This is a genomic window from Janthinobacterium sp. PC23-8 (genome assembly GCF_002250505.1).
GTDB lineage: Bacteria > Pseudomonadota > Gammaproteobacteria > Burkholderiales > Burkholderiaceae_D > Janthinobacterium.
This window is the reverse complement of record NZ_NJGY01000001.1, coordinates 2,659,739-2,775,081: the sequence shown is the minus strand read 5'-3', so window position 1 is coordinate 2,775,081 and position 115,343 is coordinate 2,659,739. Positions and strand designations below refer to the sequence as shown.

100 protein-coding genes, 1 tRNA gene and 1 pseudogene (2 of these 102 running past the window's edge) are annotated in these 115,343 nt (G+C 63.7%); 27 read left to right on the top strand and 75 right to left on the bottom strand.

Annotation, left to right across the window (positions count from 1 at the left end):
* From CD932_RS11970 to CD932_RS11945, 6 genes are all read right to left on the bottom strand, one after another.
* Positions 1-81, bottom strand: partial view of a non-ribosomal peptide synthetase gene (locus CD932_RS11970; protein WP_176460935.1) — the 5' end (the start) only. The gene continues 5,172 nt to the left of window position 1, outside the view; only the first 81 of its 5,253 coding nucleotides appear in the window; the start codon lies at positions 79-81; its stop codon lies beyond the left edge, outside the window.
* A gap of 113 nt (positions 82-194) precedes the next feature.
* Positions 195-428, bottom strand: a complete 234-nt coding sequence (locus tag CD932_RS11965) for an MbtH family protein (protein WP_094442844.1) — start codon at positions 426-428, stop codon at positions 195-197.
* Positions 429-507: 79 nt separating this feature from the next.
* On the bottom strand, positions 508-1,476 hold the full coding sequence (locus CD932_RS11960) for a TauD/TfdA family dioxygenase (RefSeq protein WP_094442843.1): 969 nt from the start codon (positions 1,474-1,476) through the stop codon (positions 508-510).
* Positions 1,477-1,556: 80 nt separating this feature from the next.
* Positions 1,557-2,060, bottom strand: coding sequence for an RNA polymerase factor sigma-70 (locus CD932_RS11955; RefSeq protein WP_094442842.1), 504 nt, complete (start codon positions 2,058-2,060; stop codon positions 1,557-1,559).
* Positions 2,061-2,155: 95 nt separating this feature from the next.
* A complete protein-coding gene (locus CD932_RS11950; RefSeq protein ID WP_094442841.1) occupies positions 2,156-3,712 on the bottom strand; it encodes a PepSY domain-containing protein in 1,557 nt (518 codons plus the stop codon).
* Positions 3,709-5,334 carry a cyclic peptide export ABC transporter gene (locus CD932_RS11945; protein ID WP_094442840.1) on the bottom strand — a complete coding sequence of 542 codons (1,626 nt, stop codon included), beginning with the start codon at positions 5,332-5,334 and terminating at the stop codon, positions 3,709-3,711. The genes CD932_RS11950 and CD932_RS11945 overlap by 4 nt, the downstream gene beginning before the upstream one ends.
* A gap of 201 nt (positions 5,335-5,535) precedes the next feature.
* On the opposite strand from CD932_RS11945, the gene fhuF reads away from it, so the two are divergent.
* On the top strand, positions 5,536-6,261 hold the full coding sequence (gene fhuF, locus CD932_RS11940) for a siderophore-iron reductase FhuF (RefSeq protein ID WP_254926561.1): 726 nt from the start codon (positions 5,536-5,538) through the stop codon (positions 6,259-6,261).
* On the opposite strand, the gene CD932_RS11935 is transcribed toward fhuF, so the two are convergent.
* Positions 6,203-8,605 (bottom strand): penicillin acylase family protein, encoded by a 2,403-nt coding sequence (locus CD932_RS11935; protein WP_254926560.1) that lies wholly within the window; start codon positions 8,603-8,605, stop codon positions 6,203-6,205. The genes fhuF and CD932_RS11935 overlap by 59 nt on opposite strands.
* A 125-nt stretch (positions 8,606-8,730) precedes the next feature.
* Between CD932_RS11935 and CD932_RS11930 the strand changes: the two genes are divergently transcribed.
* Genes CD932_RS11930 through CD932_RS11915 form a run of 4 tightly spaced genes read left to right on the top strand, consistent with a single transcriptional unit; the run spans position 8,731 to position 13,774 of the window.
* The gene (locus tag CD932_RS11930) at positions 8,731-10,185 is read left to right on the top strand and encodes a diaminobutyrate--2-oxoglutarate transaminase (RefSeq protein WP_176460934.1); all 1,455 of its coding nucleotides are present in this window, start codon (positions 8,731-8,733) and stop codon (positions 10,183-10,185) included.
* A 27-nt stretch (positions 10,186-10,212) separates the two neighbouring features.
* A complete protein-coding gene (locus CD932_RS11925) occupies positions 10,213-12,378 on the top strand; it encodes a TonB-dependent siderophore receptor (protein WP_094442837.1) in 2,166 nt (721 codons plus the stop codon).
* A gap of 9 nt (positions 12,379-12,387) precedes the next feature.
* Positions 12,388-13,134 carry a thioesterase II family protein gene (locus CD932_RS11920; RefSeq protein ID WP_094442836.1) on the top strand — a complete coding sequence of 249 codons (747 nt, stop codon included), beginning with the start codon at positions 12,388-12,390 and terminating at the stop codon, positions 13,132-13,134.
* Positions 13,112-13,774, top strand: a complete 663-nt coding sequence (locus CD932_RS11915) for a 4'-phosphopantetheinyl transferase superfamily protein (protein WP_094442835.1) — start codon at positions 13,112-13,114, stop codon at positions 13,772-13,774. The genes CD932_RS11920 and CD932_RS11915 overlap by 23 nt, the downstream gene beginning before the upstream one ends.
* Positions 13,775-13,776: 2 nt before the next feature.
* Here the strand turns inward: CD932_RS11915 and CD932_RS11910 are convergent, their stop codons facing one another.
* The 4 genes from CD932_RS11910 to CD932_RS11895 form a co-directional block, all read right to left on the bottom strand.
* Positions 13,777-14,046 carry a hypothetical protein gene (locus CD932_RS11910; protein WP_094442834.1) on the bottom strand — a complete coding sequence of 90 codons (270 nt, stop codon included), beginning with the start codon at positions 14,044-14,046 and terminating at the stop codon, positions 13,777-13,779.
* Positions 14,036-14,326, bottom strand: coding sequence for a hypothetical protein (locus CD932_RS11905; protein ID WP_254926559.1), 291 nt, complete (start codon positions 14,324-14,326; stop codon positions 14,036-14,038). The genes CD932_RS11910 and CD932_RS11905 overlap by 11 nt, the downstream gene beginning before the upstream one ends.
* Before the next feature lie 322 nt (positions 14,327-14,648).
* Complete coding sequence (locus CD932_RS11900; protein WP_094442833.1) at positions 14,649-16,529, bottom strand: methyl-accepting chemotaxis protein; 1,881 nt, start codon at positions 16,527-16,529, stop codon at positions 14,649-14,651.
* Positions 16,530-16,798: 269 nt separating this feature from the next.
* The gene (locus CD932_RS11895; protein ID WP_094442832.1) at positions 16,799-18,064 is read right to left on the bottom strand and encodes a cytochrome-c peroxidase; all 1,266 of its coding nucleotides are present in this window, start codon (positions 18,062-18,064) and stop codon (positions 16,799-16,801) included.
* Between the two features lie 203 nt (positions 18,065-18,267).
* Between CD932_RS11895 and acpA the strand changes: the two genes are divergently transcribed.
* A complete protein-coding gene (gene acpA, locus CD932_RS11890) occupies positions 18,268-20,400 on the top strand; it encodes an acid phosphatase (RefSeq protein ID WP_094442831.1) in 2,133 nt (710 codons plus the stop codon).
* A 3-nt stretch (positions 20,401-20,403) separates the two neighbouring features.
* Here acpA and CD932_RS11885 read toward each other — a convergent pair whose 3' ends face one another.
* Complete coding sequence (locus CD932_RS11885; RefSeq protein ID WP_094442830.1) at positions 20,404-20,703, bottom strand: hypothetical protein; 300 nt, start codon at positions 20,701-20,703, stop codon at positions 20,404-20,406.
* A gap of 204 nt (positions 20,704-20,907) precedes the next feature.
* Here CD932_RS11885 and CD932_RS11880 point away from each other — a divergent pair, with 204 nt between their 5' ends.
* Complete coding sequence (locus tag CD932_RS11880; RefSeq protein ID WP_094442829.1) at positions 20,908-21,879, top strand: EDSAP-1 family PEP-CTERM protein; 972 nt, start codon at positions 20,908-20,910, stop codon at positions 21,877-21,879.
* Between the two features lie 5 nt (positions 21,880-21,884).
* Here CD932_RS11880 and CD932_RS11875 read toward each other — a convergent pair whose 3' ends face one another.
* The 15 genes from CD932_RS11875 to CD932_RS11805 form a co-directional block, all read right to left on the bottom strand.
* On the bottom strand, positions 21,885-22,817 hold the full coding sequence (locus CD932_RS11875) for a LytR C-terminal domain-containing protein (protein WP_094442828.1): 933 nt from the start codon (positions 22,815-22,817) through the stop codon (positions 21,885-21,887).
* Positions 22,818-22,827: 10 nt separating this feature from the next.
* On the bottom strand, positions 22,828-23,766 hold the full coding sequence (locus CD932_RS11870) for a type II secretion system F family protein (protein ID WP_094442827.1): 939 nt from the start codon (positions 23,764-23,766) through the stop codon (positions 22,828-22,830).
* A gap of 13 nt (positions 23,767-23,779) precedes the next feature.
* Entirely contained in the window at positions 23,780-24,757 is a 978-nt protein-coding gene (locus tag CD932_RS11865) for a type II secretion system F family protein (protein ID WP_094442826.1), read from the bottom strand.
* 284 nt (positions 24,758-25,041) lie between these two features.
* Entirely contained in the window at positions 25,042-26,064 is a 1,023-nt protein-coding gene (locus tag CD932_RS11860; RefSeq protein WP_094442825.1) for an IS110 family transposase, read from the bottom strand.
* Between the two features lie 346 nt (positions 26,065-26,410).
* Positions 26,411-27,757, bottom strand: coding sequence for a CpaF family protein (locus CD932_RS11855; protein WP_094442824.1), 1,347 nt, complete (start codon positions 27,755-27,757; stop codon positions 26,411-26,413).
* A 21-nt stretch (positions 27,758-27,778) separates the two neighbouring features.
* Positions 27,779-28,948: an AAA family ATPase gene (locus tag CD932_RS11850; protein ID WP_094442823.1), complete on the bottom strand. Its 1,170-nt coding sequence runs from the start codon at positions 28,946-28,948 to the stop codon at positions 27,779-27,781.
* Between the two features lie 69 nt (positions 28,949-29,017).
* The gene (locus CD932_RS11845; protein ID WP_094442822.1) at positions 29,018-29,638 is read right to left on the bottom strand and encodes a TadE family protein; all 621 of its coding nucleotides are present in this window, start codon (positions 29,636-29,638) and stop codon (positions 29,018-29,020) included.
* The gene (locus tag CD932_RS28805) at positions 29,628-30,110 is read right to left on the bottom strand and encodes a TadE/TadG family type IV pilus assembly protein (RefSeq protein WP_176460933.1); all 483 of its coding nucleotides are present in this window, start codon (positions 30,108-30,110) and stop codon (positions 29,628-29,630) included. The genes CD932_RS11845 and CD932_RS28805 overlap by 11 nt, the downstream gene beginning before the upstream one ends.
* Positions 30,107-31,522 carry a pilus assembly protein TadG-related protein gene (locus tag CD932_RS11835; RefSeq protein ID WP_176460932.1) on the bottom strand — a complete coding sequence of 472 codons (1,416 nt, stop codon included), beginning with the start codon at positions 31,520-31,522 and terminating at the stop codon, positions 30,107-30,109. The genes CD932_RS28805 and CD932_RS11835 overlap by 4 nt, the downstream gene beginning before the upstream one ends.
* 28 nt (positions 31,523-31,550) lie before the next feature.
* Entirely contained in the window at positions 31,551-31,862 is a 312-nt protein-coding gene (locus CD932_RS11830; RefSeq protein WP_094442820.1) for a hypothetical protein, read from the bottom strand.
* 16 nt (positions 31,863-31,878) lie between these two features.
* On the bottom strand, positions 31,879-33,315 hold the full coding sequence (locus tag CD932_RS11825) for a type II and III secretion system protein family protein (protein WP_094442819.1): 1,437 nt from the start codon (positions 33,313-33,315) through the stop codon (positions 31,879-31,881).
* A 25-nt stretch (positions 33,316-33,340) separates the two neighbouring features.
* Entirely contained in the window at positions 33,341-34,195 is an 855-nt protein-coding gene (cpaB, locus tag CD932_RS11820; protein WP_094442818.1) for a Flp pilus assembly protein CpaB, read from the bottom strand.
* Positions 34,192-35,562: an ATPase gene (locus tag CD932_RS11815; protein ID WP_094442817.1), complete on the bottom strand. Its 1,371-nt coding sequence runs from the start codon at positions 35,560-35,562 to the stop codon at positions 34,192-34,194. The genes cpaB and CD932_RS11815 overlap by 4 nt, the downstream gene beginning before the upstream one ends.
* 94 nt (positions 35,563-35,656) lie before the next feature.
* A complete protein-coding gene (locus tag CD932_RS11810) occupies positions 35,657-36,190 on the bottom strand; it encodes a prepilin peptidase (protein ID WP_094442816.1) in 534 nt (177 codons plus the stop codon).
* 54 nt (positions 36,191-36,244) lie between these two features.
* Positions 36,245-36,427 (bottom strand): Flp family type IVb pilin, encoded by a 183-nt coding sequence (locus CD932_RS11805; protein WP_094442815.1) that lies wholly within the window; start codon positions 36,425-36,427, stop codon positions 36,245-36,247.
* Between the two features lie 446 nt (positions 36,428-36,873).
* On the opposite strand from CD932_RS11805, the gene CD932_RS11800 reads away from it, so the two are divergent.
* The gene (locus CD932_RS11800) at positions 36,874-37,920 is read left to right on the top strand and encodes a GGDEF domain-containing protein (protein WP_094442814.1); all 1,047 of its coding nucleotides are present in this window, start codon (positions 36,874-36,876) and stop codon (positions 37,918-37,920) included.
* On the opposite strand, the gene CD932_RS11795 is transcribed toward CD932_RS11800, so the two are convergent.
* Positions 37,917-39,143 carry an HD-GYP domain-containing protein gene (locus tag CD932_RS11795; protein ID WP_094442813.1) on the bottom strand — a complete coding sequence of 409 codons (1,227 nt, stop codon included), beginning with the start codon at positions 39,141-39,143 and terminating at the stop codon, positions 37,917-37,919. The genes CD932_RS11800 and CD932_RS11795 overlap by 4 nt on opposite strands.
* A 151-nt stretch (positions 39,144-39,294) precedes the next feature.
* Between CD932_RS11795 and CD932_RS11790 the strand changes: the two genes are divergently transcribed.
* Both CD932_RS11790 and CD932_RS11785 read left to right on the top strand, forming a co-directional pair.
* Positions 39,295-40,233 carry a LysR substrate-binding domain-containing protein gene (locus CD932_RS11790; RefSeq protein ID WP_094442812.1) on the top strand — a complete coding sequence of 313 codons (939 nt, stop codon included), beginning with the start codon at positions 39,295-39,297 and terminating at the stop codon, positions 40,231-40,233.
* A 164-nt stretch (positions 40,234-40,397) separates the two neighbouring features.
* Positions 40,398-43,985 carry an indolepyruvate ferredoxin oxidoreductase family protein gene (locus CD932_RS11785; protein ID WP_094442811.1) on the top strand — a complete coding sequence of 1,196 codons (3,588 nt, stop codon included), beginning with the start codon at positions 40,398-40,400 and terminating at the stop codon, positions 43,983-43,985.
* Between the two features lie 54 nt (positions 43,986-44,039).
* Here the strand turns inward: CD932_RS11785 and CD932_RS11780 are convergent, their stop codons facing one another.
* Entirely contained in the window at positions 44,040-45,050 is a 1,011-nt protein-coding gene (locus CD932_RS11780) for a substrate-binding domain-containing protein (RefSeq protein WP_094442810.1), read from the bottom strand.
* 312 nt (positions 45,051-45,362) lie between these two features.
* On the opposite strand from CD932_RS11780, the gene CD932_RS11775 reads away from it, so the two are divergent.
* Positions 45,363-45,662 (top strand): hypothetical protein, encoded by a 300-nt coding sequence (locus CD932_RS11775; protein WP_094442809.1) that lies wholly within the window; start codon positions 45,363-45,365, stop codon positions 45,660-45,662.
* Here the strand turns inward: CD932_RS11775 and CD932_RS11770 are convergent, their stop codons facing one another.
* On the bottom strand, positions 45,663-46,727 hold the full coding sequence (locus CD932_RS11770) for an MBL fold metallo-hydrolase (RefSeq protein WP_094442808.1): 1,065 nt from the start codon (positions 46,725-46,727) through the stop codon (positions 45,663-45,665).
* A gap of 150 nt (positions 46,728-46,877) precedes the next feature.
* On the opposite strand from CD932_RS11770, the gene CD932_RS11765 reads away from it, so the two are divergent.
* Both CD932_RS11765 and CD932_RS11760 read left to right on the top strand, forming a co-directional pair.
* A complete protein-coding gene (locus CD932_RS11765; RefSeq protein WP_094442807.1) occupies positions 46,878-47,498 on the top strand; it encodes a TetR/AcrR family transcriptional regulator in 621 nt (206 codons plus the stop codon).
* Between the two features lie 14 nt (positions 47,499-47,512).
* Positions 47,513-47,821 carry a hypothetical protein gene (locus CD932_RS11760; protein ID WP_094442806.1) on the top strand — a complete coding sequence of 103 codons (309 nt, stop codon included), beginning with the start codon at positions 47,513-47,515 and terminating at the stop codon, positions 47,819-47,821.
* Here the strand turns inward: CD932_RS11760 and CD932_RS11755 are convergent.
* From CD932_RS11755 to CD932_RS11715, 9 genes are all read right to left on the bottom strand, one after another.
* Positions 47,812-48,099: a 2Fe-2S iron-sulfur cluster-binding protein gene (locus CD932_RS11755; protein WP_094442805.1), complete on the bottom strand. Its 288-nt coding sequence runs from the start codon at positions 48,097-48,099 to the stop codon at positions 47,812-47,814. The two genes, CD932_RS11760 and CD932_RS11755, sit on opposite strands and share 10 nt — an antisense overlap.
* A 20-nt stretch (positions 48,100-48,119) precedes the next feature.
* Complete coding sequence (locus CD932_RS11750; RefSeq protein ID WP_254926558.1) at positions 48,120-49,268, bottom strand: Gfo/Idh/MocA family protein; 1,149 nt, start codon at positions 49,266-49,268, stop codon at positions 48,120-48,122.
* Between the two features lies 1 nt (position 49,269).
* A complete protein-coding gene (locus tag CD932_RS11745) occupies positions 49,270-50,331 on the bottom strand; it encodes a sugar phosphate isomerase/epimerase (RefSeq protein WP_094442804.1) in 1,062 nt (353 codons plus the stop codon).
* A gap of 43 nt (positions 50,332-50,374) precedes the next feature.
* The gene (locus tag CD932_RS11740; RefSeq protein ID WP_254926613.1) at positions 50,375-51,313 is read right to left on the bottom strand and encodes a substrate-binding domain-containing protein; all 939 of its coding nucleotides are present in this window, start codon (positions 51,311-51,313) and stop codon (positions 50,375-50,377) included.
* Between the two features lie 87 nt (positions 51,314-51,400).
* Positions 51,401-52,408 carry an ABC transporter permease gene (locus CD932_RS11735; protein ID WP_094442802.1) on the bottom strand — a complete coding sequence of 336 codons (1,008 nt, stop codon included), beginning with the start codon at positions 52,406-52,408 and terminating at the stop codon, positions 51,401-51,403.
* A complete protein-coding gene (locus CD932_RS11730) occupies positions 52,389-53,876 on the bottom strand; it encodes a sugar ABC transporter ATP-binding protein (RefSeq protein ID WP_094442801.1) in 1,488 nt (495 codons plus the stop codon). The genes CD932_RS11735 and CD932_RS11730 overlap by 20 nt, the downstream gene beginning before the upstream one ends.
* The gene (locus CD932_RS11725) at positions 53,876-54,904 is read right to left on the bottom strand and encodes a LacI family DNA-binding transcriptional regulator (protein WP_094442800.1); all 1,029 of its coding nucleotides are present in this window, start codon (positions 54,902-54,904) and stop codon (positions 53,876-53,878) included. The genes CD932_RS11730 and CD932_RS11725 overlap by 1 nt, the downstream gene beginning before the upstream one ends.
* A gap of 120 nt (positions 54,905-55,024) precedes the next feature.
* Entirely contained in the window at positions 55,025-55,606 is a 582-nt protein-coding gene (locus tag CD932_RS11720) for a hypothetical protein (RefSeq protein WP_141213233.1), read from the bottom strand.
* Between the two features lie 95 nt (positions 55,607-55,701).
* A complete protein-coding gene (locus CD932_RS11715) occupies positions 55,702-56,220 on the bottom strand; it encodes a hypothetical protein (protein ID WP_094442798.1) in 519 nt (172 codons plus the stop codon).
* Between the two features lie 120 nt (positions 56,221-56,340).
* On the opposite strand from CD932_RS11715, the gene CD932_RS11710 reads away from it, so the two are divergent.
* Positions 56,341-56,793, top strand: a complete 453-nt coding sequence (locus CD932_RS11710) for an Lrp/AsnC family transcriptional regulator (protein ID WP_176460931.1) — start codon at positions 56,341-56,343, stop codon at positions 56,791-56,793.
* A 4-nt stretch (positions 56,794-56,797) separates the two neighbouring features.
* Here CD932_RS11710 and CD932_RS11705 read toward each other — a convergent pair whose 3' ends face one another.
* Genes CD932_RS11705 through CD932_RS11685 form a run of 5 tightly spaced genes read right to left on the bottom strand, consistent with a single transcriptional unit; the run spans position 56,798 to position 62,024 of the window.
* Positions 56,798-57,709, bottom strand: coding sequence for a glycerophosphodiester phosphodiesterase (locus CD932_RS11705; RefSeq protein WP_094442796.1), 912 nt, complete (start codon positions 57,707-57,709; stop codon positions 56,798-56,800).
* Positions 57,684-59,324 carry a hypothetical protein gene (locus tag CD932_RS11700; protein ID WP_254926557.1) on the bottom strand — a complete coding sequence of 547 codons (1,641 nt, stop codon included), beginning with the start codon at positions 59,322-59,324 and terminating at the stop codon, positions 57,684-57,686. The genes CD932_RS11705 and CD932_RS11700 overlap by 26 nt, the downstream gene beginning before the upstream one ends.
* A 1-nt stretch (position 59,325) precedes the next feature.
* The gene (locus CD932_RS28800) at positions 59,326-60,171 is read right to left on the bottom strand and encodes a hypothetical protein (protein WP_094442795.1); all 846 of its coding nucleotides are present in this window, start codon (positions 60,169-60,171) and stop codon (positions 59,326-59,328) included.
* A gap of 24 nt (positions 60,172-60,195) precedes the next feature.
* A complete protein-coding gene (locus CD932_RS11690) occupies positions 60,196-61,236 on the bottom strand; it encodes a hypothetical protein (protein WP_094442794.1) in 1,041 nt (346 codons plus the stop codon).
* On the bottom strand, positions 61,233-62,024 hold the full coding sequence (locus CD932_RS11685) for a hypothetical protein (RefSeq protein WP_141213231.1): 792 nt from the start codon (positions 62,022-62,024) through the stop codon (positions 61,233-61,235). The genes CD932_RS11690 and CD932_RS11685 overlap by 4 nt, the downstream gene beginning before the upstream one ends.
* Positions 62,025-62,177: 153 nt before the next feature.
* Between CD932_RS11685 and CD932_RS11680 the strand changes: the two genes are divergently transcribed.
* The 4 genes from CD932_RS11680 (at position 62,178) to CD932_RS11665 (ending at position 66,536) form a co-directional block, all read left to right on the top strand.
* Positions 62,178-63,554: a caspase family protein gene (locus CD932_RS11680; protein ID WP_094442792.1), complete on the top strand. Its 1,377-nt coding sequence runs from the start codon at positions 62,178-62,180 to the stop codon at positions 63,552-63,554.
* Between the two features lie 86 nt (positions 63,555-63,640).
* Positions 63,641-64,450 (top strand): hypothetical protein, encoded by an 810-nt coding sequence (locus CD932_RS11675; protein ID WP_094442791.1) that lies wholly within the window; start codon positions 63,641-63,643, stop codon positions 64,448-64,450.
* 40 nt (positions 64,451-64,490) lie between these two features.
* Positions 64,491-65,222 carry a hypothetical protein gene (locus CD932_RS11670; RefSeq protein ID WP_094442790.1) on the top strand — a complete coding sequence of 244 codons (732 nt, stop codon included), beginning with the start codon at positions 64,491-64,493 and terminating at the stop codon, positions 65,220-65,222.
* Between the two features lie 48 nt (positions 65,223-65,270).
* Positions 65,271-66,536, top strand: a complete 1,266-nt coding sequence (locus CD932_RS11665; protein ID WP_094442789.1) for a DUF6445 family protein — start codon at positions 65,271-65,273, stop codon at positions 66,534-66,536.
* Here CD932_RS11665 and CD932_RS11660 read toward each other — a convergent pair.
* The 14 genes and pseudogenes from CD932_RS11660 to CD932_RS11595 form a co-directional block, all read right to left on the bottom strand.
* Positions 66,533-67,474 carry a LysR family transcriptional regulator gene (locus CD932_RS11660; protein ID WP_094442788.1) on the bottom strand — a complete coding sequence of 314 codons (942 nt, stop codon included), beginning with the start codon at positions 67,472-67,474 and terminating at the stop codon, positions 66,533-66,535. The genes CD932_RS11665 and CD932_RS11660 overlap by 4 nt on opposite strands.
* A 132-nt stretch (positions 67,475-67,606) precedes the next feature.
* The gene (yjfF, locus tag CD932_RS11655; RefSeq protein WP_094442787.1) at positions 67,607-68,575 is read right to left on the bottom strand and encodes a galactofuranose ABC transporter, permease protein YjfF; all 969 of its coding nucleotides are present in this window, start codon (positions 68,573-68,575) and stop codon (positions 67,607-67,609) included.
* Positions 68,572-69,648 (bottom strand): ABC transporter permease, encoded by a 1,077-nt coding sequence (locus tag CD932_RS11650; protein ID WP_094442786.1) that lies wholly within the window; start codon positions 69,646-69,648, stop codon positions 68,572-68,574. Before CD932_RS11650 ends, yjfF begins: the two co-directional genes overlap by 4 nt.
* Positions 69,645-71,222: a sugar ABC transporter ATP-binding protein gene (locus CD932_RS11645; protein WP_094442785.1), complete on the bottom strand. Its 1,578-nt coding sequence runs from the start codon at positions 71,220-71,222 to the stop codon at positions 69,645-69,647. The genes CD932_RS11650 and CD932_RS11645 overlap by 4 nt, the downstream gene beginning before the upstream one ends.
* Positions 71,223-71,230: 8 nt before the next feature.
* On the bottom strand, positions 71,231-72,193 hold the full coding sequence (locus tag CD932_RS11640) for an ABC transporter substrate-binding protein (protein WP_094442784.1): 963 nt from the start codon (positions 72,191-72,193) through the stop codon (positions 71,231-71,233).
* A 235-nt stretch (positions 72,194-72,428) separates the two neighbouring features.
* On the bottom strand, positions 72,429-73,196 hold the full coding sequence (locus CD932_RS11635) for an SDR family NAD(P)-dependent oxidoreductase (protein ID WP_094442783.1): 768 nt from the start codon (positions 73,194-73,196) through the stop codon (positions 72,429-72,431).
* Between the two features lie 31 nt (positions 73,197-73,227).
* Entirely contained in the window at positions 73,228-74,805 is a 1,578-nt protein-coding gene (locus CD932_RS11630) for an aldehyde dehydrogenase (NADP(+)) (protein ID WP_094442782.1), read from the bottom strand.
* Positions 74,802-75,794: an AraD1 family protein gene (araD1, locus tag CD932_RS11625; protein ID WP_094442781.1), complete on the bottom strand. Its 993-nt coding sequence runs from the start codon at positions 75,792-75,794 to the stop codon at positions 74,802-74,804. Before araD1 ends, CD932_RS11630 begins: the two co-directional genes overlap by 4 nt.
* A 15-nt stretch (positions 75,795-75,809) precedes the next feature.
* On the bottom strand, positions 75,810-77,552 hold the full coding sequence (locus tag CD932_RS11620) for an IlvD/Edd family dehydratase (protein WP_094442780.1): 1,743 nt from the start codon (positions 77,550-77,552) through the stop codon (positions 75,810-75,812).
* Positions 77,553-77,738: 186 nt separating this feature from the next.
* The gene (locus CD932_RS11615; protein WP_094442779.1) at positions 77,739-78,812 is read right to left on the bottom strand and encodes an aldose epimerase family protein; all 1,074 of its coding nucleotides are present in this window, start codon (positions 78,810-78,812) and stop codon (positions 77,739-77,741) included.
* A 317-nt stretch (positions 78,813-79,129) separates the two neighbouring features.
* Positions 79,130-80,569: a CoA transferase gene (locus tag CD932_RS11610; RefSeq protein ID WP_094442778.1), complete on the bottom strand. Its 1,440-nt coding sequence runs from the start codon at positions 80,567-80,569 to the stop codon at positions 79,130-79,132.
* A 12-nt stretch (positions 80,570-80,581) separates the two neighbouring features.
* Positions 80,582-80,884: a hypothetical protein gene (locus CD932_RS28795; RefSeq protein ID WP_094442777.1), complete on the bottom strand. Its 303-nt coding sequence runs from the start codon at positions 80,882-80,884 to the stop codon at positions 80,582-80,584.
* Between the two features lie 52 nt (positions 80,885-80,936).
* A pseudogene (locus CD932_RS29760) lies at positions 80,937-81,332 on the bottom strand (FUSC family protein); the annotation flags it as partial.
* Between the two features lie 8 nt (positions 81,333-81,340).
* Positions 81,341-81,838, bottom strand: coding sequence for a MarR family winged helix-turn-helix transcriptional regulator (locus CD932_RS11595; protein ID WP_094442776.1), 498 nt, complete (start codon positions 81,836-81,838; stop codon positions 81,341-81,343).
* Between the two features lie 422 nt (positions 81,839-82,260).
* Between CD932_RS11595 and CD932_RS11590 the strand changes: the two genes are divergently transcribed.
* Positions 82,261-82,593 carry a DUF3325 domain-containing protein gene (locus CD932_RS11590; RefSeq protein ID WP_094442775.1) on the top strand — a complete coding sequence of 111 codons (333 nt, stop codon included), beginning with the start codon at positions 82,261-82,263 and terminating at the stop codon, positions 82,591-82,593.
* A 21-nt stretch (positions 82,594-82,614) separates the two neighbouring features.
* On the opposite strand, the gene CD932_RS11585 is transcribed toward CD932_RS11590, so the two are convergent.
* The 5 genes from CD932_RS11585 to CD932_RS11565 form a co-directional block, all read right to left on the bottom strand.
* Positions 82,615-85,773, bottom strand: a complete 3,159-nt coding sequence (locus tag CD932_RS11585) for a type I restriction endonuclease subunit R (RefSeq protein WP_094442774.1) — start codon at positions 85,771-85,773, stop codon at positions 82,615-82,617.
* Between the two features lie 260 nt (positions 85,774-86,033).
* A complete protein-coding gene (locus CD932_RS11580; RefSeq protein WP_094442773.1) occupies positions 86,034-88,097 on the bottom strand; it encodes an RNA-binding domain-containing protein in 2,064 nt (687 codons plus the stop codon).
* Positions 88,094-89,464, bottom strand: coding sequence for a restriction endonuclease subunit S (locus tag CD932_RS11575; protein WP_094442772.1), 1,371 nt, complete (start codon positions 89,462-89,464; stop codon positions 88,094-88,096). Before CD932_RS11575 ends, CD932_RS11580 begins: the two co-directional genes overlap by 4 nt.
* Entirely contained in the window at positions 89,454-91,019 is a 1,566-nt protein-coding gene (locus CD932_RS11570; protein WP_094442771.1) for a class I SAM-dependent DNA methyltransferase, read from the bottom strand. The genes CD932_RS11575 and CD932_RS11570 overlap by 11 nt, the downstream gene beginning before the upstream one ends.
* Positions 91,020-91,180: 161 nt before the next feature.
* Positions 91,181-91,256: transfer RNA gene (locus CD932_RS11565), tRNA-Arg, on the bottom strand.
* 198 nt (positions 91,257-91,454) lie between these two features.
* Here CD932_RS11565 and CD932_RS11560 point away from each other — a divergent pair.
* A complete protein-coding gene (locus CD932_RS11560; RefSeq protein WP_094442770.1) occupies positions 91,455-92,018 on the top strand; it encodes a cytochrome c5 family protein in 564 nt (187 codons plus the stop codon).
* A 126-nt stretch (positions 92,019-92,144) separates the two neighbouring features.
* Here the strand turns inward: CD932_RS11560 and CD932_RS11555 are convergent, their stop codons facing one another.
* The 3 genes from CD932_RS11555 to CD932_RS11545 all read right to left on the bottom strand — a co-directional run bounded on the left by CD932_RS11555 (position 92,145) and on the right by CD932_RS11545 (position 97,115).
* Positions 92,145-94,223 carry a M13 family metallopeptidase gene (locus CD932_RS11555; protein ID WP_094442769.1) on the bottom strand — a complete coding sequence of 693 codons (2,079 nt, stop codon included), beginning with the start codon at positions 94,221-94,223 and terminating at the stop codon, positions 92,145-92,147.
* 168 nt (positions 94,224-94,391) lie between these two features.
* The gene (locus tag CD932_RS11550; RefSeq protein WP_176460930.1) at positions 94,392-96,410 is read right to left on the bottom strand and encodes a M13 family metallopeptidase; all 2,019 of its coding nucleotides are present in this window, start codon (positions 96,408-96,410) and stop codon (positions 94,392-94,394) included.
* 153 nt (positions 96,411-96,563) lie between these two features.
* The gene (locus CD932_RS11545; RefSeq protein WP_094442767.1) at positions 96,564-97,115 is read right to left on the bottom strand and encodes a hypothetical protein; all 552 of its coding nucleotides are present in this window, start codon (positions 97,113-97,115) and stop codon (positions 96,564-96,566) included.
* Positions 97,116-97,454: 339 nt separating this feature from the next.
* Here CD932_RS11545 and CD932_RS11540 point away from each other — a divergent pair, with 339 nt between their 5' ends.
* From CD932_RS11540 to ybaL, 3 genes are all read left to right on the top strand, one after another.
* Entirely contained in the window at positions 97,455-98,894 is a 1,440-nt protein-coding gene (locus CD932_RS11540; RefSeq protein ID WP_094442766.1) for a S41 family peptidase, read from the top strand.
* A gap of 177 nt (positions 98,895-99,071) precedes the next feature.
* Positions 99,072-100,193, top strand: coding sequence for a beta-ketoacyl-ACP synthase III (locus tag CD932_RS11535; RefSeq protein ID WP_094442765.1), 1,122 nt, complete (start codon positions 99,072-99,074; stop codon positions 100,191-100,193).
* Positions 100,194-100,402: 209 nt separating this feature from the next.
* On the top strand, positions 100,403-102,112 hold the full coding sequence (ybaL, locus tag CD932_RS11530) for a YbaL family putative K(+) efflux transporter (protein WP_094442764.1): 1,710 nt from the start codon (positions 100,403-100,405) through the stop codon (positions 102,110-102,112).
* Positions 102,113-102,138: 26 nt separating this feature from the next.
* Here the strand turns inward: ybaL and CD932_RS11525 are convergent, their stop codons facing one another.
* Positions 102,139-104,166: an NADPH-dependent 2,4-dienoyl-CoA reductase gene (locus CD932_RS11525; RefSeq protein ID WP_094442763.1), complete on the bottom strand. Its 2,028-nt coding sequence runs from the start codon at positions 104,164-104,166 to the stop codon at positions 102,139-102,141.
* A 185-nt stretch (positions 104,167-104,351) separates the two neighbouring features.
* On the opposite strand from CD932_RS11525, the gene CD932_RS11520 reads away from it, so the two are divergent.
* The gene (locus CD932_RS11520) at positions 104,352-104,948 is read left to right on the top strand and encodes an SRPBCC family protein (RefSeq protein WP_369679828.1); all 597 of its coding nucleotides are present in this window, start codon (positions 104,352-104,354) and stop codon (positions 104,946-104,948) included.
* Here the strand turns inward: CD932_RS11520 and CD932_RS11515 are convergent.
* The 4 genes from CD932_RS11515 to CD932_RS11500 all read right to left on the bottom strand — a co-directional run bounded on the left by CD932_RS11515 (position 104,936) and on the right by CD932_RS11500 (position 107,459).
* Positions 104,936-105,391 carry a hypothetical protein gene (locus CD932_RS11515; RefSeq protein WP_094442762.1) on the bottom strand — a complete coding sequence of 152 codons (456 nt, stop codon included), beginning with the start codon at positions 105,389-105,391 and terminating at the stop codon, positions 104,936-104,938. The two genes, CD932_RS11520 and CD932_RS11515, sit on opposite strands and share 13 nt — an antisense overlap.
* A 50-nt stretch (positions 105,392-105,441) precedes the next feature.
* Entirely contained in the window at positions 105,442-105,882 is a 441-nt protein-coding gene (locus CD932_RS11510; protein ID WP_094442761.1) for a DUF2721 domain-containing protein, read from the bottom strand.
* A gap of 102 nt (positions 105,883-105,984) precedes the next feature.
* Positions 105,985-106,941, bottom strand: coding sequence for a prolyl aminopeptidase (pip, locus tag CD932_RS11505; protein WP_094442760.1), 957 nt, complete (start codon positions 106,939-106,941; stop codon positions 105,985-105,987).
* A gap of 35 nt (positions 106,942-106,976) precedes the next feature.
* Positions 106,977-107,459, bottom strand: a complete 483-nt coding sequence (locus tag CD932_RS11500; protein WP_094442759.1) for an Lrp/AsnC family transcriptional regulator — start codon at positions 107,457-107,459, stop codon at positions 106,977-106,979.
* Positions 107,460-107,606: 147 nt separating this feature from the next.
* Between CD932_RS11500 and CD932_RS11495 the strand changes: the two genes are divergently transcribed.
* The gene (locus CD932_RS11495) at positions 107,607-108,230 is read left to right on the top strand and encodes a LysE family translocator (RefSeq protein ID WP_254926556.1); all 624 of its coding nucleotides are present in this window, start codon (positions 107,607-107,609) and stop codon (positions 108,228-108,230) included.
* 58 nt (positions 108,231-108,288) lie between these two features.
* Here the strand turns inward: CD932_RS11495 and phbB are convergent, their stop codons facing one another.
* The 4 genes from phbB to CD932_RS11475 form a co-directional block, all read right to left on the bottom strand.
* Complete coding sequence (phbB, locus tag CD932_RS11490; protein ID WP_094442758.1) at positions 108,289-109,029, bottom strand: acetoacetyl-CoA reductase; 741 nt, start codon at positions 109,027-109,029, stop codon at positions 108,289-108,291.
* A gap of 91 nt (positions 109,030-109,120) precedes the next feature.
* Positions 109,121-110,299 (bottom strand): acetyl-CoA C-acetyltransferase, encoded by a 1,179-nt coding sequence (locus CD932_RS11485; protein WP_094442757.1) that lies wholly within the window; start codon positions 110,297-110,299, stop codon positions 109,121-109,123.
* Between the two features lie 193 nt (positions 110,300-110,492).
* Entirely contained in the window at positions 110,493-110,966 is a 474-nt protein-coding gene (locus tag CD932_RS11480; RefSeq protein ID WP_176460929.1) for a phasin family protein, read from the bottom strand.
* Between the two features lie 126 nt (positions 110,967-111,092).
* Positions 111,093-112,001 (bottom strand): LysR family transcriptional regulator, encoded by a 909-nt coding sequence (locus CD932_RS11475; RefSeq protein ID WP_094442755.1) that lies wholly within the window; start codon positions 111,999-112,001, stop codon positions 111,093-111,095.
* Positions 112,002-112,113: 112 nt separating this feature from the next.
* On the opposite strand from CD932_RS11475, the gene metE reads away from it, so the two are divergent.
* Together metE and minC are read left to right on the top strand one after the other, a co-directional pair.
* Positions 112,114-114,456 carry a 5-methyltetrahydropteroyltriglutamate--homocysteine S-methyltransferase gene (gene metE, locus CD932_RS11470; RefSeq protein WP_094442754.1) on the top strand — a complete coding sequence of 781 codons (2,343 nt, stop codon included), beginning with the start codon at positions 112,114-112,116 and terminating at the stop codon, positions 114,454-114,456.
* 218 nt (positions 114,457-114,674) lie between these two features.
* Positions 114,675-115,343: the 5' portion of a septum site-determining protein MinC gene (gene minC / locus CD932_RS11465; protein ID WP_094442753.1), read on the top strand. Its footprint extends 69 nt past the window's final position; only the first 669 of its 738 coding nucleotides appear in the window; its start codon is at positions 114,675-114,677; the stop codon falls past the right edge of the window.

Genomic DNA, 115,343 nt, shown 5'->3' with positions numbered 1-115,343 from the left:
CTGCGGGCGCGTGCGCGCCAATGCCTGCAGGTGTACGACCATATTGCGCGGCACGCTGCGAACGGCGGGGGCCTCGATCATCTTGCATCCTTCTGTGCTGGCTGCCGGACGGTGCCGCGCAGGCCATGGGCGTGCGCAGCCACAGCGGCCGCGCCGCCCTGGCATTGTTCGTTACGGGGGGGGGTAGGGAAGGCTTACGCTGAGCGCGCCGCTTCCTGTTCAGCCATGAAGCGGCGCAGGGATGCCGGCCGCATATCGGTCCAGACCTGCTCGATGTGCGCCAGGCAGGTCGGCTTGTCGCCGGTGACGCCGGCATCGCGCCAGCCGGCCGGGATGGCCTTCCATTCGGGCCACAGCGAATACTGCTCTTCGTGATTGACCAAAACGCGGAATACGCCGTCTTCGCGGTCGAAACAACTCGTCGTCATGATGCTTCCTCAAAAATGGTGTGCCTGTAAACATGACGAGCACGCGCTCCGGAAATTTACTCTCTCACGCAAAAAAGTCTCAAGCAGCCGGCAGATTGCCGTGCGGCTGCGCCATTGCCACCACCACCTTGCGCGGCCCCGTAAACGGCGTGCGCGCATGCGCCGCCAGCATATTGTCGAGCATGAGGATGTCGCCATCTTGCCATGGGAAGCTCACGGTATTGGCCGCCAGTACCGCGCGTACCTCGTCGAGCAGGCCATCGGCGATCGGCGAGCCGTCGGCGAAGAAGACGTTGCGCGGCAGCTTGTCCTCGCCCAGCAAATCCTGCAGCGATTCGCGCACCTCGGCCTGCAGGTTGGACGCGTGGAACAGGTGGGCCTGATTGAACCACACCATCTCGCCCGTCACCGGATGGCGCTCCACGCCCTGGCAGCGCTGCAGCGTGCGCAGTTCGCCGTGACCCGTCCACTGGCATTCGATGGCGGCGCGGCGGCAGAACGCTTCCACCGCCTCGCGGCTGTCGGTCTGAAACACCTGTTGCCAGCTCAGGTCGAAGTCCTCGCTGTAATTGCGCACGTAGAGCAGGCCCTGGGCAAAGCGCTCGCGCAGCGCCGCCGGCATGTCGCGGTAGATGGCGCGGCTGTCGGCGATGGGTGTCTCGCCGCCGACAGCCGGCGCCGTCACGCAGTGGAACCAGATGTGCATCGGCCACTCGCGGGTATAGGCCTGCTCGTTGTGCAAGGGGATGTGCTGGTGGGCCGGGTATTCGGTCGAGGTGTAGACGCCGGAGGACACCGCGCTGCGCGGGGTGGAGGCAAATTCGTAGTTCAGCAGCGCATGGCCGTAGCCGCGCGCAAAGTTCTGAAATGCGTCGACCGACGGCACCTCGAAACCGCGCAGCAATACGCCGCCGGTTTGCAGCAGCAAGGCATCGATATGCTGGCGGTGATTGCGCCATACGCCGGCCAGGTCGCACTGGGTGGCGGCCGGGGTCAGCAGCACCGGCAATGCGGCGGCGGACAGCTTGTGTAGGGAAAGACTCGACATGGTTGCTCCTCGCTGAAGTCATTGCCTTGAATGACGAGCGGGGCCCGCCGAAATTTACCGCAGCGTGCGATTGAGTCCGGTCAGACTCCGGCGCTCAAGGCATTGCGGCAGCAGTCCGTGGCGTCGCGTATCAGAAAATTGACCAGGGTGGTCGAAATACCGAGCTGGGCGGCGACCTCGCGCTGGGTTTTGCCGCCCAGGCGGTGCAGCTCGAAGGCTGCACGGGTGCGCTCAGGCAAGCTGCCGAGCGCGCGCGCCACCATCAACAAATGCTGGCTATGGATGGCTTGCGCTTCCGGCGTGGACGAGGAACCCAGATGCAGGCCATCCTCTTCCGGCGAGAATACCTGCGACTCGAACTGGCCGCGCCGGTGACGGTCAATGGCCAGGTTACGCACCAGCTGATACAGATAGGCCAGTGGATTATTAATGTGCAATTCCTCGATGCCGTCGGCCAATTTCAGATAGGCGTCCTGCAGCACATCTTCCGCCCGCTGGCGGCAACCAAGGATACGCACCGCCGCAACGTGCAGCTGCACCCGCGAGGCAATGAACTGTTGACGGATTTCACTACCGGTTTGCATAAATATGACCTAACCATGAATGAGAATGATTTGTATTCACATCATGGCGCACTCTATATTTATTTGCAACGTTTTTCCACCACCATTTTCATTTGTCAAGATTTCAGGGTCCAGACGCTGGCCGCGTCGCCATGCAAGCCGCGCTGCAGCACCGCGCCAGCCAGGCGCCAGTACAGCAGTGCCGCCAGCAGCGCCAGGATATCGCCGCCCAGCACCACGGCGCCGCCCTCGCCCAGCGCGTCGAGCGGTCCGACGCCGCTGCGCCACCACTGAGCGGGCGGCAGCAGCAGGCACAAGATCGCGCTCGACATCAGCAGCTCGTGGGCGGCGCGCGCCGGCGGCCGCCACCAGCTCCACAGCAGCGCACCGCCAAACACGGCGTAGTAGCTGCCGGTCTCCCAGTGCGCCAGGTTGTGCCAGGGCGCCAGCCGGTTGGCCAGGAAGGCGGCGGCGAGGCCGGCGATACAACCGAGGCAGACGCCGACGGTGGCGCGCGCCATGGCCAGCGCGCCGCGCGTCTGCAAGCCGCTGCGCTTGCGGCGTGCTTCTATCCACAGCAGATTGCCGCTGTAGAACAGGAAAGCGCCCAGCATGCCGAGCACAAAATACATCCATTTCACGGCGCTGCCGCCGAAATCGGCAAAGTGCAGGGAATACAGGCCGCGCAGCATGCTGGTGCCGGGGCCGGCCGTGTCCGGCGTGACAACGCGCTCGACCGCGCCGCTGCTGGCGTTCATGACCACCGCCGCCACCGCGCTCAGGCTGTGCTGGCGAATCTCGCCATAGGCGTCCACCTGGCCGCGCAGATCGCCGGCATGGCGAAAACGCAAGGCGGCAATGTGCATGCCCGGCACCGCGCGTTCGACCGTGGCGTACAGCTGGGCCAGCGGGACCAGCCCGGCCGCCACGCCGGCCGGCGGATGCGGCGCGCCCATCGACAGGTCGGCGCGCACCAGCGGTTGCAACGCGCCACCGTAGATCAGTTGCTGGAATGGCAGCAGATAGAGCGACATGCCCAAGGCCAGCAGCACGCTGCTCCAGGCATACATGACGTGGAATGGCAGCGACAGGATGCCGATCACGTTATGCGCATCCTGCCACATGCGCTTGAGATTGCGGCCCACCCGCAGCGCGAACAGATCCTTGAAAAAAGCCGGCGTGTAAAGGATCACGCCGCTGGTCAGCGCCAGCCCGTACAGCACGCAGACAAACCCCAGCACGTAGATGCCCCAGGCGCGCGGCAAGCCGGCGGTGTAATGCAGGTGATAGACAAGATCGGCCAGTACCGAAGGCGACGCCGCCTCTTCCAGCCCACCTTGCGGCGACAGCGTGAACACGTGTTCGGTCTGGCTGCCGTCCGCATGCTGCTGGTCCCACTCGGCGCTCAGCAGCGGATCTTGCGGCGTGGGCAGGCGCAGCGTGAAGCGTTGCGCCGCCTGCGGATGGGCACGCAACAGCGCATCGACCAGCGGCTGCGCCTGCGACAGCGGCGTCATCGCCTGGGGACGGCCGGTGCGGCCGGCCCAGACGTGCAGCTCGTCGTTAAATACCGACAACGCCCCGGCGTAGAAGGCGATGAACAGGCACAAGCCCGCCACCAGCCCCAGCCAGCCATGCAGCTGGCGAAAGGTGCGCAGTGTGGCGGCCTTCATGCCGCCTGCAGCGAGGCCGGCGCCACCTCGGTCAGCTGGCCGTTTTCCATGCGCAGCAGGCGATCGGCCAGGCCGAAGTAGCGGTCATCATGGGAAATCACCAGTACCGTCTTGCCCTGCGCGCGCAGCTCCGGCAGCACTTCGCGATAGAACACTTCCTTGAACACCGGGTCCTGGTCGGCCGCCCATTCGTCGAACACCAGGAAGGGACGGTCTTCCAGGCAGGCCACCGTCAGCGCCAGGCGCTTGCGCTGGCCCTGCGACAGCGCGCAGGTGGAGAAAGCGCCGTTGCGCACCTGTACCTTGTGCTGCAGGTGCAAGCGCGTCAGCAGGCCGTTGCCGCGCTCGTCCAGCTCGTCGGAAGCGCTGTCGAGCAGGCTGTCGAACAGGTGGAAATCGGCGAAGATGGCCGAGAAACCCTGGCGATAGCGGTCGCGGTTGGCGTCGCTGACGGCTTCGCCGTTGCGCACGATGGCGCCCTGCTCCGGCTGGTACAGCCCCACCAGCAGCTTGGCCAGCGAGGTCTTGCCGCTGCCGTTGCCGCCCACCAGGAACACGATCTGCCCCGGCGCGAAACTGAGGTCGATCGGTCCCAGCATGAACAAGTCGTCGTTCGACTCGCGATAGTAGCGGTGCTGCACGCCCTGCAGGCTCAGGCTGTGCAGTGGCGTCGCCAGGTCGGTGTCCGCCTCGCTTTCCTGACCCGGCATGGCGTTGGCCAGCTCGTCGATGCGGCGCGCCGCCACCCGCGCCAGATTCGCGCGCGGCAGGTTCAGCAGCAGCGATTCCAGCGGCGTCACCATGTACAGGAACACCAGCGCAAAGCCGGTCATCACGCGCGCCTGGCCGGGCGCATCGCCCACCAGCACAAACAGCACCAGGCCGATGAAGGCATAGATCAGGAAACTGCCCCAGCTGGCGGCCACCGCAAACAGCGACATGCCGGCGGTACGGTGCCGCCGCACCCGCTCGATGGCCTGGCCCAGCACCTCGCTGGCAAAGCTGTTGCGTTTGCGCCGGTGCAGGCGCAACTCCTTGGCGCCGTCGGTCAGCGCGCGGAAGTGGCCGAACAAGGTGTCCTGCTCGGCGGCCGCCGCATCCAGGTGGCCAATGGCGCGCAGCTGCGCCCAGTGATAGCAACAAGTGCCCAGGCCGACCACCACCACGGCGGCCAGGAAAATCTGCCACGACAGCAGCGCCAGATACAGCAGGCAACCGCTCACCACCACCGCATTGCTCAGGATGGCCGGGAAGCAGACAAAAAACTCGGCCACTTTGGCGCTGTGCTCGGCCAGGGCCGACTGCACGCGCGCAGCGCCCAGCTCCTCCAGCTTGCGATAGTCGGCCGCCAGCACGCGGCCGGCGATGAATTGCCGCAGTTGCGCATGGGCGCGCTGCGTGAGGCGTTCGAACAGCACCGAGGCCACAGCGTGGCTCAGCGCGGACAGCACGGCAATGCCGACAAAGCCCCATGCCAGCGCGGCGCGGGCGGCGCCGTCGCCGGCGGTCAGCGCCCGGTTGATCTGTACCAGCAGCAGCACGCTGCAAGCGCCGGAGACGATGCTGCCCAAGGTGGCGGCCGCCAGCAGGCGGCGCGATTGAGAAATCAGATAGGAAAGCACGGTACTCCCGTTGCGTAGGTGGACGAAAGGATAGACGAACCGCAACGCCGCTTGTTTAGCCCGGCGGCGGAATTTTTCCCGCCCCGGTTCGTCATGGGGGTATGACCCAACTGCTCGCCCCTCCCCATGCTTGCGCTGCTTGAACCAATATTCCAGGGCGCGTGGCGGCCGTACGGCGCCACGCTGGCCTGTGCAAGCGCCATGCCGCCCGACGCACTGGCCGTCAGCCGCCTGCTGGCCGACGAGGTGCTGCTGGGCGACCTGCTGCAGCGGCAGGCGCGCCGTCTCGGCAGCGGCGACCTGCGCGTCGCCGCCTCATGGTGGAGCAATGCCTATCTGGAAGCGCTGCTGCCACCGCTGGCCGCCGCCGCCACCCTGTTGCACCACTGCTTGCCGGCCACTGCCAACGACATGGCGCTCAGCCTGGACCGGCAAGGCGCGCCGGCCGTGTTCCACATCACCAGCCTGGGCCTGCCGCTGGACGGCGCCGACGCGCAGCAGCGCTACGGCGCGCTGATCACCGAGCATCTGGCGCCGCTGTTCGCACGGCTGGCCGCGCTGGCCGGTGTGCCACCGAAAATCCTGTGGGGCAACGCCAGCCGTTTTCTCGACAACCTGCTGCGCGAGGCCGCCAGCCTGCCCGGCGCCGCCGCCCGCGTGGCGGCCGACCGCAGCGCGCTGCTGGAGCAGGCGCACTGGGCGGACGGCAGCGGCCAGCCGCTCCATGCGCGGGCGCGCACCATCCGCATCGTCGATGGCGGGGGCGGCGACGCCCGTGTCACGTTGCACCGCCAGTGCTGCCTGTACTACCTGCTGCCGGCCGAAGGCTATTGCGGCCGCTGCCCGCTCGATCCGCGCTACCGCGGACTCACGGCAGCAGCACCTGGCGGGCAAGCTGCGGGTCGGCGGCAATCGCCTGCTCGCTGAACGGGAAGGCCAGCCAATCCTTGCGCGCGTAGCGTTGCAACGGTTCGCCACCGGAACCGCCGGCCACGGCCTGCTCACGCTCGCCATGGGCCAGCAGGGTGTGGGCGTCCACGCCCTGCGGGCCGAAGCGCACCACCTGCAGGTAGCTGTTGCCCTCGGTCTGCGCATCGAGTGCGCCATCGGGTGCATGGCTGCAAGCGACGGTGAAATAGCCGGCCGCCGAACAGCCGCCATAGACGGCCGTTCCATCGGCGCGCAGCACCTGCACGCTGCCCAGCGGCGCATCCGGCGCGCGGCCGCCGGCGCGCACGCTCTGCAGCGCGGCCGCCAGCGCCGCGCGCACGCGCGGATCGGCGCCGTTGATGGCGGCCGGCGTCTGCAGCGGGCGCGCGGGGTCGAAGGCGGTGCGGTACAGCTGTGCATCGGGCAGGCGCGCGATCTGGCGCCAGAAGGCGGCCCACAACAAGGCGCCGCGGGCGTCGATGCCGGCGCGGTTGTCCCACTGTTGCAGCTGGGCGCAGGCCGCTTGCAGCGCAGGCTCGGCGCCGACGCAGGCACCGGCCAGCAAGTCGTTCTTGTACAGCACCGCCGCGTGGCTGAGCGGGTCCAGCACTGCGTCCATGGTGCGCCGCGCCAGCGCCAGACTGGAGCGCGACTGCGCACCGGCCAGCTGCTGCGCCAGCAGATGGCCGTAGCGGCCACGCGGCGACAGCGCCAGCTGCTCTCCACCCATGGTGCGCGGATAGCCCTGCAACGGTTGCGCCGGATTGCTCAGCCAGTAGCTGTCGTTCATATTGGCGACGTAGTCCTGGCGCAGCAGGCCGGGCATGTCGGCGGCGGCCATGGCGCCGGGGTGCGCGGCGCGCGCATCGTGCTGCCAGCCGCACTCCGGGCGGCTGCCATCGAGGAAAGGCACGGCGCCGTCGAGCTGGGCGAAGCCCTGTCCCAGCGCGGTGGTGCAGGCGCTGCGCAGCCGGTCCGGCACATTGGGCACGTTGCCGATGTCGCCGTACCAGACGCGCTGGTCGTCGCGGCCGATGGCCAGTGTGTTCACCCACGGCATGGCGGCCTCGCGCCGCTGGATGGCGATGAAATCGTCCAGCGAGCGCGCGCGCGCCCAGTAGAAGTAATTGCGGAAGATGTGGTAGTTGTCGGCGTTGATGTCGCGGATCGCCAGCGCCGTCTGCGCGCTCCAGCCGAAGGCCTGGTTGCGGCGCCCCAGGTCGAGCAGCGGACCGAAACGGCTGGCGTACAGCGTGCGCCGCTCTGTGCGCAGCTTGCCGTCCGCGCCCAGCACGTCGATGCTGATGTCGGCTTGCCGCATCGGCACATCCTGGCCGTCGTAGCGGTAGCTGGCCGGCCGGCCCGGCGTGAGCGCCAGTTCAAACACGCCGAAGCGACGCGCGTCGCTCACCGTGTGCGTCCACGCCACGTTGCCGTTAAAGCCCAGCATGATAACCGGAATGCCGAGAAAGGAGACGCCGGCCACGTTGATCTTGCCCGGTATCGTCAGCTGCGCCTGGTAAAAACGGTCCGGCCCGCCCCAGTACCAGTGCGGATTACCGAACAGCACGGCGCCATCGCCGCCGGTCGCGGCGCCGCCCAGCGCGATGGCATTGCTGCCGAGGCCGACCTGATCGCCGACGCGCGGCGCCAGCAAGGCCGCCAGAGCGCCCTGCGCACCGGCCGCCGCCGTGGCGCCGGCCGGCGGCCGGGCGTTGGCGATCTCGCCGATAAAGCGGGCATAGCCGCCCGCAATCGCCGCCGCATACATGCGGCGGTAGATATCGTCCGCACTGATGGTCCGCAGCCACGGCTGGGCCAGGCACGCGGGAGCGTCGCGGCCGGGGCCGGCCGCGCGCGCCTCGCCCAGGTAACGGTTATAGCCTTGCGCAAAGCCGTCGATCATGGCATTCAATTCTGCCGGCTGTTCTGCCCGCATGGCCGCTATCATGCCGGCGCCGGCATGGGCACGGAAGAAAAAGTCCAGTTCATTGTTTGCCGGATGGCCCAGGGTCGAGCCGGCGGTCAATTTGGCATCGGCGCCAAAATAGGCCGAGCGCCGGCCTTCATAGGTCAGAAAGGCCTCGGCCAGGGTGCACAGCGCGTCCTGCGCCTGCACATAACCGTAGCCGTAGCCCAGGTCGTGCCAATCGGCCGCCAGCACATGCGGCACGCCGTCCGTGGTGCGCCGCACTTCCAGGCGCGCCGGCGCATCGGCCGCCTGCGCCCCGCACAGCGCCATCACGGCGCTGCATCCGGCCACCAGCCGGCGCCATCTCGTCCATCCCTGCATGCTTGCTCCCGTATCCGCGCCGGCGTGGCGCACGAGCAATAGACGCATGGACGGCAGGTTTATTTACCCCCGCCAAGAAAAACGGCTAAACAAAGCAGCGGCCGGTTCGTCATACCGGAATACGAGCTTGCTAACCGGCCGGGACCGCAGCCCGCAACCCATCGGAGATCCTCATGATGAACCACCAACCTTGCGTTTCCGCCGACAGCACCGCCGAGCGCGAACTGGCCGCGCGCCACCAGGCGCTGCAACACCCTTACACGTTTTCCGGCAACGCCCTGCTGGAACGCCAGCAGCGCACCGAATCGAATGCGCGCAGCTACCCGCGCCGCATTCCACTGGCCCTGAAACGTGCCCACGGCGTGTATGTCGAGGACACCGAAGGCCGGGTCTTCATTGATTGCCTGGCCGGCGCCGGCACGCTGGCGCTGGGTCACAACCACCGGGTGGTGATCGATGCCATCCGTGCCGTGCTCGACGCCGGCCTGCCGCTGCACACGCTGGACCTGACCACGCCGGTCAAGGACCGCTTCGTGCAGGATCTGTTCGAGGTACTGCCGGCCGATTTCGCGCGCGGCGCCAAGATCCAGTTTTGTGGCCCCACCGGCAGCGACGCGGTCGAGGCGGCGCTCAAGCTGGTCAAGGTGGCCACCGGACGCGGCACCATGCTGGCCTTCCACGGCGCCTACCACGGCATGACCCAGGGGGCGCTGACGCTGATGGGCAGCCTGGGGCCGAAAAAGCCGCTGCACGGCAGCCTGCAGGGGGTGCAGTTCCTGCCCTACCCCTACGACTACCGTTGCCCGTTCGGCCTGGGTGGCGAGGCCGGACTGCAAGCCGGCCTGCGCTACATCGACACCGTGATGACAGATCCGGAAGGCGGCGTGCCGGCCGCGGCCGGCATGGTGTTTGAGGCGGTGCAGGGCGAAGGCGGCGTGATTCCGGCGCCGGACGCCTGGGTGCGCGGGGTGCGCGCCCTGACCGCGCGCGCCGGCGTGCCGCTGATCGTCGACGAAGTGCAAACCGGTTTCGGCCGCACCGGCGCCATGTTCGCCTTCGAGCACGCCGGCATCACTCCGGACGTGGTGGTGCTGTCCAAGGCGCTGGGCGGCAGCCTGCCGCTGTCGGTGGTGGTCTACCGTGGCGAACTCGATCAATGGCAGCCCGGTGCCCACGCGGGCACGTTCCGCGGCAACCAGTTGGCGATGGCCGCCGGATCGGCCACCATTACCCATATCCGTGCCGAACAGCTGGCCGAGCATGCGGCGCGCGCCGGCCAGCGCTTTATGGGACAACTGCGCCAGTTGCAGCGCGACTATCCGGCCATCGGCGACGTGCGCGGGCGCGGCCTGATGATAGGCGTGGAAATCATCGATCCCGAACAAGCCCTCAACAACCAGGGCCAGCCGATGCACGATGGGCCGCTGGCGGCCGCCATCCAGGCCGAATGCCTGCGCCGCGGACTGATCGTCGAGCTGGGCGGACGCAACGGCAGCGTGGTGCGCATGTTGCCGCCGCTGGTCATCACCGAAGCCCAGCTGGACCATGTATTCGAGATCTTCTCGACCGCGCTGGCGGCGGCCCACTACGGCCGAACCGCCGCCGTCCTGGCGGCGCACGCCGCGTAATATTTTTCCCACCCTAGACCCCGTACAATGAAACCAAGCAACCATCCCCGCCTTCCTTTCCCGCGTCAACCGCTCGTCCTGGCGCTGCAGTGCGCGTTGCTCGCCGTCGCGCCGCTGGCGCAGGCCCAGACCGGCGAGCGCACGCTGTCCGAAGTCCTGGTGCAAGGCGTGCGCGAGCAGCAGAGCGCCACCGGCCCGGTGATCGGCTACGCCGCCAGCCGCGCGGCCACCGGCACCAAGACCGACACGCCGCTCAATGAAATCGCGCAGGCGATCTCGGTGGTGACCGCCGACCAGATCAGCGACACCGGCGCCCGCACCCTGCAGGACGCGCTGGGCTACACCGCCGGCGTCTCGGCCGAGCAAGGCTCCTACGGTTCGCAGAGCACCGAATCGTTCGTGATCCGTGGTTTCGAAGTGCAGCCATATTCGGGCGGCATCCTGCGCGACGGCATGAAGTACCAGCCCAACGTCTACAACGGCGCCCAGGAAACCTATGGCCTGGAACGGGTGGAAGTGCTGAAAGGCGCTTCGTCGCTGCTGTACGGCACCGGCGCACCCGGCGGCGTGATCAACACCGTCAGCAAGCGCCCGTCGGCCGACATGCTGAAGGAACTCAGCGTGACGGTGGGCAGCAATCGGCGCCGCCAGCTGGCGGCCGACTACGGCGGCGCGCTCGATGACGGCAACGTCTGGACCTATCGCCTGACCGGCCTGGCGCGTCAGGGCGATAGCGTGGTCGACTTCGGCTACAACGATCGCAGCTATCTGGCGCCGGCCCTGACCTGGAAGCCGTCGGCCGCCACCTCGCTGACCCTGCTCGGCAGCTACCAGCACAGCAAGGTCACCGACAACGGCAACCTGCCGATCCGTGGCACTCTGCAGGACAATCCGAACGGCAAGTTGCCGATCGAGCGCTATCTGGGCGAGCCCGGCTTCAACTACTTCGACAACACCCAGAAGACCATCGGCTACCTCTTCAGCCACGCCTTCAACGACAGCCTGACGCTGAACCAGGGCCTGCGCTACTTCCGCTCCAGCCTCGACTACAAGTACTATCAGATCCTGGGCGTGGAAAGCGATTTGCGCACGGTGCGCCGCCGCGGCCGCGCCTTCCAGGACAGCACCAACGCGCTGACGGCGGACACCAACCTGAGCTGGAAAATCCGCAGCGGCGACATCGCCCATACCGTGCTGGTCGGCATCGACTACCTGAGCCAGCACCACGACAGCGACCGCGCCAACACGGCCTGGGCGCCGATCGACGCCTACCGGCCGGTCTACGGCAGCGCGCCGCTGGGGTCGACCCAGACCGACATGTGGCGCCTGCGCCAGTACAACACCGGCGTCTATCTGCAGGACCAGATCAAATTCGGCCAGCAATGGGTGCTGCTGCTGGGCGGCCGCCACGACCGCACGCGCCAGGACCAGGCCGACTTGCTGGTGGGTCCGCAAAAAACCACACAGAAAGACAAGGCCAACACCGGCCGCGCCGGCCTGGTGTACCTGGCTGCGAACGGCTTGGCGCCGTACATCAGCTTCAGCCAGTCGTTCGCGCCGGAATCGGGCTTCAGCCGCAGCGGCGAGCAATTCAAGCCCACCCGTGGCGAGCAATATGAGGCCGGCGTGCGCTACCAGCCAGCCAACAGCTCGCTGCTGTTGAGCGGCGCCCTGTATCAGCTGACCCAGACCAATGTCCAGACGCCCGATCCGGCCGATCCGGACAACTACTCGGTCCAGACCGGCGAAGTGCGCTCGCGCGGCCTCGAACTGGAAGCCAAAGGTTCGCCGCTGCGCAACCTGGAACTGGTGGCGGCCTACGCCTACACCGACGCCAAAACCACGCGCTCCAACAATCCCGATGAGATCGGAGTACGCCAGATCAGCGTGCCGCGCACCACCGCCTCGCTGTGGGCGCACTACCGCCTGGCTGGACTGGGCATGGCGCCGCTGCAGATCGGCGCCGGCGTGCGCTACGTCGGCGACCGTCCGGGCAATATCTACGGCGTGCCGGCCGAGCCAGCCTATACCTTGCTCGATGCCGTGCTCAGCTATGACCACGGGCATTGGCGCTATGCCTTGAACGCCAACAACCTGGCCGACAAGCGCTACCTGCCGTCGCCGTGCTACGGCCGTGGCTGCACCTATGGCGCGCCGCGCAGCATCGCGCTGAACGCCAGCTACCGCTGGTAATAGCCCACCATGGCCGCGCCCGTGTTCAATCTGCTGTGCCTGCCCAACGCGGGCGCCAGCGCCATGATGTATTTGCGCTGGCGGCAACGGCTGCCGGCCTGGATCAAGTTGGTGCCGGTGGAATTACCCGGTCGGGGCCGCCGCATCGGTGAACCCTGCATCGAAGACCACGACGCGCTCGTTGCGCAGCTGTGCCACGAGCAGGCGGCGGTGATGCGCCAGCCGCATGCGCTGTTCGGCCACAGCATGGGAGCGCTGCTGGCCTTCGGGCTGGCGCGCCAGCAGCGCCGGCTGGGCGGGCTGCCGGCGTCGGCCTTGTTCGTCTCCGGCACCGCCGCGCCGTCGCGGCGCGACGATCTGCGCTTTGCCGGTACCAGCGACGCCGCGCTCACCGCTGATCTGCGCCGCCATGGCGGCACGCCCGCCGAACTGTTCGACTGCCCGGAACTGCTGCGCATGACGCTCGATACGCTGCGCGCCGATTACCAGCTGTGCCGCAGCTTCCGCTATCGCGAGGAGGCGCCGCTGGCCATGCCGCTACAGCTGCTGCTCGGTAGAAGCGACGACCTGGGCGGCCCGGAGCGCATCCTGGCCTGGCAGCGCGAAGCGGCCGGCGCGTTTGCCCTGCATTACTTTGAAGGCGGGCATTTCTACCTGCGCGAGCCGCAGCAGGAAACCGCCTTGCTGCGCGCCGTTGTGCAGCAGCTGGGACAGTGCCGCATCGGCATACCGCATGCAAGCGCTGCCGCTGCCTGAATGCATCGCTCCGGCACTGCAGGTCTGGCGGCTGGAGCTGACGCTGGGCGCTTCGCCGGCAGCGGCCGATATCGCACTGCTGAGCAGAGAAGAACAGGCTGCCGCAGAGCGGCTGCAGCGCGCCGACGATCGTCTGCGCGCGATAGCCGGCCGGGCGGCCCTGCGCCGTCTGCTGGGTCGGGCCACCGGGCTTGCGCCGCTGCAGTTGCAACTGGGCGCCGGCCGCTACGGCAAACCGGAACTGCGCGGGCGCGCCGGTCCGGCCTTCAATGTGAGTCATGCCGGCCCGTGGGTGCTCATTGCCATTGGTGCAGTGGCCCAGGTGGGAGTCGATCTGGAGTGCCATCAGGAGGGCTACGCCGAACTGGCCGCCTATTTGCTGACGCCCGATGAGCTGAGGCAATGGCAAGCCGAACGCGACCTCTGCGCTGGTTTTTACGACCGCTGGAGTGCCAAGGAAGCCGCCCTCAAATGCGCCGGCGTCGGCATCGGCGAGCATTTGCAGACGCTGTCCCTGCGGCGAGGGGCTGGAACCTTCGTCATCACCGGGCAACCGCCGGGACTGCCGACCATGCACCTCATCAATCTTCCCTGTCAGCCCGGTTACAGCGCTGCCCTGGCGTATGCCTCATTCGCCTGATGTCAGGGGACGATCCTGAGCACACCGATGGTCTTCAAAAAATACAGCACGCTATAACCGGCCAGCATTGCACCGCCCATGCAGAGCCAGGCGCGTCGTCCGGTCTTGAACAGAAATGCGCCCGTCATGGTCGCCACCCACACCAGATAAAAAAGCAGCAGTATGGGCAAGGTGGTACGCGACTGATCATTGCTGAGCATCGCACCGAAGCCAACGATCAGCACGGCCAATGGCAAGCCCAGCAAGGCCGCAGCAGTGGCTTTACCCAGCATTACGCTTTACCTCGCCGGAAGGCTGCTGGCTCACGCTCGCGTTCAGATAAGGCAGCATGACCAGCGACACCATAAAGCCGGCTAACGCAATGCACAGGCTGCACCAAAGTCCGTAGGCACCTGCAGTCGAGACGATCGCGCCGATTAACAGCACCACCGAGTGACAGCGCAGCAGCAGTGCATTACGCTGTCCATGTCGCCATAAATTCTGATGCGGTGATGCCAGATACAGGCACAACGCAGCCAAGGCACCCAGCACAACGCAGATCCAGCTCATCATCGTCTACACTCGCATTCAAATTTTTCATCAGCTTCCCAACGCCAGCCGCTTCCTTCGTCAGATCGCCAGGCAAGTACGCATCCATTCTTGTAAATTCTGACTAATGGAACAGTTTGCCACCGGCACGCATAGTAATGAGAATCATTCTCCCACGTAGAATGGCAAATGACAATCATTTATCGAAAAAGGGCATTCGCCAAATGGAGGTTAAAAATTTTGAAAACGTGATGGCATGTTGAGTCAATGTCAGTCACGCAGCCACCCATCAACGCTCCCGCAGCACTGCGCCACGATAGTTTGCAGACATGGTCTATCTCCCTTGTTATTGCAGGCGCCGCGCATCGCGCGACCCGGCCTGCGGCGACCCTCTGGATGACGGCAAGGCAGTGCCTTCCATCTGCGGCAGCTTGAACCCTGCGACCACTTCGGCCAGCGCGCTGGCCTGCTGCTGCAGCGATTGGGCGGCGGCGGCGGCTTGCTCGACCAATGCGGCATTCTGCTGGGTGTTTTCATCCATTTGCGTTACCGCCGTGCCCACCTCGCTGATACCGCTGCTTTGTTCATGGCTGGCGCTGCTGATCTGGCTGACGATGCCAGCGAGCTGGCCGATACTGTCGACCACCTCGGCCATGGTCGCGCCCGCACTTTCCACCAGCCGGCTGCCGGCATCGACCTGCGTCACGGAGTCGCCGATCAGCGCCTTGATTTCCTTGGCCGCTTCCGCCGAACGCCCGGCGAGCGAACGCACTTCCGACGCCACGACCGCAAAACCACGGCCCATTTCTCCGGCCCGCGCCGCTTCAACTGCGGCATTGAGGGCGAGGATATTGGTCTGGAAGGCAATGCCGTCGATGGTGCTGATGATGTCCACGATCTTGCGCGAGGCCATATTGATGTCGCCCATGGTCCGCACCACCTGCTGCACCACCTCGCCGCCGCGCCCGGCCACCTGGGTGGCGCTGGCGGCCAGCACGTTGGCCTGCAGCGCGTTTTCGGCGTTCTGCTGCACAGTGGCCATCAGTTGCTCCATCGCGGCAGAGGTTTGCTCCAGCGCGCTGGCTTGCGACTCGGTGCGCGACGACAGGTCATTGTTACCAGAGGCAATCTCGCCCGACGCCGTCCGTACCGTCTCCGAGGCAACACGGATTTGCAGCAGCACAGCGGCGATCTTGTCGGCAAAACGGTTGAAGGCGCCGGCAATTTGCGTCAGTTCGTCACGGCCGGAGGTATCCATGCGCCGCGTCAGGTCGCCTTCGCCCGAAGCGATGTCTTCCAGCGCGTCGCGCACCAGTATCATGCGGCGCAGCTGACGGCTGACGAACACCGACATCAGGCCGCCGGCAGCGAGCAGGCACAGCACCGTAAGGACCACCGTCACGCGCAGCATCGTCGTCAGCGACGCGGTAGCCAGGTCGCGGTCGACCGCCGTCAGCAGTATCCATGGCGTCCCTTCGACTTTGGCGGCATACACCATCTGCCGGGCGCCATCGATCATCACTTCGGCGTGATCATTGCCCGCGGCCAGGCGCGCCAGCAGCGCGGCATCGAGGCCTGCGGCCAATTCGCTGACCGGCTTGAGGGTCAATTCCTTGCGCGCGTGCGCCAGGATGGTGTTGTTCGTGCCGTCGACCAGCACGGCAAAACTCTTTTCGGTAGGGTGGATGGCGTTGACTTTCCTGACAACCGAGGTCAGCTTCGCGTCAGCAGTGACCACGCCGGCGAGCGCACCGCCAGCCTGCGCGAAAACGGGTTCCACGAAGCTCACGTACAGTTCGCCGGTACCGGCATCGGCATAAGGGGCCGTAATGGCCGGGCCGCCCACCGACGCGGCCAACTTGTACCAGGGGCGTGACGTACCATCGAAGCCCGGCGGCACCGTCCAGCCACTGTAGACAGCACGCTTGTCGCTCAAGGCAAAGCCCACCGAATCGAGGGCGCCGGCCTGCCGGGCCATATCGAGTGCGGGTTGCGGGTCAGGCTGGGCCAGCACCACTTTCAAGGCGCTCGCAATGCGCTGCTTGTCCTGCACCCACTCGGTCAACTCGCGCCCATACTGGCGCGTGACATCGTTGATCTGCTTGTCCAGCGAGGACAGGACATTGCTACGCACGGTAACAAAAGTCACACTCGACAGGAGGACCAGCGCCACCGCGGCGATGGCAATGGCGATGGCAATCAGGCGCGCGCGCAGCGTATGGAACATGGCAACTCCAGAAGGGGAAAAGGGACACCGCCGACAGGAACAGTCCACGCGCTCGTGCCCGCACGAAGCCCGGATTCAGCGACGCCTGTCGCAAGTACAGTTAAACCCAGTGCAGCATCTTGCGTCAAGTCAACTATTTTCTATTTATGATAGCTGTGGCAAGAGTGTGGTAAAACTGCAAATTCCACCTGCTGAGCACCCCAGCTTGCGCGCAGGTCCGCTGGGCCGCGCCAGCGAGCCTTTTTAACCTCATCCAATGCGCGGACCCATCAAGCCGCCGGCACCTTGTACCCATCCGTCAAGGTCTTCAAAAACACGATCACGTCCGCGATCTCCTTCTCGCTCAAGGCCGGCGCCTGGCCCTTTTTCCGGTCAAACGGCGCCTCGACGTTGACGTTCGCTTCCATCCCCGGCGGCATGTCGTCGTACTTGTGCACGCTGCCGTCCGGGTTCTTCGGATACCATTTTTGCGGCGCCGTGTCGCGCTCGACGTAAAAGCGCATCACCTGCTCCAGACTGGTGAAGCTGCCGTTGTGGAAGAAGCTCTTGCGCAGCGCCACGTTGCGCAAGGACGGGGTCTTGAAGCGGCCGCAATACTCCTGGTGATCTTTCAGATCGGTGCGGTCGGGGCCGCACAGGCCCAGGTCAAAATAATGCGGGTCGGCGTTGACGGGCAGCTTGTTGTTGCGCGGCACGCCGATATTGATCAGGCCGTAGTCGGTAAATTGCGGGAAGGCGCCGCCGGCGGCAACCCGGCTGATATGGCAGGACGCGCAATTGCCCTTGTTTTCATCGTTGAACAGGGCCAGGCCGCGCAGCTCCTGCGGGTTCAACTGCACCTGCTTGCGCAAAAAGGCGTCGTACTTGCTGGTGTAGGGATAAAAGTCCGCCGGGCTTTCCTGGAATACTTCCAGCGACATCAGCACCCAGCGCAAGGCCTGCTCGGGCTGCTCGAAGATCTTCTCGCCATACACCTTGCGAAACTGCGCCGCCAGCGGGCCTTGCCGCAGTTTTTCCACCACGGCGGCGCCATCAACGTTGCCCATTTCATGCTTGGCCAACAGCGGCGTGAGGGCCTGCTCGTGGCCGGACTGGGCGCGGCCGTCCCAGTTGCGCCCGCCCGTCGGGCCGGCGTCGACGCTGTCATCGCCATCGTCGTCATGATAGTGCTCGGTGAAGGCCGGGGTGTTCTGGAGATAGCGCAGCGACGGCGCGGCACGCGTGCCGGCGTCTTTCAGCTCGGGGCCGCCGAGCTGTACCGCCAGAGCGTTCGGCGGACCATAAGCGTGCTCGGGGCTGTGGCAGCTGGCGCAGGACAACTTGCCCGAGATGGACAGGCTGGGCTCGAAAAACATGGCGCGGCCCATCGCCGTCATGTCCGCCACCGACGGCTGACGCTGCGCCGGGGCATAGGCGGCATTCAGGTAAGCCGGTGCGGAGGCAACGGTGGCAACGGCGGCGGGGGCTGGCTTGGGAACTGGCTGCGGCTGGCAGGCGGCCAGCAGCAACAGCAGAAACGGCGTGAACTTCATCATGGCGGCAATCGAACAGCTGTGAACATGGTCGGGCAGCGTAGCAACGCCATATGACCGCTGCGTGACAAATCGGGCACAACAGCCTTTGCAACATTACGGCATGTATCGCATGTAACGAAACATGGACATGTCACGCAGCGGACATATTGCCTGCCTAGCATCCGTGTTTTTCCACCCCTCCTTTCCAACCTTGAGGCATGAGCATGAAACCGCACGCAAGACCTGCATTACGCCCCCTCCCCGTCTTACTGGCCCTTAGCTTGGGCGCCGGCCTGGTGGCCTGCGGCAGCAACTACGCGCTGACCCCCACCACCAAGGGCCAGGTGATCGGCAGCTACTATGAGAACGCCCAGGTCTGCAGGGAAAGCACGACGGCGGCGCTGACCTGCGCCAGCGATTCAACCGCGGTGCGCACGGCGGCCGACGGCAGCTACAGCGTGCAAGGCGAAGGCGCCGTGCTGGTGGTGGTCGATACCGATGCGCTCCGCCACGAGGTGGTGGGCGATGCGGGCAGCAAGGTCACGCAAAAGCTGCTGCTGCGCGCGCCGAAAGGCCATGCGGCGTTCGTCAGCGCCGTGTCGACCGAACTGGCGCAGGTGATGGATGGCAATGGCGGCGATTTTGCCGGCGCCAGCAGCAAGCTGGCGGCGCGCATCGGCGTATCGGAAGCGGCCCTGGCGTCTGACTTCAACAAGGCCAGCGGCGACGACCTGGCGAAACTGAAAGCGGAAAACAGCAGCGTCACCGCAGTGATCGCCGGCGCCAGCGCGCAGGCGGCGCCGGCCGACGCCTTGGCCGCACTGAACAGTGGCCTGGCGCTGAATAATATCCAGACCATCGTCGTGATCTACGCGGAAAACCGCGGCTTCGACACGCTGTACGGCCTGTTCCCTGGCGCCAATGGCGTACCGGGCGTCAACCCGACCTCGACGTCGAGCTATGTGCCGCAAAAGGATATCGACGGCAGCACCTTGCCGGTCTTGCCACCGACCTGGGGCGGCATGACGGCGGCCGGCCAGAGCACGGTCGTTACACAAGCGCAATCGGCCAACCTGCCCAATAAACCGTTCCAGATCGACGACGCCAACAGCCCGATCAGCCTGCCGCAATCGGTGATTACGCGCGACCTGGTGCACCGCTTCTACAACAACCAGATGCAGATCAACGGCGGCGCCAACGACAAGTTCGCGGCCTATTCCGACGCCGGCGGCCTGTCCATGGGGTATTACGACGGCAGCAAGATGAAGCTGTGGGATATCGCGAAACAGTATGCACTGGCCGACAACCTGTTCATCGGCGCCTTTGGCGGCTCTTTCCTCACGCACCAGTACCTGATCTGCGCCTGCGCACCAACCTATCCGAACGCCGACACCTCGGTGGCCAAGGGCTCGATCTCGAAGATCGACGTCGACGCCAAGGGCAACTTCGTGCGCCTGACGCCAGCGGCCAGCTCGCCGGCAACCGTGTTGAATGGCGCGCCCGTGTACGCCAACGACAGCACCTTGACCCCTGCCGACAGCACTGGCATGTTCTACGCCGTCAACACCATGCAGCCGGCCTTCCAGCCGAGCAGCAATGCGCCGGCCAGCAATGACAGCAGCAAGCTGTATGCCGATACCAGCAAGGCCAATACCTTGCCGCAACAGACGCAAACGAATATCGGCGACCTGCTCTCTGGCAAGAACATCGACTGGGCCTGGTATGCGGGCGCCTGGAAAGACACCACGGCGCTGGCCACGGCCAGCGCGCGCGGCAGCAGCTTTCCGAGCCCGCCGAACTTCCAGTTCCATCACCAGCCGTTCAACTACTTTGCCAATATGGACCCGGTCAAGGCGCCGGCCTACCGCGCGGCGCACTTGCGCGACTTCGACAGCCAGTTCATGACGGATGCGGCGGCCGGCAAGCTGCCGCCGGTGACCTTCTACAAGCCGCAGGGTAACCTGAACCAGCACGCCGGTTACGCCAGCGTGGCCGATGGCGACGCCCATATCGCCAGCGTGATTGCGCAGCTGAAACAAAGTCCGCAGTGGAAGAACATGCTGGTGATCGTTACCTACGATGAAAACGGCGGCTTCTACGATCACGCCGCGCCACCGAAAGGCGACCGCTGGGGTCCGGGCACGCGCGTGCCGGCGATCCTGGTCTCGCCTTACGTGAAGAAGGGCCTGGTCGACCATACGCAATACGACTCGGCCTCGATCCTGCGCGCCATCACCCACCGCTTCTCGCTGCCGGTACTCGACGGTTTGAGCGTGCGCGACAAGGCGCTGGTGGCCAATGGCGGCAAGCCGATGGGCGACTTCAGCGCGGCGCTGGCGCTGTTGCCGCAGGAGTAAACGCTAGCCCTTGCGGCTGTCGAGCCAGTCCTGGCCGCCAGCGGCCAGCGCGGCGGCGATGACTGCCTCGGGCAGGCTGTAGACGGTGGCCCAGCTGGCGCGGCCGTCCGCCGTGTTGGCTGGAAAACTGTGCGTCTCGATCGGCCAGTGATATTTGCGCTTCAGGGCCTTGACGATGGCGGCCAGCGAGACGCGGCCCTGCAGCGGCTCGGCGCCGGCCTGGTCGCGGTTCGACAGCAGCACGGCCAGGACCTGGCCGCGCCCGGTGCGTGCGCCGGGAAAGGTGGGGGTTTTGTTTGCCATCGCCTATTTTTACACATCCCCGGCACGGCACCGTGTCGGCGTTTCTTACAGCCAGCGCATTCCCCTTCAGTTCGCTTTTCACAAGTCATTGATTCGATTTGGCTTTTTTGTTTGGCACGCAAGCTGCTTATCCAGGTTGACCACGGCACTCAGATGCGCCTTCTGAATGTCACCGACTGACCTGACCATGATAACGAGGTTGCGATGAACGATCACCCACGAAGCAAGACCCTCTGCCTGTTCGGCGCGCTCGCGGCGGCCGGGCTGCTGGCGACCACCCAGGCGCAGGCCGGCGCCTATGGCCTGGCCATCAACGATATCAATACTTTCCGCATCACCACCAGCTCCGGCACCGTGGCGCTGACGGGCGCCAACCGCAACGCCAGCGACAGCACGTATTTTGAAAATGCGGCGCCCGTCAATCCGCGCGCCATCAATACCGGCCCCACCGCCAATGCCGATGTGCCGCAGGTATGCGCCGGTGGCGGTTGTGCCGGCATGCAGCAAAACAACTATGCGCCCAGCCCGGTGCTTGAGTTCGCGCGCGGCGACGCGCATTCCTTCGGCAATATGCTGACCGGCACCGGCGCCACCATGCGGGCCGTGTCGGAAGCGCAGCGCGATACCGTGGGCGCCGCCTCGTCGACGGCCGGCGACACCCTGACCGGTTCGGTCAACCTGACCCTGTCGCGCGCCGGCTTCATCACCTTCAGTTTCCTGGCGCGCCGCGACCTGCGCAGCAGCGTCACCAGCTTGGGCGACAAGTCGAATGTATCGATCATGGATATTTTCAGCATTGCCTGCAATGCCGCCAGCCCGGCCGGTTGCGCCACGCGCGCCAATGCCGACGGCATCGTGTTCCAGTTCGCCCCCGATGGCGACGCCAACAATGGCAGCGACGTGAACGGCGATCATGCCACCGGCAGCCGCGATCCCTTCAGCCTGAACCTGACGGCCGGCACCAACGATCCCGGCACCGCCCGCGCGTTCACGAACAACTTCGCGCTGTTTTCGCTGACCTCGAATTTTGCCTTGCCGGCCGGCAGCTACACGCTGAACTTTTCCAAGTCGACCCGCACCGATATCGTGGTAATCCAGCAGGTGCCCGAACCGGCGACTTTACTGCTGCTGGGCATCGGCCTGGCGGCGCTGGCGACCACCCGCCGCAAGGCGTAATTTCACTAGCCGAGCCGCGCCAGCGCCTGGCGCGCCTGCTCGAGCTGCCGTACATAGTAGCGGTGCAGCACGTCCGGATCGAGGTCGCGGCCGAGGATCAAACGCAGTTCGCTGGCGGGGCAATCGGCGGCGACCGCCTCGACATGGGTGCCCAGCTGGCGGGCCAGGCGGCGCGCCGCCTGGCGCTGCGCCGGCCGGTATTCGACACGCGTGCGCGCCACCTGGAACGAGGCGGCATTTCCCGTACGGACCACCTGCACGGCGCTGCCGGCCAGGCTGCGCGCCAGCGCCGCCGCCATGCCCGGCTTGCCATTGCCATTGAGAATTTCCAGCCGCGGGGGCGGCGCATCAAGGCGACTCGCCACCGGCAAGCTGGTCGCCGCCACGCGCCGCAAGCGCGCCATGCCGGCGCTTTGCGTGATCTCGATACGGTCCATCGCTGGCGCGCCGGCTGCGGCCGCCATCACGGGCGGCGCCGCCGGCAACAGCTCGGCAGGCGCTACGGCGCTCACCTGCAAACCTTGCGCCTGCGCCAGCATGCGCGCCGCCCGTTCCGGCTGGCCCAGCCTGGTCAGTACCTGCGCCAGGCGCTGCCACGCCAGCGCATGGAGCGGGTCGAGCAGGCAGGCTTTTTCCAGCACCGGCAAGGCGTCGGCGTCGCGCCCCGCCAGCACATACGCATGACCGAGATTCCTGAACAGATAGGCGTGGCGCGGCGTATCCAGGCCGGCGCCAGCCGTCAGCGCTTCCCAGATGGCGATGGACTGGCGCAGCTCGCCGCGCTGCGCATGCAGCACCGCCTGGCCATTGCGCGAGGCCAGCTCAAGCGGGACCGGGCCAGGTGCGGTCACGGGGCCGGTGTTGGGGTTGAGGCTGGAACAGGCGCCGAGCAGCATGCAGGTGCCGGCAAGCGCCAGGCGCGGCAGGATAAGAGACATGGGACTCCTTTTATTGGTTGGCCATGGCCGGCACCAGCACGCGATAGACGTCGATCACGGCCGGCCCCATCAGCACAAGCATAAGGGTGGGAAACACGCAGAAAATCAGCGGGAACAACAATTTCAAGGCGATCTTGGCAGCCGCCTCTTCGGCCAGCAGGCTGCGCTTGCCGCGCAAATTGTCGGAATGCACGCGCAGCGAATCGCCCATGCTGGTGCCGAAGCGCTCGGACTGGATCAGCATCGCCACCAGCACATCGACATCCTCCACGCCGCTGCGCAGGGCCAGGTTGCGCAGCGCTTTTTCCTTGGTAAAACCGGCGCGCATTTCCATCAGCACCAGTTGCAGTTCCTGCGCCAGCACCATGCTCTTGATATGGATTTCCCCGGACACTTTCACCAGTGCGCGCTCCAGGCTCAGTCCCGCTTCGACGCAAACGGTCAGCAGATCGAGCGCATCGGGAATATTTTCAAAGATGTCGCGCTGGCGCCGCCTGGCCGTGCTGGCCAGGACCAGGTTGGGCAGGTAGTAGCCGACGGTGGCGCTGACGCACAGGAGAAACATCAGCGCGCTGCGCATCGAGGCCGCCATGCTGCTGGCCGCATACAGCGCCAGCACGGCTGGAAACAGCAGCGCCAGCACCGACTTGGCGGCAAAGTACAGCGCCGGCGCACTGGCCTGGCGCCAGCCCGCGTTCATGAAGCGGGTCCGCAGCGGCGAGCGCTCCCAGCCTTCCTCGGGCAGCGACAGTTTCGAAAACGGCTGGGCCACGCGCGCCACCCGTTCGACCCAGCCGTGTTCGGGCGCCACCTCGCTGGCCACCGGCGCGGCGGCGCCAGAGAGGCGCTGGCGCAAGCTGCCGGGAAAAAAAATCAGCGAGGCCGCCACCGCCAGAGCGGCCACCACGGCAAACACGATCAAGAGAAAAAGAACTTGCTGGCCAGTCATGGCACACCTCCTGTCAAATACGGATACGAATCACCTTGCGCATCCAGACCACGCCCAGCGCCACCATGCCGGCCGCATACCACAGCAGGCGAATGCCGGCCGGATCGGTCCACAGCAGGCTGATGTATTGCGGATTGACCAGCGACATCACGCCTATCATCACCACCGGCATCAGGCCCAGCACCCAGGCCGACATGCGCCCTTCGGCCGACAGCACGCGCACCTGCCCCAGGAGTTTCAAGCGCGCGCGGATGATGCGGGCGATGCTCACCAGCACCTCGGCCAGGTTGCCGCCCGATTCGCGCTGCACCAGCACGGCGATCACCAGATAACGCAAGTCGGTCAGCGGAATGCGCACGGCCAGGTTCTGCAGCGCTTCATTCATCGGCACGCCGTAATTGATCTCTTCGTGGGCCTGCTTGAATTCGCCACTGATCGGTTCATTGAGTTCATCGCCGACCATTTGCAGCACGTTCGAAAACGAGTGACCGGCGCGCAGCGCACGGGCCAGGAAATCAGCCGCTTCCGGCAACTGCGCCTCGATCTTTTGCAGGCGCGCCGCGCGCGCGCGCAGCAAGAACAGCAGCGGTGCGCCCAGGGCCATGGCCAGCAGCAGCAAGGCGCCCGGCAGGGGCAAGGACCAGGCCGCCAGCACCAGCAGCGCCGCCAGCAGCAGGCCGCCGGCGAGCGCCAGGAACTGCGCCACCGACCACGCCAGCCCCGCCTGCAACAGCAAGCGGTCGAGCGCCGCGCATTGCGGTATTTTTCTCAGCATGCGCTCCAGGCCGGGCGCGCGCGCATAGCGGCGCTGCTTGAGGATCGACACGCGCTCGCCGCCAGCCTCGCCGCGCGCGGCCATCAGCCGCAAGCGCCGGCTGATGCGCCGCGCCGCGCTGCCGTGCGTACCCGACCACCACAGCCAGGCGCCTTCCACCATCAGGATGCAGGCGGCGAACAGGACGATGGCAAAACCGTAGAACACCAGATCCATGGCGACTATATGGACGTCTCCCGTTTGCCAAGGTGTTTTTTGTGTGTTCCAGACAGGATAGGCTGCAGTTCTATATCCGGCCTTGCGGCAACGGTCTCTCCCCTGCCGGCCCCGATGAAATCCGCTGACCTACACCTCATTCTCCTGGCGGGCTTTGTGCCCGACTCGCCATTCAGGTTTAGTAAGTCCCGGTCTGACCTGTTTGTCATCACACGTTAATACCTTGCGCAACCTTTTGACATTCCATCCTTATGTTGATTGATATTTACGTTCGTTCCGGGCTGTTACGCTGGTCGGAGACTGACGTGTTCTTTGTCGTACTTCTGATCGTGCGCCAGCAGCGCCCAGATCGTCCTTGCTATTTTGTTCGCCAACGCCACCACGACCACGTTCGGCGGGCGGCGCTTGCCGATGTCCTGCAACCATTTGCCTGGCTCCTTGGTATGCATCAGCACTGACCTGGCACCATGAGTAAGCAGCGTGCGCAGGTAAGTGTCGCCGCGCTTGCTGATCCCGAGCAGCCGGACCTTGCCGCCTGTTCCGGTCTGCGCCGGCACCAGACCAAGCCAAGCGGCGAACTCGCGCCCGGACTTGAACGCGTTCGCGTTGCCCATGGCTGCCACCGCCGCCGTCGCCGTCAGCAAGCCGACACCTGGAATCTCGGCGATCGCCTTACTGGCCCGGTCTTGCCGCATCCATGCCAGCAGCCGCTGCTCAATCTGCAGGATCTGTTGGTCCAGCCGGGCCAACATGTCCCACTGTTCGCGCAGGGTATCGATTAACAGGGCAGGCAAACGCTCAGCCAGTCGCGCCAGCGCGTCCTTCATGCCACGGTTCAGCGCGGTCCTGCCAATCGGCATCACTTCGCCGTACTCGCCAAGCAAACCGCGCAAGCCGTTGCTCTGCATCGTGCGAAACTTCACCAACTGCTGCCGCATCCGGTGCAGGGACAGCACCGCCTGCTGCATCTCGCTCTTCACCGCCACAGCCCGCACGCCCGGCTGTTGTAGCGCAAGCCAGATCGCGCGCGCATCGGCGGCATCGTTCTTGTTGCCATTGACAAAAGCCTTGACCGCCTTGCCCGCCATCATCCTCACTTCGTGTCCCAATGCCTGCAAGGCGCGCGCCCAGTGATGCGACCCTCCGCACGCTTCCATCCCGATCAGGCACGCAGGCTTGTTGACGAAATACTCCAGGAACTTAGCCCGTTTGATCTGCTTGTTCAGAACCTCTCCGGTTTCTCGGTTGACCGAATACACCTGGAACACGTTCTTGGCAGTGTCGACGCCATAAGCGGTAAAATTCATGGTGGGTTCTCCTTCCCTCAAGTGGTTTATTTGCACTTCCACTCTGGCACATTTGATGCCGTTGGCAAGCGAGAACCCACTCCTTGCCACGCGTCATCTGCCATCTATCTCGCCGCCAGTCACAGGCCGCCAATTCTCCCCACGTAAAACAAGCCAACCACCTCGTGATCCGTCGGCAGGGGCGATTTGAGCCGAGCGAAGGCGAGGTAGCCCGAAGGGCGTACCCCTGCGCATGCCCGGCGCTCCTCCAGAGCGTCCGGACGTTGCCCGCCGATTCGCGTAATTCGCTTTCAGTTCGATTCATCGCTGCGGCTCGTGTAGGAGGGAGACGTCCATTTCATTCTCCTTATTCATAGATGCGGTCGGGATCGAACACGCTGTCAGGCACGGGCGCGCCGAACATGCGCAGGCGCTCGGTAAAACGGGGCCGCACGCCGGTGGCGCAAAAGTGGCCCAGCACGCGGCCGGCGGCGTCGACGCCGGTCTGCTCGAAGCGGAAGATTTCATGCATGGCGATGATCTCGCCTTCCATGCCCGTCACTTCCTGCAGGCTGACCAGCTTGCGCGCGCCGTCGGTCAGGCGCGACACCTGCATTACCACCGTCACGGCCGAACAGATCTGCTGGCGCGTGGCGCGCGGCGTCAGGTTCACATTGGCCATGCCGACCATGTTTTCCAGCCGCGCCAGCGCGTCGCGCGCGGTGTTCGAGTGGATCGTCGCCAGCGAGCCTTCGTGGCCGGTGTTCATCGCCTGCAGCATGTCGAGCGCCTCGGCGCCGCGCACCTCGCCCAGGATGATGCGGTCGGGCCGCATGCGCAGCGCGTTGCGCACCAGCGCGCGCTGGCTCACTTCGCCCTTGCCTTCGATATTCGGCGGGCGCGTTTCCAGGCGCACCACGTGCGGCTGGCGCAGCGCCAGTTCGGCCGCGTCCTCGATGGTGACGATGCGCTCGCTGCCGGGAATAAAACCCGACAGCACGTTGAGCAGGGTGGTCTTGCCGCTGCCGGTGCCGCCCGAAATCAGGATATTGATCTTGGCCTGACCCAGTGCCTGCAGTACCTGCACCATCGGCGGCGTCAGGCTTTTATAGTCGAGCATGTTGGCGATCGTCAACGGCTGCACCGCGAAGCGGCGGATCGACAGGATCGGCCCGTCGACCGCCAGCGGCGGAATGATGGCATTGACCCGGGAGCCGTCCGGCAGGCGCGCGTCGACCATCGGACTCGATTCGTCGACCCGGCGGCCGACCCGCGAGACGATCTTTTCGATAATCTTCATCAGGTGCGCGTTGTCGTGGAAGGTGACGTCGGTCAGCTCCAGCCGCCCGCCCCGCTCGACATACACCTTGTCGCAGGTATTGACCAGGATGTCGGACACGCCCGGGTCGGCCAGCAAGGGTTCGAGCGGACCGAAGCCCAGCATCTCGTGCTGGATGTCGAGCACCAGGCTGTGCCGCTCGTGCTGATTCAGCACGATGCGCTCCTCCTCGATCACGCGCTGCACCAGCAGCGCCAGCTCATGCTTGAACTGCTCGGCCGTCAGGCGCTTCAGGCGCTCCAGGTCGATACGGTCGAGTATCGTCTGGTGCATGGTTTTCTTCAGCTCCTGGTAGGCGTGCAGCGCCAGGGCGCCATGTCCGTGGCTGGCCGGGCGCGGCGGCTCGTTGGCCGCCAGGCGTTCGCGTAGTGTCATCTCGTCTCCCTTGAGGTTGGGTCAGGTATCGCTGCGGCTGAACAGGCGGTCGAACAGGCCGCGGCTTTCCGTCACGCGGCGCGCCGTCACCTGCTCGACCAGCTCGGCCAGGCTGCGGGCCACGGCGCTGGTGCGCGACAGTTGCAGCAGCGGTATGCCCTGGTTGACCGAATCGGTGGCGGCCAGGTAATCGTTGGGCACCGTATGCACCACCGGGGCGCCCAGCGCCTGCTCCAGGTCGGCCAGGCGCAGGCGGCCGCCCTTTTCGTAGCGGTTGACGATCAGCCGCAGCCGCTCGGCCGGATAGCCGAGCGAGCGGAAGATGTCGAGCAGACGGCGCCCGTCGCGGATATCCGGCAAGGCCAGTTGCAGTACCGGGTAAATGGCGTCGGCGTTGTCGAGCGCGCGCAGCGACAGCGCATCGATCTGGCGCCCCACGTCGAGCACGATGTAGTCGTAGTGCTGGCGCGCCACGGCCAGGATGCGGTCCATGTGATCGGGCTGCATGTCGACCTTGTGCGCTGGATCGTCGGCCGCCGCCAGCACGCCGAAGTTGGGCGTCACATGCACCAGGCAGGACGCCAGGAAGGCGCCGTCCATGCGCGCGATCTGCGCGCAAATGTCCGACAGCGTCATGGCCGGCTTCTGGTCCGACACATACAAGGTGGCGTCGCCGAACTGGCCGTGCAGGTCGATCAGGAGCACCTTGCAGCCGGCCAGCGCCGCCAGCGCATAGGCAAAATTGGTCGACAAAAAGGTGGCGCCGCTGCCGCCCTTGCAGGAGATAAATGCCAGTACCTTGCCGTCGCGCATTTGCGTCACGCCGGCCTGGATATCGACCCGGTCCATCGCTTCATGGAAGGCCTTGTGCACCAGCGGCAGCTGCAGCACCTCGCGCATGCCGGCGCGCATGGCGCGGATCAGCACATCCTGCTGCTGGCCGCGCGTGAGCAGCATCAGCACGGCCGCCGGATACTGGCGCGCCAGGCGCTCGAGCAGGTCGGCCTCGTCGGCGTCGATGCCGCTGGCGTCGACGATCACCAGCTCGGGCGGCTCGGGCAGCATGCGTTCGACGGCGTCGCGCAGGCCGCTGCGGCGTTCCAGCAAGCGCAGCACCGGCATGCGCGCGGCCCCCTGGGCGGCGATTTCATCGTGCAGCTGGATGTCACGGCTGATCATCAAGGCTCTCATTGCATATCCTCAGGATAACGATACTACGGTCCGGCGCTCCGGCGGTCCGGCGCTCCGGCGGCCCGGCGATCAAGGGCAAAAAGCGGGGTTGTCCTGGTAGCCGAGCGACTCGGCCACCACCAGCGTGACGCCACTGGGCAGGCGCACCGCCTGCGCACCCGAAGGGAACATCTTTTCCAGCATCGGCAGGATCGGCCGGTACGGCACCCGCTCGCAGCTGCCGGCCGTGTTCCCACTGCCGGGCAGGCACAGCTGCGCGCGCACGTAGCGGATGCAGCTGGCGCCGTGCGGATCTTGCAAGCAATTGATGCGGTTACGCTGCGGACAGCCCGGCATCGCGCTCACCGGCGCGGCCGCCGGCATGCCGCCAGCGGACGCTTGCGACAAATACTCGATGCGCACATAGGCGTCACTGATGGCGCCGCCCAGCGCCAGCCGGCCCGGCCCGGTGCGCAAGATGGCCTGCTCGCGCACCGATTGCAACAGATTGGCATTGCTGAAGTCGCTCACGGCGGCGGCGCGCGCGGCGCGGCGGGTGATTTCAGGCACCACGTTCCACAGATAGATGGCGCGCGCCACTTCCAGCAAGGCAAACATGAAAATAAAAAACAGCATCGCCAGGATGGCAAATTCAACGGCAAACACGCCGCCCTGGCGCCGCCGGCGCACCCGCATGGCCTCAGTTCGCATAGCGCTGCACCGTGTTGGCTTGTAATGAAATCGGCTTGAGGCGCGGCAGCCAGCCCATGGTCAGGCCGGGCAGGAAATCGATGGGCAGCTTGGCGACGAACTTCACGCGCACCTGCAGCGGCCGCGTGTCATACGAGCCGCAGGGATAGTCGCCCTCGGCGTAGACGCACTCGACGCGTATAAGGTTGGCCTTGAGCAGCGGCCCCGTCTCGGCCAGCGCCTGCTGCACCAGTTGCGTGGCAAATATGGCGGCCTGGTTGGCGGTGTCTTCACTCGTCATCTGCTGCAGCGGCAGGGTCGCCATGAAGCGCGCCGCGTCCTGCGCGCTTTTTTGCACCGCCGTGTACATGAACAGGGCGCGTCCGAACAGCAGCACCACCGGCAGCAGGCTGATGAAAAACAGCAGGATCAGCGCCAGTTCGATCGCCGCCACGCCGTCCTGGCGGCGCCTGGCGCAGCAGGCCCGCCTCATTGCAGCAGCTCCGCCGGCCCGCCCAGCGTCAGCTCGCTGGCCACGCCGGCAAATTCGCCGCTCAGCATGTCCGGCGCGGCCGGTGCCGTCATGAAAAAGCGACCGATGGCCAGCACCTCGACCAGCACGTCGCTGCCGGCCGGCACGGGACAGGCAAGCAAGGCGACATGCAGCACGCGCCGCTCTGCCACTCCCGCATTGCCGGCGGGCGCCGTCTGGAAGGCCGGCAAGGCATAGGGCGTGCCGATGACAGGATAGGTGGCTTTCATGGCCGGCGCCGTCGGCAGACCCGGATACAGGCTGGACCAGACAGTATTGGGAAAGGCCACGTAATCGCCTTCCGGCTTGGGATTGGCATAGCGCACCGCCTTGGCGAACGACCATAGCGGACCATAGCTGGCCGGTGGGATGCTGGCCGGCTGGCCGGCACCCGGCGGCGGCAGGTCGGCCACCGTCAGCAGGGTAGCGCCGCCGCTGGCCAGCGCATGCGAGGAGGACGGCACGTTCATCCACCAGCCCGGCGGCAAGCTGGCCGGAAAAGGAAACGGGCGAATATTGGTGTCCGGCGGCGCCGACACCGGGTTGCAGCGATTGGCTGCATAGTCATTGAAGCGCGCATTGAACGACGGCCACAGGTGGCTGGGAAACGGCCGGTGCACGTGGATGCGCTGGCCGCCCAGCGACGCATGCAACATGGCGCCGCTGCAGATGAAAGGCTCGACACTGGTGTCGCTGATCTGCTGCGAGGCGCCGATGGCGCCCAGCGGCCCCAGCGGATTGAGCAGGAAATGCTCGGCATCGGGACCGTGCGGGTTCAGCTTGAACAGGTTATAGGCCACGCCACGCCGGAAACCGAATTCCAGCGCTTCCTTTTGCTCCGGCGGCCCCGGATTGGTGCGCAAGGACGCCGGATCTGTCGACAGCGCGCAGATCGCCAGCGGCGTAATGCGCACGCTGCTGCGGCCAGCCACCGCGCGCGCGCCCGTGTCGAGCGTGCGCAGCGTCGGCGACCAGGCGCCCAGGAAGGCGGTCGCCACTTTCCCCAGCGCCGGCAGATTGGCGCGCGTATCGATGCGCACGAACAGCGCCTTGGCCGGATCTGGCACGGCGCCCGCCGCGTGCCAGGCGCTGGCCGGCGCATCGGGCGCGCTGGCAAAGCGGATGCTGTCGTCGGACAGCGGCGCGCCCTGCGTACGGCGCTTGTACAGGCTCTGGCCAGCCGCGCTTTTCGCCTGCGCCACGGCGTTGGCGAGGCCGCCGGCCGTACCCACCAGTTCGGGCGCAGCCGCCAGCGCTGCATTGTCGGCCAGGTTCTGCAGTTCGGTCTTGCGGCCGATGACCTGGCCGACATCGAGCGCCAGGCCGATAAAGCCCAGCACCACGATCAGCATGATGGTAAACATGATCAGCATCGCCCCCTGCTGGTGCTGAAGCTGGCGTCTATTTTCCACCATTACCTCCCAGCAGGAAGGACACCGGCGGCGCCACTTGCCCGTTCGGCTCGGCAAACGAAGCGCGGTAGCGTTCCATGACGGCGCGCGCGCTGGCACCGTCCAGGCCGTTGGCTGGCGCGGTATTGCCGGCGGCGGCCGGGTCTTGCACCTGCTGCGCCATGGCCAGGCGCGTGGCCTGGCCAAAGCGCGCATCGAAACGCGGCGTGCCGCCTTGCACGCAGGCCGCCAGTGGCAGCAGCGGCGCCAGCAATGCCAACCGCGCCAGGCGCCGCATCAAGGTCAGTGTCGTCAATCGCATGGCATGGCTCCCCGGCTTATGGCAACTCGAAGCCGCCCACCGCAGGCGGCGTGGCGGGCACGGACAAGGGCGGCGGCGCGCCTTCCATCTTGCCGTTCAACATCAGATCCATCCTCGAAGGCGGCGTCAGCTGCGCCGTCGGCAAGACGGCGCCAGCGGGCGGCAGCGGCTTGACCAGGTGGGCCGTGATGACGAACAGCAGTTCGGTGCGGTCATGCTGGAAATCGGTGCTGCGAAACAGGGCGCCCAGCACCGGCAGCTCGCTGAGCCAGGGCAGGCCGGTGACGTTGCTGACCTGGTTGTTCTTGATCAGGCCACCGATCGCATAGCTCTGGCCGTCGTACAGCTGCACCGTGGTCGAGGCGCGCCGGGTGGTGATCACCGGCAAAATCGACCGGCCGCTGACGCCGGCGCTGGAAATGCCGACGCCTTCGCGCGACAGCTCCGACACCTCGGGCGCCACCTTCAGGTTGATGCGCCCGCCCGACAGCACGGTAGGCGTGAAGCGCAGGCCCACGCCGTACTCGCGCTCTTCCAGGGTGACCTTGTTGTTGTCCTGGCCAACCGGAATGAAAATCTTGCCTCCGGCCAAAAAACTGCCCTCCTGGCCGCTGATCGCCATCACCGTCGGTTCGGCCAGGATGCGCACCAGCCCATCCTGTTTCTGCGCTTCGATGGTCAGCTGCTGGCCGTTCGACTTGCGCAGGTCGAGCAGGCCGTTGGCCGCGCCGGTCAGGAAATTGGACAGCAAGGTGGTGGCCCAGCTGCCCGAGGCAAAGCGCAGCGTGGCGCCCACTTCCAGGCGTTCGAGCAGCGACTTCGATACTTCCGCAATCTGCACCGCCAGCATCACTTGCTGCGGCGCGCTGATATTGAGCAGATTGATGATGCGCCCGGCTGCTGCGCCCGCGCCCGGCACGGCAGCCGCGGGCGCGGGCGCGGCGCCGTCGGCCGGTTTCGGCAGCGCCAGCGGGGTGGTGGCGCGCCGTACATATGCTTGCGCCAGCTCGACGGCGTGCAGCACGCTATCGGCGTCCTGCACCGTGCCCGACAGCACCAGGGTGTCGGCGGCGGCCGTGACGCGGATGGCTTTTTCTTCCGGCATCAGTTCGGCCAGGGTCGCGCGCAAACCGGCCGGGTCCATGCTGACGGTGACGTTGACCACGCTGCACACGCCGCTTTTGCCCTGGATAATCATGTTGGTGCTGCCGATATCGGCGCCCACCACGTACAAGGTGTCCGGCGCCACCAGCATGGCCTGCGCCACGGCCGGATTGCCGACGCTGCGCTGCAATACCGCTTCGGGCAGGCGCAGCATGCTCGACTTGCCCACCTCGAGTTGCAGATGGCCAGGCGTGGCGGCGGCGCCACCGCAGCGCGGGCCGGTGTCGGCGGCGGCCAGCGGCGCTGTCGGCAGCAGGATCAAACACAGGATCGGCAGGGCGCGTTTCATAGGAGGATGTCCATGGTGGAGGCGGCTAGAAGCACTCGCGCGAGGCGCGCGTGCCATCGATCAGGCCGCTGCAATGGCGCGGTGGCGCCACCGCCGCCACACGGCGCGGCGCGGCCGGCTTGACCGGCGCCGGTACGCTCGCCAGCGCTGGCGTCGCCGGCCCGGGCGTCGGCGCGCCCAGCAAGGTCAGTTTGGTAGCGCCGTCGGTCACGCCCGGCCGCGGGTCGACCTGGTTGCGCAAGACCAGCGACAGGCTGCCCACGCTGCGCGCCAAATCCAGGTTTTCGGCCTGTGCGGGCGTCACTTCCAGGGTCACGGCATTGACCACGCGCGGCTTGGTTTCATCGCGCCCCACTTCCTGCGCCACCGCCAGCACCAAGATGCGTTCGAGCACGATCTTGGAGATATTGCGGCTTTGCGGATACGTGCGGTCGCCCGCATCCTGCTGGGTGCTGACGATAATGTCGACATAATTGCCCGGCAAGGCAAAGCCGGCCACGCCGATCACGTCATTGACGCGCACGGTGATGGCGCGCCGCCCTTCCGTGATCAGGGCCGACAGGCCGCCCAGGGTGCCGACCGGCGCCAGCTTCGACTCGCTCAGCGGTTCGCCGCGCAGCACGCTGCTTTTCAGCACCCGCCCCGACAATGCCAGGGGGTCCTGCAGCGCGCCTTCGGGCAGGCTTTCGGTCGGCCATTCGGCCAGCCGCAGCAGGTCAGGGTTCAGCCGCTGGCCCAGGTTGACGTCGGCGGCGGCGACCACGATCTTGCCCTTGCCGACGGGACTCTGGCGCAGCAGCCAATGCGAGGCCAGCAGCACGGCCAGCAGGCCCAGCACGATGGCCAGCGCCATCATCGTCAGTGCGCGCCGGTTCTTCATGCGATACGCTCGCCGGGCACGGCGTCAGGCGCGTCGCAGCCGGCAAACAGGCTGCTCCAGGCCTGCTCCAGGCTGGCCACCGTCAATTGCGCTTCGCCACCGGCAAAGCCGGCGAAGTCGGCTATACGGTCGAGCAATTCACGCGGCGTACTGGCCAGTAGCAGCCGCCCGCTGGCGCCATGCAGCTGGCGCAGCAAGTGCTGCAGCACTTGCTCGTCGAAAGCGATGCCGGTGGCGCGGCATTGCTGGCGAAACAAGGCGCGGTAGGCACTTTCGCCCAGCGGGCCGACCTGCACCTTGTAGCCGATGCGGCGCAGCAGCGCGGCATCGAACAGGGCGGCCGGCGCCAGGTTGGTGACCAGCAACAGGGCATAGTCAAATGGCATGCTGATGCCGGCCCCGCCACGCAGGCCCAGCTGGTCGGCGCCACAGGCACCCGGCTGCATCAGGCGCGCCAGCAATTGCGGCGCGGGCAGGCGCTGGCAGCCAAGGTCGTCAATGATGAGCATGCCATTGTTGGCGCGCACATGGGGCGGCGCCTGATAGCAGCCACCGCCTTCGTCATGGCGCAGCTCCAGCGTGCCGGCGTCAAACCCGGCGCCCACCCGGATCACGGGGCGCTGGCACAGCACCCAGCGGATATCGGTGCTGCGGCGTTCGAGCGCCTGGCGTGCATGGCCGCCATGCTGGGGCGCCGGTGGCAGGTGCACGGCCGGGTCATGCAGGACGATGATGTCGTGCCCCACCACCACGGCATGGGGCACCGCCACCAGGCCATGGAGCAGCTGGCCCAGTTGCAGCGCCAGCGAAGACTTGCCGCTGCCCGGCGGCCCGTACAGCAGCAGCGAACGGCCGGAATGCAGGGCCGCGCCGACGCTATCAAACAGGCCCGGCCCGGCATGGGCGCCGCCCAGCAGCGCCGCCAGGTCGTCGCTGTTCACGCGCTGCTCCTGCGCCCGCCAGGACTGGCGCGCCACCATCTCGCGGTAGGATGCCAGCGTGACGGGGGCTGCGCCCACGTAGGCGCAGCGCTCCAGGTAGACGGCCGCATGCTGCTTGCCGGCGCCTGTCAGCTGATATTGCACGTCGATCTCGGACTCGCCGCGCCACGCCACTTCGGCCAGTTGCTCGACGATCATGAAATCGAGTACCTCGCGCAGCACATTGATCGACAGGCGCAAGCGCGTGGTCAGTGCCGACAAGTGGCTCTTGCCGCCCACCAGCAGGGCCTTGGCGATCAGTTCCAGCACCAGTTGGCGCTCCAGCCCCGTTTCGCGCAAGCTTTTCGGCTGCGGCGGCAACGGTGGCATCAGCGCCGCATCGGCTGGACGGCTGGTCTCGACGGTGAAATAATCGACCTCGGTCATGCGATTTCTCCCCTGCTTGGCTAGCTTGCGAAAGACAGAATTTCATTCTATCGAGCAACTACAAACGGGCATTGATTCGAAGCAATGATCTGTTTCAGAAATAATTTTGTCCTTGCACCAGCACGCTGCCCAAGGCAATCGCCAGGCCATACGGCATATTGCCGACGCTCTGCTGGTGCGTGGGCGGCGCGGACGCCAGCGGCAGGCCGGCGGTGCGCGCCATCAGCGGCCACGGCAACTGGCGCAGATTGCGCCAGCAGGCGCGCCAGTTGCCTTGCCAGGTCACGATCAGCACGGCCATCAGGCCACCGAGCACAAAGGTGGCCAAGCAGATCAGCAGGGTGGGCCAGGGTCCGGCAAAGGCGCCGACCATGGCAATAAGCTTGACGTCACCGGCGGCCATGCCGCGCAGCAAATACAGGGGCAGGAACAGGAAGAAACCGGTGGCCACGCCGCCCAGGCTGCCCGCCAAGCCGGAAGACGGCGCCAGCAGGCCCTGCAGGCAGAACGCGGCAAGCAGGCCCGCCAGTACCAGCCGGTTGGGAATCTTGCGGCACATCAGATCGCTGACGGCGGCGGCCGTCACGAAGACCAGCAGCAGCAGATCGCACAGCACGCTTGCGGACATAAGGAGCTCCCGTCAGAAAAGCCCGCCACCGGTTGCCCGGCGGCGGGCACCTGCTTAAGGCGTCAACACCAGATTGGTCGAAATCTGGGTGAGGACAGACAGCAGGTTGGTCTTGATCAGCAAGAAACCGGCCGTGATGGCGGTGGCCATCAGGGCCGCAATCAGGCCGTATTCGATTGCCGTAATGCCATCCTCATCCTTGACGAACTGCTGCACTGCTGACAGGAAGGTATTCATGACAGGCTCCCAAAAGTGAAACACAAATCCCTGGTGCAATCGGGTGTGAAACATTGTCCATTCCTGCTACTATGTTTCTTGCCGTAAATTTCTGCACCATTGCAATGACTATAAAACGCCGGCAATTTGCCAAATTGACGCGCCACAAGTTTTCATATGGAAATTATCAAGCTTGGGCAAAATGGGAGCAGATCGCGGACGACCGGGCAACGATGACGACAGCAGACAGCACCGCGATACGGTAAATCGCATGTATTTACATGAAATCTTGCATACGGAATTGCCTATGAGGCAAAAAAACATTATCCTGCTTAGCTCTTCTTTGGAAAGGCATCTCGCCGCTGCTTAGTGCCACCAAATAACCCTTGGCTTCTTGTAGACGAACGCGTTGCTAGACGCAATGTTGGTATGAAGAATCTTGTGCGACCCCTTTCCAGAGAACGACGATGGATTCCCTACTGAAACACATGGTGGACATGACCGGCCACCGCGATCACACCATGCTCGACGTGTCGGTGATCTCGGCGGTCCAGGAACTCGCTTGCGCGTCACAAACCCGCGTGCTGGCGCTGAGCAACGTGCGCGGCCAGGTGTTCGTGCGGGCGCGGGCCATCATCGTGGCAGGCAGCCCGGCGCGCATGGAAGACAATCTCGACCCCGCGCTGCCGGGCGAACCGCTGTCGGACTATCCGGCGCTGGCCGCGTGCATCGCGCGCCATGAAACGAGCTGCGATACGCTGTGCGCCGATGGCCGCCATCTGCTGTGGCTGCCCATCTGGATCGGCGACCAGGTCACCACCTGCCTGGAAATCACCAACCCCACACCCTATACGGGCGCCACCATCCAGGTGATCGGCGGCATCGTCAGCGTCTACCGCAACTTCCAGAACCTGCTCGACTACAGCGAACGCGATTCGCTGACCGGCCTGCTCAACCGCAAGACCTTCGACGACCAGCTGGCCAAGATCCTGCAATCTCGCGGCGAGCTCGACAGCGAAGCGGGGCGGCCGGCCGACGAAGAGCGCCGCCATCACAGCAATACCGAACAGCAGTGGCTGGCAGTGGTCGATGTCGATCATTTCAAGCTGGTCAACGACAAGTTCGGCCATCTGTACGGCGACGAAGTGCTGATTTTGATCGCCAACCTGCTGCAATCGTCATTCCGCTCGCAAGACCGCATTTTCCGCTTCGGCGGCGAGGAATTTGTCGTGCTGCTGCGCTCGATCACCCTCGACAATGCGCAGAAGATCATCGATCGTTTCCGCACCAACGTCGCCAGCCACGATTTCCCGCAAGTGGGCAAGGTCACCGTCAGCGTCGGCTTCGTCAGCATCAACGCCTTCGAAGCGCCCGTCATCATCCTCGGCCGCGCCGACCAGGCGCTGTACTACGCGAAAAGCCATGGCCGCAACCTGGCCTGCCACTACGATGAGCTGGTGGAAAAGGGCATGCTGACCACCATCGCCTCGAACGATACGGCCGAATTTTTTTAAGCATCCGCCAAAGAAAGAAAACGCATCGGATCGACCCGCCACTTGGCGGCCGATTCGTGGCTGACGATCTTGTCGGCACCACCAAAGCCGAACCCGCGCGACAGGTCGAGTGTTTCCGGCTTGATATAGGCGTTGCTCTTGGTACTGAAAAACACATTGACCTTGGGCGCCAGCAAATTGCTCTCGTGCGCTTCGATCACCACCGCCAGGCGGCCCGACTCCAGCCTGACCATCGTGCCTACCGGGTAGATGCCCACGCAGCGCATGAAGTCCTGCGCGAAGACGGGGTTGAAGTGGAATTTGCTCCATTCATAGATCTTGCGCAGCGCCTCGGCCGCTGGAATGGCCTTGTGGTAACTGCGCTCGGACGTCAGCGCGTCATACACGTCGACGATGGCCGCCATCTGCGCCATCTCGCCGATGGCGTCGCCGGCCAGGCCGTCGGGATAGCCGCTGCCGTCGCGCCGTTCATGGTGGTGCAGGGTGATATCGAGCGGAATCGGCCCCAGCTCCGGGGTTTCCAGCAAGATGGCATGGCCATCGCGCGGATGGCATTTCACGAGGGCAAATTCTGCCGGCGTGAGGGGGCCGGGCTTGTTGAGGATGGCGTCGGGTACCAGCGCCTTGCCCGTATCGTGCAGCAAGCCGCCCAGCCCCGCCTGGTAGGTGGCGGCCGCGTCCAGTCCGCGCGAACGACAAAACGCCACCAGCAGCGCGCACACGCTGACTGAATGCAAAAACGTGTAGTCATCCTTGGTCTTGATGCGCAGCAACCCCACCAGGGCGCCCGGATTGCGCAGGATCGATTCGGTAATATCGTGCACCATGGGCTCGATCCGCTCGATTTCCACTGCCTTGCCCAGCCGTGCGTCGGCCATCACCGTGCGCACCAGGCCGGCCGCCTGGCGGCGCAGCTGGGTGGCGCGCGCCAGCTCCATGCTCAGTGAAATACGCGTGACCGGCTGCGGCGCGCTGGCAATTTGCACCAGCTCGATTTCGATCGCGGCGGCGGCCTGCGCCACGCTGGGCGCATCCTGCAGGTCCAGCCCTTTGCTATTGTCGATCACCACGTCGTGGATGCCGGCGGCGATGATCTTGCGGATTTCGTCCTCGCTGCGCAGCAGGAAACGGTTGCGCATAAAGGGATGCGTCATCCAGTCGCAACTGAGGTCATGGACATACATCCCCACTTTTAATTGCAAGGAATCGACTTTTTTGAGCATGTTTTCATCCTACCAGTCCGTCGGCGTGCGCACCGGGGCGTCCCAGAAGCGCTAGAATGAGTATAGCAAAATTGCAAGGCCGGGCAACGCCCATGCCAGCCCAGGGTTTGTATGCAGCCAGAGCCCGTTTCCCTCACCAGATTGCCGATCCATGGAATTGCGTCAACTTCGCTACTTTGTCGCCATCGTCGACCACGGCTCGCTGTCGCGCGCGGCGCGGACCCTGCACGTGGCGCAGCCGGCCCTGACGCAACAGCTGCGCCAGCTGGAGGAAGAACTGGGCGTGCAACTGCTGCACCGCTCGGCGCAAGGCGTGCTCAGCACCGACGCCGGCAAGATCTTTTACGAGCATGCCCAGGCCATTCTGAAACAGGTGGCCGACGCCCGCTCGGCCGTCACGCAAAGCGCCACGCGCCCGTCCGGCAACGTGACCCTGGGACTGCCGCACAGCATCTCCGGCGCCCTGGCGCTGCCGCTGCTGCTGGCCGCGCGCGCGCAGTACCCCGAAATCACCTTGCAGCTGACCGAAGAAATCACCGGCAACCTGACCGAGCAACTGAAGTCGGGCCGCATCAACCTGGCCGTGCTGTTCGACGACGGACAACTGGCGCCCTTTGCCAGCCGCGCGCTGGTGGAGGAAGAGATGCGCTTCATCTGCCGCAGCGATGCGCCGTATGCGCCCGACGGCCCGGCCATGTCGTTCCAGCAGGCACTGGCCGCGCCCCTGATCCTGCCCGGCCCGCAGCACGGCGTGCGGCCGCGCATCGACAGCCGCGCGCGCGCCGCCGGTCTGACGGCGGCGCATGTGATCGAAATCAATTCGATCGCCATTCTGAAGTCGGCGATCCTGGCCGGCATGGGCGCGACCATCCTGCCGGCCGCGCCCATGCTGGCTGAACTCGACAGCGGCGCCATGCACAGCTACGCCATCCACAGCCCGGCCTTGAGCCGCACGGTGGCGCTGTGCGCGTCGAAAAACATTCCGCTGACCAATGCCGGGGCAGCCGTGCAACAGCTGGTGCGGCAAGTGACGGCGCAGCTGTGCGACAGCGGCCGCTGGCAAGGCGCGCACATATTGGACGCCACATAAGATTTTCTTATACCCCCATCGCCAAGGCGTATTTGCCGCGCCCCCCTGCTCCGCCCTACACTGGGGCAGCCGCACACACGCGGCCATCGCGTCTGTCGAGCGCGCGCCTTACCGGGCGCCGCCGCTTTGCACACGTCATCTGAGCCACCCTTTTGGAGACAGCCATGTCCGTGACCACGGAAAACGGCTCCGCAGCGTTCGTCAGAAACGCCGGTACCGCGCCAGCTACACCGCTTGAACCTTCCCGTTTGACCAGCGTCAGCCTCGACGACAAATACACGGCCACTTCGGGCGCCATCTTTTTATCCGGCATCCAGGCGCTGGTGCGCCTGCCGATGATGCAGCGCCTGCGCGACCAGGCCGAGGGACTGAACACTGCCGGCTTTATTTCCGGCTACCGGGGTTCGCCTCTGGGCGGCCTCGACGAAAACCTGTGGCAAGCCAAACAGCAACTGGAAGCGCATCACGTGCAGTTCGTGCCCGGCGTCAACGAGGACCTGGCCGCCACGGCAGTATGGGGCTCGCAGCAGGTCGACCTGATCGGCCCGGCCAAATACGATGGCGTATTCGCCATGTGGTATGGCAAGGGCCCCGGCGTGGACCGCTGCGGCGATGTCTTCAAGCATATGAACCATGCGGGTACGGCAAAGCACGGCGGCGTGCTGCTGGTGGCCGGCGACGACCATGGCGCATATTCCTCGACCCTGCCGCACCAGTCGGACCACCTGTTCTCGGCCTCGATGATCCCGCTGCTGTACCCATGCAATGTGCAGGAATACCTGGACCTGGGCATCCACGGCTGGGCCATGTCGCGCTTTTCCGGCTGCACCGTGGCCTTCAAGGCGCTGGCCGATACGGTAGAGTCTTCGGCTTCGATCGATGCCGATCCGTTCCGCGTCACTGTCAAGATTCCGCACGATTTCCAGATGCCGGAAGGCGGCCTGAACGCACGCCTGTCAAACATTCCGCTGGGCCAGCAAGCGCACAACCAGGAAGCGCTGATGCAGGACTATAAAATCTATGCGGCGCTGGCGTATGCGCGCGAAAACAAGCTCAACCACACCACCATCGCCAGCCCGAACGCCCGGCTCGGTATCATCGCTTCCGGCAAGTCTTACCTGGACGTGCTCGAAGCGCTGGAGGAGCTCGGCATCGACGAGGCGATGGCGGCCAAGGTCGGCCTGCGCCTGTTCAAGGTCGCCATGCCGTGGCCGCTGGAGCCGGACAGCGTGCGCGAATTTGCGCAAGGCCTCGACGAGATCCTGGTGGTCGAGGAAAAGCGGCAGATCGTCGAATACCAGCTCAAGGAACAGCTGTACAACTGGCGCGACGACGTGCGCCCGCGGGTGATCGGCAAGTTCGACGAAAAGGGCGAATGGGTGGCGCCGCGCGGCGAATGGCTGCTCACGTCCAAGGCCGATTTTTCCGTCTCGCAAGTGGCCAGGGTGATCGCCAGCCGCATCGCGCGGCTGATCTCGGACCCCGTCACGTGCGACCTGATCAAGGCAAGGCTGAGCTTTCTCGACGCCAAGGATGCAGTCCTGAAAAAGGCCGTCGATACACCGTTCCGCCCGGCTTTCTATTGCTCCGGCTGCCCGCACAATACTTCGACCAAGGTACCCGAGGGCAGCCTGGCGCTGGCCGGCATCGGTTGCCACGTGATGGCGACCTCGATCTATCCGGACATGAACAAGCTGACCACCCACATGGGCGGCGAAGGCGCGCCGTGGATCGGCCAGGCCGCGTTTTCCACCCTGACCCATGTGTTCCAGAATCTCGGTGACGGCACCTATTTCCATTCCGGCTATCTGGCGATCCGCGCAGCGCAGGCGGCCAAGGTCAATATCACTTATAAAATCCTGTACAACGATGCGGTGGCAATGACCGGCGGCCAGCCGGTGGACGGCCTGATCACGGTGCCGATGATGGCGCAGCAGGTGGCGGCCGAAGGCGTGGCGCGCATCGCACTGGTCACCGAAGACCTGTCGCGCTATGCGGACCGCGCCAACTTGCCGGCGCGCGTGACCTTGCACGACCGCAAGGACATGGATGCGGTGCAGCGCGAACTGCGCGAAGTGCCTGGCGTTTCCGTGCTGATCTACGACCAGACCTGCGCCGCCGAAAAACGCCGGAGAAGGAAAAAAGGCGACTATCCGGACGTGGCCAAACGCATGGTCATCAACGACGCCGTGTGCGAAGGCTGCGGCGACTGTGGCGTGCAGTCGAACTGCGTGTCCATCCTGCCCAAGGAAACGCCGTTTGGCCGCAAGCGCACCATTGATCAATCATCGTGCAACAAGGATTACTCGTGCGCCAAGGGTTTTTGTCCCAGCTTTGTCACGGTCGAGGGCGGCAGCCTGAAAAAGACCAGAACGGGCACGAGCAAGGAGGACCATTTCGGCCCCTTGCCCGAACCCGTGCTGCCGGCCTGCGAGGCACCGTATAACATCCTGATCAACGGCATCGGCGGCACCGGCGTGATCACCGTCGGCGCGCTGATGGGCATGGCCGCCCACCTCGAAGGCAAGGGCGCGTCCGTGCTGGACATGACGGGCATGTCGCAAAAAAACGGTTCCGTCACCTCGCACGTGAAAATCGCCGCCACGCCCGCGCAGATCCGCGCCCAGCGCATCGCCACCGGCGAAGCCGACCTGATTCTGGGCTGCGACATGCTGACGGCCGGCGCCCAGGACGCCATCTCGAAAATGCGCCCCGGCCGCAGCCTGGCCGTGGTCAACCTGCACCAACAGCCGCCGGGCACCTTTGCGCAAAACGCCGACTGGCAATACCCGGCGGCGCAGGTGCGCCAGCTGATCGAGGAATCGGTGGGCGGGGCCGAGGCGGCCGACTTTATCGACGCGACCAAACTGGCCACCGCGCTGATGGGCGACTCGATCGCCGCCAACCTGTTCATGCTCGGCTACGCCTGGCAAAAGGGCCGCATTCCGCTCACCGAAGCGGCGCTGCTGCGCGCGATTGAATTGAATGGCGTGGGCATCGAATCGAACAAAAAGAGTTTCCTGTGGGGCCGGCGCGCCGCCGTCGATGTGCGCAAGGTCACGCACATCGCCACGCCATCGCAGGCCATCGTCATGCAAATGCCGCAAAGCCTGGACGCCGTGATCAAGCAGCGCGTGGAGTTTCTCACCGCCTACCAGGACGCGGCCTATGCCCAAGGCTACCTGACCCTGGTCAACCAGGTGCGCGACCGCGAAAACGTGCTGGGGCTGGGCCAGAAACTGTCGATGGCGGCAGCCAACAGCTACTTCAAATTGCTGGCCTACAAGGATGAATACGAAGTGGCGCGACTGTACACGGACGGTCGTTTCGCCCGGCAATTGCAGCAGCAGTTTGAAGGCAATTTCTCGGTCAAGTTCAACCTGGCGCCGCCGCTGTTGTCCAAAAAAGACGCCAAAGGCCATCTGGTCAAGGCCGAGTTCGGCTCCTGGATGTGGCATGCCTTCCGATGGCTGGCCAAGGCCAGGCGATTGCGCGGCGGCACTTTTGATGTGTTCGGCTACACGGCCGAGCGCAAGATGGAACGCGCCCTGATCGTCGAATACCGCGAGCTGCTGGCCAATCTGCTGGTCAACCTGAGCACGGACAACTATGCCAGCTGCGTGGAACTGGCGGCCCTGCCCGAAAAAATCCGCGGTTTTGGCCATGTGAAGGAGCAGGCGGTGGCGACATACCGCCAGGATCAGGCACGCTTGCTGGCGCTGCTGGCCGATGGCAACAAACACGCGGCGTAAGTCAACGCAGCGACTCGGCAAGTTATGACGCAGCGCTTCGGCGCTGCGTTTTTTTCACTCCACGCAATGCCCCACCGTCGCCCCCGGCAACAACACCGGTTGCCAGATCTCCTGCAGTTGTTCCGGCGGCGTACCGGCCAGCAAGGCTTGCAGCATCTCGACCATCCTGGCGCCGGCGCGGTGCACATCGGGTTGGGCGATGGTGCTGACGTCGATCCCGATCAGGCTGTCTTCGACACTGCCCCAGACGATCACCGACATCTGCTTGCCAATGGTGATGCCGGCATCCATCAGCGCGCGCACCACGCCCACGCCCGACAGATGGTTGTCGACGATGACGGCGGTAGGACGTGGCGAGCAGGCCAGCAATTGCTGCATGGCCTGGTAGCCACTGCGACGGTCGAGCGCCTGGTCCAGCAGGTGGCGCGGATCGGCCTGCAAGCCCGCTTGCGCCATGCAGCGCAGAAAACGCTGTTTGCGCTCATAGGCAAAATGCAGGTCCAGCGGCGCGCTGAGCAGGGCGATGCGCTGGTGGCCATGGGCCAGCAGGAAAGAGACGGCCAGGTCGATACCGGTGTCGTGGTCGTAATCGAAATACGCATACGGCGCGTCGATGCAGGTGCGGCCGTGGGCGACAAACGGGAAGCCGGCCCGCATCAGGCAGGCAATGCGCTCGTCCTTTACCTTGGTGCGGCCGACTACCAGGCCATCGACCTGATGGCTGCGCATCATGGTGTCATACGACGGCAGTTCGTTTTGCGGCGAGACGGGCGAGAGGATCAGACTCATTTTCGACGCTTCCACCGCGTCGGACATGCCGTTGATCAGCGACAGGAAGACGCTGTCGCCCAGTTCGTTGGACGGCAGCGGCAAAATCATGCCCAGCACATTGCTGCGGCCGACGGCCAGGCTGCGCGCCAGCGGATTGGGCCGGTAGCCGACTTTCTTGGCGGCCGCCAGGACGATTTCACGGGTACGGGAATTGACTTCCGGATAGCCATTCAAGGCCCTGCTGACTGTCGTTTTCGACATGCCCAGGGCGATGGCGAGGCTCTTGAGATTCATGTTTACTATCTGTGCCGCAGGGCCGTGGCTAGCTGTCATAGCCTTCGATTATAGCCCAGACAAGCTGGCAAGCGACTGTCATGCAGCAGCAAAAATGGTATGAAAACAACATCACTATTAATATGCAAAAGACATCTTGCCATGATAGCAGGTGCTTACTTCAAGATTGCATCAGGGGAAACTCCCATGTGAAGCAGCGCACGCCTGGCTTATCAAGAAAGTACCGTTGCCTGGCGCTGTGCGAAAATTTGTTCTACTCTTGATTCAGGTTAAGCCGTTCCTGTCGATCCGCACACATCCAAGGTGACTATTGTGGCCTCTCTGTCTTCCATCAATTCCCTGCAAGCGAGCCTGGCAACGGCGCAACGGCGGGTCGAACAAGGCCAGAACCAGGTGCAGCGCGATAGCGAACAGCTGGCGGACAGCCGCCGGCAGCTGATCAGGGAAAAGGAACAACTGAGCGACACCCAGCGCAGCACGCAACAGGCCCAGGCCAGCAGCCAGACGCCGGTCAAGGTGCCGCAGCTGGAACAGGCAATCAGCATCGCGGTGCCGCCGCAACTGAACAGTTTGGGACAATCGATCGGCCGCCTGATCAATACTACAGCCTGATCACTCCGCCATTTCCTGCTCCACCACCGTCAGCCACCATTTCTGGCCCGGCTGCGGATCACGCAGATTGACGGCTTCGCCCATCTGCGGTGTGGACAGCTTCACGCCGCGCCTGGCGGCCAGCGCCGCAATGCGGTCGAACGGCTCATGCCAGGCGTGCAGTCCCAGGTCAAAAGTGCCGTTATGTACCGGTATCAGCCATTTTCCCTTCAAATCCAGGTGCGCCTGCAAGGTCTGTTCGGGCTGCATGTGCACGTCCGGCCACAGCTTGTCATAGGCGCCCGTCTCGATCATGGTCACGTCGAACGGCCCGTATTGTTCGCCGATCTGTTTGAAGCCGTCGAAATAGCCGGTGTCGCCGCTGAAAAACACGCGCAGGTCTGGCGCCTCGATCACCCACGAAGCCCACAGGGTCTTGTTGCCATCGAACAAGCCACGTCCCGAGAAATGCTGCGACGGCGCCGCCACCAGGCGCACGCCCTCCAACGTCACGCCCTGCCACCAGTCGAATTGCTGCACCTTGGCCTTGGGGATACCCCACTCTACCAGCGTGTCGCCCACGCCCAGCGGCGTGACGAAATGCTCGGTCTTGGCCGCCAGCGCCAGCACGGCCGCATGATCGAGGTGGTCGTAATGGTCGTGCGACAAGATCACGGCCTTGATCGGTGGCAATTCTTCAATGCTGATCGGCGGCTGGTGAAAGCGCTTCGGCCCGGCCCATTGCACCGGCGACGCCCGCTCGGAAAACACCGGGTCGGTCAGGAAAAAATGGCCGTTCAGTTTCAGCAGCAAGGTCGAGTGACCAAGGCGAAACAGGGTATTGTCGGGCGCGGCCAGCAGCTGCGCCTGGCTCAAGGCTTGCACCGGCACCGCCTTGGTCGGCACCGTGCCGGCAGGCTTGCTGACGGCCACGGCCCAGATCAGCTTCATGGTCTCAAACCCGCCCAGCTTGTGCATGGCGACCGGATTGCGGAACTTGCCGTCGACGCGTTGCAGCACGGTAGTTGCGGCCGGCGCGGTGGTCTCGGCCGGCTGCGCGCGCAGGGTGCAGGAACTGATGCTCATCAAGACTCCCAGAAAGATAAGGTGATGCAAGGACATGTGCGGCCCATCGGTTCAACTACAAGTAAAATTTACACTACACAGTGTAGTTCTGATTTTGAGCAAAGTAAACCAGCAGGTGTAAAATATTGTTTTCAAAGGAGATTTGCAGCCATGGCCTCACCGCAACGCTTGACCGACCGCAAGCGCGTCGCCATCGTCGATGCCGCCATCGCCGAGTTCCGCGAGCACGGTTTTGATGCGACCAGCATGGACAAGATTGCCGCCACGGCCGCCGTTTCCAAGCGCACCGTGTACAACCATTTCCCCAGCAAGGACGAACTGTTCGCGGAAATCCTGCAGCGCCTGTGGGAAAGCAGCGCGGCCCAGCCGGCCGTGCCGTATGTGACCGACCAGCCGCTGCGCCCGCAGGTACTGGCCCTGGTCGAGCAGAAAATGGTGCTGCTGTGCGACGCCGCCTTTATCGACCTGGCGCGCGTGGTGTTTGGCGAAACCATCCATTCGCCCGAGCGCGCGCAGGCCATGGTGGCGCGCCTGAACGAAAAGGAAACCGGCCTCAATATCTGGATCCGCGCCGCCCAGCAGGATGGGCGCATCAGGGCGGGCGAAACGCTGGAGGTGGCGCACCTGTTGATGTCGCCGCTGAAAACCTTTGCCTTCTGGCCGCAGATCACGCTCGGCGAGCCGCTGCTCGCCCCGGCGCGCCAGCAAGAAGTAACGGCACTGGCGGTCGATATTTTTCTCTGCTACTACGCCATCACGCAACAGCCATAGAAACAGGAACAGCCATGCCCATCACCCCGGAACAATTAGCGCTGCTGATGCAGGAAGTGGAAGTGGCCGACCCGATCGATTTTGCCGACCTGCCCTTCAACGAGCAGGAGTTGCGCGGCCTGATCGCCAACCATCTGTGCGAGATGGCCGACGCCATGGAAAGCTTTACGCCGGAAGACCGCAACCTGGCCCTGCTGGCCGTGGCGGCCAAGCTGGTGCTGGAAAACCTGGTGCTGCATGTGCAGCTGCTGCGCCGCCACGGCCTGCCGGTGGGCGACAGCGTGGAGGCGCTGCTGCAGCGGCTCAAGGGTGCTCAGGACTGAACTTTTCGCACCGCCCGCGCCTGCAGGGTAACGTCGGACTCGGCCACCGCCACGCACGGCAAAATATAGCCGTCCAGCCGCTCGTCGAGGCTCACACCGGGCCAGTCCACCGTGTAGCGCACCTTGCCCTTTGGCATATGGCACAGGCAGCTGCGGCAAGTGCCGTTGCGGCAGGAACTGAGCAGGCGTATGCCGGCCAGTTCGGCGGCGGCCAGCAAGGTGGTGTCCAGGCTGGCGGTAAATTGCCAGCCCTGCGGGAGAATGGTAACGGTAGGCATGCGCCCAGTGTAGCAGCCGGCTAGCGCGCCACGGCAGTCCACTGCGCGCCCGCCGCATGGCTGCGCAGCACGGCCTCGGCAAACGCCAGCCCGGCCACGCCATCGTCCACCGTCGGCAGCGAGCGCGCCGCTTCGGGGATCGCCTGGCCCGCTTGCAGCGCGCGGATGGTCAATGCTGCGTCCAGATACAGCTGCGCAAACGCTTCCAGATAACCTTCAGGATGGCCGGCCGGCACGCGCGTGGCGTGCCGCGCGGCGGCGCTGTCGACCCTGCCCGGGCGCAACAGCTGGCGGTTGCCGCCCTGCGGCGTGAACCACAGCGCGTTCGGCTGTTCCTGGTCGAAGTCGAGCTGGGCCTTGCTGCCGAACAGGCGCAGGCGCACCGTGTTTTCGCAGCCGGTCGCCACCTGGCTGGCCCACAGCGTCCCCCTGGCGCCGTTGGCATAGCGCAGCATCACCTGCACATGGTCGTCCAGGCTACGGTTCGGCACAAAGGTCGACAGTTCGGCCAGCAGTGTGTCCGGTGTCTGTCCGCTGACAAACTGCGCCAGATGATAGGCGTGCACGCCCACGTCGAGCAGCGTGCCGCCCGGCCCGGCTTGCGATGGATCGTTATGCCAGTTGCCCTGCGCCATGCCACCGGCAGCAATCGCTGCGGCCAGCCAGTCCTGCGAGTATTCCACCTGCACCAGGCGCAAGTCACCGATCTCGCCGGCCTCGACCATGGCTTTCGCATGGCGCAGCAGTGGATAGCCGCTGTAGGTGTGGGTCAGGGCAAACAGCAGATTGTTTTGCTTTGCCAGCGCCGCCAGCGCCTTGCCCTCGTGCAGGGAAATGGCCAGCGGCTTGTCGCAGATCACGTGGATGCCTGCTTCCAGGAAGGCCGTGGCGACGGGCGCATGCAAATGATTGGGCGTGACGATGGCGACGGCCTCGATGCCGTCGGCGCGCGCGGCCTCCATCTGCGCCATGGCGCGATAGTCGCTGTAGCTGCGCTCGGGCGCCAGATGCAGCACCTGCCCGCTTTCGTGCGCGCGGGCAGCATCGGACGACAAGGCGCCCGCCACCAGCTCATACTGGTCATCGATGCGCGCCGCGATGCGGTGCACGGCGCCGATAAACGCGCCCTGCCCGCCCCCTACCATGCCCAGCCGTATTCTGCGCTGCATTTCAGTCTCCTTGCTTCAGGCCAAGCAATTGCTTGAGCTGTTGCGGGTTCACCGCGCTGCCGGCAAAGTCGTCGAACGCGTGTTCCGCCACGCGAATGATGTGCTCGCGAATAAAACGCGCGCCTTCGGCCGCGCCGTCTTGCGGGTGCTTCAGGCAGCACTCCCATTCCAGCACCGCCCAGCCGGGAAAATCGTACTGCGCCATCTTCGAAAAGATGGCCTTGAAATCGATCTGGCCGTCGCCGAGCGAGCGGAAGCGCCCGGCCCGGTCCTGCCAGTCGCTATAGCCGCCATACACGCCCTGGCGCCCGTTCGGCCGGAACTCGGCATCTTTTACGTGGAAGGCCTTGATCCGTTCATGGTAGATGTCGATAAAGGCCAGGTAGTCGAGCTGCTGCAGCACGAAGTGGCTGGGGTCGTACAAAATCGACGCGCGTGGATGTTGGTTCACGGCACCCAGAAAGCGCTCGAACGTCACGCCGTCATGCAGGTCTTCGCCCGGATGCAGCTCATAGCAAAGGTCGACGCCGGCCGCATCAAATGCGTCGAGGATCGGCAGCCAGCGCCTGGCCAGCTCGGCAAACGCTGTTTCCACCAGGCCGGCGGGACGCTGCGGCCACGGGTACAGATAGGGCCAGGCCAGCGCGCCGGAAAACGTCACATGGGCCCTCAAACCCAGGCGCTGCGAGGCGGTCGCGGCCCACAGCAGTTGCTGCGTGGCCCAGGCCGTGCGCGCGGCCGGGTCCCGCTTGACATGCTCGGGCGCAAAACCGTCGAACAGGGCGTCATAGGCGGGATGGACGGCGATCAGCTGGCCCTGCAGATGGGTCGACAGTTCCGTCACCTGCAAGCCGTAGCGCGCCAGCACGGCGATCACGTCGTCGCAATACTGGTCGCTGCCTGCGGCCTGCTCCAGGTCGAACAGGCGCGGCGCGGTCGGCAGCTGCAAGCCCTGGTAGCCGAGGCCGGCCGCCCACTGCGCCAGGTGTTCGAGCGTATCGAACGGCGGCTCGTCGCCGAGAAACTGGGCCAGGAAAATGGCCGGACCCTGGATGGTTTTCATGGATATCCTTTAGCCCCGGAATGCGACATCCGGGGCATCAACATTAAAACGGCGACTTGGGAAAGTAAAACTGTTTGGCATTGTCGCGCGTAATCAATACCGACGGGATGATGGTCTTGGCCGGGAGTTTTTCGCCTTTCAGGCGCGCTTCCGTGGTCAGCTTGATGGCGTCGTACATGAACTTTGGCGAGTACGATACATTGGCGACGATTTGCGGGTCGGAGCCGTCCATGATTTTCTTCACCGCGCCCTTGGCGCCGGCGCCGCCGAACACCTGCTTGATGTCGCTGCGCCTGGCCTGGGCAATCGCCTTTTGCACGCCGATGGCCATGTCATCGTCGGCCGCCCAGACGGCGTCGATCTGCTTGAAGCGGGTCAGGTAATCCTGCATGACCTTGAAGGCGTCGTCGCGGTTCCAGTTGCCATATTTGGCGTCGAGAATCTTGATCTCGGGGTGGCCCTTCATGACGGCGTTGAAGGCGTCGAAGCGCTCGTTGTCGAGCGTGGTCGGCATGCCGCGCAGCACCACGATATTACCCTTGCCGTTCAGGCTTTTCGCCAGGTATTCGGCCGGCAACTTGCCAAACGCCGTATTGTCGCCGGCGATATACGCGTCCTGCGACTCGGTATTGGTCAGGCCACGGTCGACCACGGTCACATAGACGCCCTTGTTTTTTACCTGCGCCACCGGCTGCGTGAGGGACGCCGATTCGATCGGGAAAATCACCAGGGTGTTGATCTTGTTGACCGTCAACATGTCCTGCAACTGATTGGCCTGCTCGGGCGCAGTGGCGGCCGTCTTGACGATGATCTTGACGCCGGGATGGGCTTTTTCCAGCTCGGTCTTGGCCTGGTTGGCCCACCACACGATACCCGAGGTAAAGCTGTGGGTGGCGGTCGGAATCGCCACGCCGACGACCAGCTTGTCTGCAGCCTGCGCCACCATCGGCACGGCCCATGCCTGCATTACCAGTACCGCCATCCCTGCTACACGAATAAAGCTGTTCATGCTGCTCTCCTCCAAGGTTATGGACGGCCTGCGGCCGCCCTGTCAAACGCCGCTGTGTTTTTATTTGCGGCCTCGCTGCAGGAAGGCGACGGCGATAATCACCACGCCTTGCACTGCGGCATTCAGGTAGACGCTGATAATGCTGGTCAAATTGAGGATATTGCTGATCACGGACAGCAAGATGGCGCCGATCACGGTGCCGACGATGCGGCCTTCGCCGCCCTTCAGTGCCGTGCCGCCCACCACGACGGCGGCGATCGCTTCGAGCTCCCACAGCAAACCGGTGGTCGGCGTGGCCGAACCGAGGCGCGGCACATACAGCACCGTGGCAATGCCGACGCACACGCCGAGCAGCATATAGGTGGCGATTTTCACGCGGTCGACATGGATGGCCGCATAGCGCGCCACTTGCTCGTTGGAACCGATGGCCTGCACATGGCGGCCAAAGGTGGTGCGGTTGAGAATGATGGCGCCGGCCGCCGCGACGAACAGAAAGATCCAGATCGGAATCGGCGCACCGAGGACGCTGGTGTAATACACGGGGCTGTACAGGTCGGACAGGGTGGAGTCCAAGGTCAGCGCGCCGCCGTCGGCCAGGTAAGTGAGCACCGCGCGGAAGATGCCGAGCGTGCCCAGGGTGACGATGAATGGTTCGATATTGCCCTTGCTGATCAGCAAGCCATGCATCAGGCCAAAGCCGGCGCCCAGGATCAGGGCCATGACGATGCCCAGCACCAGCATGGTGATCGGCGCCAGGTCGCCGCCCGCGCCCATGGCCAGCTGGTTCATGAAATAAATCATGCAGCCGGCGATCAGGGCCGCCATCGAACCGACCGACAAGTCGATGCCGCCCGAGATAATCACGAAGGTCATGCCGACGGCGATAATGCCGATAAACGCCGTGCGCGTGAGCACGTTCATGAGGTTATCCAACGTGGCGAAGTCGCCGTTGAGCAAGGTGCCCGCGATGCACAGGGCGATCAGGCCCAGCACGGGGCCGTAGCCCTTGATGCGCGCGCCCAGTTGCGTCAATGAACGGGGGATAGTGTCAGTGCGTGCCGGTTGCATGAGCAATCAACTCCTCTTCGGTCAGGTGCTCGGCGCCGAGCGTGGTTTGCAAAGTACCGGCACGCATCACCGCCACGCGGTGGCACAGGCCGATCAGTTCGATCAATTCGGACGAGATCACGATCACGGCGCGCCCTTCGGCGGCCAGGCGATGAATCAGAAAGTAAATGTCGCGCTTGGCGCCCACGTCCACGCCACGGCTCGGTTCATCGAGCACGATCACGCGCGGATCGGCATGCAGGTATTTGGCCAGCGCCAGCTTTTGCTGGTTGCCGCCGGACAGCATGCGCGCACGGCTGTCCAGGTCGCCGGTGCGGATATTGAAGTCAATCACGGCGGTGGCCAGCGCCGCCTTTTCCTGTTTCACATCGAGCCAGGGCCGCGCATAGCGCTCCATCGTCATCATGGTCAGGTTTTCGCGCAGGCCCAGGTTCACGTGCAGGCCCTTGCCCTTGCGGTCTTCGCTGAGGTAAGTCATGCCGCCGACCATGGCCTCGCGCGGCGTGCGGATATTGACCGGCTTGCCGTTCAGGTGGATGGTGCCGGCGCTGCGCGGGCGCAGTCCCAGCAATGCCTCGAAGGACTCCGTGCGGCCTGCCCCCACCAGGCCGGCAAAGCCCAGCACTTCACCGGCGCGCACCTCGAACGACAGGTCTTTCGACCAGCCCGGCACGCTCAAACCGTCGACCTTCAACAGTACCGGCGCGCTTGGTGCCAGCGGCACTTTCGCCGGGAACATGTCGGACAATTCGCGCCCCACCATCAGGTTGGCCATCTGCTGGCGCGTCAGGCTGGACGTCCGTTCGCGCGTGACAAAACGGCCGTCGCGCATGACGATCACCTCGTCCGTATTGCGCTCGACTTCATCGAGTTTATGCGAGATATACAGGATGGTGACGCCGTCGCTTTTCAGTTGCGCCATCACCGCGAACAGGCGCCGGGTTTCCGACGAGGTCAAGGTGGCGGTCGGCTCGTCCATGATCAAAAAGCGTGCGCGGCGCGACAGCGCCTTGGCGATTTCCACCAGCTGCTTCTCGGCGACAATGAGGTCGCGAATTTTCGTGGCGGGCGATACGTCCAGCCCCACCTGGCTCAGATAGCGCGAGGCCTCCTCGTTCATGGCTTTTTCGTCGAGCAGCCAGCCACGGGTTCTTTCATGGCCCAGAAACATGTTCTGCGCCACCGTCAGGTGTTCGGCCAGGTTGAATTCCTGGTGGATCAGCACGATACCGGCGTTTTCTGCCGCGCGCGAATCGGTGAAACGCTGCGGCTGGCCGTCGATCAGCAAGCGGCCTTCGCTGACGGCCTCGTAGCCGGCCAGGATTTTCATCAGGGTCGACTTGCCGGCGCCGTTTTCGCCCAGCAAGCCATACACCCTGCCCGGCGACAATTCAAAACTGACGCCATGCAAGACCCGTACCGGACCGAAGTCCTTGCAGATCGCTTCAAATCGGACGGCAACGCTCACTATGCACTCCCCCGCAAGACCAGTTGATGTTGCAGCACCACCCCCGGCACTTGCGCTGCCGGGTTCGCCAGGCGCTGCAACAGCAAGCGCGCCGCCGTCTCGCCCAGTTCGCGCATCGGCTGCGCGATCGTGGTGAGGCCCGGGTCGATCTGTGCGGCAATGGCGATATCGTCAAAGCCGATCACGGCCACATCCTGCGGCACGCGTTTGTTTAACTGGCGCAGCGCGCTCAAGACCCCGATGGCCAGGGTGTCGGACACGGCGAAGATGGCCGTTGGCGCATCGGCTTGCGCCATCAGCTCCAGCGCCGCCTGCGTGCCAGCCTCGTAGTCCAGGCTTTGCACGGTGCGCATCCATTGCGCTTGTACCTGCACGCCGGCGGCGGCCAGGGTGTCGAGATAACCGTGCCGGCGCTGGCGCGCGTACAGATAGCATTCGTCGGAATTGATCAGGCCGATACGGGTATGCCCTTGCGCCAGCAAATGCGCGATGGCGTCGCAGGCGGCGCGGTGGTTGTCGATGCCGACATAGGGCACGGCCACGCCGGGATCGAATTCGCAGCAGGCCACCCAAGGCAGGCTGATCGATTCATGCGACAGCGCATGCTGGACGGTGTCGGGATCGAGGCAGATGGCGCCGTCGGCGCGGTGCATGCGCAGCAAGTCGAAATACGAGCGCTCGCGGCCTGCGTCAGCGCCCGTGTCGCATAGCAGCACGAAATAGCCGTGCTCGCGCGCCACCGTATCGATGCCGCGCACGATCTGCGCATAGAAGGGGTTGCCGACATCGGGCACCATGGTCAGCAGCATGCGGCTTTCCGAGGTGCGCAGGCTGCGCGCCAGGTGATTCATGCGGTAGCCGAGCTTGGCCACCGAAGCGAGCACCTTGTCGCGCGTCGGCGCGCGCACGCTGCCGTGGTCATTCATCACGCGCGAGACGGTCGCCACCGACACGCCCGCATGGGCGGCGACGGCGCTGATCGACACGGCGCTCTCTGGCGCTGGCGGGAGGGGAACGAGGGACGGCATGGGCTTCTTCAAAAAATGTAATCGATTACATTTATAGGCCAGCGCGCCTCGGGATGCAAACATTATCGATGTTGCGGTGCCACAGAAAGGCCTGCGGCAGGATTGCCGCAGGCCCTGTTTTCAGGGCTGGACGGGACGCTGCTGCACGGCAAAACCGCTGCGCAGGGCAGACAGCGCCGCCGTCCACAGGATCAGGCCGGCGCCGAGGCAACCGATGGGATCAAACGGCCCCAGCGGAAGGCTCAGCGGGTAGGCTATGGCCCATACGGTCAGCGCCATGCCGATCGCCACATGGCGGCGCGCCTTGAACAGCCAGGCCAGCGGAAAGAAATGCAGGCCGACAATCAAAATCGCGGCCGGGATAAACCACGCCTGCAGGCCGAAGTGCTTCAGTACATTGCCGGCAATAAAAATGCCGATCCACTGCCCCGCATTGATCAGGTTGAACCAGCGGCTGTTGCGCTTGTCCTCGCGCGTGCCCGCCTGCGCCGCATGGGCAGCGCGGTGGCGGCGGAACTGGCGCCAGGCCAGCATGAACAAAAAGGCGGCGATGGCGGCGATCGGCAGCAGCCGCAGCGGCTGCGCGCCGTAGCGCTGCACGCACCAGCCGGCCACCCAGGCGCCGCCGAACAGGGAGTAGAACATGGCGCCGATGGCGCTGCCGGCAAGCGCGGCGCAGTTGGCTGGAGCTGCGATCGTCATGGCAAAAGTGGCGGGCAAAGTGGGTGCGGCAAGCTGCGCCGCAATATGGTCATATTGCCATAAACGTCACGACAATAACCGCCGCCGGTCTGAGTTTATTTTGTATCAGGACGCCGCAAGCGCATACGCCAGTTCACCTCCCAATCGGTGCCGCCATTGGCCGACATCGATTGCTCCCAGCAGGGCGTGGCGCCGGCCACATCGCACCAGGTGTAGCGCACGCGGATCGGCCGGCCGTCCAGCATGTCGTCGCCTTCGAAGACGCCGACGCCGTCGTTGAAACGGCCCACCACCGGTGGCTGCAGCAGGCCATTGCCGCCGAGGCCGCCATTCTGATTGTCGAGCCAGTAGATGCTCCAGCGATCCGTTTGCGGGTTAAAGATGCGCAAGGACAGGCCGACAAAACCGGGCCGCCAGGTCGCCGCCATAAAATCGTCGTAGTTGCCTATGCCGCCGGGCAAGGCCTGGTTGCACTGGGTGGCGCTGAAGGTTTCCCAATCATCACCGCCTTGCAGGCGCTGCGTGAGGCGCTGGTTTTCCACCTGCCACGGCCCCAGCAGGAAATCAAAGTCGTGCATGCCATTCAGGCGCGCGGTATCGGTCAATTGCTGCATATTGCCTCCTTGTTTGCGGTAGTGGCTATGATAGGCAGCGCGGCCCGATGGCGCCATGCAGCATCGAAGGACTTTCCCCGCTGCCGGGAACAGGTTTGCAGTTTTTATGGAGTGTTTGCCTTGAATCTTGAACTCGACGCCCACGACCGGAAAATTCTCGCTTTGCTGCAAGAAAATGCCCGCTACAGCTACTCCGAAATCGGCCGGCGCATTCACCTGACCTCGCCCGCCGTGGCCGAACGCATCAAGCGCCTGGAAGAAAGCGGCGTCATTCAGGGTTACTCGGTGCGGCTCAATCTGCGCGCGCTGGGCTACAGCTTTGAAGCGCTGGTGCAGGTCACGGTGGAGTCGCACGAGGCGCTTGACGCCTGGGCCGCCACACGGCCGGAAGTACTGGCCCTGCATGCCACCACCGGCAACCATTGCGCCCTGCTGCGCCTGGCCTTGAAGAACCCCGAGCACCTGCAAGCATGCTTGAGCTCGCTGGGGAAAATCGGCAAGACCAGCACCGCCATGGTACTGTCATCGCACTGGGAGCACCGCAGCCGGCTGCCGGCAGACCAGCTCGGCTGATGGGCTAATCGAGCATGCCGCAAAACGCCTCGCCGCTGCCGTCGACGATAACGCCGCTGGGCCAGCGGTGGCTGCGCTTTTGCGCGCGCAGCAAGGACGCCGCCAGGGCCGAATCGCCATCGACCGCATACACGAACACGGGCATGTTCAGGCTGGCCGCGTCCGCCAGCAGGGCAGGATTGGCGTCCAGGCTGCGCGCATCCACATGCACGCCGACCGGCATGCCGATCTGCTGCTGCACGCGCTGCAGCCAGGGCTTGTCGAGTTTGGGCGCGCGCGCATTTTTGGCGATAAAGCGGCTGACCCGGTTGGCACCAAACGCCTGCGCATTGCGCGCGTCGAACACGATCAGGCCCAGGTAGCCTTGCGGATCGGCGCTGCGCGCGCAGACCAGGTTGTTCGGCACGGCGGACGTCAGGAACCAGTTGCCGTGCTTGACGCCAGCGCGCAGCTGCTGCACCAGCGCCTCGATCGGCGCGCAGGACGGCACCAGGTCCTTGATTTCCGCGTTCAGGGTTTTCGCCGGGAATGGCGTGGCCAGGTCGGCCAGGTCGGCCACGAAGGGTGGCGTTTCGGCCGTGGTAACGCCACGGTTTTTCATGCTGGCCGCGCGCCATTGCTCGGCGTTCATCTGCCTGACGGCCAAGGGCTGGCCGCTATCGACCACCCGGCCCGTCATCAGATCGTGGTGCACCACCCAGTTGCCGTCGCCGAGCAGTTGCAAGTCCGTTTCGACGCCGTCCCAGTTGCCGAAATATGCATTGCGCAAGGCGCTCAGTGAATTCTCCGGGGCATTGCCCGCGCCACGGTGGGCCTGCACCTTCATGCCCAGGCACTCGGCCTGCGCAACGGTGCCGCACAGGCAGAACAGCAGCGCCAGCGCGACGGCCTTATTTTTCCTTCGGGTGATAACCATATTCCATTCCCTGCAAAATATTGACTCGGATCGCTTCGTTGACGGGGTAGCTATAGCCCTGGCCCACCGCCACCACATGCGTGAAATTGGCCAACAAGCCCTTGCCGGCGATCAGCCAGCGCGTGCTGCCGTCCTCGGCCCGGCGATTCCAGTCCAGCATCTGGCGAAACAGCTCGCTGCGCGTGACATGATTGTCCGACACGGTAAAAATGCCCCATATTCCCAGGAACGCGCTGGCCAGCACGCCGGTGGCGATCCACGCCGAACGGCGGCTCAGCTGGCCATCCTTGCCCGCCTCTTCGCCACGGCGCGCGGCCAGTACCAACAGGCCCACGGTGGCGATCAGGTACAGCAATTTCGAGAAATGGCCGATGGCGCCCAGCAAGGAAAAAAACAGGGCCACCGGCGGCACGATGGCCGCGTGGGCGGCGTCCTTGCCCTTGACAAAGTACTTGCCGCCGCCCTCGAAGTCGACCGGGCTGGCGCGGTACTCCAGCAGTTTTTCCTGCGTCACGTGGGCCGCGAACTGGTCGAACAGGCGGCCAAATTCGGCCGGACTGCCGTAGGCATCCTGCACTACCGCGCCCCTGGGCAAACGCAGGCCGCGGCTCTCTTCGCTGCCGTTGCCGCCGTCAGGCCCGTCGCGCAGCACGGCCTGGATGCCGGGGCGCGCCACGAAGGCCGGGAAAGACAGGCCGGGTGGAATCCGGTCACCCTTGACGGTGACGCCCTTGCTGGCCGCTTCCGACGCATAGCGGCGCTTGACGGCCAGGCGGAACGACAGCTGGTCGGCCGGGTGCCAGTTGGCCGGCACCGGCACTTTCTTGCGCACATTGTTGACCACCGCCGCGCGCCGCCGCGCCGGCACCGATTCGGGGCGCCAGCCGTGGCGCGACAGGCTTTGCTCGTAATCGTTCCATGACGATTGCTGTTTGGCCTGCAGGCCGGGATCGTTGTCGGGAATCATACCCGAATACAGTTTCCAGCGATCGTGCACCTCCTTGATGGCCTGCTGGTATTTTTCATAGTAGCCGGCCGCGCCGCCGGCGAGCTTGCGTACATTAAAATTGATCAACTGCTCCTTGGCCGGCTCCATGCGCTCGTCGAGGTGGCCGACCGATACGGCCAGGGCCGGAAACAGCGCCAGGAAGGCCTTGCCTTCGGGCTGGGCAAACAGGCCGGGATCGTCGACCAGGCCCTGCAACTGCAGGCTGCCGCCGACCAGCGAGCGCTGCATCAGGGTGGTGGTAAACGCCATGCGCCGAAATTGCGCGTCGCGTGTGTTGACCAGCACGGTCACAAAGGTTTTCAGCACCATGAAGACGATGACGGCGGTGGCCAGCGACCACAGCCCGATTTTTTTCCAGCTCGGGCCGGTGGTGTCGATGCGCAGGCGACGGCGCCACATCAGTTGCAGCACCACCAGCGCGGCGGCGATGCCCGACAGGCTGCGGCCGTAAAACTCCACGTCCTCCACCGCTGTCGGATCGACATCGCCGCCCACCACGTCGAGCAGGCGGGCATTGAAGCCCAGCTCGAAGCACAGGTAGACGATGGTCAGGGCGATCAGGATCAAGGTCTGCCGGATCTGCAGACTGCGCAAACTGGCCGCCATCTTATTTCCTCAGGTCGATCACGACGGGCTTGATCTCGTCGGCCTGGAAAATCATCGGCGCGGGCGCCGAGGTGCGTGGCGCCGGCAGGCTGATGGCTGCGGGGCTGGACGCTGCGGCCTTGGCCGGCGCACCGTGGCGGCGTGCCGTGTCGCGCGGCGTCGCTTTCGGTGCGGCGGGGGTGGCAGGCGCTGGCGGCGCCGGAATCACGCGCGCGGCAGACTCGCCTATCGGCGTGTTGACGACTGCCGGCGCCGCGCCGCGCAAGGCGTCGTCGGCAAACGGCACCAAACGCGTATCGACGCCGGGCGGCACCGGCACGCTGGTATTGAGCAGGCGGCTGTCGGTATAGATCTGGCGCGACAGGCGGTTGTAGTTCGGAAAGTCGATATTGAGCGACTTCGCATCAGGCGCCAGTTCCACGCGCGGGCGATCCTTGCAATTGCCGATCGTCCATTGCAGCACGTCAGTGCCCTGGAAGGCCAGCACCTCGTAGCGGTAGGCGCAGCCGCGCTCCTGGGTCTCGACGATCACCACCGTGCGCTCGCCGACATTTTCCACGCGCGCCACGCGCGCCGTGATGGCATTGGCCAGCGGCACCACGCGAAACGCCTGCGACAGCTTGATCGAGAACTTGCCCTGCGGGTCCTTGCGCAAGGTGCCTTCGGTGCCGTCGCGCAGGCGGAAGGTGGAAAGTGGCGTGCCGAACAGTTCGGCCGTATCGAGGCCCACCATGACGCCGCCGTGACCATTGGGCTGCATGGCGCAGCCCGACAACAACAGGCCGGCAGCGATGGCGGCGGCCAGTTTGCGCCAGTGTGCGGAAGCAAAATTTTTATGCGTGTTCATGCTGGAAAGCTTTCTGGTGAAATTTTACGGATTGATCACGGCCAGCGGGTTGCCCGCGCCGGGCGGCGGCAAGACTGTCTGCTGGTCGCGCGTGAGCAGGGTAAACGCGCCCATGGTGTCGGGGCCGCTGACGATTTCCAGCTGCTGGCGCCGCAGCCAGACGCGGATCTCCGCTTCGGTGGCGTCGGCGCGGAACAGCACGCGGATGCGCTTGCCTGTTTCGACGCCGCTGCCGCCACCACGGTACTCGGCATTGCCGCTCCCGGTGAACTCGGTCGGCAGGAAGATCCATATGGATTGCGCCACCATCACGGTAGCGGCCACGGCGGTGACCAGCTTGAGCCAGCGCGAGGCATTGGCCGCCCTGACGGGCGTGACAGGAGTGACCGCAACGGCCGGGGTGGCAGCCGCTGGCGCAGCTGCGATTTGCAACTGCTGCAAGCCCTGGCGCAGCAATTGCCGGTAGGCCAGGCGGCCGTCCTGCTGCAGTTCGGTCGCCAGCGGCGTGCCGGTCAGGGCGTAGCCGCCGGGCAGCGCCACGCGGGCGATCACGCCGGGCGCTGCCACAGCCGCATTGTCGCGGCCATGCTGCTCCAGCCAGCGCGCCGCCTGCAGGCGATCCTGGCTCAATACGCCCAGGCAGGCGCCCAGCTCGGCCACGCCGACGCAAACCGGCATGTCGCACAGCACCAGGCCGGCGCGCGGGTCGACCGGCGCGTCGCGCTCTTCGACCACCAGGGCGCAGGCGTCGGCGTAAGCGGCGTCGGGCGTGACGAGCCAGCCGCGCCACTGGCCGAGCGCCGGCTGCCAGGCGTCGATCAGCAGCGCGCCAAAGCCGGGGCGGCGCGCCAATGCATGGATCTGGCCGCCGCCGATGGGGCGCTTCGCCAGGGGCGCCGCGTCGTTGCGGCGCGCAAAATGTTCGAGCAGATGGGGCGACACGGCAATGTCGCGCCAGTCGGGCGTGTCGCCCTGGACGACTTCGTCCGTCAGCAATTCGATGTCGGCGGGGGCCGTTTCCAGACGGGCGGCAATCATGGCCAGCGAGGGCGTCAGCGCGGTCATGCCGTTGGCCTTTCATTGATGTTCGGGTGGGTGGATGCAGGCTCCACATGCTGGTTTAACGCCGCCAGGCACAAAATATCCAAAACTATTTGCGCCGCGTCGATATCCTGCGCGCTCAAGCTATCACCGACGCGCAGTTTCAGCAGATTCAATACCCAGGCCCCCAGCAAGGTGGTGCGATGGGCGGGCTGGACGATCTGACGGCCGGCGCTGGCAGCGTCGCCCTGTTGCTTGTGCACCAGGCCCAGCTTGCCGCCGTGGTAATGCGCCGAGGCGATCTGCTCGGCCAGTTCCCTGACGGGCATGCCGCCGCAGCCGCAATGGCGCAGCAGCAGGATCAGGTCATCGGACAAGGTCGTAATAAAGGTCTCGGCGGCGGTGCGCACCTGTTGCGGCGTCAGTTGATAGTCGCGCAGCGCCTGCGCATACTCGTCGGGCGCTGGCAGGTGGCAAGCGGCGTCGTCCTCGCCGCCACCGCCCTCGGGCAGCTTGCGCAGCTGGTCGATGATAAAGCGCTTGAAATACAAAAACAGCGCGCCGATGTGGATCGGCACCGAGGTGCTGTCGCTGCCCAGCACTTTTTCGATAAAGAAATGGTGGCGCAAGTCCGCCAGGGTGTCGCCAAGCGCGGCCGCTTCGCGCGGACGGCAAGGCGCCAGGGCGGCGATGGTGCGTTGATAAAACTGCGCCAGTTCCTGCTGCGTGAGCTGCTGGCGGCGGTGCCAGAAATCCTGGATGCGTTCAAATTGTTCCGATTGCAAAGCCGGTCCGATCGTGTGTGGGGGCACGCGGTATGCGCTGCTGATACCTGCGGCCGGGAAAAATACGCTTGCAGACAGGCAAAACTTGTCAGTAAGGTAAAATGCATCATGGCAATTTTCTCATATCAATGTGGAAATCGCTAACTTTTTGTTACACACACAACAACCTACGAGAGAGCGATGCGCCGCCTGGTCCTGCTGCTGTTGATGCTGGTTTTCCTGCCATTCCTGCATGCGCACGCGGCTGTAGCAGCCCCGGGCAAGCGCATCGCGCTGGTAGTCGGCAACGCCGCCTATCCGCAACCGTTGCTCAATCCCGTGAACGACGCGCGCGCCATGGCCGAGCGCTTGCGCCGGCTGGGCTTCGAAGTGCTGCTGCGCACCGATATCAACAGCGCGCAGCTGCAACAGGCCTCGGCCGAATTATCCACCAAGGCGCGCGGCGCCGATATCGCGCTGGTGTTCTATGCCGGCCACGGCGCCCAGGCGGGCGAAGCCAATTATGTGCTGCCGATCGGCGCGAACATGCATGCCCTCAGCAGCAGCGCGATCGAGGCGCAGGGCGTGTCGGTGGCCAGCCTGGCCGGCGACCTGCAGCGCAGCGGCGCGCGCGGCGCCGTGCTGATCCTCGACGCTTGCCGCCAGGAATACACGCGCGGCGGCGCCCAGGTGCCCGGCCATGGCAACGGTGCCGCCAGTCACGGCTTTTCGGACATGGCCGCGCCGCGCGGCGTGGTGATCGCCTATTCGGCCGGCCCCGGCGCGCTGGCGCGCGACTTCTGGTCGCCCGACTCGCGCAACAGCCCCTACACCAGCGCCCTGCTTGACGCGCTCGACGCACCGGGATTGCCGATGGGTGAGCTGTTTTCGCAAGTCGCCTCGCGCGTGGCAACCATGACGCACGAGGTGCAAAAGCCGCGCGTGTCGTTTGGCGAGACTTCGGCTCGGCTGGTGCTGAACATGGGTAGCGGCAAGGTGACGGCCGAGCCATCGCCTGGCGTGCTGGCCAGCAATGACAATGGCGGCACGCGCGCGCCGCTGCCGCCCGCCGTTGCTGTCAAACCGCCAGCGGCCGGCAGTGCCAGGGTCTGGCCCGGCAATGTGCTGCAAGACATCAATTATGAAATCCGCATGCAGATCGCGGCGCGGCCGTTTCCACGCCAGCAACTGGAAAAACGCGCGCGCGCGGGCGACCTGGTGGCGCAGACCGCGTTGGGCTACGGCATCGGCGGCGGCGACGCTGGCGTCAAGCAGCCGAAGGCCGGCATGCAGTGGCTGGAAAAGGCGGCCGCGAAAGATTTTCCGGTCGCGCAGACCTATCTGGCCGAACTGCTGATGGGCAAAGGCGACCCGGCGTCATTGAAGCGCGCCGGCGCGCTGCTCGACGCCGCCTCGCAGGCCGGCTACAGCCCGGCCCATGCCTACCAATTCGACCTGGCGCGGCGCACCGGCGCGCCACCGCAGGAAGCGGCGCGCCACCTGCAGGATGCGTTGATGGGCCTGATGAAGGATTACCAGGGTGCCGCCAGGGACCTGATGCAGCCGCCGAAAAAATAGCTCAACATAATTTTGTATTTCCTGGCACTGCCCTCGTTAAGCGAGGGTACATGCAATAGAGCATGACAGTGACCAGGGAGTACACCATGCAAGCACCTTCAATCACCGCCGCACGCGGCCGCATCCTGACCTGCCAGCCCAGCGGCCAGGGCACCGTCAGCGTCGGCGGCGTGCAATACCCGTTCGACGTCGCCAGTCACTGGCGCTCGGACACCGCCCCCGCCATCAATGCCGCCGTCGATGTGCGCTTCACCAGTGCCGGCGCCGTCGACAGCCTGAGCCTGGTCACGGCGCGGCAGATCACCCAGGAAGAAATGGCCGGCGCCGCCAGGCTGGCGCGCGAAAAAGGCCAGCAGGTGTGGGGCAATGCCGTCGCCGCTCTGGGCGTCAAGGCGCTGGGCGCCATCGGCGTGCTGGTGGCCGGCGCCTTGCTCTTCAACACCATCAACATCCGCCTGTTCGCCGCCGTCTCGCGCTCCTACTGGCAGTTGCTGGGCTTGTCCGCCGACAGCCTGGAAGGCTTTGCCCGCGGCGGTGGCGGCGGTTTTACGTCAAGCCAGTTTTTCTTCCTGCTGGCACTCGGTGCCTGCTTCGCCACCATGGCGTCGAACCATCCGAAAGCGGCGCTGGGCAAGTGCGCGCCACTGCTGTTTATCGTGCTGCACACCGGCATGTTGTACATGAATATCAAGAGCGCCATCAGCGACGCGGGTTCCGCCATGAGCGGCATCGCCGGCGCACGGGCCGCCAGCATGGCGCAGCAGATGGCCAGCGAAATGCTGGGCCAGGTCTGGCAGGGCATGTCCTTCGGCCTGGGTTTTTACCTGGTACTCGCATCAAGCATCGTGCTCGCTGCCTACGGTTACGGCGAGTTCAAACGCAAAAGCATTGTCTGATCCCCTCTTCTCTTACGCCACATTTACAAGGACCACTATCATGAAACGCACCCTGCCTGCCCTGTTCGCCATCGTCCTGATCCTGTCCGCCTGCGGTAAAAAGGAAACGGCCACGCCTGATGCGCCGGCGCCGGTCGCCACCAGCAGCGCCGACCTTGCCGCCAGGGCGCAAGTGAAAGCGGCCGCCGCCAGCCTGCCGCAGGGCGACCCGGCCACGCCAGGCGCCAGCTATGTCGATATCACCAGCGGCAACCAGCTGATGTACAGCTATATCGCCCTGTCCGGCGTACCGCCCGACTATGCTGGCGTGGCGCAGCGCATCTCGCGTGAATACACGAGCACCGACGACGCCTTCCGCAAGCAGGAAGTGCTCGACGCCATCAAGCCACAGATCGACGCCAGGGTCAGCGAAGCGAAAACCCGTCGCTACCTGCGCTACCAGATCAACGGCCAGGGCGCGCTGTCGCCGTACGCGATGGACAAGGGCGCCTTCCCCGCCAAGTTCGCCGAGGCCGGCACCTATTACTACATGTACGACAATGGCGACTACAAGCTGGGCTTTACGAATGGCGACGGCTACAGCCTGCTCAAAGTCGACCAGGAAGCGGCGCGCAAGATCGAGGCGGCGCGCAGCAGCTACAAAAATTTTGCCATCGTCGTGTATGCCTACGCCCAGGAAGCGGACATGGCGGCGCGCCAGGTCAAGGCGCAGATCGTCAAGGTGGCGATCAAGCTCAATGGCGAAGAAATTCCCGTCAGCGCTGCCATGTAAAAGCGTGCTCGGTTACACTGTTCGCCACACTCAACGGAAATGCGAAACATGGGCGAACAGACACCGGCGGAACAACAACTGGCCAAGGGCCGTCAACTGCACCAGCAGGGCAAGCTGATCGAAGCGATCAACGCTTACCAGGCGGCCTATAAAGCGCAACCATCGCTGGCCGAAGCCCAGCATTTCCAGGGCCTGGCGATGCTGGAACTGGGCCAGCCGGCGATGGGACTGGGTTTGTTAAAACTGTCGCTCAGGCAGCAGCCGGACAACGCCCTGTTCCACCATCACCTGGGCAATGTGATGCGCGGCAATGACAACGACGCGGCCCTGGCCAGCTACGCCCAGGCCGCCCGGCTGGCGCCGCAGGAACACGATTACGCGATTGTCCACGCCGAGCTGCTGCTGTCCAGACAGCGCGTGCCGGAAACCATCTTGGAGCTGGAACGGGCGCGCGCCCTGCGCCCCGAGCGCTGGCAAACCCTGCAAGGCCTGGCCGAACTCTACTACCGCAGCGGGCAGCGCACACTGGCACTGCAGCGCTACGAGCAGGCGCTGGCGCTGCACCCGGCACTGGCGCAAGTGTGCAAGGTCGGCTTTGCCAGCCCGCATCCGAACCAGCCGGAACGTTTGAGCGAACTGGAGGTGAGCGAGCAATTGCAGGATTTTCTGCGTGAAACCGACCTGCACATTATCGACGACTTCCTGCCTGACCCGGCCGCCTGGCGCGCCGAGGCTTTGGCGCTGCCGTTCGAGCAGCAGCGCTATGCGGGGCAGAATTATCCGGGCAGCCAGACCGACGGCCAGCCCTGCCAGGCCATCATGGAGCGCATCGCCACCGCGCTGGGCCGCGAGATCCGCTTTATTTCACCGGACAACGGCTCCTATCGCCTCAGCTATGCCGACGCGATGGCGCGCACCGATATCCATGTCGACAACGAAACGGGCAGCAATTTCAATTTTTATGCGGGCGTGCTGTACCTGAACCCGCCCGAGCAATGCCAGGGCGGCACCACCTTCTGGCGCCACCAGCCGAGCGGCTGGTACCGCCGCCTGCCGGAGGCGCAGGTCAAGGCGGGCGGCTACGCCAGCTTCAAGGATTTTCAAAAGCGCTGGCTGCCGAACAGCAAGGTACAGAAATTCAACGAGCTGCAGGAACGGCGCGACAGCTGGCAGGCCCTGCTGGAAGTACCGATGCGCCACAACCGGCTGATCATGTACCAGGGCCATTATTTCCATTCGCTCAGCAATGTATTCGGCGACTCGCCCGACAATGGCCGGCTGGTGCAATTGTTCTTCTTCGAAGTACCCGACTAATACATGTCCTTGGCCGCGACCAGCACGGCTTTGAGCAGCATGTCCGCCCCCGGCGACAGCAGATGGTCGCGCTGGCGGATAATGCCGAAGGCGTCCATCTTGCACGGCAGGTCGATCGGCAAAATGCTCAGCACGTTGAGCGACTGGTAGTAGTGCGCCACCTCGGTCGGCATCACGTGCAGCGAATCGGTCTGCTGCAGCAGTGAGGTAATCAACAGCAAGGCGGTGGTGTCGACCGTGTTGACGGGCGGTTCGAGGCCGGCGCGGCGGAACATCATGTCGCAGCGGTGGCGCAGGATGCTGCCTTGCGGCGGCAGTATCCACGGCTGGGACGAGATATCCTTCAATTGCAGATTCTTGCGCGACATCAAAGGATGGCCATTGCGCGCCACCACGCTGGCGGGCTCTTCCGTCAATTCTTCATACACGAGACCGGCGCTGCCCTCTTTTTCCAGGATGCGGCCGATCATGAAATCGAGCTTGCCGTGCTGCAGCATGTCCATCAGGGTGTTGCTGTGCTCCACATGCACGCCGATGCGCATCAAAGGCGCCTGCTGCTTGATGCGGGCAATCGCGCGCGGCAGCAGGGCCATGGCCGGCGTCATGATGATGCCCACCTCGACCTGGCCTGTCAGGCCGGACTTGAGCGCGACGATATCGTCGTGCGCCAGCGACAGGCTGGTCAGCGCCATGCGCGCGTGGCGTATCATGGTTTCGCCGAAGATGGTCGGCTCCATGCCGCGCGGCAGCCGGTCGAACAGGCGCACGTCGAGCATCTCTTCCAGGTCCTTGATCTGCTTGGACGCGGCCGGTTGAGTCATGTGCAATTCTTCGGCTGCGCGGTGGATATTGCGCTGCTCGTCGAGGGCGATCAGGAGCAGCAGTTGCCGCGTCTTCAGGCGGGCTCGCAGGAACCAGTTGGGGTTGAGAGTATCCATAATAAATCATATCATGATCGATATCGGAAATCATTCGATATCGATATTATAGATATCGCTATATCTCCTGTACGGTACAAAAAAAAGCCACCGGCGGAAACGCCGATGGCCCGATCAAAATCAGTTGCGCGGTCAGACGGTTTTCTTCTGCCCCATCGCCATCAGGCGCTGCACCACGCAAAACACGAACAGCAGGCCGCCGATGACGATCTTGGTCCACCAGGAACTGAGCGTGCCGTCGAAGGCGATCAGGGTCTGGATGGTGCCCAGCACCAGCACGCCCGACAAGGCGCCGGCCACATAGCCGTAGCCGCCGCTGAGCAAGGTGCCGCCGATGACGACAGCGGCAATCGCATCGAGTTCCGTGCCCTGCGCATGCAGGCCGTAGCCGGACAGCATGTAGAAGGAAAACAGCACGCCGCCCAGGGACGCGCAAAAGCCGCTGAAGGCATAGATCAGCACCTTGGTGCGGCCCACCGGCAAGCCCATCATCAGCGCCGACTGTTCATTGCCGCCGATCGCATACACGGCGCGGCCGAACGGCGTGGCGTGCGCCAGCCACACCGCCGCCAGCAGGGTGATCACCGCGATCACCACGCCGGGCGAGACAAAGCCGCCCAGAAACTGCAATTGCGTCTGCGACATGGCCACATACAGCGGATCGTCGATGGTGATCGAATTGATGCTGATCAGGTAGCACAGGCCGCGCGCCAGGAACATGCCGGCCAGGGTGACGATAAAGGGCTGCAGCTTGAAGTAGTGGATAAAGGCACCCATGCTGGCGCCAAACACGCAGCCCAGCGCCAGCACGGTGGCGATGACCAGCAGCGGCGGCCAGTGCGCCACCTGCAGCAGCCAGGCGGCGATCATGGTCGACAGCGCCAGCACCGAGCCGACCGACAGGTCGATGCCGCCCGAAACGATGACGAAGGTCATGCCGACGGCGATCACCAGCAAAAAGGCGTTATCGATCAACAAGTTGAAAATCACCTGCGTCGACAGCAGGCCCGGATACAGGGCGCCGCCCAGGCCCAGCATCACCACCAGCAACAGCACGGTGACGAGCGAGGTGAAATAAGGGGTATGCAGCAAGCCCTTCATGCTTTCCTCCGTTGCAGCAATTGCTTGAATTCCGACGATTGCGACATGCAGACGAGGAACACGACGACCGATTTGACCACCATGTTCACTTCCGGCGGCACGCCCAGCGAGTAGATGGTGTAAGTGAGGGTCTGGATGATCAGCGCGCCGATCATGCTGCCCACCAGGCTGAACTTGCCACCGGCGAGCGAGGTGCCGCCCAGGGTGACGGCCAGGATGGCGTCCAGTTCCAGCATCAGGCCCGCATTATTGGCGTCGGCGCTCTTGATGTTCGAGCTGATCATCAGGCCCGACAGCCCGGCGCAGGCCGCGCAGAACACGTAGACGAAAAAGATCAGGGTCGCCGTCTTGATGCCGGCCAGGCGCGCGGCTACCGGATTGATACCGACTGCCTGGATAAACAGGCCCAGGGCCGTCTTTTTCATCAGCAAGGCGGTAATGATGAATACGGCCGCCACCAGGTACAGGGAAAACGGCAAGCCGAACAGATAGCCGCTGCCGATAAAGAAGAAGGGCTTGTAGTAGACCGTGACAATCTGGCCGTCCGTCAGCAACTGGGCCAGGCCGCGCCCCGCCACCATCAAAATCAGGGTGGCGACAATCGGCTGCAGGCCCAGGCCGGCCACCAGCACGCCGTTCCAGGCGCCGCACAACAAGGCCGCGCCCAGGGCTGCAGCCAGCGCCCAGCCCATCGGCATATTGCTCACGTAAGTGGGCACGCCGTTGTCCATCACCATGGTGCCACCGATCAGCATGGCGGCCACGGTGCCGGACAGGGCCACCACGGCGCCGACGGAAATGTCGATGCCGCGCGTGGCGATCACCAGGGTCATGCCAAGCGCCGCCAGCATCAGGGGAGCGGCGCGGTTGATGATGTCGATCACGCTGCCGTACAGATGGCCGTCGCGCACTTCGAGGTGGAAAAAACCGGGGATGGTGAAAAACGCCACCAGCAGCAACAGCAGCAGGGCGCCCACGGGGCGGCCTAGCGGATGAGTCAAGATGTTATGCAAAACGGAACCATCCGTGGTGGAGGGCGGACGCGTGGCGCCGGCCGGTGTGGATATCGTCATGTTGCAACCCCTGCGGCTTCTTCTGCGGCATGGTCGCCGCCGGCGATCACTTGCAGCACCGTGGTGTCGTCGAGCTCGCCGCGCGCATACTCGCCGCAGGCCTTGCGGTCGCGCATGACGACGATGCGGTCGCTGCAGCGCAGCACCTCGGGCAACTCGGACGAGATGAACAGGATCGCCATGCCCTTGCGGCACAGCCTGGTCACATAGCTCATGATTTCCTGCTTGGCGCGCACGTCGATGCCGCGCGTCGGTTCGTCCAGAATCAGCATGGTGGGATTGGTCACCAGCCAGCGCGCCAGCAAGGCTTTCTGCTGGTTTCCGCCCGACAAGCTGCCGATCGGCGTTTCGATGCTGGCCGTCTTGATGCCCAGTGCTTTCACGTATTCATCGGCCAGCGCCTGCTGGCGCTTGAACGGAATCGCGCGCAGCAAGCCGGTGCGTGCCTGCAAGGCCAGGATGATGTTTTCGCGCACCGACAGCGACAAAATTGCGCCTTCGTGCTTGCGGTCTTCCGAACAGAAACCAATATCGGCGGCAATCGCGTCGCGCGGCACGGCAAAGGTTTTTTCGCGGCCATCGAGGCGGATGCTGCCCGTATCGGCCTTGTCGGCGCCAAACAGCAAGCGCGCCAGTTCGGTGCGGCCCGAACCGAGCAAACCGGCCAGACCCAGCAGTTCGCCCTGACGGATATGAAAATCCATCGGCGCCAGCGCGCCCTTGCGGCCCAGGCCTTGCGCTTCCAGCACGTTCGGGCCAAAGCTGGCCGCGCCGTCGTGCAACGGTTCGTCGGCCAGGGCCTGCGTATCGGCCGCCACGCCGATCATTTTATTGACCAGCGCCAGGCGCGACAGTTCGCTGCACGGGTATTCGCCTTCGCGCTCGCCGTTGCGCATCACCGTGATGCGGTCGGAAATGGCGTAGGTCTGCTCGAGGAAGTGGGTCACGAACAGAATCGCCATGCCCTGCTCGCGCAGGCGGCGCAGCACCGAGAACAGCAAATTGACTTCGGCTTCATCGAGGCTGGAGGTCGGCTCGTCGAGGATCAGCACGCGCGCCGAAATATTCAGGGCGCGCGAAATGGCCACCATCTGCTGGATCGCCAGCGGATAAGCAGATAGCTGTGCCGTCACATCGATATCGATCTGCAACTGCTGCAGCAAGGCGCGCGCCTGCTGCTGCATGGAACGCCAGTCTATCGGGCCAAAGCGGGCGCCGAAGCGGCGCGGATAGCGGCCAATAAAAATGTTCTCCGCCACCGACAAATTCGGGCACAGATTGACTTCCTGATACACGGTGCTGATGCCCAGAGCCTGGGCATCCGAGGTCGAGGCAGGAGCGATGGGCTTGCCATCGAGCATAATCTCGCCGCCGTCGGGCGTGTACACGCCCGTCAGCACCTTGATCAGGGTCGACTTCCCGGCGCCGTTCTGCCCCATCAAGGTATGCACTTCACCCGGATACAGGCGCAGTGCAACATTGCTGAGGGCTTTAACGCCGGGAAATGACTTGCTGATGCCGCGCAGTTCCAGCAATGGCACTGGCGCGGCGTCATGTTTCACTTGCGTAGTCATCGGCAAGCTTAGTATTTACGGTTAGGAAATTCCTTGGCCGCCACTTCGGCAGGGAACACGCCCTCTACCGTCGTGATGCGTTTTGGCACCGGTTTGCCAGCCACCACATCGCGCGCGATCGACATCAGTTGCGGGCCCAGCAGCGGGCTGCACTCGACGGTCACGTTCAGCTTGCCGGCGATCATCGCTTCGAACGCGCCTTTGACGCCATCGATCGAAATGATGATGATGTCCTTGCCCGGTTTCATGCCCGCTTCTTCGATGGCCTGGATGGCGCCGATGGCCATGTCGTCATTGTGCGCGTACAGCACGTTGATCTTCTTGCCTTCGGCCTTCAGGAACGCTTCCATCACTTCCTTGCCCTTGGCGCGGGTAAAGTCGCCGGTTTGCGAACGGATGATCTTCAGGTTCGGATTCTTGCCGATGACTTCCTGGAAGCCTTCCTTGCGGTCGATGGCCGGCGCCGAACCGACCGTGCCTTGCAGTTCGACGATATTGAGCGCGGTGTCCGGGTTTTTCTTGGCGTATTCCATCAGCCACTGGCCGGCGCGGCGGCCCTCTTCCACGAAGTCCGAACCGATAAAGGTCACGTACAGCGACTTGTCGGTGACGTTGACGGCGCGGTCGGTCAGGATGACGGGAATCTTGGCGGCCTTGGCTTCACGCAATACCGTGTCCCAGCCCGATTCGACGACAGGCGAAAAGGCGATCACGTCAACTTTCTGGGCGATGAATGAGCGCAGGGCCTTGACCTGGTTTTCCTGTTTTTGCTGGGCATCGGCAAATTTCAGGGTGACGCCATCTTTCTTGGCGGCATCCTTGATCGACACGGTATTGGCGGTGCGCCATTCGCTTTCGGCACCCACTTGCGAGAAACCCATCACCAGCGGCTTGGCGGCAAAGGCGGATGTGGTGGCGGACAGGGCGAGCAGCATGGCGCTGGCGAGCAGAGTGCGGCGTGTCAATTTCATTGTAGTCTCCATTTTTATGGGAATACCGGCAAGGCGGGATGCCTGGCCGGGCGTTTTTTATGAACCCATGGTAGGAGAAAGCAACATAGCCATCCAATCAATTCTTTTTCACAGGTGATATCAATTTATATATCGGTATCAAAAATACAAAGCCCAGAGCGAGGTCAACGAAAAAAGCCCCTGCGGCAAAGCTGCCGGCAGGAGCGAACGGTGCTACGGGGGATTTGAAAAGAACTTACACCCAGCCGGCGTCGACGATGAATTCCTGTGACGAGCACATGGCGCCATCGTCCGAGGCGAGGAACAGCACCATGGCCGCAATATCGCGCGGCATCAGCTTGCTGGGCAGGCACTGGCTTTTGCTGATTTCCAGCTCGGCCGCGTCGTCGACCCACAGGTCGATCTGGCGCTGCGTCATGACCCAGCCCGGCGTGACGGTATTGACGCGGATATGATGCGCGCCATAGTCGCGCGCCAGGCCCCGCGTCAGGCCCACCACGGCCGCCTTGGTGGTGGCGTAGACGGGGTAGCCGCCGGCCTTCATGTGCCAGGAAATCGAGCTGACATTGATGATGGAACCGCCGCCCCTGCGCTTCATGCCCTCGAACACGGCCTGGCAGGTAAAGAACATGGGCCGCTGGTTGATTGCGATGCGCTCGTTCCAGTATTCCAGCGTGACGTCTTCGGCCTGGTGGCGCTGGTCGTTGGCGGCATTGTTGACCAGCACGTCGAAGTCGCCGATCTCGGCCACAAAGCCGGCCATGACGGCCTGCAAGGCGGGGATATCGGTAATATCGCAATGACGAAACAGCGGCGCGGGCAAACCGGCGTGCGCCAGGCGGCGGCACAGGGCCTCGCTCGCTTCACGGGCGATATCGACAAACGCCACCAGCGCGCCCTGGGCGGCAAACTCCTCCACCATCGATTCGCCGATGCCGCTGCCGCCACCGGTGATAAATACGCGCTTGCCGCGCAGGCTGTCATACCTTGCCAACTGCTTCATCTGCTCTCCACTGTTTTACCGTGCTTGATGCTTACTCTTTGCCCAGGACGCCGTCCTTGCGGCGCCAGATCCCCAGCGGATTGCCGTCACGCAGCGATTCGGGCAGCAGGTCCTGCAGCAGGTTCTGGTACGACACCGGACGCAAAAAGCGGTTGATCGCCGCCGTGCCGACCGAAGTACTGCGCCCGTCCGAGGTGGCCGGGAACGGGCCGCCATGCACCATGGCGGTCGACACTTCCACGCCGGTCGGGAAACCGTTGGCCAGGATGCGGCCGACGCGGCGTTCCAGCGCCGGCAGCAAACGGCGTGCGTCGTCCAGGTCGCCCTGGTCCATTTGCAGGGTCGCCGTCAATTGCCCTTCCAAACTTTCCGTAATTTCCACCAGCTGCGCGATATCGCGGCAGGCCACCAGCAGCGAGACCGGGCCGAACACTTCGTCGCGCAGGTCGTGCCTGGCCAAAAACGCCTCGCCTGAAGTGACGAACAGGGCGGCGGCGCCCTTGCCTTCTTCACCCGTGTTCTGCACCAGCGGTTGCACGTCGGCGTGCTGCGCCAGGTTGGCGACACCCTTGACGTAGCTGCTGGCGATGCCGGCCGTCAGCATGGTGCCGGCCGGGCTAGGGGCCAGCGCTTCGGCGGCGACGGCGGCAAAGGCGGAAAATTGCGGACCTTCCAAACCGAGCACCAGGCCGGGATTGGTGCAGAACTGGCCCACGCCCATCGTCAGCGAACCGGCAAAGCCGGCGGCGATCGCGGCGCCACGGGCGGCCAGCGCCTGCGGCAACACGAACACCGGGTTAATGCTGCTCATTTCTGCGTACACAGGAATCGGTTGTGGACGGTTGGCCGCCACTTTCATCAGCGCCAGGCCACCGGCGCGCGAACCCGTGAAACCCACCGCCTGGATGGCGGGATGGGCCACCAGGTCCTGGCCGAGATCGTTGCCGATGCCGGTCAGCAAGGCGAATACGCCAGCGGGCAGCTTGGCAATTTCAACGGCCTTGACGATGGCGCGCGCCACCAGTTCGGAAGTGCCAGGGTGGGCCGGGTGGGCTTTCAGGACCACCGGGCAACCGGCAGCCAGGGCCGAGGCGGTATCGCCACCGGCAACCGAGAAGGCCAGCGGGAAGTTGCTGGCGCCGAACACGGCGACCGGGCCCAGGCCGATCATGCGCAGGCGCAGGTCGGGGCGTGGCGGAGTGCGGTCCGGCAAAGCGGTGTCGAGGCGGGCGTCAGTCCAGGAACCTTCGCGCAGCAGGCCGGCGAACAGTTTCAGCTGGCCCACGGTACGGCCGCGTTCGCCTTCCAGGCGCACGCGCGGCAAGCCGCTTTCGCTCATGGCGCGCACGATCAGCTCGTCGCCGATGGCCAGGATCTGCTCGGCGATGGTGTCGAGGAAGGCAGCGCGCTCGCTATCGCTGGTGGCGCGGTAGGTGTCGAACGCGGCTTCGGCCAGGCGGCAGGCCTGGTCGATCTGGTTGGCGTCGACGGTCTGGAACGACGGCGCGATATGCGCGCGCGCGGCCGGATCCCACGCTTCAAAGTTGGCGCCGGTACCTTTGACGGCGACGCCGCCGATCAGGGCTTCGCCTGTGATATTGAAACTCATAATGTGCTCACTTTCGCAAATTCGGTAGGGAAGATTTCGAGGCGGTTCGACAGCGCAGGGCCAAAGGCAGGCGCCTCGACTTCAAACGTTTCGCCCGGCGCCACCGTCACGCCGTCGGCAAAGCTCAAGGTGGCCGTGCCGAAGAAGTGTACATGCACATCGCCCGCACGCTTGAACAGCGGGTATTTGAAGTGATGGTGTTCCAGGTTGGCAATCGTGTGCGACATATTCGTTTCGCCACTGACAAACGCCTTTTCCCAGCGCACCTTGCCGGACGCGTCCAGCACGCGCGAGGTACCGTCGATATGCTCGGGCAGCTCGCCCACCAGCAGGGCCGGGCCGACGCTGCACATGCGCAGTTTCGAGTGCGCCAGGTACAGATAGTTCTGGCGTTCGGTGACGTGATCCGAAAATTCATTGCCGATCGCATAGCCGACGCGATACGGCTGGCCGTCGTCGCCGATCACGTACAGGCCGGCAATTTCCGGCTCTTCGCCGCCGTCGAGCGCAAAGTCGGGCATGCCCAGCGGCTGGCCGCCGGCGCGCACGATCGAGCCGTCGCCCTTGTAAAACCATTCAGGCTGGGCGCCGGCGGTGCCAGCGGCAGGCTTGCCGCCTTCCACGCCCAGGCGGAACATTTTCATCGAGTCGCTCAAGGAATCGGCGTCGCCGCCGATTTTCTTGTGCATGGCGTCGCGCGCGCCAGCGCTGCCCAGGTGGGTCAGGCCGGTGCCCGTCACGTAGCAGTGCGCTTCGTCGGCATGGTCGAGCGGTGGCAGGATGCGGCCGGCAGCGGCTATTTGCTCGTAGGAAGCGGTCGCGGTGCCGAGCCTGGCGTTGACCAGGTCAACCAGACCGGTTTTCGTGCGGATGGCGTCTTGCGCCAGCGCATAGGTGCTGTCGTAGCCGTCGATGATGGTGACGACATCGTCTTGCAGCAGGCCGACCTGGCGGCCGCCGTTTTCGTTCTTGAATTGAATCAGCAACATGTCAGTTTCTCTCGCTTAGTGTGAATGGCGTGGCACGGCCGAACCGCGCGGGCCGACCAGGAAGTCGAAGTCGCAGCCTTCATCGGCCTGCAGCACGTGTTCGATATACAGCTGCTGGTAGCCGCTCTTCGGACCTGGCGCGCTGCCGCGTACACGGACCGCCTGGCGGGCCGCCATTTCTTCGTCGGTGATGTCAAGGTTCAGCAGGCCGCCGGCGCAGTCCAGGGTAATCCAGTCGCCGTCCTGCACGATGCCCAGCGGGCCGCCAGCCATCGCTTCGGGCGCCACGTGCAGCACCACGGTGCCGTAGGCGGTGCCGCTCATGCGCGCGTCGGAAATGCGCACCATGTCCTTGACGCCGGCTGCCAGCAGTTTGGGCGGCAGGCCCATGTTGCCCACTTCGGCCATGCCGGGATACCCTTTCGGGCCGCAGTTTTTCATCACCAGCACCGAGTCCTTGTCCACTTCCAGGGTCGGGTCCATGATGCGCGACTTGTAGTGCTCGAAGTCTTCGAACACCACGGCACGGCCACGGTGCTGCATCAGCGCCGGCGTGGCGGCCGACGGTTTCAGTACCGCGCCGCGTGGCGCCAGATTGCCGCGCAGGATGCAGATGCCGCCGTCTTTCAACAAGGGGTTGTCCAGCGTGCGCACCACTTCGTCGTCGTAGATCGGCGCATCCTTGCAGTTTTCCCACAGGCTTTTGCCGTTGACGGTCAACGCGTCCGGGTTGGGCAGCAGATTGCCGTCGCCCATGCGGCGGATCACGGCCGGCAAGCCGCCCGCGTAATAAAACTCTTCCATCAGGAAGCGGCCCGAAGGCAGCAGGTCGACGATGGTCGGCATGCCACGGCCCACGCGGGTCCAGTCTTCCAGTTCCAGGTCGACGCCGATACGGCCGGCAATCGCTTTCAGGTGGATCACGGCATTGGTCGAGCCGCCGATGGCGGCGTTGACGCGAATGGCGTTTTCAAAATTTTCCTTGGTCAGGATCTTTGACAGTTTCAGGTCTTCGCGGACCATTTCGACGATGCGGATGCCCGACATGTGCGCCAGCACATAGCGGCGCGCGTCAACGGCCGGAATGGCGGCATTGTGCGGCAGCGAGGTGCCCAGCGACTCGGCCATGCAGGCCATGGTCGAGGCGGTGCCCATGGTGTTGCAGGTGCCGGCCGAGCGCGAGTGGCCCGCTTCGGCGGCCAAAAATTCGTGCATGGAGATTTCACCGCCCTTGACCTGCTCGTGCAACTGCCACACGGCCGTGCCCGAACCGATGTTCTTGCCGTTCAATTTGCCGTTCAGCATGGGGCCGCCGGTCACGACAATGGTGGGAATATCGACCGAAGCGGCGCCCATCAGCAACGCCGGGGTAGTCTTGTCGCAGCCGACCAGCAGCACCACGCCGTCCATCGGATTGCCGCGGATCGATTCTTCCACGTCGATCGAGGCCAGGTTACGCGTCAGCATGGCGGTCGGGCGCAAATTCGATTCGCCGTTCGAGAAGACCGGAAATTCGACGGGAAAGCCGCCCGCTTCCAGGATGCCGCGCTTGACGTGCTCGGCCAGCTTGCGGAAGTGCGCATTGCACGGGGTCAGTTCGGACCAGGTGTTGCAGATGCCGATAATCGGTTTGCCCTGGAATTCATGGTCAGGAATGCCCTGGTTTTTCATCCAGCTGCGATACATGAAACCGTTCTTGTCCTGCGAGCCAAACCACTCGGCCGAGCGCAGTGTTACCTTCTTTTTTGTGTCAGACATGCCATTCTCCTGGTTGTGCCATGCCCGATCACAACAATCGGCCCGGGCAGCGATGTGGCGATACTAAAGAAAGGCGTCATGCCTTTCCAATCAATTTTTATAGCGTTTCGATACCGAAATGAATATCGACAGTGGCAACCATCACGCCCTGCAAGCAGGGCGTGACCGCGATTTGGAGCTCCTGGCTTATTCGGCAGAAAACCGGTACACCGTCTGCGTCTGATACACCTCGCCCGGCCGCAGAATGCAGTCCGGGAAGTGCGGATGATTGGGCGAGTCGGGAAAATGCTGGGTTTCCAGGCAAAAGGCGCTGCGGTGGCGGTGAACCAGGCCCTTGCCCTGCGCGCTGCCGTCGAGGAAGTTGCCAGAGTAAAACTGCACGCCGGGCTCTTCTGTATAAACCTGCATCACGCGCCCCGATTGCGGCTCGTGGACCAGCGCTGCCAGGCTCAGCGCCTGGCCTGCCTGTTTGTTGAGCACGAAGTTATGGTCATACCCGCGGCCGATGGCGATTTGCGGATGGTCCGCCGCCAGGCCGGCACCGATGGCGGTGGCTGCGCGCAGGTCGAATGGCGTGCCGGCCACATCGGCCAGTTCGCCGACAGGAATCGAACCCGCGTCGACCGGCGTGTAGCGGTCGGCGTGGATGACGATCTGGTGCGACAAAATATCGCCCTGCCCCGCCAGGTTGAAATAGCTGTGGTTGGTCAGGTTGACGGGCGTGGCCTGGTCGGTCACGGCATGGTAGCGCAGGGTCAAGGCATTGTCGTTATTCAGTTCATAGACCACCGACACATCGAGCTTGCCCGGATAACCATCTTCTCCGTCCAGGCTGCTGCGCGTGAAGGTAATGCCGACCGCCTCGTTCGTTTCAAACGGCACGGCCTGCCACAGCACCTGGTGAAAGCCCTGCTCGCCGCCATGCAGATGGTTCGGCGCATTGTTGACCGCCAGCTGGTAATGCTTGCCATCGAGGCTGAACTGGCCCCTGGCGATGCGGTTGCCGAAGCGCCCGATCAAGGCCCCCAGGAAAGCCTTGTTGCTCAAATAGGGTTCGATGCTGTCAAAGCCCAGCACCACGTCGGCCGCCTTGCCTTCGCGGTCAGGCACATGGAGCTCGCTGATGATGGCGCCAAAATCGAGCACTTTGACCTGCATGCCGTGGCGGTTAGTCAGCGTGTAGGCGGTCACGGCAGAACCGTCGGGCAGCTTGCCGAAAGGCATGGAGGTCACGGAAAGAACAGCAGCGTCGGTATGCATGGCAGGGGTCGTCTCGGTCTGGTTTTTATTGGTTGGCTACACGGTCGTGCGCGTGCCTGCGTTGATCTTAGGGGCTGGCATGGTGGCGCGCCAATCATTTTTTGTGGCCATGTGATATCGGTTTGGATATGCACGTGAACGTCACATCGAGCGCGACATTGATTGACAGGCCGAAAAGATATTTTGATAATGACAATTATTCTCATATAGAAAGCCAGGTCGAGCGCCTCCACCTGTCTGTCACCCCCAGCGCCCCCAACCAACCCGAAAGACCTCACGTGACGTTATTGAACAGTACTCACCTGTCCCACCATCGCCTACCAAGTAGCGCGATGGCTTCCCGGTGGCATCGCTGGTCGGTCCCAACCTGCAGGCGTGCGCTCCAGCACCGCGCTGTGGCGCAATACCTCCAGTCGGCCAAAGCCGGATTCCACTGTCTGCATCCAGGGCAGCATGTCGTCCCGGCAAGAGGCGTGCAGCGGCGCTCGAAATCCGTCGGCCACCCGGCCCAAGCCACGCAGCCACTGGCCCGTCTGCGCCAGTGACAGCTGTACGAGCCAACTTCCGCCTTCCATCTGCTGTCGGCGCAGGGCCTGCGCCGTGCCTGCCGCGATCAGGTAGCCGGTCGCCTCATCGAGCATCTGCATGGGCAGTGGGCGCAGCTTGCCGTCGCCCGCCGCCTCGCGCTCTGCCACGTTAAAACCCATGGCCGTCTGTATCAACGAATCAAAACCTCGCCGGTCCGCCCATGGCCCTTGGGTGCCGTACGCCGAGAGGGAAACGTAGACGATACCCGGCCGCGCCGCAGCCACCTGCTGCGGGCCGTAGCCGAGATCAGCCAGCGCGCCGGGTCGGTAGCCCTGCACAAACACATGGGCATCGCGCAGCAAGGCTTCCAGCGCCGCGCGCCCGGAAGGCTCTCGAAGATCCAGCAGTGCCGAGCGCTTGCCACGGCTGGTGTCGGCAATCGCGCTGATGTTGGGCAGGTGCGGCGCGTTGAGCAGCAACACGTCCGCGCCGTGGGCCGCCAGGGTGCGCCCTCCCACTGGCCCGGCCAGAATACGGGTCAATTCCAGGACCCGGACACCCGACAGCGGGCGCGCTGCCGCTCCCAGCGGCGGCAGCGGCAGCGGCGCTGCATCGCCTATGCGAGTGACGGTCAGCAGCGGCTGCGTCGCCAGCGCCTGGCCTTGTGGGGTAGCGTCCCAGTTGTCGAAACTGCGCAGGGCGGTGACGACCAGGCCCGCTTGCGCCGCAGCGGTCTCGAACTCCAGCGCGCGCCACGACCGCAGCGCCTGCTCGGCATCAGACGGGTGCGCGGTAGCTGGGTCCAGCCTCAGCAGCCTCAGCGCCCCATCGCGGTGGTGTGCGAAGTTGGCATGGATACGCACCGCCCCGTCGGCGGTGCGATAAATACCCGAAAAGCGGTCCCTGGCGTCGATCGCCTGTCCGTTGACAGTAAACCAGCCAGTGCATTCGAGCGCGGCATGCCGCATATCCACCGACACGAGCTGCGGTAGTTGGCCACGCAGCGTGCCCAACTCCGTGGCGGCAAGGGCTGCGGTCGCCACCACCACCTGCGATGCGGTACCGACGGCGAAGGACGAGGGCAGCACGGGGTCGGCACCGGTGAGGCGGGCTCGCCGAGCCGCGCTGGCCGGCAAGCCGACGCTTGCGAGCAGACCAGCCAGCGCAGCAGCCGGATCGGGGGTGGCGAGGGCAGAATGCGCGGCGGTGGGAGACGAGATCTCGGGCATTGGAAAGACCTTTCAGCTCGGAGCATGGTGAGATAAAGGAGCGGCCAGCCCCGACAGGTCTTCGATGAGCAGCCGCACCGGCGCCAGGGCGAAGCGCCGAACCTGCAGCTCGGGTGCGTCCGCATCCCGGGCGTGCAGGTAGTCGCCCAGTCCATCGAAGGTGGCTGGAGCGCCGCCCTCCAAACTCGCTGCCGCGCTGTCCAGTGCCGCCCCGACCCGCTCGCCAAGGGCCGCCCACGCCCGGACTGGGGCGTCGTGGCTGAATGCTTGCGCCAGCCGGGCGAAAGAGCCGGTATCGTGTGCGATCCGCGCCAATGGCGATCTCCAGCACTCGCATCAGCGCCGCGTCGAAGGCGTATTGCCCGGAAACGCCGCCGCTGGTCAGCACGATGAGTGCGCTCAGGGGTGCGCTGCGCAGGCCAGGAACGACGGCACTGGCAAACGCCACGAGGGTGACCATGCCCAGGATGGCGGTGACCGAGCCGGCTCCGTGGCCCTCCAGCCAGACGCCTGCCAGCCCCATCACCGTACCGGCGAAAGTGCCGCGCACCCGGTCCCAGCCCGCGCCAAGCGTGGAGCCCATGGTGGGCCGGACCACGATCAGGGCACTCATCACCGCCCAGAATCCCTCGGGCAGGTGCAGCGCGGCGGAGCCTAGCCAGGACAGCACGACTGCGGCGGCAAGCTGCGTACCCTGGCGCCAGTCCGGCTTGGCGATAGCCAGCCATCGGGCAGTAGTTTCATAGGCTGCAACGACCTTCATGTCCTGTCCTAGCCGGGCGGTGAACGCACGGCAGACCCAACGCTGGCCGCGACATTCGGGATCCCACTGGCCACGGTCACCCTGTCGATCAGTGCGCAGGCATCGAGCAGCAGGGCGCGCTCCTTCGGCTTGAGCGCCACTTCCAGCGCCGCGGTCAGCGAGGCCTCACGGCGACGTACCTCATCAGACAGTATCTGGGCGCCGGCCGGCGTCAGTGACAACAGCGTGCTGCGCGCATCAGCGGCGTCGGGCCGGCGCAGCAGCAGCCCATCCGCTTCCAGTTCGGCCAGCAGGCGAGTCAGGGTCTGAAGCTTGACCCGCTCATGCCGCGCAACCTGGGTGGGGGTAAGGGTGCCCAAACGATACAGGTGGCTCAGCACGCTCAACCGCGCCGCGCCGAGCCCGTCCATGGGCGCCTGGGCACGCATCTGGCGCGACAGCGCCGAAACGGAGGCGCGAAGCCTGATGGCAACATGTACTGGATCGTCGAGCAAAGGAATCGTCATGCCACAATACTAAGATGGATCTTATATATAGTCAAACTTGCCGCAGGCGTTACGCGAAAGCCTGTTGACGCCAACGGCAGAATAGCTTGCGCGGCGATCGCCTCCACGCCGCACTTGGCACGTGTTCCGTTGCTACGGGGGCGGTCTGTGTTCGCGCAAGCGTCTGCAGCGCAGCGCGCCCGCCATGCCTGGCGCGACCAGTGCTAAGCAAGTACGCATAAATTCTTGTGGATTCTGACTTCCATAACCGGCGCTCTGCGGCGTTGCCCGCTGCTCGCAGTGCCCGCACTGCGTCGCATCGGGCGCCTTGCAGCGCATCCAGTTCTGTTCGTCATAATTTCACAATAATTTCTTGGCACTTACTTAGCTGATCGCCGCCATGGCCGCGCGCCGCATGAGAAATCTGGCAGGGAAAGTCAATCATGCTTGAAACCCTGCTGACGCTCGCTGCCGCCGCAGCCTGCTACCTGGCCCTGGCCTTGCTGGCGCTATCACAGGAAGAACACTGGACCCGCGCGGGCATGCCGCCGGCAACAAGGCTTGCGCGCTGCGGGCGATACGTGGCCAGCTCCGTCCTGATACTGGCCGGTGTATTGTGCGTGGCGGGCCATGGCGCCGGTTTCGGGCTGATATTGTGGGTGATGCTGATCGGCGCCGGCATCGTGGCCGTGGCCTTGACGTTGAGCTGGCGGCCGCAGTGGCTGGGTGGGATTGCGCGCAGCGTGGGCAGGGTGAAGACAAACGCCAATCCCTGACGCTGCCGTCGGTGAGTGAACTCAGCTCCATTCCAGGCACAGCGACTCGGCTTGTTCCAGGATCAGCTGCACTACGGCATCTTGCTTGACCGGCGGATACTTATACTTGCGTAGTATGCGTTTGACCAACAGCCGCAGCTTGGCCCGTACGCTGTCGCGCACGGCCCAGTCGACGCTGACATTCTGTCGCAGGCTTTCGGTCAGCTCATGGGCGATTTTCTTGAGCGTCTCGTCGCCCAACTCACGTACTGATTCCTCGTTGTTCGCCAGGGCGTCGTAAAAGGCCAACTCGTCGGCATTGAGTCCAAGCTCGCTACCCCGGCCGGCCGCCTCCCGGAACTTTTTCGCCATCGCGATCAGCTCTTCCATGACCTGGGCGGTCTCGATGGAGCGATTCTGGTAACGCTTGATCACATTGACCAGCATCTCGCTGAACTTGTTGTTCTGCACCACATTGGTGGAAAAACGGGACTTGATCTCGCCTTCCAGCAAGCGCTCCAGCAATTCAACGGCCAGGTTGCGTTCCGGCAGGTTGCGCACCTCGCTGAGAAACTCGTCATCGAGGATGCCGATATTGGGCTTGTCCAGGCCGGCGGCGTTGAAGATGTCGACCACCTCATTCGACACCAGCGCCGAACCGATGATCTGCCGCACCGCCAGGTCGCGTTCTTCGTCCGTGCGCTTTTTGCTGCTGATTTCCTTCTTGGTCAGCAGCACCTTGACGGCCTGCAAAAACGCCACCTCGTCGCGCACCGCCTTGGCTTCATCGAGCGTACAGCACAGGGTAAAAGCCTTCGACATGGTCAAGGCAGTATCGCAGAAGCGCTTCTTGCCATCCTTCAGCCCGAGGATATGATCGGCAGCCTTGGCCAGCATGCGATGTCCACCCGTCAGGAAATCGCTGTAATCGAGACCATGCAACATGGCGCGCAGAACGTCCAACATCTCATCCATCCGGTCATACGCTATGGACGAGTTTTCAGTCGGCTGTCCACGGCCCTTGCTGGCCGTATATTCCTTCAATGCCTGCTTCAATTCGCTGGCAATACCGATATAGTCGACCACCAGGCCACCCTGCTTGTCCTTGAAAACGCGATTCACCCGCGCGATGGCCTGCATCAGGTTATGGCCCTTCATGGGCTTGTCCACATACATGGTGTGCACGCAGGGTGCGTCGAAACCGGTCAGCCACATGTCGCGCACGATCACCAGCCGCATCGGATCATCAGGGTCCTTGAAGCGCTTTTCCATGCGCTTCTTGATTTGTTTGGTGTAGATGTGGCGCCGCAGCAGCGGCTTGTCGCTGGATGAGCCCGTCATGACCACCTTGACCACGCCCTTCGCGGGATCGTCATCATGCCAGTCGGGCCGCAAGGCGATAATCGCCTGGTACAGGTGGGCGCAGATATCGCGGCTCATGGCCACCACCATGGCCTTGCCCGATTGCGCCTTGTCCCGTTCCTCGAAGTGCTGCACCAGATCGGCGGCGACCTTCCTGATGCGCGGCTCGGCACCGACCACTTGTTCCAGCGCCGTCCAGCGGCTCTTGAGCAGCGCCTTCTGATCTTCCTCTTCATCCTCGGACAGCTCGTCCACTTCATCGTCGATATCGGCCAGCGACTCTTCCTTCAAGCCCAGCTTGGCCAGGCGCGACTCGTAATAGATCGCTACCGTGGCGCCGTCGTCGCGCGCCTGTTGCATGTCGTAGACGTGGATATAGTCGCCGAAGACGGCGCGCGTATCGCGGTCTTCGTTCGACACCGGGGTGCCGGTAAAGGCGACGAAGGTCGCGTTCGGCAGCGCATCGCGCAGATTTTGCGCATAACCGACCTGATACCGCTCCAGATACTGCGCTGGCGCCTCTGCGACGCCCAGTTCGGTCGCGGGCAGCGCGCCGGTTCCCGGCATGCGGCAAGACACTTTGCGCGTCTTGAGCCTGGCTTCAAAACCGTATTGGGTGCGGTGCGCCTCGTCGGCGATAACCACGATGTTGTGACGGTCGGACAGCAGCGGATAGGCGTCCTCGTCCTCGCCCGGCATGAATTTCTGGATCGTGGCAAAGACGATGCCGCCCGACGGCCGGTTCGCCAGCCTGGCGCGCAGATCCTGGCGTGTCGTGCCCTGCACCGGCTGCTCGCGCAGCAGATCCTGCGACAACGAAAAAACCCCGAACAGTTGGCCGTCAAGATCGTTGCGGTCGGTGATGACGACGATGGTCGGGTTCTCCATGGCCGTCTCGCGCATCACGCGCGCCGCGAAACAGGTCATGGTGATGCTCTTGCCCGATCCTTGGGTGTGCCACACCACGCCGCCCTTCTGGCCGCCACCCGGACGCGATGCAGCGACCACCTGCGCAATCGCCGCGCGCACGGCATGGAACTGGTGATAGCCGGCGATTTTCTTGATCAAGGTGCCGTCATCTTCGAACAGCACGAAGAAGCGCAGGAAGTCCAGCAGATAAGCGGGCGTCAGTACGCCACGGACCAAGGTCTCCAGCTCATTGAACTGGCCCAGCGGGTCCAGCGTCACGCCGTCGATGGTGCGCCAGGCCATGTAGCGCTCGGCCTTGCTGGACAAGGAACCCATGCGCGCCTCGCTGCCATCGGCGATCACCAGCACCTCGTTGTACTGGAACACGTCGGGTATCTGTTCCTTGTACGTCTCAATCTGGTCGCAGGCCTTCCAGATGTCGGCATTTTCGTCGGCCGGGTTCTTCAGCTCCAGCAGCACCAGTGGCAAGCCGTTGATGAAAAGGATGATGTCTGGCCGGCGCGTATGCCTGGGCCCCTTGATCGAAAACTGATTGACCGCCAGCCACTCGTTGGCCGTCACGTCGGCGAAATCGATCAGGCGCACAAAGTCGCCGCGGGTCTCGCCGTTGCGCTGGTATTCGACCGGCACGCCGTTGATCAGCAGGCGATGGAACAAGCGGTTTGCCGACAGCAAGACGGGGGTATCGAGATTCAGGACTTGCTGCAATGCGTCTTCGCGAGCGGCCAGCGGCACCGAAGGATTGAGCCTGGCGATGGCGCCACGCAAGCGCTCAACGAGCACCACCTGCGTATAGTTGCTGCGCTCGGGCAAATCTCCATCCATGGCGATATCCGGTCCATAGACATGCTGATAGCCGGTGTCGACCAGCCAGGCCAGGGTTTCGTGTTCCAGTTGGTCTTCGGTCATCAAGCGGCCCGCATGTGTCGATACAATCGACATGTTGATCAGATATGTTTAAAAACAGCGCCAAAATAGACACGTTCAACACATGCTCTTTTACCAACATTAAAGCAATGCACATCGCGCAACCATTCTTCTAGGCAATAATATTATTGCATAAATACTAAATCATGATTTGGCAGTGCCTCCAGGATGTGCGTGTGGCTGCGCTAACAATCAAAGCGCCACGCGACGAAGCCGGATGCGTTGCGTATAAACCTATGGCCTTAACTATCTTCTTGGTTTGCTTGGGTATGGACTGCGGATCGATATGCCTGCTTTTCATGCGTCGGCGTCATCGGAAAAGCTTGGCAAACACGGCCACTCTTTACCATCGCGTTCAAATACTGCTTGCGCAACGCCTCAGGATTGCGACTAAGCAATTGTGCCAACACATTCAATGTCAAATAGCGTTCGCGGCACATGGCCAGAATGATGTCTTCCATGCGCAAGCGGGGCAGGCGCTGTTTGTTGCGTGCCTCTGTCGCACGTCCTTGCAATTCGGTCAACAATTGTGACGACACCTGGCTCAGGTCTTCAATGATGGGAGCATTCAGCAACGCCGACAGCAGACAGCCGTCGGCATCCCTGTCCGTATCCTGGGTGGCGCCTGAATGAAAATTGCTCGCCCCTGAGTTGGGGGCCATATGTCCGGAGCTGGCATCGTTATGTCCGGAGCTCGCTCCCCTATATCCGGAGCTGGCCTCGTTATATCCGGAGCTGGCCTCGTTATGTCCGGAGCTGGCCGGTGCCGCTGGAAACACTTGATCTGGCGAAATATGCATCGTGCCCGGCAAGCAATACACCTTGCCGCGCGACTGGCCTTTCGATTCCAACATCCCTTCGCGTACCAGCCTTGCCAGACTGTGGCTCAAGTCATACGAATGCAAGCCGCATATATCGGCAAGCCGCGCATGATTTACCACTTGCTCGATCGCCGCCGTGACCAGGATGAGGCGCTCCCCCCGCTCCAGCGCATTGAATTTGTCGCCGAAGCGCTGCCGCAAATCCTCCAAGACGGCTTCGGGCAGCAAATCGAGCATGTGCAGCTCCAGCAGCGTCTGCTCCGGCTCTTCCACCTCGCGCAGAACCGGTTGCCGCCAGTGCTCACTTTGCCAGCCGCTGAATATCTTCGGGATGCCCGACCCGCCACGCTCGCCCAAGCCGATCATCAAGAACATCTGGTGCATCAGTCGGTTACGACAATCACTGGTCCCTCCTTGCAATACTTGTTCCAGCGGCAATCGCAAACATCCCGGATTGCGAAAGCCAAACAAGTCGGGGCGCTTGACCACCAGTATCGAGACCCGGCCCGTATAGTCGGCGTGCACCAGCGTATTGACCAAGGCCTCGCGCAACGCGACGTGAACCTGCGTATCGTCCTGACGCTGACCATCCCTCAATGCGAATGGGGCTTTCAAATCCGCCACCAGCTTGCGATATACCCGCCGGTAAAAATCGAACGCATTACCCGACCAGGTACCGTCCGGAACCAGGCGGTCCACCCATCGCGGCTCGGTTTTGGATTCGGGGCGTTCCTGATAATCAACAAAGTAGTGCGGTACCGCCTCCTGGATGGCTGGCCACGCACCGAACATCAACAAGCCGGCCAGCGTCAATCCCTGTTCACCGCTTTGCCGGTCACGCCGCCATGCACCCAGTTGCTGGAGAAAGGCCTCGCCCTGGTGATCCAGGAAAGGATGACCAGGTTTTTTGTCGGCTAACATCTGTCGATAAATACGCAGGCTGTCCGAATCGAGATCGGCCAAGCCAAAGCCCGGCAAAATGCGCGCATCCCTGTCGTCTTCGACTTGTTCTGCCAGCATGCGACGCACCGCCTCATCGCTCAAGCGCATGTCACCTTCATTCAAGCGCCGGTAAGTATTGCCCAACGGGTTAGCATTGATGTAGACAGGCTTTTGCTTGCGCCCCGCCGCCGGTATATGCACAGCAAGCACGGTCTTGCCATCCAGCGTGATCGTTTCCACTTGTGCATCGGTCAGCAGGTTGACGCTGACCTTGCGTGCATCGTTAAGCGTGCTGAACAGATCCTTGCGGATTTTGTCCGGGTTTTCAATACCCGCAACCGTAAATTTGCCCTTGCTTTCACGTATGCCCAGCAGTACAACACCGCCATGGGTATTGGCCATCGATGAATATGTCGGCCAAAAATCGAGCGGCAGTTCGCCCTTGCCGTCACGTCCCTGCGCCAGCTTGCACTCCAGCGTCACCGATTCGGCCATCTGGGCAAGGTCATCAAGCGTGTGCAGTGCAGCGAACAAATTGATCATGCGGCGGCTTTCTCGAATACTGTTTCCGCTTCCGGCAGTCGCAACTGGCCGGAGATAAGGCGGGGGAGCAGTGTGTCGCGCAGTTCTACTAGTGCGCGGATATTGGCGTGCCCATGGCTGATACGATCATCGAGCCTGCACACGATTTCATCAAAGGCCTGTAGGATCAAGTCATCGGCGCGCATGATTGGAACTGCGCTTAGGATGCCGGTATTCAGGTTCGGCATCGTTGCACCGACCGCATGCCGAAGCAACCACTCTTTGGCGTCGGCACGATCAAGCGCAAGGGAAAGGTAGGTCGCGGAAGGCCACGATTGGCCAGGCCTCACTAGCAAGCATCCGGTTCCGCACAACCAACCTGATTCTCGCACGCCAACCAGCGCGTGGCGTCCAACATCGCCACGACGGCTAAACACAATATCGCCGGTACGTAACCAATGCCGGGACAGGCGGCGGACATCGTCATCACCGACACGCGCAATTTTTTCGACCTGTACACGACGCCCGGCCAAGTCTTGCGGCATCACTACCGGCACACCGATATCTAGGTAGTCGGAAGCGTGAAGCTGACTGCCGAATGGCCCAGTCTGAATAGCCCCGCCGCTATCCTTACAAATTGAGCCAAGCGTCGTTACCCGCCACCCCTTCGGCACCATACCTATCTCCGACTCATCAAACGTAGCAGGGAACAGCGCCGCCGTTGCCTCGTCCATGCCTTCGGGCACACGCCCGTCCAGCTTGGCACGCACGGGATCGAAGTCCACGAACCACGACTTGAACAGGGCTTGGGCGATGGCTTCGAGGGTGGCGTTGGTTTCCCGCAGGAGAGAGATACGGTCGTCGAGCGCATCGAGCATATCAACTATTGCCAGCTGAATTCCCATTGGGGGCAGAGAAATCGGAACTGCCGAAAGAATACCTGTGTTCAGATTTGGCATCGTAGCGCCCACAGCATGGCGAATGAGCCAATCCTTCGTATCCGGCGCTCGTAAGCAATGCGAAATAAATTTAGCGGTTGCGACAGACTCATCTCCAAGCCGAACTTTGAGGCACCCAGTACCACATAACCAGCCAACTTCACGCGAGCGAACTAGCGCATTCTTTGTCACATCCCCACGGCGACTAAAAACCACGTCGCCAAGTTGGAGTTTATGCTGAGCAAGGCGCGCCACATCTGATTCACCCACGCGCGCAATTCCATTTGTGATGATACCCCCATCGCCGATATTGGTTGGCATAACTACGGGTGCGCCCGACTGTTGATAATCTGACGTATGAAGCTGGCTTCCAAACGGGCCGGTTTGAATTGCACCACCTTGAGCCTTACACACTTCGCCAAGCGTGGTTGCGCGCCATTCAGAACTCATACCCCAGCCCTCCCAACTTCTGCCGTATCAGTTGATCCAGCTCCGCACCCTTGGCCATCTGCTCGCCCAGCTTCTCGGTCAGCTTCTGCATTTTGTCGGCAAATGCCTCGTCGTCGTCTTCGACGGCTTCTGCACCCACATAACGGCCCGGCGTCAGCACATGGCCATGCTCGGCGATCTCGGCCAGCGTGACGCTGCGGCAGAACCCGGCCACATCCTGATACTCGCCCGCATCCGCTTCGCCACGCCAGGCCGCCACGGTGCCGGCGATCTTGTCGATCACTTCCCCGGTAAATTCGCACTGCACGCGGCTGATCATGCTAGCCAATTTGCGCGCATCGATAAACAGCACCTCGCCCTGGCGGGCGCGCTTTTCCTTGACCAGGAACCACAGGCAGGCGGGGATCTGGGTATTGAAAAACAGCTGTCCCGGCAATGCGATCATGACTTCGACCTTGTCGGCATCGACCATGGCGCGGCGGATATCGCCTTCGCTGTTCTGGCTCGACGACATGGAGCCGTTGGCCAGCACGATGCCGGCGCGGCCGGTGGGCTTGAGGTGGTACAACATGTGCTGCAGCCAGGCGTAGTTGGCGTTGCCCTGCGGCGGCGTGCCATACACCCAGCGCGGGTCGCCTTCCAGGCTGCCGTGCCACCAGTCGGAAATATTGAACGGCGGGTTGGCCAGCACGAAGTCGGCGCGCAGGTCCTTGTGCTGGTCGCGCACGAAGGTGTCGGCAGGCTCCTTGCCCAGGTTGAAATCGATGCCGCGAATGGCCAGGTTCATCGCCGCCAGGCGCCATGTGGTGGGGTTGGCTTCCTGGCCATAGATCGACACGTCGCCGATCTTGCCGCCGTGCGCTTCGATAAAGCGCTCGGACTGCACGAACATGCCGCCCGAGCCGCAGCATGGGTCGTACACTTTTCCGTGATGCGGCGCCAGCACCGCAACCAGGGTCTTGACAATGGAGGCCGGCGTGTAGAACTGGCCGCCGCGCTTGCCTTCGGCGCTGGCGAACTGGCCCAGGAAATATTCGTACACCTGGCCCAGCAGATCGCGCGCATGGTTCTTGGCCGTGTCGCCGGACTCGCCAAAACCGATGGTCGAGACCAGGTCGACCAGTTCGCCGAGCTTGCCGTCGGGCAGTTGCACGCGCGCGTAGCGTTTGTCGAGTATGCCCTTGAGCTTGGGGTTTTCGGCTTCGATCAGCGACAAGGCATCATCGATGCGCTTGCCGATATCGGCCTGCTTCGCTTGCGCGCGCAGGGTTTCCCAGCGCGCCGCTTCCGGCACCCAGAAGACGTTGACTTCCTTGTAGTAGTCGCGGTCTTCCAGTTCGTCGGCCAGCATCTCGTCGTCCACGTCGTGCAGGAAATACTCGTCATTTACATCGGCAAAGCGGCGCGTCAGTTCCTCGCGGCGGGTCTGGAAGGTGTCGGAGATGTATTTGACGAAGATAAGGCCAAGAACGATGTGCTTGTATTCGGCGGCGTCCATATTGGCGCGCAGTTTGTCGGCCGTAGCCCAGAGTGTTTTTTTGATGTCTTCTATCATGGCGGGACGGAGCAAATGGATCGTGGCAAGGCCGATATCTTATCCCATCGCCCACGGCAAAATCGCGTGCCTTGCGTCAAAAGAAACGGACAGCAAGCACATGATGACGAGACCAGGGAAAGATAGGGAATACTGAAATCTGGCGAGCGCCTGGATTTGACTGGTGCGGCTGGCGGGGATCGAACCCACGACCCTTGGCTTCGGAGGCCAATACTCTATCCACTGAGCTACAGCCGCGTAGGGGAATTTCTGAAGTGAAGCGAAGGATACCGTTTTTCTTTACCTGCGTCTACGGAAACTGTCGTATCGCTGGTAAATGCATGTCATTGCTCAATTTTTATGCCTATAATCGGGGGTTGTATAAAGGTTTACATTGCGGCATGTAAAAATGCCAACATACACGGCCCACGGCTTTGAATCTGGACTAAGGACATCATGAGCGACGCACATAACGAACAACAATCAGCGATCAAAACGCCTAAACAACTGCTGGCCGCCGTCGCCGGCTTCTTTCTTGTCACCGTCATCGGCATCATCCTGCTGGTGCAGTTCGTCACGACGCAGAAGCTGACGGGGGCTGGTTCGGAAAGCCAGTCGGCCGAAGCCATTGCCGAACGCCTGAGTCCGGTGGCCAATGCCGGCTATACCTTCAAGGACGCCAGCGGTCCGAAAGTGCTGCAAAGCGCCGAAGCGGTGTACACCTCGACCTGCGTGGCCTGCCATGGCGCCGGCGTGGCCGGTGCGCCGAAGTTCGGCGATGCGGGCGCCTGGACGGCGCGCCTGGCGCAGGGTTATGACACGGTGCTGAAACATGCGCTCGAAGGCTTGCGCGCGATGCCGGCCAAGGGCGGCAATCCGGACCTGGACGATGTCGAAGTGGCGCGCGCCGTGGTCTATATGGCCAATGCCGCCGGCGGCAAGTTCAAGGAGCCGGAAGTGCCGGCGCCGGCAGCGCCCGCCGATGGCGCGGCGGCCCCAGCGGCAGAGCCTGCCAAATAAACGGGTTTTCCCAGGAAGAAACCGCTCCTTGCCGAGCGGTTTTTTTTCGTCAGCCGCCAGCGCCGCGCAACAAAAAGCCGCCCGGCTGGTGACAGCGGGGCGGCTTCAAATATTACCTTTCAGACATTACCACATGATGACGCGGTCTTTCGGTGGCAGGTACATCTTGTCGCCCGGCTTCACGCCGAAGGCCTGGTAGAAGCCCGGCTGGTTGCGCATGGTGCCGTTGGCGCGGAATTCGCCTGGCGAATGCGGGTCGGTTTTCAGCAACACCAGTTGCTGCGCTTCGCGCATCTTCATGCGCCATACCTGGGCAAAGCCTGCGTAGAAGCGCTGCTCGCCCGTAAAGCCGTCAATGACCGGGGCTTTCTTGCCGTTCAGCGACAATTTATAGGCCTTGTAGGCGATCGCCACGCCGGAGTTGTCGGCGATGTTTTCGCCCAGGGTCAGCTCGCCATTCACATGGTGGCCTTTGACCGGGCTGAAACCGTTGTACTGCTTGACCAGTTGCGCGGTCTTGGCTGCGAAGTTCTTGTGGTCGGCCTTGGTCCACCAGTCGCGCAGATTGCCGTCGCCGTCGTACTGGGCGCCCTGGTCGTCGAAGCCGTGGCTGATTTCGTGGCCGATCACGCCGCCGATGGCGCCGTAGTTGACGGCGTCGTCGGCATTGGCGTCAAAGAACGGCGCTTGCAGGATGGCGGCCGGGAAGACGATTTCGTTCATTTCCGGGTTGTAATAGGCATTGACGGTTTGCGGCGTCATGCCCCATTCGTCGCGGTCGATCGGCTGGCCCAGCTTGTTCAGTTCGCGCGTGTAGTTGACCAGGTGCGAACGCTGGATATTGCCGATCAAATCGTCCGGCACCACCGTCAGGGTCGAGTAATCGCGCCATTTGTTCGGGTAGCCGATCTTGGTGGTGAACTTGGACAGCTTGATCTGTGCCTGCTTCTTGGTGACCGGGCTCATCCAGTCGAGCTTGTCGATGCTCTGCTTGTACGCCGTCATCAGGTTCTTGACCAGCGCTTCCATGCGCACCTTGCGGTCGGCCGGGAAATATTGTGCCACGTACAGCTGGCCGACGGCTTCGCCCAGCGCGCCTTCGACGGCGCCCACGCCACGCTTCCAGCGCGGACGCATTTCCGTCACGCCCGTCAGTGTGGTGCCGTAAAACGCGAAGTTTTCATCGACATAGGCTTTCGGCAGGTAGGCCGCGTTCGCGTGCAGCAAGTGCCACTGGAAATACGCTTTCCACGTCTCGAGCGGGGTTTTCTCGGCTATCGCCGTGAAACCTTTCAGATAGCTGGGCTGGCTGACGATCACATAGCTGACCTTGCCGGCAATGCCGGTGTCCGCCAGGTAGCGGTTCCAGTCGTAGCCGGGCGCCACTTGCGCCAGTTTCGCCAGCTCCACCTTGTTATAGGCTTTGACCGGGTCGCGGTTCTCGACATTGCTCCACTGCACGCGCGCCAGCTCCGTTTCCAGCGCCACGATGGCCTTGGCGTTGGCGGTCGCATTCTTGTCGCCGGCCAGGGCCAGCATTTTTTCCACATGGGCCGTGTACTTGGCCAGGGTGTCGGCCTTGGCCGCTTCCAGGTAGTAATCGCGGTCCGGCAGGCCCAGGCCGCTTTGCACGATATCGGCCACGTACTTGGTCGAATCCTTGGCGTCCTGGTGGATGGAGAAGTCATACGGCGACGTCACGCCCAGCTTGCTGAAGTGGGCGATCACGGCCGGCAGTTCTTTTTTGTCCTGCAGCGCGGCGATCTTCGCCAGTTCGGCGTTCAAGGGGGTGAGGCCCAGGCTTTCCAGCTTGGCTTCGTCCATGAAGCTGGTATAAAAATCGCCGATTTTTTGTGCATTGGAACCTGCTGCGCGAGCCTTGTCGGCGGCGGCGCCTTCGACGATGCCGCGCAGTTGCGTCTGCGTGTCATCGGCCAGCTTGGCGAAACTGCCCCAGCTCGATTTGTCGGCGGGAATCACGGTCTCGGCCAGCCATTTGCCGTTCAGGTGCTGGAACAGGTCGTCCTGGGCGCGCACGGCCGGGTCGATATATTCGATGGCGATGCCGGAAGCGAGGCCCGCCGGCGCAGTGGCGGCGACAGTGGTGGCAGGTTCGGCTTTCTTGCTGGTATCGGCAGCGTTGGCCATGCCCGCCACGCCGGCCAGCAAACTCAAGGTCAATGCACTTAACAAATGTCGATTCACGGATAATCCTTGTATTGGGTGGAATAGAAGGGTCAGAACGCCCTAGGCTTCTGGCCCGGTTTTCGACTGTAGCATACCGGCCGCAAGGGGACGGAAAACTTTGCCGGGAATGCCAAAAAGACCACGCGAGGGTGGTCTTTTTTTTGTTACATGATTACGTTTTGCCGATTACCAGATAATCACGCGGTTTTCCGGTGCGACATACATCTTGTCGCCCGGTTTCACGTCGAACGCTTCATAAAAGCCCGGCTGGTTGACCATGGTGCCGTTGGCGCGGTACTGGCCCGGCGAATGCGGGTCGGTCTTGATCTGCACGATCTGTTGCGCTTCGCGCATCTTGCTGCGCCATACCTGGCCAAAGCCCATGTAGAAGCGCTGGTCGCCCGTCAAGCCGTCGATCACCGGCGCAGGTTTGCCAGCGAGCGAAATTTTATAGGCCTTGTAGGCGATCGCCACACCGGAATTATCAGCGATATTTTCGCCCAGGGTCAGCGCGCCATTGACGTTGTAGCCGGGCAACGGGCTGTAGCCATCGTACTGTTTGGTCAGCGCATCGGTCTTGGCGGCGAAGTTCTTGCGGTCTTCGGCCGTCCACCAGTCGCGCAGGTTGCCGTCGCCATCGGACTGGCTGCCCTTGTCATCGAAACCGTGGCTGATTTCATGGCCGATCACGGCGCCAATGGCGCCATAGTTGACGGCGTCGTCGGCATTGGCGTCAAAGAACGGCGGCTGCAAAATGGACGCCGGAAACACGATCTCGTTCATGGTCGAGCTGTAATAGGCGTTCACCGTTTGCGGCGTCATGCCCCACTCTTCGCGGTCGATCGGCCTGCCCAGCTTGGCCACCTGGCGCGCCGAAGCAAAGTTCGCCGCGCGCATCATGTTGCCGGCCAGATCATTGGACGCGATCTGCAGTTTCGAATAATCGCGCCATTTGTTCGGGTAGGCGATCTTGGGCGTGAACTTGGCCAGCTTGGCTTGCGCCTCTTTCTTGGTATCAAGGCTCATCCAGTCCAGGGTGTCGATGCTTTGCTGGTAGGCGGCCAGCACGTTTTTTACCAGTGCCTGCATGTGTTCCTTGCGCTCGGCCGGGAAGTATTGCGCCACGTACAGCTTGCCGACGGCTTCGCCCAAGGCGCCTTCGACGGCCGCCACGCCACGCTTCCAGCGCGGCTGGTTCTGCGTCACGCCGCTCAGCACGGTGCCGTAAAAGCCAAAGCTCTCGTCGACAAAGTTCTGCGACAGGTAAGTAGCATAGCTGCGCAGCAACTGCCATTCGAAATACGCTTTCACGGTATCGAGGTCGGCGCCAGCCAATACCTTGCTGTAGCCGGCCAGGTAGCTCGGCTGGTTGACGATCACGTAGTCGACCTTGTTGGCGATGCCGGCGGCAGCCAGGCCGCCTTTCAGGTCGTAGCCTGGCGTCAGCTCATTCAATGTGGCGATCGAAGTCTTGTTGTAGCGCTTGACGGGGTCGCGGTTCTCGACCTTGGTCCATTGCACTTCGGCCAGCGATGTTTCCAGGGCCACCACGGCCTTGGCGTGCGCGGCAGCATGCTTGTCGCCAGCCATCGACAGTATCTTTTCCACGTGCGCCTGGTATTTTTCCTTCACGCCTGCCTGCCTGGCCTCCAGGTAGTAGTCGCGGTCCGGCATGCCCAGGCCGCTCTGGCTGACATAGGCGGCATATTTGGTCGACTCGCGCGCGTCCTGGCCCACGTAGATCGCGTACGGCGTCGAGACGCCGTTCTGGCTCAGGTGGGCGATCAGGCCCGGCACGCCTTTCTTGTCGCGCAGCGAGCGGATGCGGTTCAGCTCGCCTGCCAACGGTTTCACGCCCAGCGCGTCGAGGCGTGCCTCATCCATGTAACTGGCGTACAGGTCGCCGATCTTTTGTGCTTCGGAACCGGCCTTCCTGTTCTTGTCCTGCTGCGTCGCTTCGATAATGCCGCGCAGCTGCGGCGTGGTGTCGTCGCGCAGCTTGGCAAACGAACCCCAGCTCGACTTGTCGGCAGGAATCTCGGTGGTGGCCAGCCACTTGCCGTTCAGGTGGGTAAAGAAGTCGTCCTGCACGCGCACGGCCGGGTCGATGTATTGCACCTCGATGCCGGAAACAGGGGTGGGAGCGGCGTGGGCAAACGCAGCCAACAGGGTCAGGGTCAGGCTGCTCAAGAGATATCGTTTCACGAAAGTCCTTATGGGGCTGGTCAAAAAGAAGAACGGGCGGATAGCCCGCCGCACCGCGCGCGTCAAGACGGGGCGTCAAGACGGGGCGTCAAAGAATGTAGCACGCAGGCCCCGGCTTGACCACCCTGGCGTCTCGTTATGCCTCAGTGAACCTCACATCCCCGGGAAATTCATGGTCGCGCCGCCACTCCCCATGCCGCCTTTGCCACCGCCCTTGCGCCCGCCCGGCTGGCCGCCTTCGCGTCCGTGCGACTCGGCATGCGGCAGCGGGCCATCCATCACGCGCGCCATCTGGCCGGCGATAAACACGGCCACCGCCTGGCGCTGGCGTTCGTCGAGCGCATCGTTGACGCTCAGCCACCATTCGCGCACCTGCTTTTCTTCCGCCAGGCTGAGCGTCGCTTCATTGTCCAACCCGGCCACCAGCTCGCGCAGTTCGACGTTGGGCACAGCGAGCGCCTGCTGCACGCCGGCTTGCAGCCGTTCGCGGCGCGCCTGGCGTTCGCGCAGCAGTTGGCGCGTGCTGTTTTCCACTTTCTGCCACAGGATCTGCTGGTTGGCATTGAGCTTCAATTCGGTCTTGAAGTCGGGCGCCATCGGCAGCAGGTCCTGCAGCCGCATCTCGGCGATCGGCACGGCCGAGGCGGTGGCGGCCGCCACACCCAGCACCAGGGCGGCGCACAGGCGCAAGGCAGGCAGTTTCATCAAGCTTGTCAAGGTTGTCACTTTGGAATGCTCCGGATAAAAAAAAGCCTGCGTCCGAAGACGCAGGCAAAACCACTTCGTGTCGAGAATGCGGATTGACTATAGGGCGGCCGGCTACGCTTTTTTTCGACTCTTACAAATGCTTACTCCCCTCAAGACAATCGCTACACGACTGTACACAAGCGCTACATTTGGCAAGCTTGCACGCCGCTGTTTGCGCCTACACTGCCATTAGCTGCGCGCCTGCAGCGCCAGCGCTCATTGAGGACTATACTTTCAAGCGGGCGCCGCTCCAGGGGGACTGGCGCCGCGGCAACACACCAGACGAAAGCGGAATTCATGGGCAAACTTAAAAACAGCGGCTTGATCGGCCTGGGCGTGGTGGCGGGCATCGCCGTGTCGCTGCAGTTTTCGGCGATGGCGCAAAAAAGCGTGGAGCCAGCCTTGCCGCTCGAGGAACTGCGCCAGCTGGCCGAGGTGTTTGGGCTGATCAAGTCCGATTACGTCGAACCGGTGGAAGACAAAAAGCTGCTGACGGAGGCCATTTCCGGCATGGTCGCTTCGCTCGACCCGCACTCGGCCTACCTGGACAAGAAAGCCTACGCCGAGCTGCGCGAAGGCTCCGAAGGCAAGTTCGTTGGCCTGGGCATTGAAATTGGCGTCAGCGACGACGGCTATATCAAGATCGTTTCGCCGATCGAGGACTCGCCCGCCTATCGCGCCGGCATCAAGGCCGGCGACCTGATCACGCGCCTCGATGGCCAGCCCGTCAAGGGTGTCAGCCTGGAAGACAGCGTCAAGCGCATGCGCGGCGAACCGGGCACCAAGGTAACGCTCACCATTGCGCGCAAGGACGAGCCGCAGCCGCTGTCGTTTACCATCACGCGCGAAGAAATCCACCAGAAGAGCGTCAAGTCGAAAATGGTCGAACCGGGCTATGCCTGGCTGCGCGTGTCGCAGTTCCAGGAGCCGACCGTGGACGACCTGGCGGCGCAGATCACGGCGCTGTACCAGCAAGATCCCCATATCAAGGGCATGGTGCTGGACTTGCGCAACGATCCGGGCGGCGTGCTGCAAGGCGCGATCGGCGTCTCGGCCGCCTTCCTGCCCAAAGATGCTGCCATCGTCTCGACCAATGGCCAGGTGGCCGAATCGAAACAGGTGTTTTATGGCCGCCCGGAATACTATACCTTCCGCTCCGAGGGCGATGCGCTGGCGAAATTGCCGGCGGCAGTGAAAAACGTGCCGCTGGTGGTGCTGGTCAATACCGGCTCGGCTTCAGCCTCGGAAATCGTCGCCGGCGCCCTGCAGGACTACCAGCGCGCCACCATTATTGGCACGCAAACCTTCGGCAAGGGCTCGGTGCAGACCATCCGCCAGCTGACGGCCGACACCGCCGTCAAGCTGACCACGGCGCGCTACTACACGCCGAAAGGCCGCTCGATCCAGGCCCGGGGCATCGTGCCCGACCTGCTGGTCGATGAAACGGCCGAAGGCGATGGTCTGAACAGCCTGCGCATGCGCGAAGCAGACCTGCAAAAGCACCTGAGCAATGACCGCGACAAGGAAAGTGCCAAGGCCGCCCCCGTCAACGACGAGATGGAAGAGCAGTTGCGCATCATGGCGCTGGAAAAGAACAGCAAGCCGCTGGAGTTCGGCAGCAAGGACGACTTCCAGCTGACCCAGGCGCTGAACCATCTGAAGGGCTTGCCGGTGCGGCTGGCCAAGGCGGAGCCGGTGGTGGTGCAGGCGGATGTAAAAAAAGACCAGAAGAAATAATGACCGATCAAGGCAGGGCCAGCCCCTGCCTTGGTTCCGGTTCGTCCCACCTTGCGCCGCCTTGCGCAAACTATCCCGCCTTTCCCCGCAACGAAACTGTCTCAAGCCGATCCTGTTTGTGTAAAATTTGCTTCACTTGTCGGCATCGCGTCGATTGCCCAATTTGAAAGCTACTCCATGAAACAAGTCGTCATCAGCGGTACCGGCCTGTACACGCCGCCATTTTCGATCTCCAACGAAGAGCTGGTCGTCTGCTTCAATGCCTATGCGGAAAAATCCAATGCCGACCATGCCGAGGCGATCGCCGCCGGCACCGCCACGGCGCTGGAATTGTCGAGCGTGGCATTTATCGAAAAGGCATCCGGCATCAAGTCGCGCTATGTCATGGAAAAGGAAGGCATCCTCGATCCGGCGCGCATGGTCTCGCGCATTGCCGAGCGCGCCGACGACGAGATCTCGATCCAGGCTGAAATGGCGGTGGCCGCCGCGCGCGACGCATTGGCCCGCGCCGGCCGCAGCGCCGCCGATATCGACATGGTGCTGGTCGCCTGCAGCAATATGCAGCGCGCCTATCCGGCGCTGGCGGTCGAAGTGCAGGATGCGCTGGGCATCGACGGCTACGGTTTCGACATGAACGTGGCGTGCTCGTCGGCCACCTTCGGCATCCAGCAGGCGGTGGCCGCCGTGCAAAGCGGCCAGGCGCGCGCGGTGCTGGTGCTCAATCCTGAAATCACCAGCGGCCACCTGAACTGGCGCGACCGCGACAGCCACTTCATTTTTGGCGACGCCTGCACCGCCATCGTCGTCGAAGCGAAAGAAACGGCCGTGTCCGCACACAAGTTCGAGATCATCGGCACGGAACTGAAAACCCGCTTTTCGAATGCCATCCGCAATAACTTCGGCTTTCTGAACCGTTTTGACGAGTCCGGCGTGGGACAGGCGGACAAGTTATTCCGTCAGCAAGGCCGCAAGGTCTTCAAGGAAGTATGCCCGATGGCCGCCGAGATGATCAAGGCGACCCTGGCCAAGGCCGGCGTGGAGGTACCGCAAGTGCGCCGTTACTGGCTGCATCAGGCCAACCTGAACATGAATTTGCTGATCGCGCGCCTGCTTTTGGGCCGCGACGCCGAGCCGGGCGAAGCGCCGGTGATCCTCGACAGCTATGCCAACACCTCGTCGGCCGGCTCGATTATTGCCTTCCACAAACATCAAGCGGACCTGGCAAGGGGCGACCTGGGCGTGATCTGTTCGTTCGGCGCCGGTTACTCCATCGGCTGCGTGGTGCTGCGCAAGCTCTGACCCGGCCTGCGTTGAAAAACGCCAGATCACTGCAATTGGGTGCAGTTTCAGGTGGATAGGCATGCGTTCGCGGCTACCTGGACGAAGATGCGGCACGCGTTTTTTGCCGTCAAAGCCCAGGAAATGTTCCAGAGCGGGCTTTCCAGCGTTTATACTTACTCGCTGAGCAACATCTTTTTCTCTCCGCACCGATAAGGAACCCACAACGCATGCCCCACGACATCAGTCTGATCACCACCATTGCCGCCGCCCTCGGGGTTGGCCTCGTTTTTGGCTTTATCGCCGCCCGCATGAAGCTGCCGGCCCTGGTCGGCTACCTCGCCGCCGGCATCGTCATCGGACCGGCGACACCCGGTTTTGTGGCCGATGCGCAGATCGCCGGGCAATTGGCAGAGATCGGAGTGATGTTGATGATGTTCGGAGTCGGCCTGCATTTTTCCATCGAGGATTTATGGGACGTGCGCAAGATCGCCCTGCCGGGCGCCGTCTTGCAGATCGCCGTCGCCACGGCAATGGGCATGGGCCTGGCCCACTGGTGGGGCTGGAGCCTCGGTGGCGGCCTGATCTTTGGCTTGGCGCTGTCGGTGGCCAGTACCGTGGTGCTGCTGCGCGCGCTCGAGGAGCGCGGCATCCTCGATTCCCTGAACGGCCGCATCGCCGTCGGCTGGCTGGTGGTGGAAGACCTGGTCACGGTGCTGGTGCTGGTGCTGCTGCCGGCGTTTGCGGGCACCCTGGGCGGCACGGTGGCGCCCGGCGCCGAAGAAGCCAGCCTGTGGCGCACCCTGGCCATTACCCTGGGCCAGGTGGCCGGCTTTATCATCTTCATGCTGGTGGTGGGCCGCAAACTGTTTCCATGGATCTTGTGGCAGGTGGCGCGCACCGGTTCGCGCGAGCTGTTCACCCTGTGCGTGATCGCCGCCGCCGTCGGCATCGCCTACGCGTCGACCAAACTGTTCGGCGTGTCGTTCGCGCTGGGCGCCTTCTTTGCCGGCATGGTGCTGCGCGAATCGGAACTGAGCCACCGCGCCGCCGAAGAATCGTTGCCGCTGCGCGACGCGTTCGCCGTGCTGTTCTTTGTCTCGGTCGGCATGCTGTTCGAGCCCGCGATCCTGATCGAAAAACCGCTGCAAGTGCTGGCCGTGTGCGCCATCATTATCTTCGGCAAGTCGATCGCCGCCTTTTTGCTGGTGATCGCGCTGCGTTATCCGCCGAAGACCGCCATTATCGTCTCGGCCAGCCTGGCGCAGATCGGTGAATTCTCGTTTATCCTGGCCGCCCTGGGCCTGTCGCTGGGCCTGATGCCGCAGGAAGGCCAGAGCCTGATCCTGGCCGGCGCCATCCTGTCGATCGCGCTCAACCCGGTGGTATTCAGCATGGCCAAGCCGCTGCTGCGCGTGATCGGCAACAGCGACTTCGCGCGCCAGTTCGAGCGCACGAATGACCCGCTGGCCGAACTGCCGATGACGGTGCCGCAGGAAAAACTGCATGGCCAGGTGGTGCTGGTCGGCTATGGCCGCGTGGGCCGGCGTATTGCGGCAGCGCTGATGGAGCGCGGCATCCATTTTGTGGTGGCCGAGGAAAACCGCGACATCGTCGACCAGCTGCGCAAGGACGGCATCCCCGCCGTGGCCGGCAATGCGGGCGAACCGGCCGTGCTGATCCAGGCCCATATCACGCACGCCACCATGCTGGTGATCGCCACGCCGGACACCTTCCACGTGCGCGCCATGATCGAAACGGCGCGCGCGCTGAACCCGGCGATTTTGACGGTGGTGCGCACGCACAGCGAGGAAGAAGCCGAACTGCTGCGAGCGGAAAACGCCGGCAAGGTGTTTATTGGCGAGCACGAACTGGCCAATGGCATGATCGACCATGTGCTGCACAGTTTTGATACGGAGAAGAAAGGGCACGGCCACTGAGTTGGCGCGGCGCGGGTTGGCCGTTCTTACAAGCGCGCCGCCAGCTCCGCCCCTTCCCGTATCGCCCGCTTGGCATCGAGCTCGGCCGCCAGGGCGGCGCCGCCGATGGCGTGAAAACGCGGACCGCCCTGCTCACCGGCCGGCGGCATCAGTTCCGTCAGGCTGTCCTGCCCCGCGCAGATGATCACATTGTCGACCGCCAGCAAACGCGGTACGCCGCCGATGGTGACATGCAAACCCTGGTCATCGATCTTGTCGTAGACCACGCCGGCCAGCATGCACACGCCGTTCCTGGCCAACGCCGCGCGGTGGACCCAGCCCGAGGTCTTGCCGAGACCCGCGCCGACCTTGCTGGTCTTGCGCTGCAACAGGAAAATCTGCCGCACCGGCACGGCCGGCTGCGCCGCTACCAGGCCGCCACCGGTGGCCGCGTTCAGGTCCACGCCCCACTCGCCGGCCCAAGTGGCCACCGGCTGCGGCAGCGGCTGCGCCGGGTCATGCAGCAGGTACTCGCTGACATCAAAGCCGATGCCGCCAGCGCCGATCACGGCCACCCGCTTGCCGACTTGCGCCTTGTGCTGCAGCACGTCGAGGTAGCTCAGCACGCTGGGGTGGGCGATGCCGGGAATTGCCGGCAGGCGCACCTTGACGCCGGTGGCAACGATGACCTCGTCAAAACCGCCAGCTTGCAATTGCTCGCGCGTCACGCGCTGACCCAGGCGCAGCTCGACGTGCAACAGCGCCAGCCGGCGTTCAAAGTAGCGGATGGTTTCGGCGAATTCTTCCTTGCCGGGAATCTGCATCGCCACCCTGAACTGGCCGCCGACCTTGGGCGCCACGTCGAACAGGGTCACCTGGTGGCCGCATTCGGCGGCCACGGTGGCGGCCGACAGCCCGGCTGGGCCGGCGCCCACCACCGCCACCTTTTTCACCACCGCCTTTTTGACGTACACCAGTGCCGTTTCATGGCAGGCACGCGGATTGACCAGGCAGCTGGCGCGCTGATTCGCAAACGTATGGTCGAGGCAGGCCTGGTTGCAAGCAATGCAGGTATTGATTTCATCGCTGCGGCCAAGCGCCGCTTTTGCCACGAAATCCGGGTCGGCCAGGAAGGGGCGCGCCATCGATACCAGGTCGCAGTCGCCGCGCGCCAGGATATCGTCCGCTTCCTGCGGCATGTTGATGCGGTTCGAGGCCACCACCGGGATCGTCACCTCTTTGCGCAAGCGCCCCGCCACGCTGGCAAAGGCGGCGCGCGGCACCGAGGTAACGATGGTCGGCACGCGCGCTTCATGCCAGCCATAGCCGCTGTTGAGGATGGTCACGCCGGCCTGTTCCAGCGCCTTGGCCACCATCACCACCTCGTCCCAGGTATTGCCGCCTTCGACCAGGTCGAGCAGCGAATGGCGGTACATGATGATGAAGTGCGGCCCGACAGCGGCGCGGATGCGGCGCACGATCTCGACGGCCAGGCGCATGCGGTTGGCGATATCGCCGCCCCAGCGGTCAAGGCGCAGATTGGTGCGCGCGCACAGGAACTGGTTGAGCAAATAGCCTTCACTGCCCATCACTTCGACGCCGTCGTAGCCGGCCTGTTGCGCCAGGCGCGCGCAGCGCACATAGGCGCTGATGGTGCGTTCGATGCCGCGTTCGGTCAGCGCGCGCGGACGGAACGGCGAAATCGGCGACTTTTTGGCGGACGCCGAGACCACCAAAGGCTGGTAGCCATAGCGGCCCGCATGCAGGATCTGCATGACGATCTTGCCACCCTCTTCATGCACGGCGCGCGTGACCTTGCGGTGATTGAGCACGTCGCCGATAAAATTCATGGTGCCGCCAAACGGCAGCAGCCAGCCTTGCCGGTTCGGCGAAATGCCGCCCGTGACGATCAGACCCACCCCGCCTTTCGCGCGTTCGCGGTAAAAGGCGGCCAGCTTGCCATAGTGATAAAAACGGTCTTCCAGGCCGGTGTGCATGGAACCCATGATGACGCGGTTGCGCAAGGTGGTAAAGCCCAGGTCGAGCGGGGCCAGCAGGTGGGGATAGGGGGTCATGTCAGGCCTGGCCAGTCAGAAAAATGGGAACGTGCGGCGGCGACGTCCAGCAGGCGTACGGTAGCAAGCATTGCCCGCGCGCGCAGCGCTTTTCTGTAGACCCGGGGTTCTAATTAGGTGCGCAAGCGTACCTTGGCGGCGCGCGCAGCTTGTGCCAGGCGACAGTTTCCCGTAGGCTAGCCTGCATGATGCGATTAACGTTTAGCCTGCTGCTGTTGTGCACCCTGCCCTGGTCCACCCCGGCACTGGCGCAAGCGCCCCGCCTGGACACGCCGCGCCTCAAGGTCGAAGTCAGGCGGGTCGAGGTGGACGCCCAGCACATGTATGAAGTCAATGCCAATGCCGTGGTACAGGCGGCGCCCGCCGCCGTCTGGAAAACCCTGACCGGCTACGAGCGCATGAGCGAATTCGTGCCCGACCTCAGTTCCTGCCGCGTGCTGTCGCGCAATGGCAATGAAGTGGTCATCGAACAGCAGGGCATGGCCCGCTTCCTGTTCATGAACCACCCGATCCACCTGGTGGTGCGGGCCATGGAAACGCCGATGACGGCGATCGACATCGACCTCATTTCCGGCGACATGCGCCACTATGAGTCACGCTGGGCCTTGAGCCCCATGCCCGAGACGGGCGGCACCCGCATCGTTTTTTCCAGCCGCCTGATGCCGGGCTTTTATGTGCCCGGCATGCTGGGCACGACCATGATACGCGGCGATATCGAACGCATGATGGGCGCCGTGATGGCGCGCATCGACAGCCAGCCGGCGCCCGTTCAGGCCAAATAGGTGTCGCGGTCGCGCAGCTCGGCGTAATTTTCCAGCTTGCCCAGCTTGACCGTCACCGGGTTCAGGCTGGCCTGCGGCTGCATCGAGCGCCAGGCGAACAGCCATTCCTGCTCGACCGCTTCTTCGCGCGTCTTGGTAAATGCCGCGCCCAGCGCCGCGCGCTGGCCGTATTCGACCAGGCCGTCGATGCCTGCCCAGCTGGGCAAGGTGCGCTGCACGGCGCGGTGCAGGCGTTCGCCGAATTCTTCCGTGTTATGGATGATCAGGCAGCTGTCGGCCGGCGCGAACAGGTCGAACAGTTTTTTGTCCCACACCTGGGAAAAACTCAGGGTGAGGCAATTGCCGACCGGGGTCAGGCGGAACTGGCCCAGGCTCAGCGCCAGTTCGAGTTCGCTGCGCTGGCCGTAGCGGTGCAAGGTGGGGGGACGTTGGTAATCGTGCATGCTCAGACTCAATCTTCAATATGGGGGATGATAAAACCGGCGCGGCCAGCCTAGCGTGGCGGGCGGATATGGCGCCGGATGCGCTGGGCGGTGGCGGCAAGATAAATCTCGCGCAGCAGGTAAGTGAAACAGCCGATCAGGCAGATCACGGCCAGCACGAAAAACACGGCGATGTATTTATCGAGGGTCAGGTTCAGAATATCGCCCAAAAACAGCATGGCGATAATGACGCACACGAAGAAACCGCACGCCGTGCTGAGGGAGATCGAATAATTGATCAGATGGGTGCGCCGGTACAGTGTATCGAGCTCATCCATATAAAAGTCGTTGTAGCCGATGTCGAGCCGGTCTTCCAGCACGCGCGTGCGGTCGATGATGCGGCCCAGGCGGTTGGTCAGCACCACCAGCATGGTGCCGATGCCGGTCAGCAGGAATACCGGCGCAATCGCCAGCTGGATGATGTGGCCAATGTCGCCGATCTGTATGTTCATGGATAAAGGTAATGGTTCACGCTGGCGCCGACGCCGGTGCCGGCACAGGCGCTAGTGTAGCAGGCGCGGCGCTTGATCAGCCAGGCCACCGCGCCGCACCGGCTAGGCGAAGCCGCGGCCCGGCTCGAAACGTTGCGTGGCGCTCACCAGCGCCGAGGCGATGCCGCGCTCCAGCGCGCCGTGGCCGGCGTCCGGGATCATCTGCAGCTGCGAACCGGGCCAGGCCTGGTGCAGGCGGTAGGCCGACAGCGGCGGGCAGATGGCGTCGTAGCGCCCTTGCACGATGACCGCCGGCAAATGCGCGATGCGGTGCAATTGACGGATCAGCTGGTCTTCCTCGAAGAAGCCCAGCTTGGCCATATAGTGCGATTCGAGCCGGCCCACACCCAGGTCGAGCGCATCGTTGGGCGACTCTTCGGGTTGCGGCATCAGGTAGACGCGGCGCCCTTCGAAGCGGCTCCAGGCGCGCGCGGCCGGCCAGTACACGTCAGGGTCGCTGCTGAGGATGCGTTTGACGTAGGCGCCCAGCAGGTCGCCGCGCTCCTGTTCGGGAATCAGGGCGGCAAATTCCTCGTACAGTTCCGGATAGAACCAGCGCACGCCTTCGATAAACCAGTCGATCTCGGCCTGCGTGCACAAGAAGATGCCGCGCAGCACGAAACCGAGGCAGGCTTCGGGATGCGCCTCGCCATACGCCAGCGCCAGGGTCGAACCCCAGGAGCCGCCGAACACCAGCCATTGATCGATGCCGAAGCGGACGCGCAGCTGTTCGATGTCGTCGATCAGCAACTGCGTCGTGTTGTTGCGCCACTCGCCCAGTGGCGTGGACTTGCCGGCGCCGCGCTGGTCGAACAGGATCACGCGGTAGCGCTGCGGGTCAAAAAAACGGCGATGCTGCGGCGACAGGCCGGCGCCGGGGCCACCGTGCAGGAACAGCACGGGTATGCCGTCCGGGTTGCCGCACTCTTCCCAGTAAATGGTGTGCAGCGCGTCGACGGCCAGCATGCCATGTTGATTCGGCAGCAAGGCGGGAAACAGGGGGGACAGCGACTCGGGCATGGCATTACTCACTAGATCACCAGGATGGACAGGGTTCAGGCCAGCGGCACGGGCAAGCGGTTCGACGACTTGATTTCGCGCATCGACAGGCTCGACTGGATTTCCGCCACGCCGGGCAGGCGGCGCAAGACGTTGGAGACAAATTCGCCATAGGCTTCCAGGTCGCGCGCCACCACTTGCAAAAAGTAATCGGCTTCCCCCGCTACATTGTGGCACGACAAAATTTCAGGGATGGAGAGGATGGCCTGCTCGAACTGCGACGGCTGTTCATTGCCATGGTTGGCAAACACGATGCGCACGAACGCCACCAGGCCAATGCCCAGCTTCTTGCGGTTGAGCAGCGCCTGGTAGCCGGTAATGAAGCCCTCGTCTTCCAGGCGGCGCAAGCGGCGCCAGACCGGTGTTTCACTGAGCTTCAGGCGATCGGCCAGGCGCGCGTTGGACAAGCGCCCCTCTTCCTGCAACAGCCTCAGAATATGCAAATCAGTGGCGTCCAGGCTTACTTCTGAAATTTTCATCTATTTATTGTTTTATTACAGGTGGAATCTACCCAGATACTAGAACATGGCGGGCAGAAATAGCAAGCACATTTCAATTAAGCAAGAACATAATGAGCCGCTGCGCACACCGCTGCCGCCTTGTTCACTTGATTGCCCGCCGTCACCATGTCCGATTCTACCTTTTTGATGTACCTGCTGGCCTTGGCTGGCGCATTTTTATTGCCCGGCCCCGACATGGCGCTGGTGCTGGCGACGGGCGCTGCGCGCGGCGTGGCCACCGCCCTGGTCACCGCGCTGGGCATCGCCGGCGCGCGCGCCATGCACGTGGTCCTGTCTGGCGCAGGGCTGGCGGCATTGATGGTAACGCATCCGCAAGCCTTGCAATGGGTCAAATGGGCCGGCGCGGCCTATCTGTTCTACCTGGCGGCGCGGCTGCTGCAGGCGGCGCTGTCAACACAGCCGGCGCAAGCGAGCGTGGCGCCGGCCACGGCGCACAGTGCGTGCGCCAGTTTCGTGCGCGGCTTGTTGACCAATTTGCTCAATCCCAAGGCGCTGCTGTTTTGCAGCATGTTCCTGCCGCAATTCGTGGTCGCCAATGGCGAAAGCATGGGCTTGCAATACCTGCGCCTGGGCGCCGCCCTGGTGCTGGTCGGCCTGCTGTTCGACGCCGTCTACGCCGTGCTGGCCGCGCGCCTGGCGCGGCGCATGCGTGGCAAGCCTTCTGCGTACGGCAAGTTCGTGCTGCCGACCGTGTTCGTGCTGCTGGCGGGGCGCTTGGTGTTAAGCTGACCTTTGCTACAACGAAAAAGGCAGCGAAAGCTGCCTTTTGATGGTGCTGCAATACTGCTTACGACATATGCTGGCCGCCGTTGATCGAGATATTGGCGCCGGTCACAAAGGCCGCCTCATCGGACGCCAGGTAGGCCACCAGGCCCGCCACTTCTTCCGGCTTGCCCAGGCGCGCCATCGGGATTTGCGGGATGATTTTGCTGTCCAGCACTTCCTGGGGAATTGCCATCACCATCTTGGTGCCGATATAGCCAGGCGAAATGGTGTTGACGGTAACGTTCTTGCGCGCCACTTCCAGCGCCAGCGACTTGGTGAAGCCATGCATGCCGGCCTTGGCGGCCGAATAGTTGGTCTGGCCGAAGGCGCCCTTCTGGCCATTCACGGACGAGATATTGATGATGCGGCCCCAGCCGCGCTCGACCATGCCGTCGCAGACCGGTTTGGTCATGTTGAACACGGAGTCGAGGTTGGTGCCCATCACGGCGTCCCAGTTCGGCTTGTCCATCTTCTTGAAGGTCATGTCGCGCGTGATACCGGCGTTATTGACCAGCACGTCGACCGGACCGATGTCCTTTTCCACCGCCGCCACGCAGGCCGCAGCCGAATCGTAGTCGGCCACGTCGCAAGAATAGGCCTTGAAGTCATAGCCCTGGTCCTTGGTGGTCGCCAGCCATTCATCGACCTTGGTGTTGCCCGGGGAATACGTGGTCACCACGCGATAGCCCAGTGCCGCCAACTTGAAACACACCGCTTCGCCCAGACCGCCCATGCCGCCGGTCACTAATGCAACTCTTGCCATTTTCATCCCCTCAGTGTCGTTCTGCTATTTGTAGATTCTGTAATGATTACCGACAGGCGTCACAGCGCCTGCCGGAACTGGTTCGCCGCGATTAATCGCGTTCGATGGCCAGGGCGACGCCCATGCCGCCGCCGATGCACAGCGCTGCCAGGCCCTTCTTGGCGTCGCGGCGTATCATTTCGTGGATCAGGGTGACCAGGATGCGCGCGCCCGAGGCGCCGATCGGGTGGCCGATGGCGATCGCGCCGCCGTTCACGTTGATCTTGCTGGTATCCCAGCCCATTTCCTTGTTGACAGCGATGGCCTGGGCGGCAAACGCCTCGTTAATTTCCATCAGGTCCAGTTCTTCATGCGTCCAGCCGGCTTTTTTCAGGCACAGGCGCGAGGCCGAGACCGGCCCCATGCCCATCAAGGCCGGATCCAGGCCCGACGATGCGTAGGCCTTGATGCGCGCCAGCGGCTTCAAGCCCAGTTCCTTGGCGGTGGAAGCCGACATCATGATGACGGCGGCGGCGCCGTCGTTCAGGCCCGAGGCGTTGCCGGCGGTGACGCTGCCGTCCTTGGCGAAGGCGGGGCGCAGGCCGGCCAGGGACTCCAGGGTCGAACCCGGTTTGACGTATTCGTCATTGTCGAACACGACCGTGCCTTTTTTGTTGGCGATTTCCAGCGGCAGGATTTCATCCTTGAACTTGCCCGCCTTTTGCGCCGCTTCCGCCTTCAGTTGCGACTGCAGCGCGAATTCGTCCTGCTCGGCACGCGACACTTCGTATTTCTTGGCGACGTTTTCCGCCGTGATGCCCATGTGGTACTGGTTGTAGACGTCCCACAGGCCATCGACGATCATGGTGTCGGTCATCTTGAAGTCGCCCATGCGAAAACCGTCGCGCGAGCCGTTCATTACGTGCGGCGAGGCGCTCATGTTTTCCTGGCCGCCGGCAATGATGATGTTGGCGTCGCCGCACTTGATGGCTTGCGCCGCCAGGTGGGTGGCTTTCAGGCCGCTGCCGCACACCTTGTTGATGGTGAAGGCAGAAATGGCGCTCGGCAGGCCAGCCTTGATCACGGCCTGGCGCGCGGCATTCTGGCCGACGCCGGCCGTCAGTACCTGGCCCAGGATCGCTTCGCCGATCAGGTTCGGGTCGATGCCGGTTTGCGCCAGCAGGCCCTTGATTACATGCGCGCCCAGTTCGGACGCAGGAATCTTGGCCAGGCTACCACCGAATTTGCCCACTGCGGTACGGCCAGCGGCCACGATTACGACATCATCCATTTAGTTCTCCGATATGCTGGCCATGACGGCCAAGGTGTTGATGAATCCGGGAAGACGCAACAAGCTGCATCATTGCATGCGCCTTTGCTTCAGTTGCACCACTGGCGTGGCCGGCAACGATGGTGGCCGGCCTGGCGGTGATGGCAGGCGGCCTGGCGCGGCGGATAGCCGCTGCCGGGCCGCGCGATTCCTGTCAATGACCAGGTCGCGTGTTTTTATCATACCCTTCATCGGCGGCGCCGAAAGGGCTTTTTAGAAAATTATTGAACGGGTTTAGCAGAGGGAACGGTGTCTCCTTCACCGCTTGCAAGAGTTCACCGAATTTTTGACGCGATGCAGCAATCTCACCCTTTGTCACAGCCGTGAGATTTTCCTGGTTTTCCTGGGCAACCTCCTTTGCCTGGCGCCCATAGGAACCGATGCGTTCCATGGCCAGTTGCGACTGCGTGCGCGACAATTGCAACAGCGTTTGCGGGTCCCGCGCCGACAGCAATTGCTGCGCTGCCACCGTGCTGGCGGCGAGGGACGAGCGGGCTGCATCGAGCTGCAGGTCGATCAACCTGGCGCCACTTTGAAACGCCGCCTCGGTCAGGGCCTGGACGCTGCTCAGTTGCGCGGCATAGACAGCCTTGCCGGCCTGGGACAGCTGCTCGGAAAATGAAAACATTGCATACCTCCTCAAATGACAGCGGTGCATGTTGCGCCGCACAGTGCTCCACTTTAAGCGGCGGAGCCTTGCAATCTTTTGATATAACTCAAGCTCTCTGTTGGATTGTTTCCAAATGAACGATCATCAGGACAGCAACTTGATACCGTCCAGCGAGGCGGCGCACTGTTCACGTATCACGCTGACAAAGTCGCGCACATAGGCCTTGTCGTCCAACGCCGGCGGCACCGAGACGTACAGGTCGCTCCACAAGCCATGCTCGCCCACCGGCCGCGCCACCACATAATCGTAATCGACGTAGTTCTTGATGGCCCAGTTCGGCAGAGCGGCGATGCCGCGCCGGCTGGCCACCAGTTGCAGCACCGCCACCGTCAGCTCGGCCGTGCGGCGCTCGAAGACGATGCCGTTCGGGCGCAGCACTTCGCGGATCAGGTCGATACGCTCTTCCGGCACCGGGTAGGTAATCAGGGTCTCGCCTGTAAAGTCAGCGGCCGCCAGCCGGCGCTGCGCCTGCAGCCGGTGCTTTTGCGCCATCACCACCAGCATTTCAAAGCGGAACAGCGGAAACACCGTGAAATCAGGGCCATAGGGCGAGCCGATCACCAGATCGGCCTCGCCCGAGCGCAAGAGTTCGGCCGGTTCGCTGTGAAAGCCCGACACCAGGTCGATCTCCACTTCCGGCCAGCGCTGGCGAAACGCATCCATCACCGGCATCAGCCAGTCGAAGCAAGTATGGCATTCGAGCGCCACGCGCAACTGTCCGGTATCGCCCTGCGACAGGCGCACCACGTCGCGCTCGGCCAGTTCGATCTCGGGCAGCAGCTTGTCGGCCAGGGCCAACAGGCGGCTGCCGGTGGCCGTAAAGGCAATCGGCATCGATTTGCGCTCGAACAGCGGCGCCTGGTAGCGCTCTTCCAGCAGACGGATCTGGTGCGACAGCGCCGACTGGGTCAGGTTGAGTAATTGTGCCGCGCGCACCAGGCTGCCAGACGTGCGCAAGGCGCTCAGGGTGCGCAGATGACGAATTTCAAGCATGGGCCCTTGGTATCGTGAATGATTTTCATGTTGTTCGTCAAAAGGTTTCGTTTTGATTATAAATCAGATTGCCGCACACTCTAGCCTATCAACATTAAATCTCAATGACATCATGACGATCCACACCCACATCCTTGGATTTCCCCGTATTGGTTCTGACCGCGAGCTGAAATTTGCGCTGGAACGCCACTGGCGTGGCGAGGCGACGGAAGCATCGCTGGAAGAAACCGGCAAGCAATTGCGCGCACGCCACTGGGCGCTGCAGCGCGACGCCGGTCTCGCCTACGTCACGGTGGGCGACTTCGCCTTTTACGACCAGGTCGCCAACCATATCCAGCTGCTCGGTTGCGAACCGGCCCGCTTCGCGTTCGACGAGAAATCATCGCAACTGTCGCGCTACTTCCAGATGGCGCGCGGCGCGGACAGCCATGCCGATCACGCCGCCTGCTGCGACGGCCATGCCGACACCGCGCCTGACGTGAGCCATTACGCGTTGGAAATGACCAAATGGTTCGACACCAATTATCACTATCTGGTACCCGAATTTTCACCATTGACGCAGTTTGCACTGGCCAGCTCCCGCCTGTTCGAGGAAGTGGCCGAAGCGCAAGCGCTGGGCCACCAGGTCAAGGCGGCGCTGATCGGCCCGCTTACATTCTTATGGCTGGGCAAGGAAAAAACGCCCGGCTTCAACCGCCTGGCCCTGCTGGACCAATTGCTGCCCGTCTACAGCGCCTTGCTCGACCGCCTGAAACAGCAAGGCGTGGACTGGGTGCAGATCGATGAACCGATCCTGGGGCTGGACTTGCCCACCGCCTGGCGCAGCGCATTTGACAGCGCCTACTGGCAGTTGAACCAGGTGGGCGTGAACATTTTGCTGGCCACCTACTTTTCGCCGCTGGAAGAAAACCTCAGCCTGGCCTGCCGCCTGCCGGTCGCAGGCCTGCATGTGGACGGCATCCGCGCGCCGCATGAACTGATCAACGTCACCGACTGGCTGCCGGCCCATAAAGTGCTGTCGATCGGCATCGTCGACGGCCGCAATATCTGGCGCACCGACCTGGACCAGGCGATCAGCGTGTTGCAGCCGCTGTTTGACAAGCGCGGCGGCAAGCGCGGCGGCGAGCTGTGGCTGGCGCCGTCGTGCTCCCTGCTGCATACGCCTTTCAGCCTGGCGCAAGAAACCAGTCTTGACCCCGAGATCAAATCGTGGCTGGCATTTGCCACTGAAAAACTGGCGGAACTGGCGCTCTTGAAAGACGCGCTGACGGGCAACAGCGACGGCACCGCGCTGGCTGTGTCGCGCCTGGCAATCGCCAGCCGCCGCGCCAGCGCGCGCGTGCACCGCCCGCAAGTGGAGCAGCGCTTGCAGGCCTTGTCGCCGACGGCCGACCGGCGCGACGCGGGCTTCTCGCTGCGCCAGACGCTGCAGCGCACCCGCTTCCAGCTGCCGCACTTTCCGACCACCACCATCGGTTCCTTTCCGCAAACTGCCTCCATCCGCGCCGCCCGTGCCAGCTTCAGGCGTGGCGAACTGTCCGCCAGTGATTACGAAAACAGCATGCGCGCGGAAATCGCCCATGCCGTGGGCCGCCAGGAAGCGCTGGGCCTCGATGTGCTGGTGCATGGCGAAGCCGAACGCAACGACATGGTGGAATATTTTGGCGAACAGCTCGACGGCTTCCTGTTTACCCGTTACGGCTGGGTGCAGTCCTACGGTTCGCGCTGCGTCAAGCCGCCCGTCATTTACGGCGACGTGCAGCGCCCCACCGCCATGACGGTGGACTGGACCGTGTACGCGCAAAGCCTCACCGACAAACCGATGAAGGGCATGCTGACGGGGCCGATCACGATCTTGCAATGGTCGTTCGTGCGCGACGACCAGCCGCGCGCCCGGACCGCGCTGCAGATCGCGCTGGCCATCCGTGATGAGGTGCAAGACCTGGAGGCGGCCGGCATCGGCATTATCCAGATCGACGAGCCGGCGCTGCGCGAAGGCCTGCCGCTGCGCCGCAGCCAATGGGATGGCTACCTCGACTGGGCTACGCGCGCGTTTCGCATCTCGGCGTGCGTCGTGGGCGACAGCACGCAGATCCACACCCATATGTGCTATGCGGAGTTCAACGACATCCTGCCGCAGATCGCCGCCATGGACGCCGACGTGATCACGATTGAAACGAGCCGCTCGGACATGGAATTGCTGACCGGTTTTGGCCAGTTCGACTACCCGAACGACATCGGCCCGGGTGTGTACGACATTCATTCGCCGCGCATTCCCTCGGCCAGTGAAATGCTCAGATTGCTGCAAAAGGCCAGCGCGGTGATACCACCGGCTAACTTGTGGGTCAATCCCGATTGCGGCCTGAAAACACGGGGCTGGAAGGAAACGGAAGCGGCACTGGCCAATATGGTGCAGGCGGCCAGGCAGATGCGCGGCGCATCAGCGGCGGCATAAACCGCCAGGCCGCATGCACGGCTGCTTCCAGGGCGGCGCACCGGTTTGCCGGGGCGCCGCCCTTGGTTTTTTGATGCCAAGCATATATTGCCTTACGCAATAGCAACCGTGCGGCCCCTGACAGCGTTTTTTTTGCAGTAGAATGCAAGAAATTTACTGCTTTCCATGTGAACAGATAAAGCACCTGGCCTTCCGCAGTTTCACTCTGAACAACGTTTATGTCCAAAAGCCTGCCGCAGAAGCCCATCGAAATCAAGATTTCCACCGTCGTTGCCGTCTCGGCCATCGTGCATGGCGCCGATCCGCAGGCACTCGATGGCGCGCTGCGCGACATGACCGGTGGCGTGGCCGATTTTTTCGAAGATGACCTGGCGGTGCTCGATGTGGCCGACCTGGCGCCCGGCGACACGCCCGTCGACTGGGCCGCGCTGGTGGCCTTGCTGAAAAAGTACCGCTTGAATGCCGTGGCCGTGCGCAATGCCACGCCGGCGATGCATGAAGCCATCCTGGCGCAGGGCCTGAGCCTGGACAGCGGCAAGACGCGCGACGATGCGCCGGCCAAGGACGGCCCGACCCTGGCGGCCGAGTCGGGCGCCGAAGCGCAGGTGATGGTGATCGACACGCCGGTGCGCGCCGGCCAGCGCATTTATGCGCGCGGCTGCGACCTGATCATCACGGCGGTCGTCAACAATGGCGCCGAAATCATCGCCGACGGCAGTATCCACGTGTATTCCTCGCTGTATGGCCGCGCGCTGGCCGGCGCCTCGGGCAATCCGCAGGCGCGCATCTTTGCGCTGGCGATGGAGCCGGAACTGGTGTCGATCGCCGGCGTGTACCGCACCTTCGAAGACGGCTTTACGCCGGAGATGAAGCGCGGACCGGCGCAA

Bases quoted from the DNA above. Each gene is read 5' to 3' on its own strand.
- CD932_RS11520 (WP_369679828.1), top strand. From the start codon at position 104,352: ATGATGCGATTAACGTTTAGCCTGCTGCTGTTGTGCACCCTGCCCTGG.
- CD932_RS11745 (WP_094442804.1), bottom strand. From the start codon at position 50,331: ATGAAAACCATCCAGGGTCCGGCCATTTTCCTGGCCCAGTTTCTCGGC.
- CD932_RS11675 (WP_094442791.1), top strand. From the start codon at position 63,641: ATGCAAGCACCTTCAATCACCGCCGCACGCGGCCGCATCCTGACCTGC.
- CD932_RS11950 (WP_094442841.1), bottom strand. From the start codon at position 3,712: ATGAAGGCCGCCACACTGCGCACCTTTCGCCAGCTGCATGGCTGGCTG.
- CD932_RS11635 (WP_094442783.1), bottom strand. From the start codon at position 73,196: ATGAAGCAGTTGGCAAGGTATGACAGCCTGCGCGGCAAGCGCGTATTT.
- CD932_RS11900 (WP_094442833.1), bottom strand. From the start codon at position 16,529: ATGTTCCATACGCTGCGCGCGCGCCTGATTGCCATCGCCATTGCCATC.
- CD932_RS11620 (WP_094442780.1), bottom strand. From the start codon at position 77,552: ATGTCTGACACAAAAAAGAAGGTAACACTGCGCTCGGCCGAGTGGTTT.
- CD932_RS11545 (WP_094442767.1), bottom strand. From the start codon at position 97,115: ATGAAACTGCCTGCCTTGCGCCTGTGCGCCGCCCTGGTGCTGGGTGTG.
- CD932_RS11480 (WP_176460929.1), bottom strand. From the start codon at position 110,966: ATGTTTTCATTTTCCGAGCAGCTGTCCCAGGCCGGCAAGGCTGTCTAT.
- CD932_RS11500 (WP_094442759.1), bottom strand. From the start codon at position 107,459: ATGAAAATTTCAGAAGTAAGCCTGGACGCCACTGATTTGCATATTCTG.
- yjfF (WP_094442787.1), bottom strand. From the start codon at position 68,575: ATGAAGGGCTTGCTGCATACCCCTTATTTCACCTCGCTCGTCACCGTG.
- CD932_RS11875 (WP_094442828.1), bottom strand. From the start codon at position 22,817: ATGTCTCTTATCCTGCCGCGCCTGGCGCTTGCCGGCACCTGCATGCTG.
- CD932_RS11810 (WP_094442816.1), bottom strand. From the start codon at position 36,190: ATGTCCGCAAGCGTGCTGTGCGATCTGCTGCTGCTGGTCTTCGTGACG.
- CD932_RS11610 (WP_094442778.1), bottom strand. From the start codon at position 80,569: ATGCCCGAGATCTCGTCTCCCACCGCCGCGCATTCTGCCCTCGCCACC.
- CD932_RS11750 (WP_254926558.1), bottom strand. From the start codon at position 49,268: ATGCAGCGCAGAATACGGCTGGGCATGGTAGGGGGCGGGCAGGGCGCG.
- CD932_RS11765 (WP_094442807.1), top strand. From the start codon at position 46,878: ATGGCCTCACCGCAACGCTTGACCGACCGCAAGCGCGTCGCCATCGTC.
- CD932_RS11905 (WP_254926559.1), bottom strand. From the start codon at position 14,326: ATGATGAGCTGGATCTGCGTTGTGCTGGGTGCCTTGGCTGCGTTGTGC.
- CD932_RS11920 (WP_094442836.1), top strand. From the start codon at position 12,388: ATGGCCGCGCCCGTGTTCAATCTGCTGTGCCTGCCCAACGCGGGCGCC.
- CD932_RS11525 (WP_094442763.1), bottom strand. From the start codon at position 104,166: ATGACCCCCTATCCCCACCTGCTGGCCCCGCTCGACCTGGGCTTTACC.
- CD932_RS11580 (WP_094442773.1), bottom strand. From the start codon at position 88,097: ATGATCAATTTGTTCGCTGCACTGCACACGCTTGATGACCTTGCCCAG.
- CD932_RS11865 (WP_094442826.1), bottom strand. From the start codon at position 24,757: ATGGATCTGGTGTTCTACGGTTTTGCCATCGTCCTGTTCGCCGCCTGC.
- CD932_RS11800 (WP_094442814.1), top strand. From the start codon at position 36,874: ATGGATTCCCTACTGAAACACATGGTGGACATGACCGGCCACCGCGAT.
- CD932_RS11715 (WP_094442798.1), bottom strand. From the start codon at position 56,220: ATGCAGCAATTGACCGATACCGCGCGCCTGAATGGCATGCACGACTTT.
- CD932_RS11965 (WP_094442844.1), bottom strand. From the start codon at position 428: ATGACGACGAGTTGTTTCGACCGCGAAGACGGCGTATTCCGCGTTTTG.
- CD932_RS11515 (WP_094442762.1), bottom strand. From the start codon at position 105,391: ATGCACGATTACCAACGTCCCCCCACCTTGCACCGCTACGGCCAGCGC.
- CD932_RS11660 (WP_094442788.1), bottom strand. From the start codon at position 67,474: ATGGATACTCTCAACCCCAACTGGTTCCTGCGAGCCCGCCTGAAGACG.
- cpaB (WP_094442818.1), bottom strand. From the start codon at position 34,195: ATGAAGAACCGGCGCGCACTGACGATGATGGCGCTGGCCATCGTGCTG.
- CD932_RS11585 (WP_094442774.1), bottom strand. From the start codon at position 85,773: ATGACCGAAGACCAACTGGAACACGAAACCCTGGCCTGGCTGGTCGAC.
- CD932_RS11785 (WP_094442811.1), top strand. From the start codon at position 40,398: ATGTCCGTGACCACGGAAAACGGCTCCGCAGCGTTCGTCAGAAACGCC.
- CD932_RS11780 (WP_094442810.1), bottom strand. From the start codon at position 45,050: ATGAATCTCAAGAGCCTCGCCATCGCCCTGGGCATGTCGAAAACGACA.
- CD932_RS11705 (WP_094442796.1), bottom strand. From the start codon at position 57,709: ATGGTTATCACCCGAAGGAAAAATAAGGCCGTCGCGCTGGCGCTGCTG.
- metE (WP_094442754.1), top strand. From the start codon at position 112,114: ATGACGATCCACACCCACATCCTTGGATTTCCCCGTATTGGTTCTGAC.
- fhuF (WP_254926561.1), top strand. From the start codon at position 5,536: ATGCCGCCCGACGCACTGGCCGTCAGCCGCCTGCTGGCCGACGAGGTG.
- CD932_RS11570 (WP_094442771.1), bottom strand. From the start codon at position 91,019: ATGATAGAAGACATCAAAAAAACACTCTGGGCTACGGCCGACAAACTG.
- CD932_RS11595 (WP_094442776.1), bottom strand. From the start codon at position 81,838: ATGACGATTCCTTTGCTCGACGATCCAGTACATGTTGCCATCAGGCTT.
- CD932_RS11855 (WP_094442824.1), bottom strand. From the start codon at position 27,757: ATGACACTACGCGAACGCCTGGCGGCCAACGAGCCGCCGCGCCCGGCC.
- CD932_RS11880 (WP_094442829.1), top strand. From the start codon at position 20,908: ATGAACGATCACCCACGAAGCAAGACCCTCTGCCTGTTCGGCGCGCTC.
- CD932_RS11795 (WP_094442813.1), bottom strand. From the start codon at position 39,143: ATGCTCAAAAAAGTCGATTCCTTGCAATTAAAAGTGGGGATGTATGTC.
- CD932_RS11825 (WP_094442819.1), bottom strand. From the start codon at position 33,315: ATGAAACGCGCCCTGCCGATCCTGTGTTTGATCCTGCTGCCGACAGCG.
- CD932_RS11700 (WP_254926557.1), bottom strand. From the start codon at position 59,324: ATGGCGGCCAGTTTGCGCAGTCTGCAGATCCGGCAGACCTTGATCCTG.
- CD932_RS11720 (WP_141213233.1), bottom strand. From the start codon at position 55,606: ATGACGATCGCAGCTCCAGCCAACTGCGCCGCGCTTGCCGGCAGCGCC.
- CD932_RS11535 (WP_094442765.1), top strand. From the start codon at position 99,072: ATGAAACAAGTCGTCATCAGCGGTACCGGCCTGTACACGCCGCCATTT.
- CD932_RS11485 (WP_094442757.1), bottom strand. From the start codon at position 110,299: ATGGATGATGTCGTAATCGTGGCCGCTGGCCGTACCGCAGTGGGCAAA.
- CD932_RS11770 (WP_094442808.1), bottom strand. From the start codon at position 46,727: ATGAGCATCAGTTCCTGCACCCTGCGCGCGCAGCCGGCCGAGACCACC.
- CD932_RS11740 (WP_254926613.1), bottom strand. From the start codon at position 51,313: ATGGCGGTACTGGTAATGCAGGCATGGGCCGTGCCGATGGTGGCGCAG.
- CD932_RS11955 (WP_094442842.1), bottom strand. From the start codon at position 2,060: ATGCAAACCGGTAGTGAAATCCGTCAACAGTTCATTGCCTCGCGGGTG.
- acpA (WP_094442831.1), top strand. From the start codon at position 18,268: ATGAAACCGCACGCAAGACCTGCATTACGCCCCCTCCCCGTCTTACTG.
- CD932_RS11475 (WP_094442755.1), bottom strand. From the start codon at position 112,001: ATGCTTGAAATTCGTCATCTGCGCACCCTGAGCGCCTTGCGCACGTCT.
- CD932_RS11650 (WP_094442786.1), bottom strand. From the start codon at position 69,648: ATGACGATATCCACACCGGCCGGCGCCACGCGTCCGCCCTCCACCACG.
- CD932_RS28805 (WP_176460933.1), bottom strand. From the start codon at position 30,110: ATGAGGCGGGCCTGCTGCGCCAGGCGCCGCCAGGACGGCGTGGCGGCG.
- CD932_RS11690 (WP_094442794.1), bottom strand. From the start codon at position 61,236: ATGACCGCGCTGACGCCCTCGCTGGCCATGATTGCCGCCCGTCTGGAA.
- CD932_RS11615 (WP_094442779.1), bottom strand. From the start codon at position 78,812: ATGCATACCGACGCTGCTGTTCTTTCCGTGACCTCCATGCCTTTCGGC.
- CD932_RS11560 (WP_094442770.1), top strand. From the start codon at position 91,455: ATGAGCGACGCACATAACGAACAACAATCAGCGATCAAAACGCCTAAA.
- CD932_RS11575 (WP_094442772.1), bottom strand. From the start codon at position 89,464: ATGAGTTCTGAATGGCGCGCAACCACGCTTGGCGAAGTGTGTAAGGCT.
- CD932_RS11510 (WP_094442761.1), bottom strand. From the start codon at position 105,882: ATGAACATACAGATCGGCGACATTGGCCACATCATCCAGCTGGCGATT.
- CD932_RS11930 (WP_176460934.1), top strand. From the start codon at position 8,731: ATGATGAACCACCAACCTTGCGTTTCCGCCGACAGCACCGCCGAGCGC.
- CD932_RS11630 (WP_094442782.1), bottom strand. From the start codon at position 74,805: ATGAGTTTCAATATCACAGGCGAAGCCCTGATCGGCGGCGTCGCCGTC.
- CD932_RS11805 (WP_094442815.1), bottom strand. From the start codon at position 36,427: ATGAATACCTTCCTGTCAGCAGTGCAGCAGTTCGTCAAGGATGAGGAT.
- CD932_RS11850 (WP_094442823.1), bottom strand. From the start codon at position 28,948: ATGAGAGCCTTGATGATCAGCCGTGACATCCAGCTGCACGATGAAATC.
- CD932_RS11910 (WP_094442834.1), bottom strand. From the start codon at position 14,046: ATGCTGGGTAAAGCCACTGCTGCGGCCTTGCTGGGCTTGCCATTGGCC.
- CD932_RS11885 (WP_094442830.1), bottom strand. From the start codon at position 20,703: ATGGCAAACAAAACCCCCACCTTTCCCGGCGCACGCACCGGGCGCGGC.
- CD932_RS11895 (WP_094442832.1), bottom strand. From the start codon at position 18,064: ATGATGAAGTTCACGCCGTTTCTGCTGTTGCTGCTGGCCGCCTGCCAG.
- CD932_RS11725 (WP_094442800.1), bottom strand. From the start codon at position 54,904: ATGCCGTCCCTCGTTCCCCTCCCGCCAGCGCCAGAGAGCGCCGTGTCG.
- CD932_RS28800 (WP_094442795.1), bottom strand. From the start codon at position 60,171: ATGAACACGCATAAAAATTTTGCTTCCGCACACTGGCGCAAACTGGCC.
- CD932_RS11645 (WP_094442785.1), bottom strand. From the start codon at position 71,222: ATGACTACGCAAGTGAAACATGACGCCGCGCCAGTGCCATTGCTGGAA.
- CD932_RS11860 (WP_094442825.1), bottom strand. From the start codon at position 26,064: ATGAATTTTACCGCTTATGGCGTCGACACTGCCAAGAACGTGTTCCAG.
- phbB (WP_094442758.1), bottom strand. From the start codon at position 109,029: ATGGCAAGAGTTGCATTAGTGACCGGCGGCATGGGCGGTCTGGGCGAA.
- CD932_RS11670 (WP_094442790.1), top strand. From the start codon at position 64,491: ATGAAACGCACCCTGCCTGCCCTGTTCGCCATCGTCCTGATCCTGTCC.
- CD932_RS11870 (WP_094442827.1), bottom strand. From the start codon at position 23,766: ATGACTGGCCAGCAAGTTCTTTTTCTCTTGATCGTGTTTGCCGTGGTG.
- CD932_RS11915 (WP_094442835.1), top strand. From the start codon at position 13,112: ATGCAAGCGCTGCCGCTGCCTGAATGCATCGCTCCGGCACTGCAGGTC.
- CD932_RS11755 (WP_094442805.1), bottom strand. From the start codon at position 48,099: ATGCCTACCGTTACCATTCTCCCGCAGGGCTGGCAATTTACCGCCAGC.
- CD932_RS11935 (WP_254926560.1), bottom strand. From the start codon at position 8,605: ATGCGTCTATTGCTCGTGCGCCACGCCGGCGCGGATACGGGAGCAAGC.
- CD932_RS11760 (WP_094442806.1), top strand. From the start codon at position 47,513: ATGCCCATCACCCCGGAACAATTAGCGCTGCTGATGCAGGAAGTGGAA.
- araD1 (WP_094442781.1), bottom strand. From the start codon at position 75,794: ATGTTGCTGATTCAATTCAAGAACGAAAACGGCGGCCGCCAGGTCGGC.
- CD932_RS11835 (WP_176460932.1), bottom strand. From the start codon at position 31,522: ATGCTGATCATGTTTACCATCATGCTGATCGTGGTGCTGGGCTTTATC.
- CD932_RS11845 (WP_094442822.1), bottom strand. From the start codon at position 29,638: ATGCGAACTGAGGCCATGCGGGTGCGCCGGCGGCGCCAGGGCGGCGTG.
- ybaL (WP_094442764.1), top strand. From the start codon at position 100,403: ATGCCCCACGACATCAGTCTGATCACCACCATTGCCGCCGCCCTCGGG.
- CD932_RS11790 (WP_094442812.1), top strand. From the start codon at position 39,295: ATGGAATTGCGTCAACTTCGCTACTTTGTCGCCATCGTCGACCACGGC.
- CD932_RS11925 (WP_094442837.1), top strand. From the start codon at position 10,213: ATGAAACCAAGCAACCATCCCCGCCTTCCTTTCCCGCGTCAACCGCTC.
- CD932_RS11640 (WP_094442784.1), bottom strand. From the start codon at position 72,193: ATGAAATTGACACGCCGCACTCTGCTCGCCAGCGCCATGCTGCTCGCC.
- CD932_RS11815 (WP_094442817.1), bottom strand. From the start codon at position 35,562: ATGACCGAGGTCGATTATTTCACCGTCGAGACCAGCCGTCCAGCCGAT.
- pip (WP_094442760.1), bottom strand. From the start codon at position 106,941: ATGCCCGAGTCGCTGTCCCCCCTGTTTCCCGCCTTGCTGCCGAATCAA.
- CD932_RS11680 (WP_094442792.1), top strand. From the start codon at position 62,178: ATGCGCCGCCTGGTCCTGCTGCTGTTGATGCTGGTTTTCCTGCCATTC.
- CD932_RS11735 (WP_094442802.1), bottom strand. From the start codon at position 52,408: ATGCAACCGGCACGCACTGACACTATCCCCCGTTCATTGACGCAACTG.
- CD932_RS11540 (WP_094442766.1), top strand. From the start codon at position 97,455: ATGGGCAAACTTAAAAACAGCGGCTTGATCGGCCTGGGCGTGGTGGCG.
- CD932_RS11665 (WP_094442789.1), top strand. From the start codon at position 65,271: ATGGGCGAACAGACACCGGCGGAACAACAACTGGCCAAGGGCCGTCAA.
- CD932_RS11590 (WP_094442775.1), top strand. From the start codon at position 82,261: ATGCTTGAAACCCTGCTGACGCTCGCTGCCGCCGCAGCCTGCTACCTG.
- CD932_RS11960 (WP_094442843.1), bottom strand. From the start codon at position 1,476: ATGTCGAGTCTTTCCCTACACAAGCTGTCCGCCGCCGCATTGCCGGTG.
- CD932_RS11830 (WP_094442820.1), bottom strand. From the start codon at position 31,862: ATGCGATTGACGACACTGACCTTGATGCGGCGCCTGGCGCGGTTGGCA.
- CD932_RS11495 (WP_254926556.1), top strand. From the start codon at position 107,607: ATGTCCGATTCTACCTTTTTGATGTACCTGCTGGCCTTGGCTGGCGCA.